The organism is Paenibacillus catalpae, from assembly GCF_900112695.1.
Lineage (GTDB): Bacteria > Bacillota > Bacilli > Paenibacillales > Paenibacillaceae > Pristimantibacillus > Pristimantibacillus catalpae.
On record NZ_FOMT01000001.1, the window covers coordinates 57,672 to 173,014 of the forward strand.

78 protein-coding genes, 1 tRNA gene and 5 pseudogenes (1 of these 84 only partly in view) are annotated in these 115,343 nt (G+C 48.1%); 66 read left to right on the forward strand and 18 right to left on the reverse strand.

What is annotated here, in order from left to right:
- Positions 1-211 carry the beginning of a beta-galactosidase gene (locus tag BM200_RS00175; protein ID WP_091179969.1) on the reverse strand. It extends 1,805 nt beyond the left edge of the window, so only the first 211 of its 2,016 coding nucleotides appear in the window; the start codon lies at positions 209-211; the stop codon falls past the left edge of the window.
- Positions 212-356: 145 nt separating this feature from the next.
- On the opposite strand from BM200_RS00175, the gene BM200_RS00180 reads away from it, so the two are divergent.
- Together BM200_RS00180 and BM200_RS00185 are read left to right on the forward strand one after the other, a co-directional pair.
- Positions 357-1,190, forward strand: coding sequence for an AraC family transcriptional regulator (locus BM200_RS00180; RefSeq protein ID WP_091179971.1), 834 nt, complete (start codon positions 357-359; stop codon positions 1,188-1,190).
- A gap of 56 nt (positions 1,191-1,246) precedes the next feature.
- Complete coding sequence (locus BM200_RS00185) at positions 1,247-1,777, forward strand: phosphotransferase-like protein (protein WP_175532687.1); 531 nt, start codon at positions 1,247-1,249, stop codon at positions 1,775-1,777.
- Between the two features lie 9 nt (positions 1,778-1,786).
- Here BM200_RS00185 and BM200_RS00190 read toward each other — a convergent pair whose 3' ends face one another.
- Positions 1,787-2,704: a helix-turn-helix transcriptional regulator gene (locus tag BM200_RS00190; protein WP_091179976.1), complete on the reverse strand. Its 918-nt coding sequence runs from the start codon at positions 2,702-2,704 to the stop codon at positions 1,787-1,789.
- Between the two features lie 123 nt (positions 2,705-2,827).
- Here BM200_RS00190 and BM200_RS00195 point away from each other — a divergent pair, with 123 nt between their 5' ends.
- From BM200_RS00195 to BM200_RS00205, 4 genes are all read left to right on the forward strand, one after another.
- The gene (locus tag BM200_RS00195; protein WP_091179980.1) at positions 2,828-4,285 is read left to right on the forward strand and encodes an alpha-L-fucosidase; all 1,458 of its coding nucleotides are present in this window, start codon (positions 2,828-2,830) and stop codon (positions 4,283-4,285) included.
- A gap of 36 nt (positions 4,286-4,321) precedes the next feature.
- The gene (gene sigK / locus BM200_RS00200; protein WP_091179983.1) at positions 4,322-4,861 is read left to right on the forward strand and encodes an RNA polymerase sporulation sigma factor SigK; all 540 of its coding nucleotides are present in this window, start codon (positions 4,322-4,324) and stop codon (positions 4,859-4,861) included.
- Positions 4,858-4,927: transfer RNA gene (locus BM200_RS29810), tRNA-Ala, on the forward strand. Before sigK (BM200_RS00200) ends, BM200_RS29810 begins: the two co-directional genes overlap by 4 nt.
- Before the next feature lie 280 nt (positions 4,928-5,207).
- Entirely contained in the window at positions 5,208-5,426 is a 219-nt protein-coding gene (locus tag BM200_RS00205) for a YhjD family protein (RefSeq protein WP_483869913.1), read from the forward strand.
- Positions 5,427-5,606: 180 nt separating this feature from the next.
- Here the strand turns inward: BM200_RS00205 and BM200_RS30765 are convergent, their stop codons facing one another.
- The 3 genes from BM200_RS30765 to BM200_RS00220 form a co-directional block, all read right to left on the reverse strand.
- Complete coding sequence (locus BM200_RS30765) at positions 5,607-5,987, reverse strand: ATP-dependent DNA ligase (protein ID WP_091179988.1); 381 nt, start codon at positions 5,985-5,987, stop codon at positions 5,607-5,609.
- Positions 5,988-6,328: 341 nt separating this feature from the next.
- Positions 6,329-8,407, reverse strand: coding sequence for a sugar-binding protein (locus BM200_RS00215; RefSeq protein WP_217649548.1), 2,079 nt, complete (start codon positions 8,405-8,407; stop codon positions 6,329-6,331).
- A gap of 215 nt (positions 8,408-8,622) precedes the next feature.
- Positions 8,623-9,867: an MFS transporter gene (locus BM200_RS00220; RefSeq protein ID WP_175532688.1), complete on the reverse strand. Its 1,245-nt coding sequence runs from the start codon at positions 9,865-9,867 to the stop codon at positions 8,623-8,625.
- Between the two features lie 177 nt (positions 9,868-10,044).
- Between BM200_RS00220 and BM200_RS00225 the strand changes: the two genes are divergently transcribed.
- Entirely contained in the window at positions 10,045-11,097 is a 1,053-nt protein-coding gene (locus BM200_RS00225; RefSeq protein WP_245772831.1) for a LacI family DNA-binding transcriptional regulator, read from the forward strand.
- A 271-nt stretch (positions 11,098-11,368) separates the two neighbouring features.
- A pseudogene (locus BM200_RS30770) lies at positions 11,369-11,470 on the forward strand (SF0329 family protein); the annotation flags it as partial.
- Between the two features lie 76 nt (positions 11,471-11,546).
- Here the strand turns inward: BM200_RS30770 and BM200_RS00230 are convergent.
- Together BM200_RS00230 and BM200_RS00235 are read right to left on the reverse strand one after the other, a co-directional pair.
- Positions 11,547-12,092: a PadR family transcriptional regulator gene (locus BM200_RS00230; protein ID WP_091179997.1), complete on the reverse strand. Its 546-nt coding sequence runs from the start codon at positions 12,090-12,092 to the stop codon at positions 11,547-11,549.
- Positions 12,089-12,931 carry a sialate O-acetylesterase gene (locus BM200_RS00235; RefSeq protein WP_091179998.1) on the reverse strand — a complete coding sequence of 281 codons (843 nt, stop codon included), beginning with the start codon at positions 12,929-12,931 and terminating at the stop codon, positions 12,089-12,091. Before BM200_RS00235 ends, BM200_RS00230 begins: the two co-directional genes overlap by 4 nt.
- A 231-nt stretch (positions 12,932-13,162) precedes the next feature.
- Here BM200_RS00235 and sigK (BM200_RS30200) point away from each other — a divergent pair.
- Positions 13,163-13,683 (forward strand): annotated as a pseudogene (gene sigK / locus BM200_RS30200) (RNA polymerase sporulation sigma factor SigK).
- 542 nt (positions 13,684-14,225) lie between these two features.
- Positions 14,226-15,602, forward strand: coding sequence for an ABC transporter substrate-binding protein (locus tag BM200_RS00245; protein ID WP_091180001.1), 1,377 nt, complete (start codon positions 14,226-14,228; stop codon positions 15,600-15,602).
- A gap of 88 nt (positions 15,603-15,690) precedes the next feature.
- Here the strand turns inward: BM200_RS00245 and BM200_RS00250 are convergent, their stop codons facing one another.
- Positions 15,691-16,473 (reverse strand): helix-turn-helix transcriptional regulator, encoded by a 783-nt coding sequence (locus BM200_RS00250; RefSeq protein WP_175532689.1) that lies wholly within the window; start codon positions 16,471-16,473, stop codon positions 15,691-15,693.
- Positions 16,474-16,526: 53 nt separating this feature from the next.
- Between BM200_RS00250 and BM200_RS00255 the strand changes: the two genes are divergently transcribed.
- From BM200_RS00255 to BM200_RS00270, 4 genes and pseudogenes are all read left to right on the forward strand, one after another.
- A complete protein-coding gene (locus BM200_RS00255) occupies positions 16,527-17,351 on the forward strand; it encodes a sugar phosphate isomerase/epimerase family protein (protein ID WP_091180005.1) in 825 nt (274 codons plus the stop codon).
- Positions 17,352-17,596: 245 nt separating this feature from the next.
- A pseudogene (gene sigK, locus BM200_RS00260) lies at positions 17,597-18,108 on the forward strand (RNA polymerase sporulation sigma factor SigK); the annotation flags it as partial.
- Between the two features lie 216 nt (positions 18,109-18,324).
- Entirely contained in the window at positions 18,325-19,248 is a 924-nt protein-coding gene (cysD, locus tag BM200_RS00265; protein ID WP_245772832.1) for a sulfate adenylyltransferase subunit CysD, read from the forward strand.
- Position 19,249: 1 nt separating this feature from the next.
- Complete coding sequence (locus tag BM200_RS00270; RefSeq protein ID WP_091180007.1) at positions 19,250-20,911, forward strand: GTP-binding protein; 1,662 nt, start codon at positions 19,250-19,252, stop codon at positions 20,909-20,911.
- A gap of 184 nt (positions 20,912-21,095) precedes the next feature.
- Here BM200_RS00270 and BM200_RS00275 read toward each other — a convergent pair whose 3' ends face one another.
- Both BM200_RS00275 and BM200_RS00280 read right to left on the reverse strand, forming a co-directional pair.
- Positions 21,096-21,959 (reverse strand): DMT family transporter, encoded by an 864-nt coding sequence (locus BM200_RS00275; protein WP_091180010.1) that lies wholly within the window; start codon positions 21,957-21,959, stop codon positions 21,096-21,098.
- Between the two features lie 15 nt (positions 21,960-21,974).
- Positions 21,975-22,928 (reverse strand): metallophosphoesterase family protein, encoded by a 954-nt coding sequence (locus BM200_RS00280; protein WP_091180012.1) that lies wholly within the window; start codon positions 22,926-22,928, stop codon positions 21,975-21,977.
- 249 nt (positions 22,929-23,177) lie between these two features.
- On the opposite strand from BM200_RS00280, the gene BM200_RS00285 reads away from it, so the two are divergent.
- From BM200_RS00285 to BM200_RS00370, 19 genes and pseudogenes are all read left to right on the forward strand, one after another.
- Entirely contained in the window at positions 23,178-23,948 is a 771-nt protein-coding gene (locus BM200_RS00285; RefSeq protein ID WP_091180014.1) for a DeoR/GlpR family DNA-binding transcription regulator, read from the forward strand.
- A 411-nt stretch (positions 23,949-24,359) separates the two neighbouring features.
- Entirely contained in the window at positions 24,360-25,778 is a 1,419-nt protein-coding gene (gndA, locus tag BM200_RS00290; RefSeq protein ID WP_091180017.1) for an NADP-dependent phosphogluconate dehydrogenase, read from the forward strand.
- Positions 25,779-25,960: 182 nt separating this feature from the next.
- Positions 25,961-27,892, forward strand: coding sequence for a fructose-1,6-bisphosphatase (locus BM200_RS00295; protein WP_091180018.1), 1,932 nt, complete (start codon positions 25,961-25,963; stop codon positions 27,890-27,892).
- Positions 27,893-27,991: 99 nt separating this feature from the next.
- Positions 27,992-28,099, forward strand: a pseudogene (locus tag BM200_RS30245) (fumarylacetoacetate hydrolase family protein); the annotation flags it as partial.
- A gap of 301 nt (positions 28,100-28,400) precedes the next feature.
- A complete protein-coding gene (locus tag BM200_RS00300; RefSeq protein ID WP_091180021.1) occupies positions 28,401-29,348 on the forward strand; it encodes a ring-cleaving dioxygenase in 948 nt (315 codons plus the stop codon).
- Between the two features lie 120 nt (positions 29,349-29,468).
- Entirely contained in the window at positions 29,469-30,077 is a 609-nt protein-coding gene (gene wrbA / locus BM200_RS00305) for an NAD(P)H:quinone oxidoreductase (protein WP_091183367.1), read from the forward strand.
- Positions 30,078-30,239: 162 nt separating this feature from the next.
- A complete protein-coding gene (locus BM200_RS00310) occupies positions 30,240-30,686 on the forward strand; it encodes a MarR family winged helix-turn-helix transcriptional regulator (RefSeq protein ID WP_091180022.1) in 447 nt (148 codons plus the stop codon).
- Positions 30,687-30,734: 48 nt separating this feature from the next.
- Positions 30,735-30,854, forward strand: a pseudogene (locus BM200_RS30775) (hypothetical protein); the annotation flags it as partial.
- Positions 30,855-31,166: 312 nt separating this feature from the next.
- Positions 31,167-35,498: a DUF7402 domain-containing protein gene (locus tag BM200_RS00320; protein ID WP_091180025.1), complete on the forward strand. Its 4,332-nt coding sequence runs from the start codon at positions 31,167-31,169 to the stop codon at positions 35,496-35,498.
- Positions 35,499-35,670: 172 nt separating this feature from the next.
- Positions 35,671-36,453, forward strand: coding sequence for a DeoR/GlpR family DNA-binding transcription regulator (locus BM200_RS00325; protein WP_091180027.1), 783 nt, complete (start codon positions 35,671-35,673; stop codon positions 36,451-36,453).
- 114 nt (positions 36,454-36,567) lie between these two features.
- Positions 36,568-38,322 (forward strand): class I mannose-6-phosphate isomerase, encoded by a 1,755-nt coding sequence (locus BM200_RS00330; RefSeq protein ID WP_175532690.1) that lies wholly within the window; start codon positions 36,568-36,570, stop codon positions 38,320-38,322.
- Positions 38,323-38,336: 14 nt separating this feature from the next.
- The gene (locus tag BM200_RS00335; RefSeq protein WP_091180031.1) at positions 38,337-39,284 is read left to right on the forward strand and encodes an ROK family protein; all 948 of its coding nucleotides are present in this window, start codon (positions 38,337-38,339) and stop codon (positions 39,282-39,284) included.
- Between the two features lie 96 nt (positions 39,285-39,380).
- Complete coding sequence (locus tag BM200_RS00340; RefSeq protein WP_091180034.1) at positions 39,381-41,825, forward strand: glycoside hydrolase family 38 N-terminal domain-containing protein; 2,445 nt, start codon at positions 39,381-39,383, stop codon at positions 41,823-41,825.
- A gap of 78 nt (positions 41,826-41,903) precedes the next feature.
- Entirely contained in the window at positions 41,904-43,448 is a 1,545-nt protein-coding gene (locus BM200_RS00345; protein WP_091180035.1) for a response regulator transcription factor, read from the forward strand.
- Between the two features lie 96 nt (positions 43,449-43,544).
- The gene (locus BM200_RS00350) at positions 43,545-45,224 is read left to right on the forward strand and encodes an extracellular solute-binding protein (protein ID WP_091180038.1); all 1,680 of its coding nucleotides are present in this window, start codon (positions 43,545-43,547) and stop codon (positions 45,222-45,224) included.
- A gap of 94 nt (positions 45,225-45,318) precedes the next feature.
- Complete coding sequence (locus tag BM200_RS00355; RefSeq protein WP_091183371.1) at positions 45,319-46,209, forward strand: ABC transporter permease; 891 nt, start codon at positions 45,319-45,321, stop codon at positions 46,207-46,209.
- Between the two features lie 15 nt (positions 46,210-46,224).
- Positions 46,225-47,106: a carbohydrate ABC transporter permease gene (locus BM200_RS00360; protein ID WP_091180040.1), complete on the forward strand. Its 882-nt coding sequence runs from the start codon at positions 46,225-46,227 to the stop codon at positions 47,104-47,106.
- A 27-nt stretch (positions 47,107-47,133) separates the two neighbouring features.
- A complete protein-coding gene (locus BM200_RS00365) occupies positions 47,134-48,939 on the forward strand; it encodes a sensor histidine kinase (protein ID WP_245772923.1) in 1,806 nt (601 codons plus the stop codon).
- Positions 48,940-49,450: 511 nt separating this feature from the next.
- A complete protein-coding gene (locus BM200_RS00370) occupies positions 49,451-50,929 on the forward strand; it encodes an Lsa family ABC-F type ribosomal protection protein (RefSeq protein ID WP_091180044.1) in 1,479 nt (492 codons plus the stop codon).
- Positions 50,930-51,094: 165 nt separating this feature from the next.
- On the opposite strand, the gene BM200_RS00375 is transcribed toward BM200_RS00370, so the two are convergent.
- Positions 51,095-51,937: an AraC family transcriptional regulator gene (locus BM200_RS00375; RefSeq protein ID WP_091180047.1), complete on the reverse strand. Its 843-nt coding sequence runs from the start codon at positions 51,935-51,937 to the stop codon at positions 51,095-51,097.
- Between the two features lie 116 nt (positions 51,938-52,053).
- Between BM200_RS00375 and BM200_RS00380 the strand changes: the two genes are divergently transcribed.
- Positions 52,054-54,039 carry a beta-galactosidase gene (locus BM200_RS00380; protein WP_091180049.1) on the forward strand — a complete coding sequence of 662 codons (1,986 nt, stop codon included), beginning with the start codon at positions 52,054-52,056 and terminating at the stop codon, positions 54,037-54,039.
- A gap of 118 nt (positions 54,040-54,157) precedes the next feature.
- On the opposite strand, the gene BM200_RS00385 is transcribed toward BM200_RS00380, so the two are convergent.
- A complete protein-coding gene (locus BM200_RS00385) occupies positions 54,158-54,985 on the reverse strand; it encodes an AraC family transcriptional regulator (RefSeq protein WP_091180052.1) in 828 nt (275 codons plus the stop codon).
- Positions 54,986-55,177: 192 nt separating this feature from the next.
- On the opposite strand from BM200_RS00385, the gene BM200_RS00390 reads away from it, so the two are divergent.
- The 7 genes from BM200_RS00390 to BM200_RS00420 all read left to right on the forward strand — a co-directional run bounded on the left by BM200_RS00390 (position 55,178) and on the right by BM200_RS00420 (position 65,624).
- Positions 55,178-57,355, forward strand: coding sequence for an alpha-galactosidase (locus tag BM200_RS00390; RefSeq protein WP_091180054.1), 2,178 nt, complete (start codon positions 55,178-55,180; stop codon positions 57,353-57,355).
- Positions 57,356-57,461: 106 nt separating this feature from the next.
- Positions 57,462-59,243, forward strand: a complete 1,782-nt coding sequence (locus tag BM200_RS00395) for a cache domain-containing sensor histidine kinase (RefSeq protein ID WP_091180057.1) — start codon at positions 57,462-57,464, stop codon at positions 59,241-59,243.
- Positions 59,240-60,790, forward strand: coding sequence for a response regulator transcription factor (locus BM200_RS00400; RefSeq protein WP_091180058.1), 1,551 nt, complete (start codon positions 59,240-59,242; stop codon positions 60,788-60,790). The genes BM200_RS00395 and BM200_RS00400 overlap by 4 nt, the downstream gene beginning before the upstream one ends.
- Before the next feature lie 84 nt (positions 60,791-60,874).
- Entirely contained in the window at positions 60,875-61,831 is a 957-nt protein-coding gene (locus tag BM200_RS00405) for an ABC transporter permease (protein ID WP_091180061.1), read from the forward strand.
- A 14-nt stretch (positions 61,832-61,845) separates the two neighbouring features.
- A complete protein-coding gene (locus tag BM200_RS00410) occupies positions 61,846-62,742 on the forward strand; it encodes a carbohydrate ABC transporter permease (protein WP_091180064.1) in 897 nt (298 codons plus the stop codon).
- Positions 62,743-63,013: 271 nt separating this feature from the next.
- Positions 63,014-64,522, forward strand: a complete 1,509-nt coding sequence (locus BM200_RS00415) for an ABC transporter substrate-binding protein (RefSeq protein WP_425434530.1) — start codon at positions 63,014-63,016, stop codon at positions 64,520-64,522.
- A gap of 127 nt (positions 64,523-64,649) precedes the next feature.
- Positions 64,650-65,624 (forward strand): glycosyl hydrolase, encoded by a 975-nt coding sequence (locus tag BM200_RS00420; RefSeq protein ID WP_245772834.1) that lies wholly within the window; start codon positions 64,650-64,652, stop codon positions 65,622-65,624.
- Positions 65,625-65,696: 72 nt separating this feature from the next.
- Here BM200_RS00420 and BM200_RS00425 read toward each other — a convergent pair whose 3' ends face one another.
- Positions 65,697-68,516, reverse strand: coding sequence for a glycosyl hydrolase (locus BM200_RS00425; RefSeq protein WP_245772835.1), 2,820 nt, complete (start codon positions 68,514-68,516; stop codon positions 65,697-65,699).
- A gap of 805 nt (positions 68,517-69,321) precedes the next feature.
- On the opposite strand from BM200_RS00425, the gene BM200_RS30250 reads away from it, so the two are divergent.
- From BM200_RS30250 to BM200_RS00450, 5 genes are all read left to right on the forward strand, one after another.
- Complete coding sequence (locus BM200_RS30250; RefSeq protein WP_091180069.1) at positions 69,322-74,844, forward strand: family 43 glycosylhydrolase; 5,523 nt, start codon at positions 69,322-69,324, stop codon at positions 74,842-74,844.
- Positions 74,845-75,460: 616 nt separating this feature from the next.
- The gene (locus BM200_RS00435; protein ID WP_091180071.1) at positions 75,461-76,378 is read left to right on the forward strand and encodes an ABC transporter permease subunit; all 918 of its coding nucleotides are present in this window, start codon (positions 75,461-75,463) and stop codon (positions 76,376-76,378) included.
- A complete protein-coding gene (locus tag BM200_RS00440) occupies positions 76,375-77,286 on the forward strand; it encodes a carbohydrate ABC transporter permease (RefSeq protein WP_091180074.1) in 912 nt (303 codons plus the stop codon). The genes BM200_RS00435 and BM200_RS00440 overlap by 4 nt, the downstream gene beginning before the upstream one ends.
- Before the next feature lie 42 nt (positions 77,287-77,328).
- Entirely contained in the window at positions 77,329-79,113 is a 1,785-nt protein-coding gene (locus tag BM200_RS00445) for a type 2 periplasmic-binding domain-containing protein (protein ID WP_091180076.1), read from the forward strand.
- A gap of 79 nt (positions 79,114-79,192) precedes the next feature.
- On the forward strand, positions 79,193-80,731 hold the full coding sequence (locus BM200_RS00450; RefSeq protein ID WP_091180078.1) for a carboxylesterase/lipase family protein: 1,539 nt from the start codon (positions 79,193-79,195) through the stop codon (positions 80,729-80,731).
- Here the strand turns inward: BM200_RS00450 and BM200_RS00455 are convergent.
- A complete protein-coding gene (locus BM200_RS00455) occupies positions 80,700-81,521 on the reverse strand; it encodes a helix-turn-helix transcriptional regulator (RefSeq protein WP_091180081.1) in 822 nt (273 codons plus the stop codon). The genes BM200_RS00450 and BM200_RS00455 overlap by 32 nt on opposite strands.
- Positions 81,522-81,730: 209 nt before the next feature.
- Here BM200_RS00455 and BM200_RS00460 point away from each other — a divergent pair, with 209 nt between their 5' ends.
- From BM200_RS00460 to BM200_RS00540, 17 genes are all read left to right on the forward strand, one after another.
- Positions 81,731-82,300, forward strand: a complete 570-nt coding sequence (locus BM200_RS00460; protein ID WP_091180083.1) for an SF0329 family protein — start codon at positions 81,731-81,733, stop codon at positions 82,298-82,300.
- A 277-nt stretch (positions 82,301-82,577) separates the two neighbouring features.
- A complete protein-coding gene (locus BM200_RS00465) occupies positions 82,578-84,575 on the forward strand; it encodes an ABC transporter substrate-binding protein (RefSeq protein WP_245772836.1) in 1,998 nt (665 codons plus the stop codon).
- Positions 84,576-84,685: 110 nt separating this feature from the next.
- The gene (locus tag BM200_RS00470; protein WP_091180086.1) at positions 84,686-85,684 is read left to right on the forward strand and encodes an ABC transporter permease; all 999 of its coding nucleotides are present in this window, start codon (positions 84,686-84,688) and stop codon (positions 85,682-85,684) included.
- The gene (locus BM200_RS00475) at positions 85,685-86,824 is read left to right on the forward strand and encodes an ABC transporter permease (protein WP_091180088.1); all 1,140 of its coding nucleotides are present in this window, start codon (positions 85,685-85,687) and stop codon (positions 86,822-86,824) included.
- Positions 86,825-86,857: 33 nt separating this feature from the next.
- Entirely contained in the window at positions 86,858-87,928 is a 1,071-nt protein-coding gene (locus BM200_RS00480; RefSeq protein WP_091180090.1) for an ABC transporter ATP-binding protein, read from the forward strand.
- Positions 87,903-88,940: an ABC transporter ATP-binding protein gene (locus BM200_RS00485; protein WP_091180092.1), complete on the forward strand. Its 1,038-nt coding sequence runs from the start codon at positions 87,903-87,905 to the stop codon at positions 88,938-88,940. The genes BM200_RS00480 and BM200_RS00485 overlap by 26 nt, the downstream gene beginning before the upstream one ends.
- Positions 88,912-89,487, forward strand: coding sequence for an HAD family hydrolase (locus tag BM200_RS00490; protein WP_091180095.1), 576 nt, complete (start codon positions 88,912-88,914; stop codon positions 89,485-89,487). The genes BM200_RS00485 and BM200_RS00490 overlap by 29 nt, the downstream gene beginning before the upstream one ends.
- 18 nt (positions 89,488-89,505) lie before the next feature.
- A complete protein-coding gene (locus BM200_RS00495) occupies positions 89,506-90,552 on the forward strand; it encodes a LacI family DNA-binding transcriptional regulator (protein ID WP_091180097.1) in 1,047 nt (348 codons plus the stop codon).
- Positions 90,549-91,268 (forward strand): glycerophosphodiester phosphodiesterase, encoded by a 720-nt coding sequence (locus BM200_RS00500; protein ID WP_245772837.1) that lies wholly within the window; start codon positions 90,549-90,551, stop codon positions 91,266-91,268. Before BM200_RS00495 ends, BM200_RS00500 begins: the two co-directional genes overlap by 4 nt.
- A 196-nt stretch (positions 91,269-91,464) precedes the next feature.
- Entirely contained in the window at positions 91,465-92,538 is a 1,074-nt protein-coding gene (locus tag BM200_RS00505) for an alpha/beta hydrolase (protein ID WP_091180098.1), read from the forward strand.
- On the forward strand, positions 92,516-94,336 hold the full coding sequence (locus tag BM200_RS00510) for a cache domain-containing sensor histidine kinase (protein WP_245772838.1): 1,821 nt from the start codon (positions 92,516-92,518) through the stop codon (positions 94,334-94,336). Before BM200_RS00505 ends, BM200_RS00510 begins: the two co-directional genes overlap by 23 nt.
- Before the next feature lie 71 nt (positions 94,337-94,407).
- Positions 94,408-96,015, forward strand: coding sequence for a response regulator (locus tag BM200_RS00515; protein WP_091180104.1), 1,608 nt, complete (start codon positions 94,408-94,410; stop codon positions 96,013-96,015).
- Positions 96,016-96,218: 203 nt separating this feature from the next.
- On the forward strand, positions 96,219-97,586 hold the full coding sequence (locus tag BM200_RS00520; protein WP_091180106.1) for an ABC transporter substrate-binding protein: 1,368 nt from the start codon (positions 96,219-96,221) through the stop codon (positions 97,584-97,586).
- Positions 97,587-97,664: 78 nt separating this feature from the next.
- Positions 97,665-98,549: a carbohydrate ABC transporter permease gene (locus BM200_RS00525; protein WP_091180108.1), complete on the forward strand. Its 885-nt coding sequence runs from the start codon at positions 97,665-97,667 to the stop codon at positions 98,547-98,549.
- A gap of 16 nt (positions 98,550-98,565) precedes the next feature.
- Positions 98,566-99,378 carry a carbohydrate ABC transporter permease gene (locus tag BM200_RS00530; protein WP_245772839.1) on the forward strand — a complete coding sequence of 271 codons (813 nt, stop codon included), beginning with the start codon at positions 98,566-98,568 and terminating at the stop codon, positions 99,376-99,378.
- Between the two features lie 49 nt (positions 99,379-99,427).
- Positions 99,428-104,665 carry a cohesin domain-containing protein gene (locus BM200_RS00535; RefSeq protein ID WP_091180110.1) on the forward strand — a complete coding sequence of 1,746 codons (5,238 nt, stop codon included), beginning with the start codon at positions 99,428-99,430 and terminating at the stop codon, positions 104,663-104,665.
- Positions 104,666-104,761: 96 nt separating this feature from the next.
- Entirely contained in the window at positions 104,762-106,543 is a 1,782-nt protein-coding gene (locus tag BM200_RS00540) for an S-layer homology domain-containing protein (protein WP_091180113.1), read from the forward strand.
- A gap of 157 nt (positions 106,544-106,700) precedes the next feature.
- On the opposite strand, the gene BM200_RS00545 is transcribed toward BM200_RS00540, so the two are convergent.
- Both BM200_RS00545 and BM200_RS00550 read right to left on the reverse strand, forming a co-directional pair.
- Positions 106,701-108,449 carry a sensor histidine kinase gene (locus tag BM200_RS00545; protein WP_091180114.1) on the reverse strand — a complete coding sequence of 583 codons (1,749 nt, stop codon included), beginning with the start codon at positions 108,447-108,449 and terminating at the stop codon, positions 106,701-106,703.
- Positions 108,446-110,002: a response regulator transcription factor gene (locus BM200_RS00550; protein ID WP_091180117.1), complete on the reverse strand. Its 1,557-nt coding sequence runs from the start codon at positions 110,000-110,002 to the stop codon at positions 108,446-108,448. The genes BM200_RS00545 and BM200_RS00550 overlap by 4 nt, the downstream gene beginning before the upstream one ends.
- Before the next feature lie 168 nt (positions 110,003-110,170).
- On the opposite strand from BM200_RS00550, the gene BM200_RS00555 reads away from it, so the two are divergent.
- From BM200_RS00555 to BM200_RS00565, 3 genes are all read left to right on the forward strand, one after another.
- Positions 110,171-111,520 carry an ABC transporter substrate-binding protein gene (locus BM200_RS00555; RefSeq protein ID WP_091180118.1) on the forward strand — a complete coding sequence of 450 codons (1,350 nt, stop codon included), beginning with the start codon at positions 110,171-110,173 and terminating at the stop codon, positions 111,518-111,520.
- A gap of 71 nt (positions 111,521-111,591) precedes the next feature.
- Positions 111,592-112,521: a carbohydrate ABC transporter permease gene (locus BM200_RS00560; RefSeq protein WP_245772840.1), complete on the forward strand. Its 930-nt coding sequence runs from the start codon at positions 111,592-111,594 to the stop codon at positions 112,519-112,521.
- Positions 112,522-113,340, forward strand: coding sequence for a carbohydrate ABC transporter permease (locus tag BM200_RS00565; protein WP_091180120.1), 819 nt, complete (start codon positions 112,522-112,524; stop codon positions 113,338-113,340).
- Positions 113,341-113,415: 75 nt separating this feature from the next.
- Here the strand turns inward: BM200_RS00565 and BM200_RS00570 are convergent, their stop codons facing one another.
- Positions 113,416-114,324, reverse strand: coding sequence for an aldo/keto reductase (locus BM200_RS00570; protein ID WP_091180121.1), 909 nt, complete (start codon positions 114,322-114,324; stop codon positions 113,416-113,418).
- Between the two features lie 91 nt (positions 114,325-114,415).
- Entirely contained in the window at positions 114,416-115,321 is a 906-nt protein-coding gene (locus BM200_RS00575) for an RraA family protein (RefSeq protein ID WP_091180122.1), read from the reverse strand.
- Between the last annotated feature and the right edge of the window lie 22 nt (positions 115,322-115,343).

Here is a 115,343-nt window from a genome sequence, read left to right on the forward strand (position 1 = left end):
CAAGAATAATCTTCATTCCTTCGCTTGCCAGAATATTAATCGAACGATCCAGCCAAGAGAAGTCATAAATCCCCTCCTCCGGTTCCATTTTGGCCCAAGCAAATTCCGCTAATCTGACGATATTGATATTCGCTTCATTCATCATCTTGGCATCGATTGGCCAACGCTCCTCCGGCCAATGCTCCGGATAATAATCTACACCGAAATACATTCGAAAGATCCCCTTCCCAATTTAATATGTTAGTATTATGCTTGAATCAAATTGAATATCTTTATTATAAACATTGTAAAAGAGAGGGTAAATCCGAATAATTTGATCAAACGTATTACGATTATGCTATTTTGAGGTGAATCAAATGAGGGTTAATCATTTTCTGGCTCCACCCCGCTTTACCCGATTCTTCTGCTATCCTGACTCTTTCGGTCATTATTTTGATGATCCGACGCATAAAGAGAATCGTGAGGCCGGACAGCTTGATTCGTATAATTGGCATATCGTGCGCGGCGGTAGAGGGTATTTGGAAATGGGTGGCGAGATCGTGGAACTGCAGGCAGGATCCGGCTTCCTCTATGGTCCAGGTGTCAAACAATGTTATTATGCCGATACGGAGGAACCGTGGGACATCCGATGGGTGCATTTCAACGGAGCAGGAATTAAAGAGCTGCTTCAAGGCAAAGGGGAAAGCGAAGCTTGGACATTCTCTTGGAAGAACGCGGAACGATTGGATGTGCTGTGGGGAAAGCTGCTTACCTGTGGCGTCCCTTCTCTGCAAGGAGGGGAGGCGCGGCTATCGGCGCTGCTCTATGAGATGCTCGCCGAGCTCGCTCTGAACGCAGGGGATACCCTAGGAGCACCTTCGCATGGACAGAGGAGCGAGCTAATCGAGGCAGCGGAATGGATTCGCACCCATAGCGAGCAGCCTTTAACGCTGGAACAAATGGCGAATCAGGCTGGTTGCAGTATCTCTCATTTCAGCAGACAGTTCCATTCCTTAATCGGAAAGACGCCAATAGAGTTTCTCACAGAGTGCCGTATCGTTCATGCTAAAGCACTTCTTGTCTCGACCGAATTATCCGTGAAGAACGTAGCCGATCAAGTTGGTTTCTCCAGCAGTGCTTATTTTATTCAACGGTTCCGGAGGTCGGAGAAAATAACCCCTGAGCAGTTTCGTCGGTTAAGACGTGGATAACTGCGGGTATTATCTGTTCTCTCAATCGATTTATCATGCCAAAGAAGGAGTTAACTATGATTAAAGGTAAGGTTATCCTGTTGAACGGTGTTTCAAGTTCAGGCAAATCTACAATAGCAAAACTACTGTCGGAAAAATTACCAAATTATTTAGTGTTGGGATTTGACGATCTAGGTAGTTTACTATCAAAAATGCGTAACAATAAAAAAGAACCTTCGACATGGGACATTATAAACAAACAAAACTATGACCTGCATTTTTTAACATTTATACTGCACAGACTGACTAAAGTTATCTCGGAATATTCTTTTAACATTATTATTGATACTGTTTTAGACGCGGAAAGCGATGCCGCGGATTTTTTAGAGCAGTTCAAGGACGAAGATGTATTATATGTCGGCGTGCATTGTCCGCTCGAAGAATTGGAAAGACGTGAACGCGTTCGTGGTGATAGAACTATCGGCATAGCAAAGGAACAATTGAAAATTGTACATCAAAATATGAAATACGACGTTGAGATCAATACATACGAGAATTCAACGGAAGAATGTGTATCAAAGATATTGAATGCCTTGAAAATTAACTAAACTGTCTATCTACTGTATAGTAGGCACAATTGTTCGCGTCCGATAAGCGCTTGGCGTTAATCCTTGCCATTTTTTAAAATGCGACGTGAACGACTCGGAAGACTGATATCCGACTTGTTCGGAAATTTCGCCGATTGTCAGCAAGGTTGTATCAAGCAGGCGAGCGGCTTCCTGCAGACGGGCTTCCAGCAGCTTTTCACGCAGAGACATCCCGTATTGCTTGTGAACCGCACGTTCGGTTTGCCTGACGCTAAGGCCGAGCTGATCGGCAAGCGTTCTAATCGTGATATGCTTATAGTTATACAAGATGTTGTTCTCGATCAGTACCATTCTTTTATCATCCAAAGTCTTCAGTGGAGCAGTCTGCAACGTCGGCTGATTGTTCGTATAGTTCCGGACAAGTCCGATGACGATCTGCTCCAATTGGATCGTTATGTTACGCCGATAGCCTATTGAGCGGGTATTTATTTCCCAAGCCAGCTTCTCGAAAACATGCTGCAGTTGCCGACTGTCCTGTCCAATCCAGAATGGCGTTTCCAAAAACAATCGCGCTATTTCGCGGATATCTTCGGAATCGCCGCCGCTTCTCCCGTACAACCGCTCATGGTGATTGCGCCCGCTCGGGAGCGCCTCGAAGAAAATACAATACTCAAACATCGGATCGGATGGATCCGTAATTTGCTCATGATCGATACCCGGTCCCGTCATGTATAAGCTGCCGGGCGAAAGCGGGAATTCTCTTCCTGTCGCAATCAAGCGCCCGTGTCCGGACGGAATGTAATGGAGCTCATAGCTGCCGTTGCTGTGACGATGTTCGGGCATGGAATGGTAGAAGAACCCGGATTTAATATATAGCACGTTCAAAACAAGCCTCCCAAGCGAAAGCTTGAGATCTAGATTATCTAATTGAATCATCGGATGCCCCATCGGCAGTCCTCCTAGCTGCGCTATTGCGACATATTTGTCCTAATGGACGTCGCATTTACCCGTATTCCGAGCTATTCCGGCTCGCTATGATTGGATTATAGCACACGCGGAAGGAGTGTAAGGATGGATAGAAATGAATATTTAAAACGAATTGACGAGAAGGTCGCATCGGGCAACTTCAGCGACGACTGGGATTCGCTCAGCGGTTTCCGTATTCCGGAATGGTACAAGGACGCGAAATTCGGCATTTTCATTCACTGGGGCGTGTACGCCGTACCGGCTTTCGCCAATGAGTGGTACCCGCGAAATATGTATATCCAAGGCACACGAGAATTTGATCATCACCGGGCGACCTATGGCGATCATCAAACGTTTGGTTATAAAGACTTTATACCGCTCTTCAAGGCGGAGAAGTTTAATGCAGCCGATTGGGCCGAATTGTTCGAGCAAGCTGGGGCTCGGTATGTCATGCCCGTCGCGGAACATCACGATGGTTTTCAGATGTACAAAAGCGAATTGTCAAAATTTAATGCATTCGAGATGGGACCAAGGCGAGATGTACTGGCAGAGCTGAAATCAGCCTTCGAGGCAAGGGGATTAATTTTTTCCGTATCGTCTCACCGGGCAGAACATTGGTTTTTCATGTCGCATGGCAAAACGTTCGAGACGGATATCCGTGAACCGCTTGCGTGCGGCGATTTCTACTGGCCTTCGATGCCGGAACCCGATCATCAGGATTTGTACGGTTCCCCGCCGAGTAAGGAATATTTGGAGGATTGGCTGCTTAGGTGTTGCGAACTGGTTGACCGTTACCGGCCGAAAATCTTTTACTTCGATTGGTGGATCCATACGGCAGCATTTAAGCCTTATCTCAAGAAATTCGCGGCGTACTATTATAATCGAGCGGCCGAGTGGGGATATCAAGGCATTATCAATTACAAGCACGATGCTTTCAAGTTTGGTTCCGCGGTTCTTGATATCGAACGCGGCCAATTTGCCGATCTGCAGCCGTTCTATTGGCAGACCGATACCGCCGCAGCGCGCAACTCTTGGTGTCATGTCGAGGGAATGGACTACAAATCATCCGTTGAGATTATTCAGGATCTCGTCGATGTCGTGAGCAAGAACGGCAATCTGCTGCTCAACGTTGGCCCCAAAGCCGACGGTACGATTCCGGAAGACGACCGGCGCATTCTGCTTGATATCGGCGGCTGGCTGAAGACGAATGGTGAGGCGATCTACGGAACCACATTCTGGCGAAAGTTCGGCGAAGGGCCTACGGCAGTGGAGGAAGGACAGTTCACGGACGGCAAGGCGAAATTGTTCACCAGCGAAGACATCCGATTCACGATGAAGGGGAGCGCTTTGTATGCGCACGTTCTATCTTATCCGGACGATGGGATCGTGAAGATCAAATCGTTGAAGGAGCGGGCTCACTATTTCCACGGCATCATCCGCAAAATCAATGTTTTAGGGTTTGATGAAAAGCCGGTATGGGAAAGAACCGATGAGGCGTTGATAATCCGAACGAGAGAGGTGCGGAGCCCCTATCCTGTTGTCTTCCAAATTCGTGTTGATTAAGGCTGGTATTACTGTAGGATCATTTTATTACCCTGAATGCTCGGAGTTACATCGGTTCGTGTTCACATTGTCAAAAAATTCGACAATACCGGTGAGGATCTTGAGGATCTCATCTCGATTGGCACGATCGGATTGATTAAAGCGATCGAAAGTTTTCAGACGGGTAAGGGGACGAAGCTCGCCACATTCGCAGCACGTTGTATTGAGAATGAAATACTTATGCATTTAAGGTCACTGAAGAAGACGCGCAAGGACGTATCCTTGCATGACCCGATTGGCACGGATAAAGAGGGGAACGAAATAACGCTTATCGACATTCTTGGCACGGAGGCCGATGATGTCGTGGACCGGGTGCAGCTGAAGATCGAGAAAAGCAAGATCTACCGTAATCTCGATATCCTCGTCGAGCGGGAGCAGGAAGTGATCCGCTGCCGCTTCGGCCTGGATCATGGCGGAGATGAGCGGACGCAGAGGGAGATTGCCAAGGAGCTGGGCATTAGCCGGAGTTATGTGTCCAGGATTGAGAAGAGAGCTCTGATGAAGCTGTATCATGAGTTTTATAAGGCGAAGAAGTAAATTAATCTGTAGATCTTATCACTGGCAGCGATGATGTCAGGGGTTCGATCCCCCTTGGGTCCACCATAATAAAATCACTCAAAACCCTTGTGTATCAAGGGTTTTTCTTTGAGGTAGCTTTTCAAATGACATCTTTGACTAAAGAACGTGTGTTCGCATGTAAAAGCCATGAGGTGACTGACGGTTATGAACGCGAACAGTAAGAAACTTCATGGCAATGGTCGATGGGAATCATCCCGAATGATGCTTCCAGAGCACCGGGAGCAATTTATAGAGCTCATGCAACGGGAACGTATAAAAGGCAACTGGTCAAAAGCCATAGTCGCCTCCTGCGTCACGCGAGGAGCTGCAGCTGATGCATGATTTCGTTTTGCTGCCGATGGCTTACGCAATAGCTAAGAAAAATCGCAGGCAGGTCGAAGAGAAGGCGCGATCGATGCGCGACCTCTTTACCAAGGCTACCGATATCGTTTTTAGCCGTATGCATGAAGATATAGTCGAAATAAAACAATCGCTGAAGCGGGCGAATATCACGGTCATTGCCGGTGAACGTATTGATGGATAGCAAGCAATTCCTATGGCGCAGCCACAACGGAGCGTTTGCGATTACACTCGAGTATGCGAAAGATCACATCGGTAAGATGATCGGACGATATATAAATGGATTATTCTAAATACAAATAAAGCTGTGCTCAAAGTAGCGCAGCTTTATTTGTTAGAGGACAAATTCCACAAAACTAGGACTTCACATGAGCTCTTTTCTTGTCCAGCACTGAAATTTTACCAGGCACGAAAGCATTGGATCGAGATAGATCCAATGCTTATCCTTACCTGTCACCAGTTGCTCGTATATGCCCGAGAAAGCTTTTCGTGCTTCCGGCGGAACAAACTCGGTAAGCCCAACATACTTTTGATCTTTAATAAGATTCCAGCCGAAATCGCCTTTACGGATAGCAGCAATGGACACCGTCTCGTACAAATAGTTTCTTATTTTTAACCAATCCGAGGAGCGGAAGTCCATTCGATATTTGCTTTCGCTTCTTTTGGATACGATACCTTCCAAACCCATGGCTTTGACTTGTGAGAATAGATTTTCCCCATCTTCATAACTTGGAACAACAGAAATGACATTACTTGGAGCGACTACGTCGTATAGCGCTCAAGTCTTTCGTAAAGCGGCTTATCCATTAGGGGAATAATGGGCAAAAATAAAAAATTCGTTATGAAAACCCCAAAAGAATGCACCACTTATTTCTGGTCTCAAAAACGGTGAATTATCACTTATGAAACTCTTATAGTGGGATTGAGAAAAAGGTGCTATAACATGAGTTTTATAAGGCGGAGAAGTGAAGAATGGCCGAGGGCCCTGTGAGCCGCTCGGCCATTCTGGTGAGCTAATTCTTTATTTTCTGTCAATAAAACCGGCCTGACAACGAATATGCCGGACTAGAAAACAATATCGGCTACTTAGTTGCGAAAGAGATCCGGTAAAATATCGTAAATATACTGGTTCACCCAATTCCAAGCATGCGTACCGCCATCGGCAGCGATAAAGTAGAAGTTCCCTTTCTTCATATCCGATGAATAAACAAAGACATCGGTTAACTGCTTCATCGCGTCGATCTGAGGCTTCAAGTTCGGATACGCAATATCCTGGGTACCCGTGGCGCTGAAAATGTAGTAATCCTGCGGCTTATACCCGGATGCCCTTGCGACGTCGGCGATGTACTCCGCCGTTTCCTTTGGCTTGAGGCCGCCGCCTGTCTGCTCAAGGATCCAACTGTCGCCGCTTAACGGTATATAGTACTTGAAATAGTCCAGATCATGGATAAAGGTATACCACGTCGTGACCGAACCCATGGAGAACCCGCCGAATGCCCGATGCGCTCGGGATGCTTTCAAATCGTCCAAGCTTCCGGATTTAACATAGGTATTGTACTTGGTTTCCACCAATGGAACAACCGTATTCATCAGTTCCTCATGGAAGAGGGCGACATCATCCTTGCCGCCGTAAAACGTAGGTGTCACCACAATAAGCGGTTCAATGTCACCGTTTGCAATCATATTGTCCAGTATTTTCTTCAGTTCTTTGCTTTGGCCAGGCCCGCCGAAGATGAGATTCTCGTTCTCGCCCCCGCCATGCATCAAATAGAGGACATTGTAATGCTTATTTGGATTGGAAGCGTCATAACCGTACGGAAGATAAACATTAAGTTTCTTGTCGTCCGTACCACCGTCTAAGTTAGCTGCTTTGTATGATAAGTTTTCAATCGTCCCCGGATTGTCGCTTTCCATGCGATATTCGTCCGGAACCGGCTTGAAATATTTCTCGTTCGCCGCTTCTTCCGTCATTTCCAGCTTGCCGATCGCATCCTTGATGGCAGCATATTGTTTATCAAGTTGTTCCTGGGTTGCTTTTTGGTCTTTGAGAACATTTTCGGCGAAAGCATTGGCAATGGAATCCGTAACGATACTTGCATTTTTATAAAGCTTGAGATCAAGCTTCAGCGTACTTTTGATCAAATTTATGAGATCGTAGGGGTTTCTACCGCTGACATCGCCCTTTGCCTTTCCGGTAAGCAAGACCTCGCCGAATTTCGTCGTATCGTTCCAGGCGCTGCCGGTCGAATCGAATACGTTGATGGTACCGACTCGCTCCGATTCTTTGGCGTCATTCACCTGCAATTCGATGCCAAGCACCTTTCCGTTTACAGGTATCCATTTTAAAGCGATTCTTGCTTCAATGATATATCCATCTTCCGTTTTTCTAGCAGCTGTGTAGAATCGCTCGGGCTTTCCGTTGTCCACGGACAGCGCATTTTCATAATTTACGCGAAGATGCAAATCGTCTGCGCCGTATTCCGGCGTTTTGTTATTGTTCTCGTCAAGAAATAACTCCACTGAATCTTGCATGTATGGTGTTCCTGATTGTACGGATAAGTTTTTATCTTTAACCACTGCAAGAATGTAAAGTGCGCGGTCATCCCATAATGCCTTAAACGTTGCGGATGTGTCGATATTGCTTGATACATATTTGGGTGAAACCGCTTGCGCTTTATTCCATACGGGATCCGTATTGCCATCTATTACTGGCGATCCGAAATTAGCAACCATTCTTCCGCTGGAATCAAATCCGTTCTTGTCGACAGGTACTTTTGCATTTTCCGGTGATGGGTGCACATGAGCCTCCTTGACATTGACTTTTACGGCGAGAAATTCCGTTTTATTATTAAGCGTTATTTTGCAGGTGATGGTCGCAGAGCCGGCTGAAGACGCTTTAACAAGTCCGTTCTGGTCCACCGCTGCTACTGATTTTTTGTCACTGCTCCAAGAATAACTCGCACTGGAAGGCTTGTTGACGATCTCCAATTTATAGGATTCGCCAACTGAAAGTGCGATGGCGCCATTCTGTTTAAATGCAGGTTTGTCTTTGGCAGCAGCCGCAGAAACGCCAGGCCATGGACCGAGAAAACTTACAGATAACAAAGATACAATCGCTAAGATCATCATAATGGGTTGCAAAAACAGCTTCGTTCCCCTATACAAAATAATCTCCTCCTTTTTTCTATTCGGAGTACGTGTTCGTGTTTCCTCTGCCGGGTCGCTCGTGCTGCCTCTCGAAATCCCGCATCGATCACACCCTTTCATGAAAAGTTGCATTTTCGTTTTAGCATTTTTTAGCTTACGCGTGAATCTTAACGCCACTTGTACAAAAAGTCAATATTAAATCGGGAGTCGCGGGCGTTGCTAAAACGTTAAATCTAAATGCCAGCATTCGTCCGCTGTGAACTTTCCATGTAAGCGAACGCCGATAAAGCGAAAATCATGAGGAAGCCGGCAAGCAAGAAGATCCACCGCATCTCGAAGAAGTCGGACAAGAGCCCCCATCCCGCGGCTCCGGCGCCTATTCCGAAGTCCAGTGCGATATAGAATGTGGCGTTCGCCTTCCCGCGGTTTGCTTGATCCGTGTTCGTAATCGCCCTCGCATTGAGCTGAGGGATAAGACATCCGTTCGTGAAGCCGAACAAGACTGCCCAAATGATCAGTTCCCACAATGTGCTTGAAAAACTGATTCCGGCGAGTGCAACCCCGAGAGCGAGGAGATTGACGGACATGACGAAGCGGGGACCCGTCCATGCGATCCAAGGTCCGACGATGAAGCGGGAAAGCGCCAGTGCAGCGGCTTGAACGACGAAAACCACGCCGATATGGCGGATGCCGTTGTCGATCGCGAATGACGGGAGGAATACCATGACCGTGCTGGTTGCCAAAGAAACGAACAGGACAACAACCGAAGGCGGGATGGCACGAATTTCTATGAGTTTATTCCAAGGTCCTGCCGCGTCCGGAGAATGCCGCTTTGAAGGGGGATGCGCGATGTCCGCCGCTAATTCCTTGCGATGCCTGTTCTTCTCGGATTCGATACGCATGCTGATCAGGAGGGCGATCAGGGAGACGATTCCGGTCAAGTAATAGAGTACGGCATAGTCGGAAACTTCCAATAGGTAAAGTGTGGCAGAAGGAGCAATCGCTACGGCCAACGTTCCGAAAAGTCCAAAATATGAAATGCCCTGAGTCATCTTGTTTTCCGGCAAGACGTCAGAGACCATGGTGCTGGTCGCCGTCGAGCTTGCGGAGAAGGATATGCCGTGCATAATTCGCAGGAAGATTAACGCAGGTATGAAGGCAACAAAACCGTATAACACAGTCGTGATCGTATAAACGACAACACCCCACAGAAGGATGGGCTTTCGCCCGTATGTATCGAGCATCATGCCGATAAGTGGTCTCGTCAGAAGCGCTGCCAACGTAAAGAAGGTCATGGACAGCCCGGCCAGCGCATTGCTGCCTCCCAGATAGAGGAAGAACAGCGGCATAGACGTAATCTGAATTTGCGTACAGATTCGAAGCAGTGTTGTCACGATCGTCAGTTTGATAAAATCTGCCGTCCAAATTCTCGTATCCGTTAATGGTTCAGCGATTGCACGGACGGGTGGTGTTGTCATACTCATACCTCCTGAGGGATATTAAAAAACAGTTGCAATTACGTTTTAGCAATCTAGCCACTAAATCGTAAGGGGGATTAGGACTAAAGTCAATATAGAAGACAAAAATGAAGCAGACGGCCTAACGCGCTGCGATTGACATTCTTGGTACTTTTCCGTATTAATGGAGTATTACGAATGGGGAGTGGACGGATGGGGATGTCTACGATTAAAGAAATCGCCGAGAAGACGAAGCTTTCCGTGGGAACGATTTCAATCGTGCTCAACGGTCGCGGCGACGAAATGCGCATCTCGAAAAAAACGCAACAGCGGATCATGGAGGCTGCGCAAGGAATCGGTTATATACCCAATATGTCGGCAAGACGATTGAGACAATCCGGTGTTCGAAGTCTTCCAGTCATTGCCACGTTCTGGCCGTCCGACCTCTCTTCTGACTTGTTGGGGCGTTTTTTCACGGGAGCCCAAAGTTCGATTCTGGAGCAAGAGTATGCATTCGAGATGACAATCCAGCCTTTCAAGCGGAAGCATATCCATAGAATAAAGGAAATATGCGACAGTGGAATGTACCATGGCGTGATTCTAACGGGCATTTCCGCAGAGGACCAACGTTATCTTGAAGACAATCCGCTAAGCATACCGACCGTGCTGTTTAATCGCAAGAGCAGCACCTATAGCTGCGTCCATGTCGATACTTACGAGATCGGCCGCAAATCGGCTGAGTTATTTGCGATGCGCGGGCACAAGAAGGTCGGCACGATTGTGCCTGACCATCTTGTGAGGTCGGAGAACAATTTGCGCTTCAAGGGATTCGTCGAGTCGTGCGCCAAATATGGACTCGAACTGGAGGAGCGGCATATTCAAGCTGCTCCGATGACGATGGAGGGCGGGAATGCGGCGGCCAGAAGGATCGTGGAGGGAGGCGGCGAATTGCCAACAGGCATGTTCTTCCCACTGGGAACCATGGCTATTGCAGCCCTTCCCGTGTTCCATCGAGCAAATATTAAAATTCCTGACGAGATGGAGATTTTGACGTATGGCGACCATGATGCTGAGAAATACAGCGTTCCGTCCCTTTCGACGGTTAAGCTGCCAGTTGAAGAGATGGCAGCCGCATGTATCCGCTTGGCAATGGGACGGATTCTTGATCCCTCGACAAAGCCGAAAGCGATCGTGTTTGAGACACCGTTCATCTTCCGCGAATCTTGCGGGGGATTCGCCCAAGAGCTTTAACGCAGATCATTGTTCGCTTCGTTTTTTTAATGGTACAAGAATGGCTAACCCAAGAAATTGGTCGACAACACGAGCGAAAACCTTGATAATTTAATCGGCATCGGAACTTTTAGCTTGATCAAAAGAAAACGAAAGCTTCCAGCCAAACAAAAGCACGAAACTGGCAACGTTCGCATCCCGTTGTAAAGAACTAGAACAAATGTTTTTATTACGATCTAAAGCCAAACGGCAGAAATTCCGTTTGGTTTTTTTATTGTTTACCGACACTAGTGATAAGGAGTTCCAAAAAAAGCGCATTTTAAACATGGGCGAGAAGATAAAGTTGAAGCATCCAATTGTTCAGTATTTTTATGAGCTACAGCTTAGTACATTATGGAAATATCTGGAATCTCCAAATTATACCATCATTAAAATAGTACTAACCAACAAACGGGGCCTTCGCAATATAATCAGCCTATGGGGAGCTGCGCCTCTATTTCTGCTTTCAATTGTTCAAACCACTCTAAGTTAACTAAGTGATGTGAACGGGAATTTTCGTTCATACGGCGGAAGTAATCGATTGTGCCGGGAAGTTCTTGTGTGTTGGATAGGTATTCATCAAGGAGGGCGATTCGGGTTTTAGTCTGGTCGATTTGCGATTGGATCAGTTCCAGCAATTTGTTTTTGTCGTATTCATCGGCAAAGAGCAGCGTCCCATAAAATTGCAGGTTCACATATTCCGAGTTGGTGCCGTATTTGACCATTAATTTTTCGAATTCAGCCATTCCCGATCCGGTGATTTTAAAGTTCCGAATTTCACGCCCACTGGTTGAAGGTTTCAGCTGAATCTGTTCAATCCAACCTTTTTCTTCGAGTTGCTGCAGATTGTAATAAAACGAGCCTTTCGTGAAGTTTACAATGTATTTGTAATGGCGTTTTTCCATTAAGGCCAGTAATTCGTAGCCGTGAGCGCCGGGGTTTTGGATGAGCAAGCCAAGGATGAGTAAGGGGATCAAGGCTGCATCACCTTCATCATCTGCGCCTCGAATTCCGCGTACGTGATTTTGCCCGAAGCCAAATCCATGCTATGAAGGTAAATCTGTTCTGTTTTCGAATAGTCGCGCTCCACTTTCAGCGATTGCTCCTCCCCCGGGATGGGTTCCAGGACATGACACTTTTTCGAAAAAGCCTCGAAATAGCGGTAGCCGAACTTGCGTTGCGAAACCGCGTCTAAATGTATGCCATCAGGATTCGCGGTCAAATCTGCCGCTGTTACAAAATAACAATTTTGTTGTTGGTTGGCGAAGTGCTGCAATTGTTCATTGACCTGTCGATACTCTGTCGCGTGCTGTCCAAAACCGGTCTTCCCAAGGAAATTACCAAGTCCGCCAATGATCAACGGCACCTCATCAAGATTCAATTCGTTTCTTAGGGTCTCGATTATAAGGGTTAATTTCTCGTAATAAGTTTCATGTAGCGAACGATAACTATCGCTCTCACCCTGGTGCCATAGGATTCCGCAGATTTGACTGGACCGCAGGGCGAAGCGGGCTTCGGATAAAGCATGCTGAAAAAGGATGCCTTCCGGATGCCAGTCATTCAAGGAACTGCCACCTTCCGCACAAGGAATCAAACCAATTTCCTCATCGGGATTGGCTTTCGACCAGGCATCGGCAAAAGATGCCGCCAGGCTTACACCGGAAACCGGACGGTCGTAATTAATCGGCTCTGTCATCATCTGCCACTGTCCATTGCGCAGCATTTTTATTTTTTCATGATAGATAGGATCGACTTCATGCAAAAATCCACGGCCCGCCATATTCGACTGACCCAACATTAAAAATGACTTGATCATGTAGTCTTCACTCCTTTATATCCCTATTATAGTCTAATTAGACTAAGATATTATATAGTCTGATTAGACTATAGTCAATTGACTCCAATCAATAAGCAACAAAACCAACGAAGAAAGTGTTCGGAAATTTTGGAATAGATTTAACACAGAGTGGAAATAGCGAATCAACTGCCAGTGTGTGTCTAGCGATTCAAAATGGTTCCATGTCATCGATTTTGAGTCAGTACTTACATCGGGTCGTGTTCATATTGTCATTTCGATAATACTGGAGAGGATCTTGAGGATCATATCAGTATTGGAACCATTGGATTGATCAAAGCCATCGAGAGCTTCCAGACCGGTAAAGGCACTAAACTCGCTACATTCGCCGCTCGTTGTATTGAGAACGAAATACTTATGTATTTGAGATCGTTGAAGAAGACACGCAAGGCCGTCTCCCTGCACGATCCCATTGGGACGGACAAAGAGGGCAATGAAATCACGCTGATCGATATCCTCGGCACGGAAGCCGATGATGTGGAGGACCGGGTGCAGCTGAAGATCGAGAAAAGCAAGATCTACCGCAATCTCGATATCCTCGACGAGCGGGAGCAGGAAGTGATCCGAGGCCGTTTTGGCCTGGATCATGGTGGGATGAGCGGACGCAGCGAAAGATTGCAAAGGAGCTGGGGATCAGCCGGAGTTATGTGCCGCGGATTGAGAAGAGAGCGCTGAGGAAGCTGTATCATGAGTTTTATAAGGCGAAGAAGTAAAAGGGTATTCTTAAATTAAGTGCTACTATGCCGAGTAGTTGATAATGTCAGAAAAGAGCATTGCGCTATTGCAGTGCTCTTTTCTTATGCTAATTTAGATTTTTGATTAGTCCCTTGGCTATGTGCCCTAATGGAGAATACCTAAATAAGTAGGAATTTTTTACGGGGAATACATCCATAAATATCTTTAAAATGAGTTCCATTTGCTCTTTGGCGGAAGACACATCGGCTAGTTTCTAGAGGGCCTGATTGCATGTCAAAATCGGGAATTGACAACGCTTTTATATCCTTGTTGAACAAATATTTAACCGTATTCTCATCTGTAATAGATGTCATAATCAAGAGCAAGAAGGGAAATAAACACAACAACATACCAGCAGTGAAAATGTATGTCTGAATTTTCTCTCTTTATAGAATTAATGTTTGAAACTTACAAATCAAGTTTAGATTCTCCATGGTTTGTTTGCCGGAAAGCAGATAACATTTCTTATTGTAAGCGCTGTACTTCAGAAGAGACAGCCAAATCATAGGGGGGATATTAGATGTGGAAAAGGAAGTCGCTGCTTATGTCGTTGATTCTGATTCTGCTACTGGCTGCTGGATGCAGCAGCAACGGCGGCAGTAACAAGAACAACGCAGGAGTCGACAGTACGCCTACTTCTTCGGAATCGGAAGCCAATGATGCAACTCCTGCTGCAATTGAGGATAATACCGGAACACCTGAAATGGATTTCGATATGGGTGGTCGAACTATTAAATGGGTTTCCTGGTATGACGAATCCATCAAGGAAGATAATCCGGATAATATCAAGCGAAAGCAGAATCTGGATGAATTAATGAAAAAACATAATTTCAAGATTGAATATGTCACGGTTGACTATGCGGAATATTCCAGTAAGGTTACAGCCTCGCTGCTTGCCGGAGAACCGATCGGCGACATCATCCGGATGGCAAGACCGTGGATGATTCCATCGCTTGTTAAGCAGGAGCTGTTCTCTCCTGTAGATGAATATACGAAGAATGACAAGGTATTTATTCAGCAATATACAAACGATTATTCCCAGTATGCGGACAGAGGCTATGGATTCCGCTCCGGAATTAACGGCGCATCGTCAGGTATTTTCTATAACCGTACTCTGATGAATAAATTAGGCATGAAGCCACTGCAGGATTATGTGAATGATGATAACTGGAACTGGGATACTTTCATCCAGGTTGCCAAAGAAGCTAACAAAGATACGGACAATAACGGTAAGCTGGATACATGGGGTGTTGCTACAGCCAATATTCTGGTGCAGGCGCTGGCTTCCAATGACGCCAATCTGGTCAGAGATGATAAACAGAATTTGGAGGATCCGAAAACAAAGGAAACCCTGGAGTTCATCTTCAAGCTTGCTACGGAAAACGTCGCTAGACCTACAGAAGGCGGAGACTGGACGGAACCTGGGCAGTTTTTCCGTCAAGGCAACACGTTGATGTACGCGGGAAGCGATTATGAGATGGATGGCTTCAAGAAGGATATGCCGGATATGGATATCGGATTCCTGCCATTTCCTAAAGGACCTAGCGCGGTGGCATATCACTCGCATTTGACGATTCCGAACTACATGACCATTCCGAGTGTAATAGAGCATCCTGAGCAGTTGGTCTATATCTATGAGAAAATCAATGATATCGATTCGATTTACGATTATCCGAAGCAGGCCTCGCTGGAAACGTTATTTAGCAATGAGGATGATATCGATAACGCCAAGACAGCAGGAGAAACTATTAATAGAGTTGACGGAAAGGATGGTTATCCGAATATGCCTTACTATGAAATGGTCGGCGAAATTCTGGAAGGTGTATCGGTATCCACAGTAATTGACAAATACAAAGAGCAATTCCAGTCTTCTATTGATGAAGTCTGGAAGAAGTAACAGCGCTTTGAACGACAATGGCAGGTCCCTATTACAGCAGTAATGGGGACCTCTTTCTTTCATCTGCTCTGCCGTTGTAACACGAAGATCATTTTATTTTGGCGGCAGATGGAGGATATCCCTTTATCTCTTTAAATACTTTGCTGAAATAATAAATATCTTGGATTCCGCAGCGCTCTGCGGCATCCTTAACGGTGAAATCACCGGAAGAAAGCATCATTTCTGCGTTATTGATCCGGATGCGGTTGACATATTCTTTGAAAGTCATTCCAGTATTCTGCTTGAATAGCTTTCCGAAGTACACAGGATGCAGTCTCAAACCTTCTGCTATCTCATTAATAGCCATATGATCTGAGTAATGTTCTGTTAAATATTCTGTAAGCTTCTTTATTCGGGGATCAAAAGAAGTTGGTAAATTTCGGTGAAAGCTGGTTAACAGACGGTGGATGATCAATTCGAATAGTGCCCGTGCCTGAATATGGTAATAAGGCTGCTTGCTCATCCACACATGGTTAAATTCACGCAGATAGCTTAGGATCTCTTTCGTGATAACCTTTTTCGTCAACCCCTGAAAGGGCATTTGAATATGATTATGAGGTTCTGCCCAGTAGAAGTTAAAAGGATAGGAATGCATAGGAGAATCTTTAAAGGTATGAGCTTCCCGCACACTGCCGCTGGGAACATAGACGAGATCTCCTGCTTCAGCGGTGAATTTCTTGCCGTCAATATAGTAATTAGCCTTTCCTTCGATAACAAAGGTGAGATCGTGAAAGCTGATTCTAGCCTTTTGTATGGTCCAATCAGGATAACATCTTCGATCAACAAATAAAAAGATATTAGGAACAAGATAGGGATGGTGTTCAAGCTCCAAGATGGTTCGCCTCCTATACAGCATATATAGATTACATGCAAAGGGAGATCGTTATGATTACATTAACCGGCTTTGCTGATGAAATCTCATCAGAATTGGATATTCAGCTGGATGTCCTCGAATCGGAACAAATCCATCATCTAGAGCTGAGAAGTGTTTGGGGGAAAAATGTATTACAGCTCACTGATGATGAAGCTGTAAAAGTAAAAAGAATATTAGAGGACAGGGGATTTCAGGTATCTTCCATAGGCTCTCCACTAGGTAAAATTAAAATAACCGACAATTTTGATCTGCATCTCGAAGAGGCCAGGAAGGCAATATGGCTTGCATCGTTTTTTCAGGTTTCATATGTCCGTATTTTTTCTTTTTATATTCCTGACGGTGAACATGATCGCTACCGTTCGGAAGTTCTCTCGCGCATGCAAAGTCTTGTACATTTGGCGGAGAGAGCAGGTATCGTTTTACTACACGAAAATGAAAGCCATATTTATGGGGACAACGGCGAACGGTGCCGGGATTTGTTACAAGCAATATCATCGCCTTATTTACGCGCTGCCTTTGATCCGGCAAATTTCGTGCAATGTAAGGTGAGTCCAGTATCTGAAGCTTATCCTTTGTTGGATGAATATATCTCCTATATTCATATTAAAGACGCTGTCATGGAGACAGGTTCAGTTGTTCCATCCGGTGAAGGAGACGGACAGTTGAGGCAGCTTTTACAAGTTTTGAAGCAAAAAGGATATTGCGGATATATGTCGCTGGAACCACATCTGCAGGCCGCTGGGAGACTGGAAGGGCTTAGCAAGCCGGAATTATTCATTGTTGCTTCAAGAGCGATCAAACTATTATTAGCAGAACAGAATATACCCTGGTCTTAATAATGCACGACAGCCGGTTTGTTGCGACCGGTTTTTTTATTTCTTTCATGATATGTTTAGATTTAAATGACTTCAATCACTTTCAATAAAGCTCTATAATCGCTAAGGTGAAAAATCTATAATTAGACAGGCAACTTAAATGAATTGAATAAATTTGGAAAGCAAGGGATAGCAGCTCTAGGGAAGTCGCACAAGGTGAATTCGCATATCCATTATGTGTAGTTGGCACTGCATCGTTTCGTGTTCACAATGTCAAAAAATTCGATAACACAGGGGAAGATCTTGAGGATTTGATCTCTAACGGGACCATCGGGCTTATCAAAGCGATCGAGAGCTTTCAGACGGGCATGGGTACAAAAACTTGCAACGTTTGCTGCTCGTTGTATTGAAAATGAAATACTTATGCACTTAAGGTCACTGAAGAAGACACGCAAGGACGTATCCTTGCACGACCCGATTGGCACGGACAAAGAAGGCAATGAAATTACGCTGATTGATATCCTCGGTACGGAAGCCGACGATGTCGTGGACCGGGTGCAGCTGAAGATTGAGAAGAGCAAGATATACCGCAACCTCGATATCCTCGACGAACGGGAGCAGGAAGTGATCCGCGGCCGGTTCGGCCTGGATCATGGCGGGGATGAGCGAACGCAAAGGGAAATTGCAAAAGAGCTTGGCATCAGCCGCAGCTATGTGTCGCGGATTGAGAAAAGGGCTGATGAAGCTGTATCATGAGTTTTATAAGGCGAAGAAGTGACCTTATGATAATGATAAAAAAGGACGCCATCGAGATGATCCCTCGAGCCGTCCTTTTTTTTGCCTGTTATTGAGCTTCAGATGCCGACTTGAACCAGTCAACGACTCAAAAAAATAAAAGAAAATACTTTATTCCACTTTGCATAAAAGTGAAAATCTGATACCATATAGAATATAGTCTATAGATTTAGTAAGGATTAAAGGGAGGCACTTTTTCATGGACAATTTGATGCTTGATTCCATAGATGCAACAACACATCTGGATCAACTCGAGGCTGAAGCGATTTATATTATTCGAGAAGTAGCGGCGGAATGTGAAAATCCCGTGATGTTGTACTCGATCGGTAAGGATAGCTCTGTGATGCTGCATTTGGCGCTGAAAGCATTTTATCCGGAGAAGCCGCCGTTTCCTTTCTTGCATATCGATACAACGTGGAAGTTCAAAGAGATGATTGAATTCCGCGACCGCAAGGCGAAAGAATTCGGAATCAAAATGCTTGTTCACTCCAATCAGGAAGGGATCGAGCAAGGGATCAACCCGTTCGATCATGGTTCCGCATATACGGATATTATGAAAACCCAAGCCCTGAAGCAAGGCTTGGACAAATACGGATTTACAGCTGCATTTGGCGGCGGAAGACGTGATGAGGAAAAGTCACGTGCGAAGGAGCGGATTTTCTCATTCCGTAATAAGAATCATGCCTGGGATCCGAAAAATCAGCGGCCGGAAATGTGGAAGCTTTTCAACACCAGAATAAATAAAGGTGAAAGCATGCGCGTATTCCCGATTTCCAACTGGACGGAGAAAGATATCTGGCAATACATTCGCAGAGAGAACATTGATATTGTGCCCCTCTACTTTGCGAAAGAAAGACCTGTCGTCAATCGCGATGGGCAGATGATTATGGTGGATGATGAGCGGATGAAGCTCGAGCCAGGTGAGAAGATTGAAATGGCAAAGATGCGGTTCCGTACATTAGGCTGTTATCCGCTTACTGGCGGTGCCCCTTCAGAGGCGAACACGCTTGATGCTATCATAGAAGAAACACTTGGTGCGGTATCATCCGAACGGACAACAAGGGTTATCGACCAGGAAGAAGCGGGAAGCATGGAAAGACGCAAACGGGAGGGCTATTTCTAAGATGAAGAGTCTGCTTAAATTTATTACATGCGGAAGTGTGGATGACGGCAAATCCACCTTGATTGGACATATGCTTTATGAGGCTAAGCTCTTGTTCGCCGACCAGGAGAGAGCGCTCGAGCTGGATAGCAGGCTGGGCAGCCGTGGCGGCAAAATTGACTACTCCTTGCTTCTTGACGGGCTGATTGCGGAACGTGAGCAGGGGATTACGATTGATGTGGCTTATCGGTATTTTACGACGGATAACCGTTCGTTCATTGTAGCAGACACGCCGGGGCATGAAGAATATACACGCAACATGGCCGTAGGCGCATCCTTTGCTGATCTTGCCGTTATTCTGGTGGACGCAACCAAAGGGATTATTACTCAAACGAAACGCCATACCCGAATTTGTGCCCTCATGGGAATTAAGCATTTGGTTTTGGCGGTAAACAAAATGGATTTGGTGGATTTTGATTCGGATAAATTTGATGAAATCAAAGAAGAATTCTCTCGCATCACCACTGAATTCCGGTTTGAGAGCATTCAGGTGATCCCTGTTTCTGCAACAGAAGGGGATAACATTACGAAGAAATCGCCTAATACGCCTTGGTACAAGGGGCTTGCTTTGCTGCCGTATTTGGAGAGTGTTGATGTTCATGCAAGCGACGATGTGAAGCCATTTATGATGCCCATTCAGCGGGTATGCCGACCGGACCACACCTTCCGCGGATTCCAAGGCCAGATTGAAGCCGGCAGCATCGCAGTTGGCGATGAACTGACAACTCTGCCTAGCCATGAGAAGGCAAAGGTTAAACGAATCCTAGTAACAGATCAAGACAGGAATTCGGCGCATGCGGGGCAACCTGTCACTATTCAATTAGATCGGGAAGTCGACGTTTCACGAGGTTGTGTATTTACGAAGGACAATCAACTCCAAGAAGCTGACAGCTTTAGCGCCACGATTCTTTGGATGGATGATTCTGTCCTGACGCCGGGCAAAGATGTTCTGGTGAAAGTAGGTACGAAGATTCTTCCCGGTACTGTGACGGCAATTAATTACAAAATCGATGTGAATACAGGCAATACGGTTACAGCTGATCATGTGGTTAAGAATGAATTGGCTAAATGTGAAATTTCATTATCGGATGGTATTGTTTTTGATAAGTTTGAAAAAAATAAAAGTATCGGTGGATTTATTCTCATCGATCGTGTAACGAATATGACATCCGCTTGCGGCGTCATTGATGAAGCTCTTCAAAGCTCTTACAGTGTCGACCGAATGGATACGGAAATCACACGAGATGTTCGTGCCCAGCAAAAAGGACAGCAGCCATTAACGCTTTGGCTTACTGGTTCCGTTGTGGGCAATACGGCTCTTGCGAAAGAAGTCGAGAAAAAGTTGGTAGCGAGAGGCTATCATACGATGCTAATCGATAACAGTTCAGGAGAATCTGTGCGGCAACTCGCGGCTTATGCCACATTGCTAAACGATGCGGGACTTCTTGCACTGGTACCGGCCGGTTCTACGAACAACAATGACCAAGCCATTGCGCAAGAAATCATAGGTCAAGCCTTTTTGCCAATCGAGTCTGCTATCAATAGTTCTTCGATCGAGGAAGCGGCAAAAGATATCGTAAAGCGTGTTGTAAAAGTTCTCATTCAAGATAGTTATACCATATAAAAATAAAAGCGCCGAAAAATCCTAAGGACTTTATCGACACTCTGAGAGCACTGTTAACGCAGTGCTCTTTTTTATTTCTAAGATATGTTTCCTTTCCTTACTAACTCAGTAGTCGCTTGTAATGGGCGGTGGGAGTTAAGCTCAGATATTCGTGATGCGAAAATTTGTTCTAACAAGATAATTTCTAGCCCCAAAAACTAATCGTGAGAATTCCTATTAAAATGAGAACCGAGCACAATATTCGTAAAGTGCCCTGCTTCTCTTTAAGGACGACAATGCCTAGAAACGTGGCAAATACGGTGCCGATTTCACGCATGGGGGAGATATGGGCAACGGGTGCGTACTTCATTGCGAAAAGGAACAATAAATACGATCCTGGATTGAGAATCGCTCCGAGCAAAATGATCCTGCTGTTTAATTTCCATTCCATGCGTAGTTGTTTGGAGGCGATAACGGTTGGCGTCAATGCAGCGACGAACCCGATATTAGTCACCTCAAGTAAAGAGATGGCTGAGATATGTTCAAGGTTGAGCTTATCCACGAAGACGTAGCAGGTCGTGCATAAGCCAACACAAAGCGCCATAAAGAAAGGTTTAACAACAGACCCTATGGGAGCTGAACTCGATTTTGCTCTGGTGAAGATACCGCTAAGTGAAACGAAACCAATAACCATACAAAGCAGTCCCATCCATCCGTATATCGATAAGGATTCACGAAGGAACAGGACACCAATAATGGGAACGAATAAAGTACTGGTACCTCTCATAATGGGATAGATTTGGGACAAATCACCCATGTTGTAGGTACGTGCTAACAAGAGCGAATAAGCGGCTTGCAAGCAGGCGGATAACAGCAGGAGGCCGTAGGATGATAAGGATAAGGGATGAAGCCATAATTCTTTTATTAAATAAGGAAGAAGTACGATGGTGGTTACCATAAGGATCGACCATAAGAAGACGCTTTTGTTATGACTGCTTTTCGTGAATAAACTCCAAATGGCATGCGCCAAGCCCGAAGCGATGACTAGCAGCGTTGCGACAATAATCAAACCATTACCTCCAAGTTAAGTACCGGGGATGTGTTCAGGCTGCTCGGTAATGACTGTGCCGTCAGCAAGTCGCAGCCACGTCTCGAAGCTGCGCTCGTCTTCTCGGAGTCGGATCATTCTTGCGCCTCGTTGAAAGCCCTCTCTACCATATGTGTTATAGCCGCTGGCTCTGCCGTAACATAGACGAATCCCATGCAGCTCACCCCAATAATCGTTGATATGATCATGGCCAACGAAGGTACCTACGATATCGCCCATCTCAAGCATAGCTGCAAATAGTCCTGAGTTCACTTGGCTGCTGGAGACGCTAGCCTCGTAAAAGTGCCCATAACAGGTCTTGGTGTCCCATACCTCTTGATATTCTGGGAAGGGAATATGGAAGAAAGCGAGAGCTGGCAAAGGCTGTTTAGCTGAAGTATCTCGAATCTGGAGAGATTCTTTCTTGTACCATTCAATCTGATCGCTGCGAATCCAATCATACCCATCAATATGGGGAACGGGTGAATAAGCACCTGAATCAAAGAAGTAAAGGTTGAATTTGCTTTGCCCTTCAGCATCTTGAATGGACAATCGGTAATTCCCTTCTCCGCTGACTTCTACCGGGCCCCTCTGGGCAACGGTATGAGGATACTGCAGAACGGCATGGATGAGCTCTTCTCTCGTAATGATCGATTCCGTGTCATGATTGCCGAACACGATAGCCCATGGAATCCCGCGAATTTCTGCGGATTGGACTGCTTCTCGTAATGCGCCTAATGGGTCCTCGCAAATGAGATCACCTGGGTCTACATCACCGGTATAGATGACATCACCTGTGAAAACAACAAGATCCGGTTGTTCAGCATCGAGGATGTCTTCCATGAGACGGCGTGTCTTCTGATCGAGAACACCGTTATCTTTCCAATGTAAATCAGTGAATTGCGCGATCGTGAATGTGTGATCCTCGCGAAAGACGAGTGAATGTGGCAAGATAAGCCCTCCATTATTTGTATTTAATGTTGCAGCCATTCTTCATTCATGTTGATTCATGTTGTTATTATGTTGTTTTATGAAAATTGTAGCGCCGCCAGATCAGGCTGTCAACCAGCAATTCTGATAACTCTCCGTTGCAAGAGGAATAGGCTGATGAGTTGACATCCTGTACCCCTAATTCTAAAATGATAAAAACAACATAAAACAACATTAATTAGATGAAATCAGTCATGTAGGAGGCTCTTGATGTCATTAACATTTGAAGATCGCAGGATGACGATTCTGTATCATTTGGAAATGGAAGGAAAAGTACATGTGCATCACCTCTCTAAGCTGCTCAGCGTTTCAACGGAAACGGTGCGGCGGGATTTGGATCGGCTGGAGAAGGAAGGCAAGCTTCGCAAGGTTTACGGAGGCGCGGTCAAAATGCGTATTGAGCATGTTGAGCCGCCTTTTCTGAAGCGGACTCAAATGATGAAGAAAGAGAAGTCGTCCATTGGTAAGCTTGCGGCTTCATTAATTGAAGACGGCGAAACGATTATGGTGGATAACGGAACGACGACAATTGAGATTTTGCCTTATTTAAGAGATCGAACGGACATTACCTTGATCACGCACTCGGTCCCGGTTCTTAATTTAGCGATGGAAACGTTTCGTGGAACCATTATTTTTGCAGGCGGGGAAGTGAATCCAGAGTACCAAGCGACAACAGGCTCCCTCACCGATCAGCTGCTGGATCAATTTAAAGTGAACAAAGCATTTATTTCCGTGGGTGGCATTTCACTTGTAGATGGCATTACTGACTTTCATTTAGCTGAAGCGAACATTTCGCGGAAAATGATGCAGCGGGCGGAAGAGTCTATTGTGCTTGCGGATCACTCCAAATTTGGGTTATCCACGTTTGCCAGAGTATCGAGGCTGGAGGAGATTTCTATGCTGGTCACGGACACGGGTTGTTCCAAAGAATGGGTAGATACAATGGAAGCGCTAGGTATCGAGGTGCGAATTAGCGAGTAAGACGAGATTGCCGTGGCAAAATTTCATCAGTTCGTGTTCATCATTCAAGAAATTCGATAACACAGAAAAAATAGACCTAAATTATAACAAAGACCCGTAAGAATGGACGATTCTCGAATGAATCGTCTATCTTACGGGTCTGATTGAGTTTCAGCAATAGAATGTTTGTAGCTACATAATGCCACTGAAATAAAAACTAGCGGCACCAAGTAGGGAAGAACTTGAATTTTAGACTATAGACCACATCTATATCAACTCTGCAATTTATTAATTTGGTATATGGTTTGGTTTCGTATTATAGTGGAGCTATCAAAGAGCAATATTGGTTGAAGGAGAGAATAGTGATGAAATATCACTATAAAAACACTCTCTACTTCGCATAACCAATAAAAATATTGGAGGAGATTACAAATGAGTAAGAATCAAATCGGAGTGGCCGGATTAGCCGTTATGGGCAAAAACCTAGCCTTGAATATAGAAAGTAAAGGTTTTACGGTAGCATTGTATAACCGTTCTCCGGAAAAAACGAAAGAACTTCTGGCCGAAGCACCAGGCAAGAACTTTGTGGGCACCTACAGCATCGAAGAATTCGTTCAGTCTCTGGAGGTACCTCGCAAAATTTTAATTATGGTTAAAGCGGGGACACCAACGGATGATACCATTAATCAGCTTGTGCCTCATCTCAGTCCCGGAGATATCATTATCGACGGTGGTAATGCGCATTTCCCAGATACGCAGCGTAGAAACCAACAATTGGAGGCACAAGGAATTCGTTTCATTGGGGCAGGGGTTTCCGGTGGCGAAGAAGGAGCGCTCAAAGGGCCGTCTATTATGCCCGGTGGCCAGCGTGATGCTTATGATCTTGTAGAGCCGATTCTTACCGCTATTTCCGCCAAAGTGAACGGAGATCCTTGCTCGACTTATATCGGGGAGGGTGGCGCCGGCCATTATGTCAAAATGGTGCATAACGGCATTGAGTACGGGGATATGCAGTTAATCGGCGAAGCTTACCATCTGCTCAGAGACGTGCTGAATGTGGATGCTGACGAATTGCATAGCATTTTCAAAAGCTGGAACGAAGGAGAGCTGGACAGTTATCTAATCGAGATTACATCGGATATTTTCTCCAAAAAAGATCCGGTCACCGGCAAACCGATGGTGGACGTAATCCTGGACTCGGCCGGCCAAAAAGGAACAGGTAAATGGACTAGCGAAAGCGCACTGGATCTTGGCGTCCCACTCTCGATTATAACGGAATCCGTCTTTGCACGGTTCATTTCTGCAATGAAAGAGGAACGTTTAGCAGCAAGCAAAAAGTTGAGTGGTCCCGCGTCTCAGAAATACGAAGGTGAACGTGATGAATTTATTGAAGCGGTAAGACAAGCTCTCTATGCTAGTAAAATCGCTTCTTATGCGCAGGGATTTGCTCAGATGAAGGTGGCCTCGGAGCATTTCGGCTGGAATTTGAATTATGGCAACATCGCCATGATTTTCCGCGGAGGCTGCATTATCCGAGCCGGTTTCCTGCAAAACATCAAAGATGCATACGATAGCAATCCGGCATTAAACAACTTATTCTTAGATGAATATTTCGGCGGTATCATTGAAAAATATCAGGAAGCCTGGCGCAAAGTAGTTGCGATCGCGGTAACCAGAGGCATCCCTGTTCCGGCATTCTCTTCAGCGCTTGCTTATTATGACAGCTACAGGACGGCGAATCTGCCGGCCAACCTGCTTCAAGCACAGCGGGATTATTTCGGTGCCCATACGTTTGAACGGGTGGATCAAGGTGGAAGCTTCCATTTCCAATGGTTGCAGAACAACGACTAATACAGGAAATACGATTTATTATAGATAAGATATTAATACTGCCTCCGAACGGTGTACAGCACTATTCGGAGGTGTTTTTGTAAAAATTGTCGAATAGCCTGGGAAGTATCAGTAATAATAGCTATTAGTTAAGATTAAAACTCTTATACATCACCAATTTTCCTTGAAAGGGGAAATCTGTTTTGGATTCGCAGTTTCTAGATTTATTGGCCCAGAAATATGATACGGAAGAAAAAGTTATAACAGAAATCATCAACCTTGAAGCGATCTCCAATCTTCCCAAGGGAACTGAGCACTTTGTCAGTGATTTGCATGGGGAGTTCCAGGCCTTTCAGCATGTACTAAGAAACGGTTCGGGTACCGTAAAAGAGAAAATCAAAGCCTTGTTCCATGAGGATTGGACGGACCATGAAATCAATGATTTTACTGCATTAGTTTATTATCCAGAAGAAAAAATACAGCTGGTTAAAGGAGAACTGTGCAATAAACTAGCCTTGAACCGATGGTACAGACAAACGATTGAGCAAATGCTTAAGCTCATTTCTTATGCCTCTTCCAAATATACGCGCGCTAAATTGCGTAAAGCTCTGCCGGAGCAGTTTGTATATATTGTAGAAGAGCTTTTATACAAGACGGATTCGACCAATAATAAGGACCCTTATTATGAAGAAATATACCGGCAAATTATTTCCTTGGGCCAGGCGGACAAGCTCATTATCGGCCTTGCTTATACGACCCAGCGCCTGGTGGTTGACCATCTTCATGTGGTCGGAGATATCTATGACCGCGGGCCGGAACCCGATAAAATAATGGATACGCTGATTAACTACCATTCTGTAGACATTCAGTGGGGGAACCATGATGTCCTGTGGATAGGTGCCTATGCGGGTTCCTTGGTCTGCCTTGCGAATATTATCCGGATCTGTGCCAGATACGACAATCTGGACATTATCGAAGACGTATATGGAATTAATCTTCGCCCACTGGTAAATTTGGCGGAGAAGTACTATGATGACAATCCGGCCTTTAGACCAAAGCTGCAGACCGACCATAACGGTTCGGATCAGGAAATCCTGCAGATTACCAAAATTCATCAAGCCATTGCGATGATCCAGTTTAAGCTTGAGATCCCGATTATCAAGAGACGTTCGTACTTTAATATGTCTGAAAGGCTTTTGCTTGAGCAGATCGATTACGACAAAAATGAAATCAAGATGGATGGAAAAACTTACCATCTGGAAAACACCTGTTTTGCAACCGTAAATCCGCAGCAGCCTGAACAATTGCTAGAGGAAGAACAGCAGGTGATGGAAAAGCTGCTGTTCTCCGTTCAGCATTCCGAAAAGCTGGCCAGACATATGAATTTTCTTATGAAAAAGGGCAGCCTTTATTTAAAATACAACGGGAATTTGTTATTTCATGGCTGTATTCCTTTAGATGAAGAAGGAAACATGGAAGAAATGCAGATTGAAGACAAGACGTATTCGGGCCAAAAGCTGCTCGATGTTTTTGAATATTATTTACGTTATGCCTTTGCCCATCCGGAAGAGACGGATGATCTGGCTACGGATATGGTATGGTACATCTGGACAGGGGAATGTTCCTCGCTCTTTGGAAAGAGAGAAATGACCACCTTTGAACGGTACTTTATTCAAGATAAAGAAACCTATAAGGAGAGAAAGAACCCTTATTATCATTTGCGCGAAAATGAGGAGATCTGCCGGAAAATCCTGCTGGAGTTTGATATGAATCCGAATCATGGGCATATCATTAACGGCCACACGCCAGTTAAAGAAATTCGTGGAGAGAACCCCGTTAAAGCAAACGGGAAACTGGTTGTCATTGACGGCGGTTTTTCAAAAGCCTATCAATCCACAACGGGCATCGCCGGCTATACCTTGTTGTATAATTCCTTTGGCATGCAGCTCGTAGCCCATCAGAAATTTAATTCAAAAGAAGATGTGTTATGTAACGGAACGGACGTATTGTCTGTAAAAAGGCTGGTGGACAAAGAGCTGGAGCGGAAACTGGTGAGGGAAACCAATGTCGGGGAGAAGCTGCTGCAGAAAATTTCAAATTTGAAGAATCTCCTGGAATATCAATATTTGAAATGAAACAACTGGTACAGCGTTACGCTCCATTGAAATGATCCAGCTACTTACACCCTATCCTGCCTGATCCATGGGAAGGCGCCTATTGCCTTCCCGCTCGAAGAGCTCGAACTGCTGACGCCAGTCGACGCGCCGGAAGTATGGGCCGCTGGCGTCACTTATTTGCGAAGCAAGGAAGCCCGGAATTATGAGGCAACGGGGGGAAAGCTACACTTAGCACTAATACTTATTCTCGTCTCAAATTTCAAATGAATAACTAAATTGCAATCCATTAATAATAAAAATAATGAATGTGTTCGTGAGATCAACAGCCGTTATTTGTGCCTTAATAACCATTGGTTCAGACATAAGGCTCCATCAACCATTGACATTTATCTTTGATCATTGTATCTTTGATTTAAGATAATTGATTTCGAGATATATGAGGCTGTAATCATCAGTTCCTTATATCAACAGATTTATTATCTTAGAGAACGGAGAAATGTTTAACTTCAATCGAGGGGGAAATTCCATGACTCTACAAACTGCTGGAATTCACCATATTACTGCTTTTGCGGGTGACCCGCAGAAAAATGTTGATTTTTATGCGGGTGTACTTGGTTTGAGGCTTGTAAAGAAAACCATTAACTTCGATGCGCCAGAGGTATATCACTTGTATTTTGGTGATAATGCGGGTAATCCAGGTACGATCATCACGTTCTTCCCTACACGCGGTTCTCATAGAGGCGAAATCGGCGGCGGACAGGTTGGTACTACCACATATATCGTACCGCCGGGTTCTTTGAGCTTTTGGGAGGAAAGATTAGCTCAATTCGATATTTCGTTTATGAAGACTTCCCGGTTTTCGGAAGAGTATTTACAATTTTCTGACAATGATGGATTGAGACTTGAGATTGTCGAGCGCGAAGAGGGTGCTTTTAGCGAATGGTCTTTCGGAGGTGTTCCAGCAGATAAAGCCATTAAAGGATTTGGCGGAGCGATTTTATTGAGCACGCATGCTAAGGAAACAATGAATGTACTTGCTAATGTTCTCGGGTTAGAAAAAGTCGGAGAAGATGGAAAGTACGCACGGTTTCAGGCATTTGGTTCAATCGGCAACATTATTGATGTTCCCTTGCAAAATATTCCCTGGGGTACAGGCGGCGCAGGTACCGTACATCATATTGCATGGCGTGCTAAAGACTTTATAGAGCATAAGGAATGGCAACATAAAGCTGCTAAAAACGGTTTGCGTCCTACTCAAATCATTGATCGCCAATATTTCAATGCGATTTACTTCCGAGAAAACGGTGGCATTTTGTTTGAAATTGCTACAGATCCGCCAGGATTTGCAAATGACGAACCGCAGGAAGAGCTGGGTCAGACATTAATGCTTCCTTCTTGGTATGAACCTCATCGCGCAACAATTGAGGCTAATCTCTTGCCTATCGAAGTGAGGGAGCTGAAGGGTAAGAAATGAGGCAATAATTAAAATATAGAAGATTCAAATGCCATACACGGCATTGAATGGATAGGAGTTGCATGATAAATGGGTTTTTGGCAAAAAATTTTAGGAACTGAAAAAGAGGAGAGAAAAGATATGGAAAATGTTAAATTGGCGGTTATCTATTATAGTATGACGGGAACAAACTACAAAATGGCACAATGGGCAGCTGAAGGGGCAAGAGAAAAGGGAGCAGAAGTGAAAATCCTAAAAGTACCCGAGCTCGCTCCAGCAGATGCGATTCAGTCCAATCCGGCGTGGAAAGCTCATGTGGAAGAGACGAAAAATGTTCCTACCGCTACATTAGACGATTTGGAGTGGGCAGATGCTATTATTTTTAGCGTCCCTACTCGATTTGGCAGCATGCCAGGACCATTAAAACAATTCCTAGACCAAACTGGCGGACTCTGGTTCACTGGCAAGCTCGCAAATAAAGCTGTTAGTGCAATGACTTCGGCACAAAATGCTCATGGTGGTCAAGAGCAAACGACACTTGGCATTTACACGATTATGTATCACTGGGGTGCGATTGTGGTTGCACCGGGCTATACCGATACGTCCCTATTTGCAGCCGGCGGAAATCCATATGGCACGAGCGTCACGGTTCAAGACGGGAAAATGGTTGAAGATGTTCAAAGCGCTGTGAAGCATCAAGCGAAACGCACGGTATCTGTTGCGGAATGGATTAAAGCAGGTCAGCAATGATAATTTCCTAAGAGCGAAGAGCCTTGTACACCTAGCCGTGTATAAGGCTCTTTTTTCGGTAAACCATGAGTTTATACTAAAGTTGCTTATGTAATCATGTACGGTGTATATTTACGTTAGAAAAAGTCGGTTTGGTTTAAACATTGAGGTGAACGCTACTATATGAATACTAATCAGGATTTATCTCTAAAACTTTTTATTGTCTTATCCAAAGCATATAAAGTGACTATGGAACGTGCTGTAAAAGATATGAAGAAGCACGGTTTATCTGAAACGGAATTTACAGTGCTTGAGTTGCTTTATCATAAAGGCAAGTATTCAATCCAACGTATCGGAGAAAAAATACTTGTCACAAGCGGCGGTATGACCTACACCATTGATAAGTTGGAAAAGAAGGGCTATTTGAGACGTGTTGCATGCCCTGAAGACCGCAGGGTAACTTACGCTGAAATCACGGATGAAGGTGCAGAATTACTGCGAAATATATTTCCATCGCATGCTCAAGTCATCGAATCACTGATGCAAGGTCTCTCAATAGAAGAAAAAGAATATGCAATTACATTAATAAAGAAGATTGGTATAGGTGCTCAAGAAATCAAGATTGACTAAGATAATGAATGGAATTGAAAGAATGGTGAATAAGGAGTCGGTCTTACAGAAGAAGAGGCACTTAATGCCGGTCATCGTATAAAGGTAGCAAAGTTGCCCGGAACAGCTATTCCACACGCTTGTATATTAAAACAAACCAATGGATTATATAAAGCGATCATCGATTAAGAAACCGGCTTTATTTTGGGTTGTGTGTTGTTTGGCGCGGGAGCAGGGGAACTGATTAATTTAATCCAAGCATGTCAGAGGCTCTCAACGATTTATTTTCACAAATCTAATATATAGTTGAAGCAAGACGATCCCATTTGATGTGGATTGTCTTTTTTATGAGCAAGTATAGGTATCAATCATCATCGCCGAGTAATAGGGGGTATAAGTTCAAAAGAATTCGATATGCATCGTAAGAATCTGGGATAGTGCTGTGACGATTTTACGATATACGATAAGGCTGTATTCATAATTCCGAATTGGAGGTTTTTTATGAAACGCCGCATCGTTATACTGACAGCGTTTACTTTGTTTATGGGAACCGGTAATACCGCCCCCGTGACTGCTGCTGCTTCTCCGGATCTGCCTGTCATTAATGAAGTGACTCAAACACCTTGGATGGTTAGGGATGATCGAGGAAAGTTAAAGTCGGAGACGGAAATGACGATCCAAAACCCTGGAGTTTCATTCGACGCTTGGGCAAAAATCAAGGTCACGGGGGAAGATGCCTACATACTATCCCTCGGCAAGCTTGAAAGCGGCAGCAATAACAAAACCGTGGACGTGCTGGAATTGCATCGCGATGGAGACCCTGTTACGTTCGAGATTTATGACAATCCCGCATGTAACGGACGTCCGCTTGTAACCGAAACGAGGGAACAGAAGAAAATCCGTCATTGGAAGGTGTACGTCGCCCATGATATGCATACGGACATCGGCTATACCGATTACCAGGAAACATTGAACGAAAAGACGTTCCCGGGATATCTCGATGAGGCATTCTCAGCCATTGACGCGACTCGGGACTGGAAGAAACGGGATCAGTTCAAGTACCCGGTAGAGGCTTCATACATGCTATACGAATCGGCTTGGAACCATCGGGACGCCGAATGGATGGAGCAGCTTAAGGAACATCTCCGCGAGGGGTCTATCACATACCCCGCGAGCTATGTCAATGAGGTGTATGCGAATCTTGGAACGGAAGAATTAGCGCGCATACCGTATTTTTCGCAGAGATATTTGAATGACAAGCTCGGTATGCCATCAAACAAAGTTTTGTATATGTCCGACGAACCGGGCTTTTCCTGGTCCGCCGTCGATGTCATGGTGGAGTCCGGCGCGAAATACGCCATGCTGAGGCAGAATCCCGACCCTATGCACCCGTACCCTAAACTGTTCTACTATCAGGGACAGAACAAGGAAAATAAGCTTCTTGCCTATAATTATGGACACTACAGCACGGATGAGATGGATTTCAAAAATCCAGACAGTAATGTCATCGTTCAAAATGTATCGGAAAAGTTGCTTCAATACCCTGCGAGCACCTATCCTTATGACGCTGCCATTGCTGATTTTACAACTCCGTATGATAACAACGGCATAACAGCGACCGTAAAGGAAAACATTCGTAAACTCAATGCCCGCAAGGATAGCAAGGGCCGGGAATATGTCTTTCCTGAATTTATCTCCTCCACGGTGGAGGATTTCTTCTCCTACGTCGACAGCACCTATGGCGATCAGATTCCGACCTACAAGGGCAATATCGAGAGCTGGTGGAATTATGGCGTTTCTTCTACTTCCTACGAAACCGCCATTAACAAGGAAAATCACGACAAGCTGCCGGCTGCGGAATTTCTTGCCACTATGGCAAACGTCGCCGCTCCAGGCACAAGATACCCCTATGAAGATCTGCTCGGTGCGTACAATAATATGATCCTGTTTGACGAACATACGTGGGGCAATGCTTCCCCGCAGGCAGACGACCAATGGAAATGGAAGAGAAATACGGCCATAGCTAGCGATATGGCGTCTGATCGAATTCTTTCCGATTCAATGGGCTCCCTCAGCTCGCAGATTCCTACCGACGGAAAAAGCATTGCCGTCTATAACACGCTCTCGTGGAACCGAAACGACATCGTCCGGGTGAATAAAGAGAAGCTGCCCGCTCACTTTGAAATCATCGATACCGACACCGGTGATCCGGTTAAACACCAAATCCTTGAAGACGGAACGGTCTTGTTTACGGCTTTCGATGTTCCAGGCTTAGGCTATAAGGTTTTTAGCGTGCGAGAAACAAACGAAGACCGGGAATATTCCTCCAAGCTGAAAGCAACAACGGATACCTTGGAGAACGAATATTACAAGGTGGTGTTTGACAAGTCCGGCGCTATTGCCAGCATTGTTGACAAAAAGAACGGAAACCGCGAGATGGTAGATTCCGCATCAAAGCATCGGTTAAACGAATTCGTGTATTACACCACCCGGAAAATGGGGCCGGAAGCATTAAGCGAAGATACGATCGAAGAGGCGAAAATGGCTGGAACAGCCGGTCCTGTCATGGCTATGGTAACGGCTGATGGAGGGACGAACGGAGTCGATGGAATGAAGCGCAGCGTCATCCTTTACGAGGGCATCCCTCGCATTGATATCGTGAACCAGGTTGTGAAGAGCGATGCTCCGTCGCTTGCGCAGAAGGATGAAGAAGGCTTCTTCACTTTCCCACTTCAAGTACCGGATTTTACTTTACGGCACGAGATGCCGACAGGCGATGCACGGCCACATGTGGATAAGGATATTAATAATCCGGACAATGAGCAGTTCTACTCCTCAAGCACGGCCTATTACACAGTTAACCGTTGGATCGACGCTTCGGATGGTCAAGGCTACGGCATTACGCTGTCTCCCGTGTCCAATCCCATCGTAGAGTACGGCGAGCGCCGTTCAGCGATCGGCGATTGGGATTACAATACCGAAAAACCATGGATCTACAGTTTTGTATTCAATAACAAATGGCATACCAATTTTCAAAAAACACAGCCTGGTCCGGTCACGTTCAAATATGCACTTACCTCACACGGAGGGGGCGATTGGAAATCGGGCAGGGCAGACAAGTTTGGCATGGAAGCATCCAGTCCCCTTAGCTCGACGGTTATTCAGCAGGCCCAACGCAAAGGGGAATTGGGAGGCAAAAAAGGCCGTTTTATCAACATCGATAAAGATAATGTCGTGTTGACGACGGCAAAGCTTGCCGAGTCGAACGGGGAAGGCATTATCCTGCGTTTTAATGAAACGTTAGGCGAGAATACCAAGGTAAAAGTGGACTTGAGTTTTTTAAAGCCAGTGTCGGCCACCGCGACCGATCTCGTCGAAAACGACAAGGAACCGATTCCGATCAAAGATTCGATCATTTCATTTACGATCAAAGGGCACGGATGGAAAACGATCCGGATCAAACGAGGAGAGCAGCCTCATATGGTTACCGGCGTTAAAGCGGTCACCGATGCGCACGGTACCCAGATCACTTGGGATTCCGTTCCGGATTTGAATTTGTCTTACTATGAAGTATTCCGCGGCAAGGAATCATCCTTTGAATCCGGAAAAGGCAACTACATCGGTTCTGTAAGCCAGCCGCATTTTTTTGATGCCCAAGTGGCTAAAGGAAGGTATTTCTATAAGATTCGTGCCGTGAATCCTGGAGAGAAGGGGGCTTTTTCCAACGCAGCTCCATCCGCCGCAGGGAAGATTGGCGACCAACTGCCGCCAACCCGGCCAGGCGCGCTTCAAGGAGAAGCGTTGTTTGGCACGCGAGTGACGTTAGCCTGGGAGCGTTCCGAGGATGATGTTCGCGTTAAGGGGTATAAAGTTTACCGAAACGGCTTGGAGATCAAGGATTTGGGACCTATGTTCAGCAGCTATCTGGATACCGATGCGAGCAGCGAGCATTCCTATGAGTATACCGTCAAAGCCTACGACGACGAGGGGAATTTATCTCCGTCCTCTAATGCTTTGAAAGTTACGACTCCGGAATGGGTAGTCCCTGGCGGCAATATTGCGCGTCTGGCAGCCGTCACTGCGTCGTCGGCGTACAATTCGGATTACGGGGCAGCGAAGGTGAGCGACGGAGTTTCGGGCATCCATGGTTCTGGAGAGTGGGCATCCAACGCGGAGTTGAACCCTTGGGTGAAGCTCGAATGGAACGAAGCAAAGAAGGTCCAGCAGGTTATTCTCTATGACCGCATGAACCTGGCGGATAATGCAAATAAGGGCCTATTGCGATTCAGTGACGGCTCCTCACTGGAGGTATCGAGTCTTCCGGCTGACGGCTCGGGTAAGGTTGTCACTTTTCCTGAGAAAGAAATCACCTGGATGCGTTTCGAAGTTACGGGAGGCACCGGCTCACACGTCGGTTTGTCGGAAATAGAAGCGTTCGAAACGGCTGATCCGGCTAAGACCGCTGTCGTGACCGCTTCTTCTGAATATAATCCGGATTACGGTGCGGCAAAAGCCACCGACGGTATTATTGCTGTTCAAGGAGCCGGGGAGTGGGCTTCCGCGGGGGAGTTGAATCCATGGATTCAGCTGACGTGGAACGAAAACATAACGATTAATAAAATGACGTTGTATGACCGGACGAATCAGCAGGACAATGCGAACGCCGGCACGCTCTTGTTTAGTGACGGCACCGAAATAGAGGTTACCGGCATCCCGATGGACGGATCCGCTAAGGAAGTGGATTTCCCGGCAAAAACGGTTACTTGGGTGCGATTCCAAGTGAAAGACGGTACTGGAGCCAACGTTGGTCTATCGGAAATTATAGTGGAGTAGACTAATAACCGTCATTATAGGGGCTAGGGGAAACCTTAGCCCCTATTTTATTTTGTTTTGCTAAACGGCTAACGCCTAAGCATCTCGTCAGCCTCTCTGAAACAAACAAGCAGATCCATACAGTTTGTGTTCATTTGTGATAGAATAAGAAAAAAATAGACGAGGTGTCGTTATGCTGCCATTACAAAGAAAACAAGCGTTACTTGCCTACCTGGCCGACAAAGGCGCTGCTACGTTAAAAGAGATGAGTGACCGCTTCGGTGTCTCTGAGATGACGATTCGCCGCGATTTGAATGCTCTGGAGCAAGAAAATCGTATACGTCGTTCCCATGGCGGAGCGGTCTACGAGGAGCAAAAACAGGAAATGGGCCAGGACGAGCCGGAGATGGCAGCAAAGCAGGCCATCAACCAAGATATCAAGGAACGGCTGGCCGCGTATGCCGCACAGAGGTTTGTTCGAAGCGGAGATACCATCGTGCTCGAGAACGGTACTACCGTATCGAGAATGGCAGAGCGGCTGGCCCATCTGGATCAGTTGACCATATTGACCAACGGAATCGATACCATTAGCCGTTTCCGTCCCTATGCAACCGATAATAGGATGATAATTAGCTGTGGAGGCATGTTCAGGGACATATCGGGCACGTTCGTCGGCCCCATGGCGGAGGAGTTCTTCTCGCGTTTTCATGCCGACACCTTGTTTTTGTCCGCTCTTGGTTATACGCCGGAAGCGGGTTTTACGGATCCGAATCTCATGGATACGCAAGTAAAAAAAATAATGATGCGTTCTGCCAAAAAAGTCGTGATGCTGCTTGATTCCTCCAAAATCGGCAAACGCTTTTTCTCGCCGGTTGCAGCCCTGACGGACATCCATGTCTTCGTAACGGATGGCAACTTGACGCAAGAAAATAGAAAACACATCGAGGAGAGCGGCGTGGAGCTTCACATGATTTAGAGCTCGATTGACTATGCGTATAATTGTTCACGCCAACCCATGAAAAGTTATGTTAGTTTGTGTTAGTTTATGTTATATTGTAATAAACCAACGCAAAGGAGTGGCATCATTTACATGTCATCAAGCTACGATAAAGAGCCTTTTATCGCGATTCGGGGATTGGAAGACGAAGCCTGGGAGGGGTATGAAGCGATCGGCTGCGAGCTTGCTTCCGCGAGCAAGCGCCTTGGGAATAGAAAAACGGTAGTTGTGCTGGAATGCTACCCGGGCGTTCGACAGGAGGAAGTCATCGCAGGATTCCGCCGCCAGGCAATGAATTCGTTAACCGTCATTAAAGCCGAGGAAGCGGCATTGTCTCCTGATGCTGTCGACGGCAAAGTAGAACGTTATCTGACGGATGACCGTGTATTCGGTTATATGGCGCCTTTTCAGATCGAAGAGTTTTATGATCCGGAACGGATCTGCGCTCTTCGCAGCCGGATTGATGCGCTCAAGGAAGGCATCGTTCTTGTCATTGGATTCGGCGCTTCGCTGATCGCCCGGGGAGACCTTGTCATTTATGCCGATCTAGCCCGTTGGGAGATCCAGCAACGATACCGCGCAAGAGAACTCGGCAATTGGCGCGCGGGATGTCGCGAGGACGATATCCTGCGTTTGTACAAGCGGGGGTTCTTCGTCGAGTGGCGCATGGCGGACCGGCTAAAGAAGAAGCGTCTCGGCGAAATCGACTACTATCTGGATACGAACGTTCAGGACTCTCCCAAGATGGTTACCCGTCACGCGCTGTTTGAGGGGATGGCCCAGGCGGCAAGCCGTCCATTCCGGCTGGTTCCTTATTTCGATCCCGGCGTATGGGGAGGAACTTGGCTGGAGAAGCGGATCGATCTGCCCAAGCGCGAGCATCCCTATGCCTGGGGGTTCGACGGCGTACCGGAGGAGAACAGCCTGTATTTTCAATATGGCACCATTCAAGTAGAGTTGCCGGCGATCAATCTGGTATTCTTCCAATCTATTAAATTGCTTGGCGAGAAGGTATATGCTCGGTTCGGAGCGGAATTTCCCATCCGTTTCGACTTCCTCGATACAATAGGCGGGCAGCCTCTAAGCCTGCAGGTCCACCCGACAACGGAATATATACGCGAACATTTTGGAATGACCTACACCCAAGACGAGAGCTATTACATTCTGGACACCTCTCCGGGAGCGCAAGTGTATCTCGGGCTGCAGGAGAACATCTCCTCTGGGGATATGCTCGAAGATCTGCGCAAAGCGCAAGCAGGCGGGCATACGTTCCCCGCGGAGAAGTACGTCAATTCGTTCCCGGCAGCCAAGCATGACCACTTTCTCATCCCCGCCGGCACGATACATTGCTCTGCGGCGGGCTGCATGGTGCTGGAAATCAGCGCCACGCCGTACATTTTTACCTTTAAGTTATGGGATTGGGATCGGCTTGGGCTAGACGGCAAGCCTCGCCCGGTTCATTTGGAGCATGGCGAGCAAGTTATTCGGTGGGATCGAACTACGCCATGGATTGAGGCGGAGTGTGTCAATAGCATTGAGCCTATCGGAGAAGGGGAGGGCTGGCAGGAAGAGCGCACTGGCCTCCATGAGCTTGAGTTCATCGAGACGAGACGTCACTGGTTCTCCGAGCCCGTCTTGCATACGCAGAACGGCAGCGTCCATATGCTCAATCTAATTGAAGGAGAAGAAGCGACGATCGAAAGTCCGGACGGATCCTTCGAGCCTTTCGTCGTTCATTATGCCGAAACGTTTATTGTGCCGGCATCCGTCGCTTCCTATACGATTCGGCCTAGCGGACCAAGCGTGGGCAAGACGTTAGCCACGATAAAGGCATATGTCCGAGCATAGGAGGCGCTTCGCAAATGGCATTATCTTTGATCATTGCATTTGATGTGGGCGGGACGCAAATAAAAGCGGCCGCCTTAAGGGATGGAGTAATTACGGAAGAAACCGCCGGCCACTATGAGTCGCAGGCTGATCTTGCAGCCGGGCCAATGATAGCCCATTTTGCGGACATCTTCGCGGACATTCTCTCCAAAGCTGGGCCGGATGCGCTGGTAGAGGGACTAGGCATTGCTTTTCCCGGGCCGTTTGATTATGAAGAAGGAGTCAGCCGCATTCAAGGGCTAGGCAAATTTGACTCGCTGTACGGTTTGCCTGTCGGACAGCTGCTCGAGGAATCGCTGCGCGCGGATGAGCGGACGAACGGAAGACTCTCGCAACATTTTCGGATCGCTTTCGAGAACGACGCGGCTCTGTTTGGTCTTGGCGAGACCAGCCCGGGCGGTGCGGCGGAAGGTGCCGATCGAGCCGTCTGCTTGACGATCGGCACGGGACTGGGATCTTGCTTTCTAGAGCGCGGACGATTAGTGAAACACCGTCATGATGTGCCAGCCGAAGGCTGGTTATATACCGTCCCTTACCGGGATGGCATCGCAGACGACTATGTCTCCCGCAGAGGCGTGTTGCAGCTGGCTTCAAAGCAGGGTCTGGATGCCGCGCATTTAGACGTTCGGGGACTGGCATACCTGGCGGATGCCGGCGACAAGGAGGCGTTGCAGCTTTTCGAGCAATTCGGATTGCGGATGGCCGATATCTTAATCCCTTCGCTGCTCCGCTTTAAGCCAGATCGCATCGTTCTCGGCGGCCAGATCTCGAGGAGCGCGCATCTGTTCGTGCCCGCTTTCCGGGAGGCTGCGGCAAAGTCCGGTCTGGGGGCCGAAGTTCGCGTCAGCCGCGATACGCTGTCCAGCACGCTACATGGCGTACACGGGTTATTGAGGCTGTCGGACGAGAACGAAAAAAACTGATATGAATCGCAAAAATGTAGTCTACCGCTTTATTTGGCCTGGCGCTATACTGATCGCAAGCAGGGAGAGAACACTTGATTAGGGGAGAGACAGCAAATGCAAACCGCAAAGAAAAAGTGGAAAATTTATGTGATTCATCACTCTCACACGGACATCGGTTATACGGAAAGACAGGAAAAAATCGAGCAATATCATGTGGATTTCATTAGACAGGCTGTAGCGATCTGCGAGGCATCGCATACGGAGCAGCGTCCGGAATGGAAAGGCTTCAAGTGGACGTGCGAGACATTCTGGGCCGTCGAGAAGTTTCTCGAGAACGCTACGGATGAAGAAAAACAACGATTTGTCGACGCCTTGAGCAGAGGAGACATCGAGCTGTCGGGCACTTATTTGAACATGACGGAACTTATCCAATACGAATTGCTTACGGAGATGCTCGCAAGAGCCGGAAAGTTTGCCGCGCCATACGGTCTTAACGTCAGATCGGCGATGACCGCGGACATCAACGGGTACAGCTGGGGATATGCGCAAGCCTTGGTCGATGCCGGCATTGAGCACCTGCTGAGCTGCATCCATACCCATCATGGCATGTTCGCCATTGGGCGCAAGCAATTCCCGTTCTATTGGGAGGCGCCAAGCGGCAAGCGAATTCTCGTTTGGAGCGGAGAGCATTATATGATGGGCAATGATCTGGGGATTAATCCCGACGGAACGTTATCCTACTCCGTTCGGGACGAAACGCCGGTTTGGGGCATCGCCGAAGATCATTGGAAGATCGCCGAGACGAGAATAACGCGTTATCTTGAGCAATTGGAGAAGGAAGACTATCCATACGATTTTATATTGGTTAACGTCATGGGGCTCCTGCGGGACAACGCAGCTCCGAACGGCCGTATTATGAGCTTCATTCACGAATGGAATGCGAAGCATGGAGACCATGTAGAGATTGAAATGACCACGCTGAACCGCTATTTCGATCTGGTCAAGCAGCAAGATGCGGAGATACCGGTGTACAAGGGAGACTGGCCGGATTGGTGGTCCGACGGCGTGGCTTCAACGGCGATGCATACGCAAATATTCCGCAACGCCCAGCGAATGATGTCCGTCGTTAAGCGGCTTGATCCAAATGGAGAGAGTGTTCGGGTTAATGAGATGAAAGAAGCCGAGCAGCAATTAATCATGTACGCCGAGCATACCTGGGGGTATCATTCCTCCATCTCCGAGCCGTGGCATCAGATGGTGCAGGAATTGGGGGTCCGCAAAGAAGCCTATGCCGCGAATGCAAGCCGCCTGGTATACCGATCGCTGGACAGAGTGCTTCAGGATCAAGGGGACGTGCTGCTAAGGCCGAACCGGGAATTTACTTATAAAGTAGTGAATTCGTTTAACTACCCCGTTGAGGATCTGGCCTTCTTCTACTTGGAAGAGCAGTGGGAGGCCGATTATTTCCGGAACGGCATGGAAGTCATCGATGAACAGAGCGGGGAGATTGTGCCCCACCAGCAGGAAAAAGTAAGCAGAGGTTATCAAATTGCCGTTATGGCCAAGTTAGGCGCGCGGGAAGAGAAGCGATACGTTATCCGCAACGCTACGGCTCCTGCCGCGGGACGCACCACCAGCAGCACGCGCTTGGCAGGCGCCGACCGCATCCATGACATTCGCGATCTGATTCCGCAAGCCCAAGCGCCTGACCAAATCTCCATAACGGAAAATAGCATTGAATCCGCCGAGGTGCGAATTTCTTGGCAGCGCGGGGCGGGAATTGTCTCGTGGGTAGACAAGAGTACGGGGAAGGAACTGATTGATGCCGATCAGGCCTGCGGAGCCTTTACGCCAGTCTATGAAGTGACCAAGGGCGAGCACGGCGATCAGATGACCGTCAGAAGAGTTATGGGCCGAAACCGCAAAGGGATGAACGTCGAGCGCTTCTTTGGCCATCTTACCGGAGTCAAAGAAATAACAAACGGAGCTCTGTATGCCATCGTGGAACTTGCTTACCAAGTGGAAGGAATGAGTCACTACTCGCTCTTCCTGAAGGTTTATAAAGGCCAGCCAAGAGTAGACGTGTCCGTCCGAATGCACAAAATGAGTGTCTGGGAACCCGAGAATGTTTACATTTCTTTGCCTTTCTTACGGGAGGAGAACGGGGAACTGTGGTTCGACAAGGCAGGGGCTGCTATCCGGCCGGGAATTGATCAAATTCCGGGTACGTTGACAGATTTCTATTGCATTCAGGAAGGGCTGGCGATTGTTTCGCCGTCTGGCGGACTGGCTCTAGCCACGCCGGACACACCGCTCATGCAGACCGGGCCGTTGGAATTCGGCGAGAGAAGAGTTCAGGGCCAGGAGCCTCGGGAAAGCAAATCTTTGTACGCTTGGGCTCTGACCAACTATTGGGAGACAAACTTCAAGGCGACGCTTGGGGGGTTCTACGAATTCCGCTATACGCTTCAGTGGGGCAAACCGTTCCATGCCGTTGACGAAGCCGTGCGCGCCAACCACTTTGTAAACGCGGGTACGGTAGCTTTTAGAAGTAAATAGTTCAGCAAGCATAAGAAGGGCGGTATCTCGTAGCAGAGAAGCCCTTTTTGTGCTTGTGCGCGCAGGAAGGAGTCTCGTATGCATCGCATTCTGATTGTTGACGACGAGAGAATAGAACGGGAAGGCATTCGCAATTTGATTCGAAAATTAAAGCTGGAGCTGGATCCCCTGGTGGCGGAGAACGGCGAGGCTGCTCTTCGCATCGTGCAAAGCGAGCCGATCGATATTGTCATTACGGATATCAAGATGCCATTTATGGACGGTCTGGAATTGTCCGAAAAAATCCGGGAGGAACATCCGGATATAGAGCTTATTATCTATAGCGCATTTAATGAATTTGAATACGCAAGAAGAGCTATGCGCGCCAATGTTTCGAATTACCTGTTAAAGCCGATACAGGTGCCGGAATTTCTAACGGCGATTCAGCGGGCAACGGACGCTTGCCTGGAGAAGGAGGCCGAAAGAAAGCGGGAGCTTCAGCTGCTGGAAGGGTACCGCCTGGGCATGGCTTACGAGAGAGAAAAAATGCTGCTGGATGCTATAAACGGAATCAGACCGAATAAGCCCCTCGCAGCTCCTGCAATAGACGAAGCGGTACCGGAGTTCATCCATCTTTTGCTCGTGGAGTGCCCCCGGTTGTTTTTCGATATGTATAATGACGATTTTTTCTCCATGCTCCATGAACGTCTCAATCTCCCCTTCGACTATTTGAACGTGAATGCTAATCAAAGCATTCTATTTGTCCGCCATTCCGCTCCGTTGTCAAGGGAGATACTCCGATCCTTGGCCGAAACGGTCTCCGCAAGCACCTTGGAGCGTTACGGGCAGCAAGTGGGCATTATTGTCGGCGCCGCTGCCGAAGGATGGGATGGCGTTCATCAGGTTTACTGCGGGATTGAGCGTTTGCTGGAGTTCAAGTTTTTCATAAATGAACAAGCGATTTTGTTCGCCGAAGAACATTTCTCCGAATCGTCCTTTGACGAGGCGGAATTACAGACGATTTCGGAAAAAATTTACCAATGTCTAAATTTCAGTGACTTGCGAGGTGCCAAGTACGGGGTCGAGCTGCTGTTTTCCTATTTGAAAACAACGGGTCATTTTTCTTCGCTGTACACGAAATTTTTATGCTCGGAGATTATGAACCGAGTGCTGGTTAAAGAGCAGAAGAAAAGTCTGGCGGTCATTAATGATTACTTGGACAAGATCTCCCGAACGTCTTCCTTGCACGAGCTGAAGGATCTGATGTTTGGCGTCTTCGACCTTGTTGATTCCAGCTCGGGCACCAAGCACAAAGAGGAATCCGCCAATAAGATCATTGAGCAGATCAAGCAGATGATCGAGGAACAATACGATCAGGATCTCTCCCTTGAAGGAATTGCCGAACAGGTCTATCTTACGCCCAGTTATTTAAGCTACCTCTTCAAGAAGGAGACAGGTCAAAGTTTGATTCGGTATATTACGCAAGTACGCATGGACAAGGCCGTGATGCTGCTCAGAGATACGAATATGAAAATTGTAGACATTTGCCAAAAACTTGGTTATCGCAATTCGAACTATTTTATCCAGTCCTTTCGTCAGCATTACGGCGTAACCCCGGCGAAATTCAGAGAAAGAACTCCGTAAAAAAATGGCTCAAATCATAAATATGTGAGATAGAAGGCGTTTGCATAAGGCTGGTATGATGGACACGTTACAAGTTAAATCATTGGAGGTTGGGGCATGAACAGAAAAAAATGGCTCATCTTGCTTAGCATGACGGCACTCCTCGGCATGAGCGCTTGCAGCGGCGGGAATAACGGTCCATCGTCAAATACGGCGACGGAACCGGATAATTCGCAGCCGTCCGCCGAATCCGGCAACGCGTCCGTTACAGACGGACCGTTCACCAAGTATCAGGACACCGTCAAGATTACGCTGGGACGGCAAGGGGTGTCCGGTAACAACTTGCCTGCCGGAGACACGCTGGAGGACAACGAGTATCTTAGATACGTGGAGGAGCGTCTCAACGTTGACGTCCAGTATGAATTCTCGGTTGAAGACCTGAAGGCTTACAATCAGAAAGTTACGTTAGCGATTGCCAGCAACAGCATACCTGACGTCATGATCGTCGACGAGCAGCAGTTCCATCAGTTGGCCAAGGCTAATATGCTGGCGGATCTAACCGACATCTATGAGAACTACGCTTCCCCGTTAATTAAAGAGTACTATAACTCCTATACCGGAGACCGTGTGCTGAACACCGGCAAAATCGACGGAAAGCTGTATGCGCTTCCGAACACGAATATCGACGGGAATTTTCAATTGATCTGGATTCGCAAGGATTGGCTGGACAAACTTCAGCTTGAGCTTCCAAAGACCGTGGATGATGTTAAAGGCATCGTCAAAGCCTTCGTCGAGAAGGATCCTGACGGCAATGGCGTGAAGGATACTACCGGTCTTCTGGGTGATCCGGGGATCGTCGGAGACGGAGGTTTCTTCACCTTTGATCCCCTATTTAACGCCTATCATTCCTATCCTAAAAGCTGGTTTAAGGATGAAGCGGGCAATATCTTCTACGGCTCTACTACGCCGGAGACCAAGGAAGCTCTTGGCGTATTGCGCGAAATGTATGCCAGCGGCCTAATTGATAAGGAATTCCTGACGCGGAAATGGGAAGATAACGCGGGGTTGGTATCGAGCGGACGCGCGGGCATCCTGTTTGCGCCTTGGTTCGCCGGCTGGGCGATGTCCGATGCGGTTAAGGCCAATGAAAAAGCCGACTGGGTACCGTTAGCCGTGCCGCTCGATGACGCAGGGGAGCGCAACGTCGTTCCGTCCGTTCCTTCCGGTTCGTTCCTTGTGGTCAATAAAAACGCGAAGAATCCAGAGGCTGTCCTTAAGATGCTGAACGTGGAATATGAAGGCATTCGCTTGATTGATCCCGCGACCCAGGAGCTTTATAAAGGGCAAGGCGTAGGTTGGCTCAATTACCCGCTCAACCTGCAGCTTGATTTCCAGGATTCGCTTGCCAGAGACATTCCGATCTATGACAAAGTCCTTCAGGACAAGAACAAGAATGATTTACCTGCTCGCATCCTGCCTCGAGTCGAATCGCTTCTGAAGAATCAGGATAATCCGAAGCAGGATATGGCGGCCTATGCGGATTCGCTGGCATTCTATACTGCTGCCGCTGTAACAGGCGCCAAGGAATTGAAACGTATCGAACCTGTTTTCTACGGCAATACCGAAACGATGCTTAAGAGAGGCGCAAACCTGGATAAGCTTGAAAATGAAACATTCTTGAGAATCATTACAGGAGCTTCACCATTGGATGAGTTCGACAAATTCGTCTCAACGTGGAAATCCATCGGCGGGGATAAGGTCGCTGAAGAAATCGCGGAAATAGTCAAACAGAAGTAAGTAGGCCATTTATCGAGTTGTTATTCAGGGGCTGCCAGGAAGATGAGGTGGCCCCCTATTAATGAAATCAAATTTTCGCATGGGTGGAGATGTAATGAGAAATCGCGCTTTTATCCGTAATTACCACATCATGTTGATGCCGGGCATTGCACTGCTTTTCGTGTTCAGTGTCATTCCGATGTTCGGCATTGTAATTGCGTTTCAGGATTTTCAGCCGACGCTTGGCATTTTTCGTTCGGAGTGGGTAGGCTGGGAGAACTTTGAATATATGTTTGCCTTGCCGGACAGCCGCGTTGTTTTTGTGAACACGATTATAATTGCTTCGTTGAAGATTGTATTCGGCATGGCCGTTCCGTTCACCTTTGCTTTGCTTCTTCATGAAGTTATAAATATGAAGTTCAAACGGATTGTTCAGACGATCGTCTATTTGCCGCATTTCATGTCCTGGGTTATTCTTTCCGGCATTATGATCAATTTACTCAGCCTGGATGGCGTCGTTAACCAAGCGGTACATCTTTTCGGCGGAGAACCGATTATGTTTTTGCAGAGCAATAGTTGGTTTAGAGGCGTGCTGGTTGCCAGCGACGTGTGGAAGGAGTTTGGTTTCAACACGATTATTTACGTTGCCGCGCTTACCTCTATCAACACGAATTTATATGAAGCGGCTGCCATTGACGGAGCCAGCCGTTTTCAACGATTGCTATATATTACGATACCTAGCTTGCTGCCAACGGTCATCCTGCTTGCGACCTTGAGTCTCGGGAACGTGCTGAACGCCGGCTTTGAACAAATCCTGAACCTGTATAATCCCATCGTCTATCAGACGGGCGATATTATCGATACTTACGTGTATCGGGCAGGATTACAGGAAATCCAATATGGCTTGGCCACGGCAGTTGGCTTGCTGAAATCTATTGTCAGCTTTCTCCTGATCGCTGTCTCTTACGTGCTTGCTGCCCGCTTCGCCAATTACCGCATCTTCTGACGGGGGACGATTGAAATGATTCGTGGAACGAACCGGTATGCTGATCTGACGATCTATCTCATTTTGAGCGTTATCGCTTTTTTGTCTATCGCACCGATCATAAATACGCTGGCCATTTCCTTTAGCGGCAAAATACCGGCAATGTCGGGGCAAGTCTATTTCTGGCCGGTTGATTTTAATCTTAGCGCATACGAGTCGATCCTTAGAGACCGCAGCTTCTTCCTATCCTTTGGCGTTTCGGTTCAAAGGGTGCTGCTCGGCGGGGCAATCAACTTTATCATTACGGTACTAATGGCGTATCCATTATCCAGGTCCGCCAAGATGTTCCCCGGCCGAAATATCTACATGTGGTTTATCATATTCTGCATGTTGTTTAGCGGCGGGTTGATTCCTTGGTATATGACCATTTCTTCGCTTGGTCTGCTGAATACGATATGGGCGCTCGTGCTTCCTACCGCCGTTCCCATTTTTAATGTGATTTTGCTCATGAATTTTTTCCGGGGCATTCCGAAGGAGCTGGAGGAAGCGGCAAGCATGGACGGAGCAGGTCCATGGAGAATGCTGCTCGTCATCTTTGTTCCGATTTCCTTGCCTGCCTTGGCCACCGTAACGCTATTCTCGATCGTCGGGCATTGGAACGCCTTCTTTGACGGCATGATTCTCATTAATCACAAGGAGCACTGGCCGCTTCAAACCTATATTCAGCAGCTTATCATCAGTGTCAGCTCAATTATGAATACGACGGACCCAGAAGAAATAAGGCGGTTGACGAATATGTCAAGCCAGTTGCTTAATTCCGCCAAAGTTATGGTGTCCATGATACCGATTTTGCTCATTTATCCGTTCCTGCAAAAGTACTTCGTGAGCGGCATCGTGCTTGGCGCGGTAAAAGAATAGAGGAAATCGGCGCTTCGAGTGGAAAGTATGATGGTCGGATTGGCGAAGCCGTTAAGCAGCGTGCATTCCGAATCTGCGAAGCAGGATCATGCACAAAGGGGAAGGGCGGAAATGCCGTTGCTTGCGAATTGGTTCAACTCCATGAAACTAAGGCACAAACTGTTTTTTTCTTATATGGCCGTGATACTAATCCCGCTTACAATTCTAGGGATCTATTCTTATCAGCAGTCCAAAAAGCTGCAGCTGGAGCAGGCTCATATTGTATTGCAAGATAATTTAAGAAAAATCGACGATAACCTGAGCTACAAACTCCAGAGATTTAACTCGGCCATCGAATTAATCAGTTATAACCCGAATTTCTCTCAGATTTTCAATAAGGAATACAACAGTTACTACGAAATGTACATGGATTTGAAGGAAACTGTAGATCCACTTATCAATACCACCACGTCCTTGAACAAGGACATTGAACGGATTGTCATATTCACGGAAAACAACTTGACCCAACGCATGAATTCAATTATGCCGATTGCTTCCCTGGAGCATGAAGAATGGTATAAAGAGGCCATGCAGACCATAGATACGCATTGGTATGCCCGCGATGGCAAGGTTTTCGGAGTAAGGCGAATATTCGGGGATGTTAATTACGAGAAAAAAAACCTTGTTTATGTAGAACTGGTTCCGAGCTTTCTGCCTGGCTCTTTGGATCTCTCCGACATTAAGCAGGCGATAGCGGTAATTACCGATCCCCAAGGAAAAGTTGTATACACGACGGAGCAGGATTCGGGTACAGGATTCGCTGCGGGCAAGCTTGCGGAGATGCAGCATCAGGAAGGGGGCATACCCGGATATATATGGCTGCAGCGCCAGCTAAGAGAATCCAACTGGACGTTGTCTTTGCTTGTGCCCGTCGAGACATTGACGGTCAGTCCATGGAAAATCATTCGGGCAACCTTGATTATCGAGGGCATAAGCGTTGCTGTACTATTGCTCATCATAGGCCTATTCACCCGCGGATTTGTAAGAAGGATTCAGCGCCTGAACCATAAGATGAGACTGGTTGAGGAAGGCACGCTTACGATCAACTTGAAAGTTCATGCAAGCGACGAGATCGGGGAGCTGGAATCCCGCTTCGGCAAGATGCTCGCGAGCATCAACCTGTTAATAGAGGAAGGATACCAGAACAAGATTACCCAAAGAGAGGCCGAATTAAGAGCGTTGCAGGCCCAGATTAATCCGCATTTCCTTTATAATTCGTTGTCGGTTATTAATTGGAAGGCCATTGACGCAGGGGCCGATGAAATAAGCCGGGTGGCAGGTTTCTTGTCCACGTTTTATCGCACGACGCTGAATCAGGGGAAGGACCATATCCTCGTCAAAGACGAATTCTTAAACACGAAATCCTACCTCGAGATGCAATTAATTATGCATGATTACAATTTCGACGTCACCTACGACATTGATGAGGAGATCGTCGAACAGCAAATCATTAAGCTCATTTTGCAGCCTATCGTGGAAAATGCCATCGAGCACGGGATCGACCAGAAGCGAACCGGAAGAGGGGCTCTGCGGATAAGCGGAAAGCTGGGGGAAGACAATAAAACTCTTGTATTCACGATTGAGGATAACGGCCCGGGAATCCAACCTGGCATGGCCGAGATGCTGCTGACAAAGCAGTCCAGAGGTTACGGTCTCCGCAATGTCCATGAGCGGATAAAGGTACAATACGGAAGCCAATACGGAATTACCATTGCCAGCGAGCCAGGGTTTTGGACGAGAGTGAGCATTACTATACCTAAAGATTCGGAGAAGCAGGATGGTGTTTTAAAGTAGCTAACCTGTGGTGAACTGACAAATAAATATAAGATACGCCTGTATGTTACCAAGTTGAAATATGAAACTTGGTATGCTAGTATTGTGTTTAATAATCAAGGGGAGATGATAAGGATAATGTAATATTTCTTGCTATTTTACAAATGATAAAACATAATCTGATTTGTTTTATTTTTTGTTAAGCAAGAAAGTTACTTATTCTTTTCACTCAAATAATATTATCTAACCCATTTTAAATGGGTTGGATTCTGTATTCGTTTATTTGAGCTACAAGAAAGGTAACTTTCTTGTAGCTCTTTATTTTTTATGCGATAGTGCTATGAATTTGAATATAATTTAGTGCTTTTTTTTAAAGGAGGGGCAACATGAGTACAGACACGGTTGTTACACATGATTTACTCCGTATAAGTCGGTTAGTATCCATTCAACTTATACGGAGTAAAAGAGAATAGATGGATATGTGCCGACTTTTTATAAAGAAGTAATGCGTTTATAAAAAGGAGGACTTACGATGTCAATGATTCATGTACAAAACCTGACATTTTCATATCCCAGCAGCTTTGATCCTATTTTTGAAAATGTCAGCTTTCAAATAGATACGGATTGGAAGCTTGGTTTTATTGGCCGCAACGGTCGAGGCAAGACGACTTTTCTCAATCTGCTATTAGGGAAATACGAATACAGCGGTAATATTGTCTCTTCGGTAGAATTCAATTATTTTCCATATCCGGTCACGGATAAAAGCAGACTCACCTATGAAATATTGGAAGAAATATGTCCACAAGCAGAGGATTGGGAGTTTCTTCGGGAGATATCTTATTTAGATGTTGATGCTGAAGTGATGTACAGACCTTTCGAAACGTTATCGAATGGGGAACAAACGAAGGTTTTGCTGGCTGCGCTTTTCTTGAACGAAGGGCAATTTTTATTAATTGACGAGCCGACTAATCATTTGGACATCCATGCACGAAAGATGGTTTCTAACTATTTGAAAAGGAAAAAAGGTTTCATATTAATTTCACACGATAGAAACTTTTTGGATGGCTGCGTTGATCATATCTTATCCATAAACAGAGCCAATATAGAGGTTCAAAGCGGTAATTATTCTTCTTGGAAGCTGAATTTTGATAGACAGCAGGAGCATGAGGAAAAAACGAATGAGCGTTTACAGAAAGACATTGGAAGACTGCAACAATCTTCAAAACGTTCATCTAATTGGTCTAATCAAGTGGAAGCTTCCAAAAATGGTACAACAAACTCTGGTTCTAAATTGGACAAGGGGTTTGTAGGACATAAAGCTGCAAAAATGATGAAACGCGCAAAGAACCTGGAATCAAGGCAAAATAAAGCTATTGAAGAAAAGTCATTGCTGTTAAAAAACGTGGAAAAAACGGAGTCTTTACAATTAGAGCCTTTAGAATGCAAATGCAAAGAACTAATTCAGTTAACGGACGTGTCTGTTAGGTATGATGGTGAATTAGTGAATAAGCCAATAAGTTTTAAGGTTGAAACGGGAGACCGAGTAGTGCTTGATGGAAGGAATGGCAGCGGAAAAAGTAGTATTCTAAAACTAATTCTAGGGAAGCCGCTCCAGCACACAGGTACTTTGAACGTTAGTTCCGGCCTTGTCGTTTCTTATGTACAGCAGGATACCTCTCATTTAAAGGGGAAATTATCTGACTTTATTGAAGAGAATCAGATTGATGAACCGATATTTAAATCCATTCTACGAAAGATGGATTTTGACCGTATCCAGTTTGAAAAAGATATATCCCACTATTCTGGTGGACAAAAGAAAAAATTGCTAATAGCTAAAAGTTTATGTGAAAAAGCTCATTTATATATTTGGGATGAGCCGCTAAACTTTATAGATGTTTATTCACGAATGCAAATTGAAGAGCTTATTAAAAGCTTTAATCCAACAATGGTTTTGGTTGAGCATGACCAGACGTTTCAAGAGGAAGTTGCAACAAAAACGGTACTCTTATAGTTACGTATGGAGAGTTTCATATTGAGTTGCTTGGTCAAGAAGTTCGTACATCCTGAAAAATCGCGTTATCCCATTGGGATAACGCGATTTTTATGTCCATTGATATTGCTTTCAGGTTAACTAGATACACGTTTACTCCCCGAACGCAATTGGACAGCACATAGGTTACGACTTCTGATAGCTGCGGCGGAAGGCGCCGGGGGTAAGCCGTTCCAGCTTCTTGAAGATTGCTCCATAATAGCTGGCAGATTCGAAGCCGACTTGATGAGCAATATCCTGCATCCCGTGCTGCACATTGTCGATCAGCAGTTCCTTGCTCTTGTTGATCCTTACCTGATTGACATAGCTGATGGGACGAATGCCTGTCGTCTTCTTGAACAAATGGCAGAAGTATTCCGGTGTGACGCACATCAGTTCGGCGAGCGTCTGCAAAGTAATCTCTTCGGCATAATGCTGGTCAATATAATCCAGGACCGGCTTTAACCGCTCATACTGCTGTCCGACGGTATCGCTGCCCTCGACAGAGACGCGTTGAATAATCTCGGTCAATAAGGTATAGAGGATAGCGGAGCAGGCGTAATTGTTTAACGTTTGCTCTTGCGGCGTATGGGCAGCTTGCAGCAGCTCCCGCATTCGGGAGAGAAGGTATTCGGGCGATGCGAGCGCAAATACGCATGTGTCTACAATGCCGACTGTTTCAAACAAGCTCGCTGATCCGCTGCCATCGAAGATGATCCAGTCGACTTCCCAGCTTTTCGATAAAGCATAGTATTCGTGCTTCTGGCCGGGGAACAGCAGCATGCCCATGCCTTGTTTGACGATATGCTCCGTTTCGCCTAGCTTGAGCTTGCCCTCGCCACTGCGGCATTGAATCCACTGATAATCCTGAATGCCTAGGTCTCGGCGTATATGCTCCTGTTCATGATGCAGACCAATGCCAAGCAAATAAAAAGGGAGCAGCTTGTCTCGGGCGGAAAGTACCGGGAAAACGCGTTTGGGATGAGGCATGCGGCCAACTCTCCTGATATCTTAATATTGTTATATCGTATTAATTATTTAAGATATTCACTCCAATTAATATAGCATATAATCGCAATATATTGATGAGTAAAGGAGATTACAGGATGACGATCAGGATCGGAATTGATTATTATCCAGAGCAATGGACTCCCGAGCTATGGGAGAAGGATGCAGCGCTTATGCAAGAGACGGGTGTTGCTGTTGTACGGATGGCGGAGTTCGCCTGGAGCCGAATGGAACCGACCGAGGGTGATTATCGGTTTGAATGGTTGGATGAGGCTATAGAAGTATTCGCTGCGCGGGGCATGGAGATCGTGTTATGCACACCTACCAATACCCCGCCGAACTGGATGACAACCCGTTATCCGGATGTGCTGCCAATGGATGAACAACGTCAAATAATCCGGCCGGGCGTGCGTGGACATCGTTGCAACAACAGCTACTCCTTGAGAATGCTGGGCTCCAAATTTATGGAAGCGATGTCTCAGCGTTATGCGAAGCATCCCGCCGTCATCGGCTGGCAAATCGATAACGAGATGCATTACCAGGAATGCCATTGCGATACGTGCAATCGTGCATTTGTCGCTTGGCTGCAGAAGCGTTATTCCAGTCTGGAAGAGTTGAACCGGGAGTGGGGCACGGTTGTCTGGAGCGGGGAGTACAGCAGCTGGGCGGAGGTAACGACGCCGCTTGGTACCAGCAAGCCGATGAATCCTTCCTATCTTCTGGAGTACAAGCGGTTCTGCTCGGACAGCGTAGGTTATCTGCTGGGATGGCAGCTTGAAATTCTACGCAGCAACTGTCCAGGCCAATTCGTGACGCATAACATGTGGCAATACCCGAATAGCCTGGACTATTATGATCTCTACAAAGAGCTGGACTTCGCCTCTGTCGATTATTATCCAAATGAGCTGTATCGCGATTATGGTGATCGGTTTCCGAGGAACGGAGCACTGTCACTGGACTTGGTTCGCGGCATCAAGCGCCGCAATTTCTGGGTAATGGAGCAGCTGAGCGGAGCGCAAGGCGCCTGGATGCCGATTCAGCGCACCCCATATCCTGGACTGATCCGAGCTCGTTCCTGGCAGACAATCGCCCGCGGCGCCGATATGGTCGTCCATTTCCGCTGGCGGAGTGCTGCCGTCGGAGCTGAACAGTTCTGGCATGGGCTTATCGACCATAGCAATGTTCCTGGCCGCAGGTTCAGGGAGTTCGCGGAGCTTACTCGCGAGGTGAACAGGCTAGGGGAACTGCTGGCCGGCTCGACAATCGTTACCCAAGTTGCGATTCTGCATTCGCATGATCAGCATACGGCGCTTACCCTTCAGGCGCAAGCGGAGGGAGGGATGCACTATATGGACAACTTGTCCTCTATGCACAATGCATTTCTGAAAATGGGCGTCGGTACGGACGTTATCAACTGGACGGAGGAGCTCGATGGCTATAAGCTGGTCATTGTCCCTTCCCTCTTTTTGTTAAGTGAAGAAGTAGCACAGCGGCTTGAGCGATTCGCGGCCGGTGGCGGCACGGTCGTCCTCACCAATCGGACAGGCGCAAAGAACATGAGGAATGTATGTGAGATGCTGCCTCTGCCGGGGCTGCTGGCGGAAGCGGCGGGTGTTGTCGTTAGTGAATATGATGCAATCGGCAACAGCGAGCATCGGATTCGGAACGGGGAGGGCCAGACATTCGCTGCGAAGCAATGGTGCGATCTGTTGGAACTGCGAGGAGCAGAACCGATTGCTTGGTATGATAACGACTTTTACGAGGGTGTGCCGGCGGTTACTGTCAATAAGCTTGGTGAAGGTGAAGTGTATTACGTCGGCACTTGGCCGGAGCCATCGTATTTCTATCAGCTATTCGAAGGCATATTGAAGGAAAAGGATTTGGCGCCCAAGCTCCAGCTGCCGGAAGGTGTCGAGCTGTCGATTCGAACGAAGGGTGAGGAGAGCTTCCTGTTCCTGATCAATTTGACGAATGAGCAACGAGAGGTTACTCTTGACGTTCCCTATCGCAGCTTGTTGACGAGCGAGAGATTGGAGCAGAAGACGACGCTGCCAGCTCTGGGAGTAGATATTCTAACTTTATAAGATCAGCGGCTTTTATCTTGGCGAAGGGCTGTCTCACAGGGCTGAATACCTTGAGGGACAGCCCTTCATCGTTGTTAAACAGAAGTGTCGATGGATGCATGTTAAAATGAAAACATTTTCATTCTACGTTTTCCGTCCGGTAATGCTTAGGGGAAGTTCCCTTTACCCTTTTAAACATTTTGGAGAAGAGCAAAGGGTCATTGTAGCCGACGGAGCGGGAGATATCACCTATCGACAGCTCAACGTTCTGCATCATTTCGCATGCTTTATGAATCCTCATACGAATTAAGTATTCCTGGATGCTAGTATTCATTTGTTGTTTGAATAACGAACAAAGATAGCTTCGATTGAGTCCGACAATGCGTGCAATGTCCTCAATGGTAATTTTCTGAGCAAAGTTGGTTTCGACGAATTCCTTCACCTTTTCAACGTATATTTCCGCGCGGCTTTCCCTTTGCTCCGTTGGCGTTACCGGGCCGTATTCCGCAAGCACCGACAACAACAAGTAAAGCAACCCTGTCATTCTTGTTTCTCTCGCTTTATGATTTCCATTTCCATTGGTTTCGGCCATTAACTTCAGATAGTTATAGATTTTATCGTCTTTATCATAGGTGAGGATTGGGGATTCCCTGGTTAATCCTGCTTGCTTGAGGAGCAACTCCGCCAGCGTCCCTTCAAAACCAAACCAGCAATAGGACCAAGGGTTCACGGAATCGGCTTGATAATATGTAATGACATCGGGATAGATTAGAAAGCCCTGACCTTTCTGAAGCCGGTATCTTTTTCCGTCAACTTCGAAAATCCCTTCTCCGCCCAAAATATAATGGAGCAGAAAGTGACTTCTTATAGCCGGCCCAAAAAAATGACTCGGTATACATTCCTCGACGCCAAATTGAGTTAAATACAATTCAGTATGCTGCTTGCTTCGTGGCAAATACTCAATCACGTTAAAACTCCCTTAATCTAAAATATCTAGTATTATAACATAATTAGTGAGCATCATGCTATGTACTAATTATTACGTATTGATATATTATTCCTGTATAGTTGACGAGTCGTTTATTTATCTAAACCAAGCTTAAAGACATATCTATTTTGTGGAAATTACTTTGATTGGATAGCGAGAGGAGAAGAATTTATGGGCATCATTGTTCAAGAAAATACGGGGTTGTTTCACCTGCAGTCTGCCGGCATGAGTTATCTTATTCAAATGGTGGACGGTTATCCGATTCACGTATATTGGGGAGACAAGCTGAAGCACCGGGAACCCATGGCGAATTTATTCATTCACACTCCCGAGACGGCCGGATTGGATCGCTTATTCCAAGAATATCCTCAATACGGGAGCGGAGACTTTCGCAACCCGGCTTATCAAGTAGAGCTTGAGGATGGAACTCGAATTACGGAATTAAAGTACGCGGGGTACAAGCTAATTAAGGGGAAGCCTTTATTAGCTGGACTTCCTGCTGTTTATGCAGAGAATGAAGCCGAAGCAGAGACATTGGAGCTGGAGCTGAAGGATGACTATTCGGGTCTAAAAGTCGTCCTTATCTATACGGTCTTTGCCGGTCGGAATGTCATCGTCCGTTCTGCTCGGTTGAGCAATGAAGGGGGCAAGAAGCTTCGGCTTCTCCGTGCTCTAAGCGCAAGTGTAGATTTCGGTGGCAAAGGAGACTTGGACATCATCTATCTTTCCGGAGCCTGGGCTCGGGAAGGCAATATGACCCGCAGAGCGCTTCATCAAGGTGAGACCCGAATCGACAGCAAGAGAGGCATGAGCAGCCACCAATTGAACCCCTTTTCCGCGTTAGTCACTCCGGAAACGACGGAGCACCATGGTGAAGCTTACGGCTTCAGCCTGATATACAGCGGCGGATTTGAAGCGGTAGCGGAAGTGGATTCATTCGGTTCTACGCGAATGAGCATGGGAATAAACTCCTTTGATTTTTCATGGCTGCTAAATCCATATGAGAGTTTCCAAACGCCGGAAGCCGTTATGGTTTACTCCAAGCAAGGATTGGGAGAGATGTCGCGTACTTATCATCGTTTATACCGGACAAGGCTATGCCGAGGGAAATACCGGGATGAAGAACGGCCGGTTCTAGTCAACAACTGGGAGGCGACTTATTTTAATTTTAATGCCGATAAGTTGGTAGCAATAGCAGATGAGGGAGCAAAGCTAGGCATAGAGCTGTTCGTTTTGGATGACGGCTGGTTCGGCAAGCGGGATTCCGATAATTCATCTCTTGGAGACTGGTATGAGGATCGCCGTAAGCTGCCGGAAGGACTTGCGGATGTGGCAAAACGCATTAATAAGCTGGGTCTTCAATTTGGGCTTTGGTTCGAGCCGGAAATGATCTCGCCTGACAGCGAACTTTACAGAAAGCATCCGGACTGGTGTCTTCATGTTCCTGGGCGCAGGCGCAGCGAAGCAAGATGGCAGCTTGTGCTGGATTATACTCGCAAGGAAGTTCGAGATTACATTTACGACTCCCTTTCAGCAATCTTCTCCAGCGTGCCTGTCTCTTATGTGAAATGGGACATGAACCGCGCCCTGACGGAAATCGGTTCCGCAGTGCTGCCGCCTGAACGTCAATCGGAGACGGCCCATCGCTATGTGCTGGGATTGTACGAGCTGTTGGAACGAATCACCGCGGCATATCCGAATATTCTGTTTGAGAGCTGCTCAAGCGGAGGAGGCCGCTTCGATCCCGGAATGCTCTACTACATGCCCCAAACTTGGACAAGCGATAATACGGATGCTGTAGAACGGTTGAAAATACAATTCGGTACCAGCCTTGTTTACCCAGTAAGCGCAATTGGAGCGCATGTATCAGCCGTTCCTAATCATCAAGTCGGACGGATAACGCCACTTGATTTTCGAGGGAACGTCGCCATGTCCGGAAACTTCGGATATGAGCTTGATCTAACCAAATTCAGCGATGAAGAAAAAGAGATGGTCAAAAACCAAGTCATATCCTACAAGCAAATTCGCGGATTAGTTCAAAAGGGCGACTTGTATCGCCTGAAGAGTCCGTTTGAAGGGAACGAATCGGCTTGGATGTTTGTATCCGAAGACAAAGAGGAAGCCGTCGTATACTATTTCCAAGTGATGGCCGTGCCGAACGCCATGCGAAGAACCTTGCGGCTTGATGGGCTGAATCCGGAACTTGAATACGAAGTGTGGTCAGGTGACCGTGGAGAAAAGTCTAGCTATGGGGGAGACAGGCTCATGCAGTTGGGACTGCATCTTGCTTATCGGCAGAAAGACTATGAAAGCGGATGGTTCAGACTTAAAGCAGTTAAGGAAGGGTAAGGCTAGCTCCATTAAGAGAACTATGCAATTGATTAATGCCCCTTTTTTATTGAAAAGGGGCATTTTGCGCGCAACGGATAAATGAAAGCGCTTAGGAGGGTACAACATGTTTTTTATCCGAGTAATGAATGACATGAAAATGAAGAAGAAGCTGGCAATTACGTTCATTTCGGTAGCCGTTCTTCCCTTATTGCTATGCGGCATATTTCTGACAGGGAAGCTTAAGGAAATCGTCATTAAAGACACCTCTATGCAAGTATCCGCCAATGTTGAGCGCGTCCAGAAGCGTACGGAAGAGCTGATTAGAGTACCGCTCGACATCTCGTATCGGCTAACCAATGATAACCGGATGAAAAAGGTGGCCGGCCAAAAGTATGACAGTTACGTCGAAGTCATTAAGACATATCAGGAATATACGGATATTCGCGACTATCTTCAGCTGTACAAAGAAATATCCGGCATCCGTGTTTATGTCGCGAATCCAGGAGCGCTTAACAATTGGGAATTTATCCAGCCGGATGAGACGATAGCCAATCAATTTTGGTACCAGGAAGCCATTTCGGAGAAAGGACTCGCCGGCTGGAATTTAATCACCGATGAACGAAAAGGCGCCGAGTATCTCAGTCTGATTCGCGCATTTTCATTGGACACGCTGGAGCCAAAAGGAGTTCTGGTCATTAATGTAGACAAGCAGCAGTTAAGTTCAATTCTCGATCAAGAATCTTTCCCAACCCTGATCGTGGACAACCGGAATCGGATCGTCGCGTCCAATAAGGCTGATTTGTTCGGGAAAAATCTTTCTGAGATCCATGCCGATGAGACTATACTTTCCAGTCAGGAAGGAAGTTACAAAACGTTGGTTAACGGTAAAGCGTCCAAAGTAGTAATCGCAAATCTGAACCCGGAAAACAGTTGGAATGGACTTCGTATCATTTCCATTTTTTCTGTCTCCGAAATCACCCGTGATGCCAATCAAGTGATTCGCTTAGGTGTAGTCGTGATGACGGCCAGCCTGCTCTTTGCGGTCTTGCTTATTTATGCTTCCGCTTCGCTATTGTCCAGAAGGCTATTACGGTTAAGCAAGCATATATCGAAAGCGGGATCGGGTTCTTTGGAGACGTTTATTCATATTGACGGAAAAGACGAAGTTGGGCTGCTGTCCAAGCAATTTAATGCGCTCGTCAGAAACGTCAAGCAATTGATTCAGGAGGTCAAAGAAACAGTCGATCAGAAAAACCTTATTGAGCAAAGACAAAACGAGATCAGGTTCAAGATGCTTGCGAGCCAGATTAATCCGCATTTTCTGTTCAATTCTCTGGAGTCGATCCGGATGGAAGCCCATATTCGCAAGCAGGATGATATTGCCGAGGCCGTATGGATGCTGAGCAAGCTGCTGCGCAGCAGTCTCGAGGCTGATAACCGCAGAATTTCGCTGCGAGAAGAACTTGAGCGGGTGCGTTGTTATCTTGATATTCAGAAGTTCCGGTATGAGGACCGTTTGAATTACCGCTTGACCATTGACCCGGAACTGGAGGATATGCCGGTACCGCCGTTGATTATTCAGCCTTTGATAGAAAATGCTATTGTTCATGGTTTGGATTACGATGCAGAAGGAGCTGTCATTGACCTAGAAGTGAAGAGAATTCCAGGGGGAGTACAAGTTAAGGTAATTGACAACGGAGCGGGCTTCACGGCTGATCGGCTGGTTAAAGTACGGGAGGAGCTGACTGCATCCGTGCATGATCAGGAGGGACAACGAATCGGACTGCGTAATGTAAACGATCGGCTCGTCTTGCTGTACGGGCCATCCAGTGCCTTAAGTATTGAGAGCGAACCCGGGAACGGCGCTTGTATCACGTTTTTTATTCCCGGAGGTGAACTTAAATGATAAAGGTCGTTATCGTAGACGATGAACCGAAGCTCAGGAATGGCCTTCAAACATTGATCCCATGGGAAAGCCTCGGCTTTACGGTTATGGCTGCTGCAACGAATGGCAAAGAGGCATTAAGCGTTATCGAGGAGGTAAATCCCGATGTCGTCATTGTCGATATCCGAATGCCCATTATGGATGGGCTGCAAATGATTCAGCACCTGACAGCCGCCGGCCGTCATTTGCATTTTATTATTCTCAGCGGATATGCCGATTTCGAGTATGCAAAACAAGCTATCAAATACGGTGTTGCCGGCTATCTGGTTAAACCGGTGGACATCCGCGAAATGTCGGCAAGTTTACAGCGGGTACGCGAGCAGATTGAAAAAGAGCGCCATCAGGCGGAGCTAAGTCAGACAGGGGGGGTAAACAGAGAAGCACACCTGCATAGCTTGCTGCTCTCTCATGAAAACATCGAAGATCCTGATAAGCGGATAAACAAGACAAAGGAAGCGGGTCTGCTGTGGAGCGGGTATGAAGTCGTCGTCGTCTCCCCGCGTATTTCCGATGAGGAGCAATTTACTGCGCTAAATCAGCTTTCGGCTGGGCTTAAGCCGATTATTGAGGGGCGGAATAAAGGGGTTGTAACTATCCTTCCTCCTTATACGGTCATTCTTCTTCATGAGCCTATCCGCGGGAAACAACGGCGCGAGGATTTATATAACGAGATCAGAAACGCATCGGGCGGTCTTCGGTTCGTCGCTGCATCGGGAGGGGGAGTGTCTGTACCCGAAGAAATATGCAGCTCTTATTTAAAAGCCCGGGAAGCTTTGAAGCAAGCCTTTTTCAGCGAGAAGGACCGGCTTCTTGGACCGAACTCTCCCGCTCTTCTCCCATTACCGGAGTCATTGGGGATGACCGCAGATAACGCAGAACGATTGGAGGAATTGATTTTCAAACTTTATTACAGTTTGGATATAGGCAACCAGACCATGATTCTTCCCTTGTTGAATGAAGCCGCAAGCCTATTTCTCATGCAGGGGCAAGGGGAGAAAACGGTCAAGGAATCGTTCTTTTTTCTGTCCAATGCGGTAGTCCATAAGCTGACTGCCGGAACCCGTATGGAATCAAAAGAAACGGAGGCGTTATCCCGTTTCTTGAACGGGATATTCCAGCATGAAAATATTCATGATCTTGTGGAGAATATAAACCGTTTCCTGCTTGCGTTTGCGGAGGATACGGAACATGGGGGCAAGGAGCAGGAATTTAAGAAAATGATCGACTTTATGAATAGGCATTATGCTGACAATCTGAGGCTGGATACATTAGCCGGTCTGTTGAACTACAGTACCGCTTATTTGGGACAGCTGTTCAAGAACAAGACGGGGGAGTATTTTAACACTTATCTGGACAAGGTCCGCATTCAAAAAGCTAAAGAGTTTCTAAGCCAGGGCATGAAGGTCTACGAAGTGGCTGAACGCGTTGGTTATGCGAACGTCAACTACTTTCACGGCAAATTCAAAAAGTATGAAGGCCGCTCCCCTTCGGATTATAAGAATCTATAATTTGTGGATGATTTTCTCCGAAATCCGTTGTATGGGCCTCGTCCCCACTCTGATTTAAGATGGAGTACAGAGAGGGGAGAAGCGATGAAAACACATACGCTTAATGCAGAAAACGCATTCAAAAAGTCGCCAAAGATTGCTTGGAAGGTCTTTAAAAATCAGCAGTATCTATACTACATGTCTATTCCATTCGTACTCTGGGTTTTTGTCTTTCAATATCTGCCTCTATGGGGATGGACAATGGCCTTCCAGAAATATCGGCCGGGAGTCGGCTTTTTTGAACAGAAATGGGTAGGGCTGGAGCATTTCCGCGTCTTGTTCGGGGACGAGCATTTCTACCAAGTGCTAAGGAACACGCTGGCTATGAGCCTGATGGGCATGATCGCCGGATTTATTGTACCGGTCGTTTTCGCCCTGCTGCTCAATGAGGTCCGTGTTCAGTTTATGAAGCGCTTCGTTCAAACCGTCTCCTATCTGCCGCATTTTGTTTCATGGGTAGTGGCTGCGGGCATTGTCACGAAAATGCTTTCGACAGACGGCGGCGTCGTGAACGACCTGCTCATGGGCTTGCACATTATCGAAGAGCCCATTCAATTTATGGCAAAAGGGAATTTATTTTGGGGAATTGTAACGAGTGCGGATATATGGAAGGAAACGGGATGGAGCGCCATTATTTATCTTGCTGCCATCGCCGGGATCGGTCCCGAGCTGTATGAAGCTGCACGAGTGGACGGCGCAAGCCGGATTCAGCAGATGTGGCATATTACGCTGCCGGGTATCCGACCGACAATTATCGTCCTGTTGATTATGTCCATTGGTCACCTGCTTGGCACTGGATTCGAGAAACAATTTCTGCTCGGGAATCATCTGGTCATCGATTACTCTGAAGTGCTTGATTTGTATGCGCTTAATTATGGCTTGGGGATGGGACGCTATTCCTTCGGAACAGCGATTAATATCTTCAACTCCGTGATCAGCCTGATCCTGTTGTTTGTTGCTAACGGAATATTTAAGCGTTTTACGAGCGAGAGCATTATGTAAGGAGGAAGGATGGCATGGGGCTTAAGGCAAAGTCTGCGCAGGATTTACTATTAGAAGTATTTGTTTATGTTTTCATGGCTTCGGTAACCGTTCTAACAATCTATCCCTTCTTAAACGTGCTGGCTATCTCCTTTAACGATTCGGTAGATACCATCAGAGGGGGGATCACGATTTGGCCGAGGGAATTCACGCTGCGAAATTATGAATTGATATTCACCTTTGGAGGTCTAATCACAGGATTCAAAATTTCCGTTCTGCGGACTGTCATTGGAACCGTAGCTGGCTTGATCAGCGGCTCAATGCTGGCTTTTACGCTATCGCGAGGTGATTTTAAAGCAAGGAGATTCATATCCGCCTTTCTTGCAATTACGATGTATGTTTCAGGTGGCTTGATACCGGGTTTTATCCTGATTAAAGATCTGCATTTAATTAATACGTTTGCTGTCTACATTTTGCCGGGTCTCGTAAGTGCGTTTAATGTCTTTGTCATAAGGTCTTTCATTGACGGGCTGCCTTTTGCTCTCCAAGAATCGGCTAAGTTAGACGGCGCCAACGACTTCACCATTTATTGGCGAGTTATTCTTCCTCTCTGCAAACCGGCGTTAGCAACCGTAGCGCTCTTCCTGGCAGTTGGGCAATGGAATTCTTGGTTCGATACTTATCTATTTAACGGTTCCAACGAGTCGTTAACAACCCTTCAATATGAATTAATGAAAATTTTGCAAAGCACGACCACAAGCGCGACCAATTCACAAGATGCTGCCAATATGGCCCAGCGCTTGTCGCAAGTTTCGCCGGAATCCGTAAAAATGGCCATTACGATTATCGTTACGGTTCCAATTCTTGTTGTTTATCCTTTTCTGCAAAGGTATTTCGTTAAGGGAATGACATTAGGTGCCGTAAAAAGTTAATTCCATCGGTGTGTCCAGGCATTGCCTGTATCATACAAATTACATTTTTATTCATAAGGGGAGGCTTCGTTTCATGGAAGCAAAAAAGAAAAAGATGGTCGTATCATCCATTTTGGCGCTGTCCTTAATGGCAACGCTTGCTGGGTGCAGCAGTGGAAATGATGGATCGTCCGCGGCAGAAGGAACCCAAGCAGAAGGAAATTCTGCGTCTGGGAAGGAACCCGTCACGCTTACTTATTTTTCGGAAGACTCCAGCACGAACTGGAATAACATGCAGGATGAAGTCGGCAAGATTATTACGGAAAAGACCGGCGTAAAATTGGATGCCGAATTTGCCGTTGGTGATCCGGTACAGAAGATTTCTCTGATCGCAGCAACGGGAGATTATCCTGATTTGATCGCTGCAAAGGCGGATGTTGGCAAACTTGTCGAGGCTGGAGCTATTCTAGACCTGACGGAATTGATCGACAAGTATGCACCAAACATCAAAAAGATGTTAGGCGATAAACTGGTTCGAACAAAATACAGCCTGGACGATCAAGCCATCTACGCTATACCAACCTGGTCTTCCGTTGAGGAGAAGAAATTCAAAGCCGATGGAGGATTTGAACTCCAGCATCGCGTCGTCAAGGAAGCAGGTTATCCGGAAATTCGTACGGTAAAAGATTTCGAGAAAGTGATTCAAGATTATATTACCAAGCATCCGACAGATGAAAACGGCAACAAAAATATCGGTTTCTCTCTGAACGCCGATGATTGGCATATGTACCAGGTAACCAACTCGGGGTTCCAGACGACCGGTGGACCGGATGACGGCGAATACTACATCGATCAGAAAACGTACCAAGCGACTTATCATTTCCGCCGTCCGGAGGAAAAAAAATACTTCCGTTGGCTGAATCACATGAACGACATCGGCTTGCTCGATCCGGAAAGCTTCGTGCAGAAGACGGATCAGTTCAAGGCGAAAGTAGCCTCGGGCCGGGTTCTTGGCCTAGCCGATCCGGAATGGGACTATGGCGACGGACAAAACGCTTTGAAGACAGCGGGCAAATTCGATCAAACCTACGGTCATTATCCGGTTACGATGAGCAAGGAATACAAGGATACAAGCTTCTGGCCAGCCGGCTTTGATGGAGGGTATGGGATCTCGATCTCCAGCAAAACCAAGGATCCTGTACGAGCTATTAAGTTTCTCGATTTTCTAGCATCGGAAGAGGGACAAATCCTTAGTAACTGGGGAATTGAAGGAGAGCATTATACCTTAGAAAACGGAAAACGCACAATTATACCGGAAGTGCAGGAACAGATGAACAAAGACGGCGCTGCTTTCCAAAAGAAATCGGGTATTGGACTTTACTGGAACCTGATGGTACATTACGGCGATGGCATCAAGGATTCAACCGGAAATTATTTTACCCGCAATTACCCGGAGTTGCTGACAGCCAATTATAGCGAGCCGGAAAAGGAAGCCCTGAAGGCCTATAATGCTGAGCATTGGAAAGACTTATTCCCGAAAGAAGAAGAATTCCAACCGAGAGCATACGGAGCGGCATACACGATGTCCCTTCCAAATGACGACCCGGCTATTATCCTGGGGGCCAAGATGAAGGATATTACGTGGAAGCGTATTCCGGAAGCGGTCATGTCCAAGCCGGAAGACTTCGACAAGATTTGGGATGCCTATATGGCGGAGCTCGAGAAGGCAGGCGTTAAAGAAATGGAAGAGTCTTATACCAAGCACATCCAAAACCGGATCAAGCTGTGGTCTTCCAAGTAATTTATTTTGAATGAGAAGTTATGGCCGTTCTCCATCCCGGCGGAGGGGGAACGGCCCTTTTTTTATGCACTGTAATCCGTTCTGATTTATTTTAATGCCGAACTTATACCTAACGAGGAAGTGACCCGTGGAAAAACCGATCTCTGCAATGACACCTTGCAATCCGAGTGCTATCAACGAAGTAAAAGCAGTACTAGAGTACTTAAGGGGGATAGCTGGCAAAGCTATTATTACCGGTCAACACACGCAAACCAATTTGCAAAAGGAACTCCAGTACATCGAAAAGGTTACGGGAAAGCTTCCAGCGCTTTGTGGCTTTGAGCTGTTAAGTTATTCGCCGAATATTAATTATGAAAACAGCAGTGCAGAGTGCCTGCTTGAGATTGATGAGAACCGAAGCACGCTTGACCGGGCTTGGGAATGGGCAGAACGAAAAGGCTTGATCACCTTCACCTGGCATTGGTTCTCTCCTTTTGGTAGCTGGGATAAGGGATTCTATTCGAGTAATACAACATTTGACGCCTCCAAGGCTGTAATAGAAGGAACGGAGGAGTATAAGGCGTTGATTTCCGATATGGATCATATGGCGGATATCTTGAAACCTTTCTGCGAGAAGAGAATTCCGATTCTGTGGAGACCCTTCCATGAAGCCGAGGGGGAATGGTTCTGGTGGGGTCACAAAGGCCCGGAGGTCGCTAAGCAGTTGTACCGCATTATGCATGACCGATATACACGCGTTCATGCTCTGAATAATCTGATCTGGGTCTGGAACTCACCTTTGGCGGAAGGATATGTGGGTGATGACGTGACTGATGTGATATCAAGAGACCTGTACCCGCCGAAACATACGCATACGGATCTGAAGCCCGAATATGAGGAGCTTATTCGCATAACCGCAGAACCGAAGTTAGCTGCATTAGGAGAGATTGGCGTGCTGCCAGGCATAAATCAACTCTCGATAACTAGAATCCCGTGGGTTTGGTACATGACCTGGTCAAATGATTTCGGATCGACCGCAGAGTGGACTTCCAAGGAGGAATTACTGCAGGCGTACCATCATGAATATGCAATTACACTCGATAAATTACCCGCATTGTATTAATCCAGTTTGAGTACTAAACAGGCCGTCTCCGAATTACCGGAGACGGCCGAATTTCTTCATGTGCAGCTGTCATTATTTCTTTGCGCTGTGTGGTACATTCACGTTTACAGCAGCTTTTGTCCGGTTGCCGGCATAATCGGACGCTTCATAGATCATTGTGTAGACTCTTCCCGATCCCTTGCCCGAACGCTCGGCCCTGAGCTGGATAGAAGTATCAGCTGTCCCTATATTCGCGTTCTGGATATCGTCTGGCTTATCTCCATCTCCTAATCCATTATCCGATTCATTGCTTGTTACAGATATTAGCTTTATTCCGGCCACTCTGGATCCGGTATCCTCAGCGTTTAATTTCAACTCGATAGGGACCAATGCGTGATTTGGTATTGTGAGCACGGTAGTGCTGGCTGAAACGGTCAAAGATGGAGCGGTCTTGTCTATGTTGGAGACAGTTGCTGTTGCCGTGCCGGAGTTGCCATCCTCATCCACAAAGGTGAAGATAAATTCGCCATTCTTATGAAATGTATATTGATTGGATCCTCCGTTGTTCTCAATGGTGACGGGTTTGTTTGTGGCGAGCGTGGCTATTACATCCTTATTCGTTGGAACGGTTTGACTGTACGAGATGGTTGCTTTTAGCGGGACAGGCGCAATGTAGTTCAATTCTGCGTAATCCACGTCGATCCATCCCCAACTCTTGCCGACGGTTAACGTGTGGCTTCCGGCTTCCAGCTCGTACTCGCCAACTACGCCATCCGTCCATGATTGGCTGTTGCTAAAAACATAGTCCGCCAGCTTTCCTCCATTCAGCAGCACGGGATTGGTCTTATCGCCTTGGGCTTTGTAACGTAAAGACAATTGATACGTTCCACTGACGGGCACGTTTAAAGGCACAACCAAGTTGTCGCCTTCGTTATCGAATCCCGTTACGTAACCGTCACCTGAATACCCGCTGTTTTCAGCAGACACATGGAGTCCTGTTAGGGTGCCTTTCTCTGCTTCGAATTTAAAGGAAGTGTATAAGTTACGGGGGAGTTCATCCCGCGTAATAACGTAATCGCTGTTAAACACTTTTTGAATATGGTCAATAGAGTTATACTGTCCGTTGCGAATGAAGTCTCCTGTCCAAGTATTGAAGTAGAGCCAATGTGCTGAATAAGCTTGCAGCTGCTCTGGATCGGGTATGGGACCGTTTTCGGGCAAAGCGACCAGCTTTTTATCCTGCACGAGATTTACTAAGCTGTCGTATTTGGCAATGTTTGGTCCGTAATTGCCTGCCTGGTTGTAGATATCCACGCTTACGATATCGACGACATCATCCCCTGGGTACCAATCCGGGCTTTCGGAGTTCCACACCCAGATCAGGTTGTTCAGGTGATGATAACTGGTAAGCCGGTCATACATAAGTCGATATAGCTGTTTTGTCGGTTCAGGTCCTTTTGCGCCCCACCAGAACCATCCTCCTTCAGCCTCGTGCAGCGGCCTCCAAAGTACGGGGATGTGCGCATCTTGAAGACGCTTCAACTGTACGGCAATCGCATCAATGTCTCTCAGAAGCAGCTGATAATCTTCCGACTCGGGATGTTCAAGCGCATATTGAACGTTAAACGATGTAGCGTCCGTATAAAAACCGCTCCACCATTCTTTGCCCGGAATATCGTACAGCCCTTTAGGGGCATTCCAGTGCCATACGAAGGCGACAATTCCGCCTTCTTTACCCCATTGAATCGCCTTGTCTACCTCTGTAGAAGCGGTACCATGTTCAACACGGGAAGGGGAGTAGTCCATCATGTCCGTAGAGAAGATGGCCGGATATTTACCGGTTTGCTCTTTAATCCACTGCGCATCCTCCAGGGTTTGTTGACCGGAAATAATAGTTTTGCCGTAATGTTCAACCAGGTAACTCATCAGTGCCTTGGTCTCCACGGTCGCATTAGGGTTGACCAGCTTGTTCTCGACGTTATGCTGCTCCCGGGCACCCGTTGCCGAGACCTTGATATAATCGATATTATACCAGCCCCAGCCGGGATTAAACTGAATCGTATTGCTTCCGGCATTGAGCAGGGCTTTACCACCGGATACCTCGGTGTAATTCGCAGATGCCGGAAGGGATATTTCGCTTGTCTGGCCGTTGATCGCTAACTGGGTTTTTTTATCCCCATTGGGAGAGCTGTAACCGATTGCAAGATCGTAAAGTCCGCTAGTGGCTGCGTTATAGGTTAACGTTAACGATCCTGAGCTTTTGAAGGATGCATAACCCGTCCCGGAATAACCCGTGCCAGCCGTATCGATGATTACGTCACCGGTCATTACTCCGTCTTCGGCTTCCATTTTGTCGCTTGCAACGGGCGGGAGAGCAGATTCAATCTTCACGTATTCGATTCCGTAATAACCCCAGCCCCGGTTAAAGGTAATTTCGTTTGCACCGGCGTTCAGCATGATTTTGCTTACCATCTTCTCGTTTGTAACTTTTCCCGCGGGCGGGGCATCCAGAGTGATGCTGCCGACACCGCTCCCATTGACTTCGATGCCGGTATCCTTGGAGCCATAGCCCTCCGGAATGTAGTAGCCAAGAGTTAGCTTAAAGAGACCTGCTTCCGCCGTATTTAGTTTAAATGTGGCTGTTCCAACAGGCTGGCTGGAGCTGGGGTCTTCGTTAAAAAAGAAAGAGATATAGCCATCCCCATCATAAATCGTATCATTGTCTTGAGGATCTGTTAGTTTTTGTACTCCGTAGCCATTAAGAACGGCATCCTTGTAGCTGACGACCAACGAAGTAACAGGCAAATCGGCAGAAGAAGCCGAGACCGGATTTAACTCCATCGATAATAATAAACCTACGAATAGAACCAAACTGAGAAAGCTGGAAGACCATTTTTTCCACGAAACTGCCACATCATCCACCCCTTAAAATAGAATGTTTCCGCCAAATATTTCAAAGGCGCAAGATACGAGTAAACGCTTTCAAACTTGTTCGAAATAATGGAATACATTATGGCATGTAATGCTTATCTGAATGCGCTTTCTTGAATAGCGATTATTAATCTGATGTCCCTCCCTTCTCTTGATGTTCATCATAAATCAGTGGAGAGGCGAGGCAAATACAACGAATTTCGGAGAAAATCATTCGCGAATTATAGATTTAAGAATCCTTGAAGTTTCCAGCGCGTCTCAAGTTCGAATCGGCTGCAGAACATGGTGTACAACACTTGGCTGCTGCGATGAGGTGAGGGGTTTTCGACCGGGTAGGACAGTGTCGTATAAAACGGCGGGCATGCCTCGAGCAAAGTTGAATTCACTGTGATCACGGATACGGATTGTCTTGTTTTCATTACAGTACCTACAATGACTAAGGTATATTGTCCATTCTTGAGCAGGTTGTTTCTCTTCTATAGTAGGATGTAGAATTTCGGTGAAATTAATAGTTAGTGCTTACAGCGCAGGAAATGGAAAAACAGGTCTTTGAAATCATTACATTTGTTTTTTATTAATTGGTAAAGAAATGCTGGTCTTGTAAAAAGATGTACATTGTTTTTTAGTTTATGATTTATTCGGGTTTGAATAAGGGGTTGATAATAATGAAATGCGAAAAAATCTATACTTTTCAAATAAAAAATTACATCGATTAAAAGTAATGATTATTTTAAGATGAGCACAGGTTCAGATCAAAGCCATAAACAACAAATGAGGAGGCAAAGAAATGGTTAGAAAGTCATTCGTTATTATGTTAGCGTTTACAATTCTGTTATACCTTGTACCACGCCCTCATGTATTCGCCGCGCAGCAAGAAGATACGACCTTTGTGAATCCGTTAATATGGGCGGATGTTCCAGATCCCGATGTCATTCGAGTAGGTGATGCCTATTACATGACAAGCACGACGATGCATATGAATCCTGGTGTTCCTATTATGAAATCTTATGATTTGGTCCATTGGGAAATTGTGAACTATGTTTATGACATCCTCGCAGATGAAGACGAGCAAACCTTTCGAAACGGGAAAAACGATTACAGTAAAGGCTCTTGGGCAAGCAGCCTTCGTTATCATGAGGGCAAATATTATATTGCGTTTGCTTCATACAGCACCGGTAAAACTTATATCTATCAAACATCGGATATTGAGCACGGCCCCTGGACACATGCGGAGCTGGATGGTGTCTACCATGACATGTCTCTATTATTTGATGATGATGGACGTGTGTACATGGTTTACGGCGGCGGAGATATTCGGATCATCGAGCTTAACTCCGATGCGACCGCTGTTAAACCGGGCGGGCTAAATAAAGTGCTGATTCCGAATGCAAGCCTGGTTGCAAGCACCGCGGAAAACGTTGGTCTTGCCGCGGAAGGCACGCATATTCAGAAAATTAACGGCTATTATTATGTATTTAATATTACATGGCCCAAAAATGCGCCAAGAACGGAAATCGTACACCGTTCCACTACAATTGACGGCACGTATGAAGGCAGAGTTGCCCTGCAGACAGGAGTCGCGCAAGGAGGCATTGTTGATACGGCAGATGGCAAATGGTATGGCATGCTGTTTCAGGACCACGGTTCGGTTGGTCGGGTTCCCTTCCTTGTTCCGGTGACGTGGGAAAATAATTGGCCGGTATTTGGTGTAGATGGTGCCATCCCTGAAAACATAAAGATTCCCGTAAGCGGTGTCCATTCTAAGAGCCTATTCGTCAGTTCGGATGAATTTTATCCACGGGCGGAGAAATCCGGAGCCTCCCATCATCGACCAACTGATTCAAGCTTAAGCACGGCGAGCACGGTACAAAATTCAACATTGGCAGCAGCACAAGAGACTAGCGAGCTGACGGTTGAAGACGGGCGGGAGCTTCTGGTAAACGGCGATTTCGAAGCCGGACAAGCACCATGGTCTGCCCATGATGATGCAATTGTGACCGTCACGGGAGATGTCTATAACAGCGGATCCCAAAGCCTGCTCATAAGCAATCGCCAAGCGACGGGGGCAGGTGTGCAGCAGATGCTTACCGGAAAGCTCAAAGCCGGAGGCACCTATAAATTCTCGGCAAAAGTAAGATATGACGGAGACGAGACGCTTCCAGCTGCAAAACGGTTTAATTATGATATCCAGGATGGAGACTGGCAGACGATTAAAATACTTGGTTCAGCCATGATTACGAAAGGAGAATGGGGAACCATTGAAGGTACGTATACGATTCCGGTTGATACCACATTTCATGAGCCTCGCATTTTCCTTGAGACCGTATGGACCCCGGAGCAGGATCCCATCCAGGATCGAATGGACTTCCATGTGGATGATATTTCCTTCGTGGACGTGACACCGGATTCGAACCTTCTGAAGAACGGCGGATTTGAATCCGGTCTTGCCCCATGGACCAATCACGATAATGCTGCGGTGGCGGTAACGACAGATGAAGCAAGCAGCGGTACCAGCAGCCTGTTCGTCAGCGGCAGAACGGCTACGGGTGCGGGAGTGCAGCAAGATATTACCGGGAAGGTGAAGCCAGGCGGCGTGTACAAGTTCTCGGCGAAAGTGAAGTATAACGGAGACGAGACGCTTCCTGCGGTCAAGCCATTCAACTTTGATTTCCAGGATGGGGATTGGAGAACGATCAAGGTGCTGGGTTCAGCCACGATTGAGAAAGGGAAATGGGGAACGATTGAAGGAAGCTTCACCGTGCCGGAAGATGCTGCTTTGAATGCACCGCTTATTTTTATCGAGACAGTCTGGACGGCGGAACAAGATCCGGTTAAGGATCTGATGGATTTCTATATCGATGACGTATCTCTCGAAGATGTGACGCCGGCCGGAGGATTGGACAAAGCAGCTAACGGAGAAAACGATTATACCGGCGATAACTTGTCCCTGGTCTGGCAATGGAACCACAATCCGGATAACAACTTTTGGTCCCTTTCCAAACGACCAGGTTATCTTAGACTGACAACGGGTCATAAGAGTACTTCAATGCTTGATGCCCGTAATACGCTTACGCAACGTACTTTTGGTCCGGAGAGCTCGGGCAGCATTGCCATCGATGTCGGTCAAATGAAAAACGGGGATTACGCGGGACTTGGCGCCCTGCAGAAGGACTACGGATTTGTAGGGGTCAAAATGAACGGAAATACGAAATCCATTGTTATGGTGAATGGAAGCTCGGGAACGTCAGAGGAAATCGCCAGTGTTCCGCTAAACCAGAACAGAGTTTACTTAAAAGCGGAGTTCGATTATAAGAATAATACGGATAAAGCTTACTTTTATTATAGTCTGAACGGCAACGAGTGGCATGCGATCGGCAATACGCTGCAAATGAGCTATAAGCTTGATCATTTCATGGGATATCGCTTCGCCTTGTTTCATTATGCGACCAAGTTAACAGGCGGTTATGTTGATTTTGATTATTTCCGTATTGATGACAAACTGACCGGCGAGAACGGTTCAGTTTCCACTCTGAACGCGAGCCTAGAGGACGTATCCAATGTTATTGGCGTTCAAAACATGGAGCTGGAGGTTCCGGTACACCTCGAAGCATTGCCGAAAGGTCCATATTCATCCATTGCGGCATCATTCAACATACCGGAGCATCTTTCTGTTACGGATGTCGTGTTTAACACGGACAATATAATCGGGACACCGGCGTTCACGTATTCGGGCAAGCAGCTGCAGTTGAGCGTATCCGGCAATAACGTGAACTTCACGAATGAGTCCTCGGATCTGTTCGCCACCATTAAACTGAAAGTGGAAGGATTTGTTCCATCGGATCTTACGGAACAAATTCACACGGATTATATAAAAGTTGAAGGCGGAAATATAGCCTATAACGTTCATGAAGCGGTATCGAACATCGGATTGAAGCTATTTGATACCAAAGCACTCGCGAAGATTCCCGGTTACTCGAATCCGCTTATGAGCCATAAGCTTGGAGCCGACCCTTTCGCCATGGTATATGACGGCAGAGTCTACATCTATATGTCCAGCGATGATTTCGAGTATGACAGCAGCGGGAACGTAAAGAACAATTCGTTTAGCAATCTCAATCGCGTATTCGTCATTTCCTCCGCCGACATGGTCAACTGGACCGATCACGGTGCGATTCCGGTAGCTGGGCCAAACGGCATTGCAAATTGGGCAACCTTCTCATGGGCTCCCGCAGCTGCGCATAAGAAGATTAACGGAGTAGATAAGTTTTTCCTATATTTCGCGAACGGAGCAGGCGGTATAGGCGTGCTTACGGCAGATAGCCCGATCGGCCCTTGGACAGATCCGCTTGGCAAGCCGCTTGTATCGGGCAATACGCCCGGTGTTCCTGGTGTTGTGTGGTTGTTTGACCCGGCTGTATTGGTTGATGATGATGGAGCGGGCTACTTGTATTTTGGGGGCGGAATTCCTGGAGACCCTAATCCTTCAGCAGAGCAAATCTCCCATCCCAAAACAGCCCGAGTCATTAAGCTAGGCGATGATATGATCAGCACGGTTGGCTCGGCAGAGACGATCGATGCGCCATACATGTTCGAGGATTCCGGCATTCATAAATTTAACGGCAAATATTACTATACCTATTGCTCGAATTTTGCGGGAACACATCCGGAAGGAACTCCTCCTGCAGGGGAAATTGCATACATGGTAAGTGACAATCCGATGGGGCCTTTTACGTACGTAGGACCCATTCTCAAAAATCCGGGTGTTTTTTTCGGAGTAGGCGGCAATAACCATCATGCCATCTTTGAATTCAATGACGAGTGGTATATTACCTACCATGCTCAAACCGTAAGTAAAGCGATGATTGGAGACGGGAAAGGATATCGTTCTACGCATATCAACAAGGTGGACTTCTATGAGAATGGCCATATCAAAGACATTGGGGCCGATATGAAAGGCGTATCCCAGCTTGCTAATTTGAATCCTTATTTGAGAACAGAAGCAGAAACGATTGCCTGGAACGCAGGTATTGCGACGGAGAAGTCTGAGGCACCAGGCAGTCCTGTTGAATCGGTTAATCTGGATGTTACAAGTGTAAACCAGGGAGATTGGCTTGCGGTAGCAAACGCTGATTTTGGCATGGATGGAGCCGCTGCCTTTGAAGCAAATGTTGCTTCCGCCACGGGGGGCAAAATCGAAATCCGAGTGGACAGTCCGATCGGCGACGTTATTGGCACGCTGGATGTCCAGCCTACAGGCGGCGCGCAGCAATGGAAGATTATGAAGACCGATGTGGCGAATGTGAAAGGCGTTCATCCAATCTTCTTCATATTCAGTGGAGAAGGGGACAGCAATCTATTTAATATCGATTATTGGAAGTTTACTTCAAAGAATCCAACATCCCCGGTTATTCCATTGCAATCGGTCAGCCTAACCGGTGTTCCAGCTTCGATCAAAGTGGACGGTCAAGTAACACTAAATGCAACACTCGCTCCTGCAAATGCAACAAGCCCTGTCTATCAATGGGAAGCAAGCGGTGAGATCAGCATCGTAGGAGCCGGCAACCAAGCAGCCGTTACGATTAAGGGAATAACTGCAGGCTCCGGAACGCTGAAGTTGACGGTTACAGCCGGGGGAGCACAGAAAAATGCCGAAGCAAGCATAACCGTAACGAAGGATAGCGGCGGCGGTAATACAGGAACACCAGGTACAACAACGCCACCGGCGGATCCTGTGGAACCTCCAGCTGTTCCTGCATTTTCTGATCTGCTCGGTTATTCTTGGGCAGAAGAAGCTATTCATGCATTGGCGAGGCAAGGCATCATCAAAGGCACATCCAGTACGACTTTTGAGCCAAGCCGCAGCGTGACCAGGGCTGAATTCATAACGCTGCTGGTCAGAGCGATGGGACTAAAGGCACAAGTAACAGACAATTTCGCCGATGTGCCGGCCAATGCGTATTACTACGAAGCATTGGGCATAGTCAAGCAGCTCGGCATCGCGCTGGGGTCCGGAGAGAATAAATTCCATCCGAATGCTACAATCTCCAGACAAGACATGATGGTGCTTGCGGCACGGGTACTCGAGGTGACGAACGATGAACCATTGGAGGGTAATGCGGCTGATCTGAGCGGTTTCATCGATAAGGATCGTATTGCTGACTATGCAGCCGAATCGTTAGCAGCGTTAGTGAAGAAAGGAATTGTAACGGGAAGCGGGAACGGCAGGATCAATCCGCAAGGTACGACAACTAGAGCCGAAGCGGCCGTTATTATTTATCGCATCTTGAATATGGATGGCCAAGTGCAATAATTTTTGTGATAAATAAAAGGAGCTGTCTCAATAGGGGTTAGCGGCCTGGTTCGTGCATACGTCGATGACAGGTTAATGGCAAACGGAGAATTTAAATGATTCTGGAGAAGCGTTAGCGTTCGCTTTTGTGAGAGGATTCCAACCTAAGAGGGGCATACCATCGTCATTTTAATGACTTATGGGACAGCCCCTTTCTTGTTTGCCGAGAGATCTATAATTCAACAGGTTGTGATCAGTCTTAAGAAAAAGGTATCATACTAAAAAATATATAGAAGAGCAACTGCTGAAGGGGAGGACAATTGCGAACGGTATAAGCAGTGAGGAAGTGGAATATTCCGTATATTTGAATTTGAATAGATAGGGAGGAACTTAGGAGAATTGCAAAAATGCATCTAAGAATAGATCAATAATCAATGAGGATACGTCATTGTTTCGAATAAATAGATATTCTATACTAACTTCAATAAGAGCAATGAAAGCGCTGCCAAAGGGATTAATAGGGAAAAACAATTTCAGCATTTTTACTAGAGGGGAGCGGTAATTCTCAGCCTTAAGCTTTAATTTCTGAATATTAAGAATTATAAAATAATTTACAATAATCAGGTGGTGTAAAACGGTGCGAATTCATTACAGCAAGAGCAGAACTTCATTTATCAAATTTCTATACATACTGCCCTTTATGATCTTACTCGGCATCTTTGCCTACTACCCTCTGTATGGGTGGGTATATGCCTTCTTCGACTATATGCCTCCGATCCCTCTTTCCCAGTCGCCCTTTGTTGGCCTGAAATGGTTTCGTTCTTTGGTCGAAAACCAGGTGAAGATCGATCAGCTTCTTCAGATTATTAAAAACACGTTTGGCATGAGCGGCTTGAATCTGCTATTCTCCTGGCTTCCGATGATCTTTGCCATATTCCTGACGGAGATTAAGGCGGTCCGATTCCGGAAGTTTATACAGACGGTGACGACCCTTCCGAACTTTATCAGCTGGGTATTGGTTTATTCATTGGCGTTTTCCATGTTCTCGAGTGAAGGGATCATTAATGGCCTCTTGAAGATGCTTGGATTTACCGATTCGCCTGTATTGTTCCTTCAAAACTCCGACCACGTTTGGCTTACGATGTGGATGTGGTCGACTTGGAAAGCATTAGGCTGGTCCGCCATTTTGTATATTGCGGCAATTATGGGGATCGATGATTCGCTTTATGAAGCCGCGCATGTTGACGGTGCGACGCGGATGCAGATTATTTGGTATGTTGTATTGCCAAGCATGATCCCGACTTACTTTGTTTTATTAATGCTGCAAATTGCGAGCTTCTTGAATAATGGCTTGGAGCAATATTTCGTGTTTCAGAATGCTTTTAACAAAGATACGATACAGGTTTTGGACTTATATGTATACAACCTGGCAATGGGAGGCGGCAGTTATTCCGTTTCCGTCGCGATCAGTATGCTGAAGAGCTTGATTAGCGTGGTGCTGCTCTTTTCCGTGAACAAATTATCCAAATTGCTGAGAGGAGAGAGCATCGTATGAGTAAAGTGAAAGTACAGACCAGCGCAACCGACAAAATGATTTCTGTCTTGATCTATACGATGTTCTCCCTGTTTGCTCTTATATGCGTTTATCCCTTTTACTCCATTATCATTAACACTATCAGCGCGAACGATATCAGTGCCAGAGGCGACGTTGTATTTTTCCCGAAGCAGATTCATTTCCAGAACTATCTGGATGTGTTTAAAATACCGGGACTATGGGACGCTGCTGTAATATCTCTGGGCAGAACTTTAATAGGCACAACCTTGACGGTGGGTGCATCCGCTTTTCTGGGCTTTATGTTTACCCAGGAGGATATGTGGGGCAGAAGATTTTGGTACCGGTTTACGGTTATTACGATGTTTTTTAATGCCGGAGTTATTCCATGGTATTTGACGATGAAATCTCTGCATCTGACCAATAACTTTCTGGCTTATATCCTGCCTACAATCGTAGCCCCATTTTTTATCATTCTAGTAAAGACCTTTGTAGAATCGACCCCAAAGGAATTGCAGCAGGCGGCAAGTATTGACGGGGCCGGGATTATGACTCTCTTTTTCAGAATTATGCTGCCTATCAGCAAGCCTATACTAGCAACCGTTGCTATATTCTCGGCCGTTGATCAGTGGAATGCCTTTCAGGATACGCTGCTTTTGGTTACGGACAGCAAGCTTTATAGCTTGCAGTTCATACTTTATAACTACATTAATCAGGCAAGCTCATTATCTACCATGGTCAACCTGCAAAATGCCGGTTCAACCGCCATGGCAAGCTTGTCGACCAAGCAGACCACGACTTCTATTCGCATGACCGTCACCATTATTGTTGTGGCACCGATTTTGCTGGTTTATCCAATATTCCAAAGGTTCTTCGTAAAGGGAGTTATGATCGGTGCAGTAAAAGGTTAACTTGAGCCATTATAATACATGAAATGATTCGGGGGGATGTAAATGAGCAACAGCAATAAAGCATTCAAAAAATGGACGTTGTTATCGGTTACGGGTATCTTCTTATTGTCGACAGCATTAGCAGGGTGTCAAAACGCTTCCAATCAATCGCCAAGTACATCATCAGAGCCTAGTAATGAGGCAGGCACATCCCAGTCCGGCAAAGGAATCGATCACAGCAAGCCGCTTACCATTACCGTCTATAACAATGCGGCCAATTATCAGGGAGAGCAGACAGGGTGGTATGGAAAGCTCATCAAGGATAAGTTCAATATCACGTTGAATATTCTTGCTCCTCAGGTTGCCGGCGATCAATTGTACAAGACAAGAACCGCAGCCGGAAATTTAGGTGACCTCCTGATTATCGATAATGACCAGCTGGAAGAATTAATTCCGGCAGGGCTGGTTATGGATATCACGGACAAGTTGAAAAATACGCAATACCTGTCCAAATATGTGGACAATCATTTCAAGCCGTTTAATGCTGCCTTTGATAAGGTAAACCCGGATGGAAAAATTTATGCCATGCCGACTTTTGAAGCGGATACTTCTCCAACAACATTCTCGGAAGAAATCCCTTACTCCAGCCCGATAATGCCTTGGGATTATTACAAGGGAGTTGGAGCTCCCAAGCTCAATAATCTGACAGACCTTCTAAATGTATTAAAGGAAATGCAAAAGAAATATCCTGCCACGCCAGACGGCAAAAAAATTGTTCCGATTACCTTGTGGAAAGATTGGGATGGCGGAAGCATGGAAAATGTACGCTGGCTCAGCAACTGGTACGGCTATGAGCAGCCGGACGGAACGACAACCATTCAATTAAATGCAAAAGGTGATATCGTTCCGCTCATTGACGATAACAGCATGTACAAAAAGATATTGCAATTCTATTTCACCGCTAATCAGATGGGGCTTGTAGATCCCGACTCTGCCTCGCAGGATTGGAACAAGGTCTCGGAAAAGCTGACCAATAAGCAGGTTCTTCTCTTGTGGTACTCCTGGCAGAGAGGTTTCTACAACTCCATTGAAAGAGGCAAAAACGGCGATGGCAATGTGGCCGTTCCGATTGCCGACACTCGTATCATTCAGAGCAGCGATGCTTATTACGGGAATGGCAGGGTATTCGCCCTTGGTTCAAAGGCGAAGGAGCCTGAAAGAATTATGGAATTCCTTGATTGGATGGTTTCGCCTGAAGGACTTCGTTATTATACAAATGGATTTGAAGGCTTCAATTACGAAAAGACCGCAGATGGCAAGTTCAAGCTTACCGAAATCGGACAAACCGCCTTCCAGAAAAACACGCCGGTTCCGGATGAGTACGGCGGCGGCGGCTACCAGGATGGACAAAGCAAGATTAACAGTATGATTATGAGCGATTTTGTCGTCGATCCGGATACAGGGGAATTTTATAACAGCACTTATTGGAGCTCAACCATCGAGGCAAACAAGACGGCACTCACTACAGACTGGCAGAATACCTATAGCGCAACAAATGCAACCGAGTATTACATGAAAAACAATATGATTGATATCGTGCCGAATATCAATACAAGTCTTGGAAGTGATTCGTCGGACATTAAAAACAAACGCAGCCAGATTTCGGATTACGTTAAGAATACATCCTGGAAGATGGTATTCGCGAAGAGCCAAGCAGAATTCGATCAATTATGGACAAAGATGAAGAGCGACGTAGTAGGACTCGGTTGGAATGATGTTGTTGCAGCCGATACGGAGAAAGCTCAAAAAATCGTAAAAATGCGTGCCGATGCAACAGCCAGCAAGTAAAAACAGAATTTTATAAAGGTTGAGGGGTATGTATGAGTATCACATATCCCTCTGATTATTAGGAAGGGAGTAATGAAGCATGCTTAGAGTTGTAAAAGTGGAAAACGGGACGGTACAAGGGCTCCCGGCAGCCGATCCCCGGATTACAAGTTTCAAAGGTATTCCTTTTGCCGCTCCTCCCGTAGGAGAGAACCGCTGGCGTGCCCCGCAGCCGGCCGAGAATTGGGATGGCGTGCTGAAAGCGTATGAATATTCGCCGATTCCGCTGCAGGTCAGACAGGAACTCGACGATAACAATATTTATACGCGGGAATGGGCCGTGGAACCGGACATTGCCATGGATGAGGATTGTCTTTACCTAAACGTGTGGACGCCGGCTAACCGTGAGGATGAGAAGCTGCCGGTGTACGTATGGTACTTCGGCGGCGGCCTGCAGGTTGGTCATCCTTCCGAAATGGAATTTGATGGCGAACGCATTGCCAGAAGAGGTATCGTGGTTGTTACCATCAACTATCGGTTGAATGCATTCGGATTTCTATGCCATCCTGAAATTACGGAAGAAGCGCCGGAAGCGCCTGCGAATTTCGGTCATCTGGATCAGCAGGCCGCAACAAGATGGGTTAAACGTAATATTGCGGCTTTCGGCGGTGATCCGGACAACATAACCATTGGAGGACAATCTGCCGGCGGCGGCAGTGTCATGAACCAGCTCACTTCACCACAAAACAATGGCCTCTTTCAAAGAGCGATCGTTCAGAGCGGATTATTTACGAAGCTTTACCCGAGTACACGCGCACCAAAGTTTCTGCGCGATTTAGAAGAAGCCGAGCAGGAGGGTATTCAATTCTTCGACTTTCTCGGTGTTTCCTCGCTTGCCGAAGCCCGGAAACTTGATGCGGTGTATGTACGGAACAAGATGGTGGAATATCAAGCGTTCTGGGGCACCGTCGTAGATCATAAGTTCAGTGTAGGCAACGCGTTCGAGCTTTTCCTGCAAAACAAGCGCTGGCTGGTGCCCGTCATGTTTGGCCATACGTCGTCCGAGTTTTTCAGCATTCCCGAGGCTGCTACGTTGGAAGAGGTCCATGCTATGGCCGTCGAGTTGTTTGGTGATCATGCCAATGCATTTCTGGAGCTATGCGGATATTCGTCAGGCAGCCTTGAAGAGGTCAAGAAAAAAGCTTCGGTAAGCGGAATCGAATATGCCATCCGGATTGCAGGTCAGGCTAATGCCGACACCGGAGCCAATATTCCGCTCTACTATTACAATTTCGATGCGGAAATTCCAGGGTGGGATAATCCTGGGACGTTCCATTCGGTCGATCTTTGGTTCTTCTTCGAAACCCTCGCCAAATGCTGGAGGCCGTTCGTCGGTAAGCATTACGACTTAGCCCGCCAAATGTGCAATTACTGGGCGAACTTTATCCGTGACGGAGATCCGAATGGTAAAGATTCCACGGGAGAGGATTTGCCGCATTGGGAGCCCTATACGCCGAATGCACCGTACGGCATGAGGTTTGCGGATCAAGCCGAGTTTTTCAGGGAACAGCCTAATGACATGATGAAATTCCTCGTGAAGCAATATTTCAAGGAGAATCGGTTAGTTTCGAAATCATGACAGGCGTGTCCCGAACCTCTTCTAAAGGGTCGGTATGTCTTTGAAATTTCCGTGGCGAATAACCGGTTGCTTGTTTGAATTGCCGGCAGAAATGTTCCACATTTTGATACCCGCACCGATAAGCAACTTCGGTAATGGTTTGAGAGCCATGAAACAAATATTCTTTGGCTAGTCGAATTCGGCTGCTTATAACATCTTCTATGCAGGAAATACCAAAGGTTTTTTTGTAAATAGTCTGCAGATAGCCCGGGCTGATCCGGAGGGAATCCGCCATTTTCGGCACCGTCCAGTGATCACCCGGGTTGCTCTGAATGGCTGCCCGCAGTTTTAATAAATCGTAGTATTGCGTCGTAAAGCCATCATGGAAATAGGACTCCAACAGCTTGTTGAATAACGTATGGAGTAGACAATCAATGGAGGATTTCTTGTAATCCCGGTTAAAGTTATGCTCGATAACCAGCAGCTCGAACAGCTTGTGGCAATAGTCCGGATCATCCAATGCAAATGGAATGCCAAATGGAAGCGAAGTTTTTGAGACGAACGGCTCATCCGACTCAAATCGTATCCAGTTATTTATATATTTCTCGGCGCAGGCCTGATAGTATATTTTCTGATGGGCTTGGTAGAGGATAGCGCTGTGGGGAGGGTATTTCTTGAGTTCACCATTGACCCAGAATTGAGCAGGGGTCTTGGTAATGACCAGAAGCCAGCATTGATGGCCTTGGGGAATATCAAATATAAAATTGCCAGCATGCGTAGCATCGCTTTCCACATAGTAAATATGGTTCATCCTATCTCTCCTTTCTAAATAACATGATAGCAGAATCAAAAATTGTATGTAACTATGTAGTGTGTTGGCCAAACGGCAGAAATTCCGTTTGGTTTTTTTGCCGTTTACCGACTCCGGACAAAAAGCCGCTGTGTTGGTTATTGAATTATGGATATAATAGAATGACTGCCTTGGTAGGCATTTATTCATATAGAACATAGGAGGATTACATGTCCTGGAGCAAATTGAAGCAACAACTGGAGAGTTTTCTCTGTCCTGCATTAATTGGGAGGTTCGAATACCGCGCAACCAGCTATCGTTATTTACCCGACAAAGCAGGACTTTGTTATATTGCGGTAGACAAAAAGAACGTACTCAATATGAGTGATGCGACTACATCTATTAGATGGTATCAGACGGAGATGGAAATTAAGAATGATTCAAATATCCAAATTCCTATTAGCAGTGAAGAAATGGAAACGATCAGAAAAGATACGAAAGGGCTAGTTCCGGAGGATCGTCTAAAAGTAATGGCAAGAGGGAGAAAACTATCCGAACTTGCAAAGGAGCTTTTATCAGCACAGTCAGCATTAAGCAAATCAAACTTTACGGTTGAAGCTAACAAGTTTCTAGCCCTTTCTATAGAGGAAAGTTTAGAGAGCAAGGATATCTTATTAAATATTCTGGCATTGGTGGACAGACGAGTTGGGAAAAAGCGGATTTTAAACATGGGCGAGAGGATAAAGTTAAAGCATCCCATTGTGCAGTATTTTTATGAACTACGGCTTAGCACGTTTTGAAATTAATGAGTTTCTGTAAGCCTCCCTTTTCCGGGAGGTTTTTTTCGTTGCGGCGACTATATGAGTGAAGCGCTTTATATTTTTTTCGATTGGAATATTAAACCGCTTAAAAGATGACATTCTTTCAAATAAAGCGCATACAATTTACAAAATTAAACCGGTTTAACATGCAGCGGAGGTGAGCGGTCGGGTCTTAACGGCAGCTAAGAATCGGCTTAAAGGCAAGAACAAAGGAAAGAGCAGTCGAAACTAGCAAAGTTCATGAATGGAGGGGTCAATGTTGAGGATACAGAGGAAGCTTCTGGTCGTTCTGTTAGTCATCTTTTCCATTATCGCTGCAGGGTGTACGAATAACAATAATTCGCCTGCGCCGTCAAACGAGGCCGGGAAGCCAAGCAACGAGAATAAGTCGGCGGACAAGGAAGAAGACAAGGGCGGGGGCGGCACGGGCACGGCAGCGGCTAAGGAAGCCCCCATGCTCGCCAAGCTCGCAGCAGACGGCACTCTCCCCCCGCTGGCGGAACGGCTGCCGGTCCAGGCAGACGTCATGGTGGAGCCCGTGGTCGACGAAATCGGACGGTACGGCGGCGATTGGACCATGGCTTGGACGGGCCCGGGCGACAAGTGGTCCGTCGGGCAGCCGACGGAGGAGGCGCTTTTCCGTTTCAACAAGGACGGCAGCGGCGTCGAGCCGAACGTAGCCAAAAGCTATGAGGTCAATGAAGATTCGACCGAGTTCACCATTCATCTCAGGGAAGGGATGAAATGGTCCGACGGCAAGCCGTTTACGGCGGATGACGTACTTTTTTATTGGGAGCACATGCTGACGAAGGAAACTTTCGGCAAGGCGATCTACGATGCCTATTACTCGGTTGATCCGGTTACGGGCGATAAAGCGCTCGCCACGGTTACGAAGGTGGACGATTATACGTTCAAGGTTGTTCACAAGTACCCGAGCGTACAGTTTCTCGAACGGGTCGCGATTGACAACAAGTGGTTTTTCGCGCCGGCTCATTTCCACGAGACGATCCTGCCCGAGCTTGTCGGCGAGGACAAAGCGCTGGAGATCGCCAAACAGTGGGGCTTCGAGGATACGAACGCGTTCCTGAAGGAAACCGGTTATTATTACTGGCTTTATCCGCAAATCCCAACGCTCCGGCCATGGGTGGCCAAGAACGATCCGAACGGCGATCAGTTCATCATGGAGCGTAACCCTTATTATTGGAAAACGGACCCTGAAGGCAATCAGCTGCCTTATATGGACCGGATCGTTGCGACGAAGATCCAGGATCCAAGCCAACGGGTTCTCGGTACGCTGGCGGGCGACTTTAACTTATCCACGTTTGGGGCGCAGGATTTCACGGTGCTGAAGGAAAACGAGAAGAAGGGCGACTACCGCGTCATCACTTGGCAGCAGCCGGCTTGGATGACCTCCGGCATCCAGCTTAACCAAACCATCGACGACCCTAACCTTCGCAAGTTATTCCAGGATATCCGATTCAGGGAAGCGCTCTCCCTCGGGGTTAACCGTACCGAGATTACGGAGATCGTGACGAACGGCATCGCCGATCCGATTCAGGCTTCCGTCCAGGAAGGGCTCGTCGGCTACCAGGAAGGTTGGGCGGATCAATGGTCGGGCTTCGATCCCGACCGGGCGAACGCGCTGCTCGATGAGATTGGACTAACCAAGCGCGACAAGAATAACTTCCGGCTGTTCCCCGACGGCTCGGACGTAACTCTCACCATTATGGACTCTTCGGAGGAAAGCGCCAATTACACGGAGCTCCTCAAGAAATATTACGAGGATATGGGCATTAAGACGAACGTTAAGCTTGTCGACCAGGCTACGCTGCAGGAGCTGAAGTATTCGAATCAGGTGCCGGTGAGCATCGAGAATATTTCGGTCGTAAACGTCGCATACCGTCCAGATGCGCTGGTGCCGCTTCGAGTTCTGACTCCGTGGTATGGGCTATACGGTTTGTATGTTTCGTCGGGAGGCAAGGAGGGCATAAAGCCGGAGGGTGACGTCGCCAAAATTCTCGAGTATTGGGATCAGATCAAGGCTGCCGGAACGACCGAAGAGATTAACCGGCTAGGCGACGAGATCGTTAAGCTGCATATGAAAAACCAATGGGTGATCGGTTATGCCGGCCCAACGCCGACCTTGATCGCGGCATCGAACAAGATGGGCAACATTCCCGAAGATCTGATCTGGGCCGACGAGTTCCGTTCGCTTGGAGCGGCTCACCCCGCGCAGTTCTATTTGAAGCCGTAACCTTTGTTAGCATGCGTGCCGCAAGGGGAGAGCGGAAGCTCCCCCTTGCATCGGCGTGTTTATTCTGAAGACATTCGCACTGTGCTGAATGGTCATGGGGAGGATTACAGGTGCTACAGTACACGTTGAAGCGTATTTTGCTGGCCATCCCGGTCGTGTTTTTCATATCCGTCATTGTGTTCTACATTATACAGCTGCCGCCCGGCGATTACGTCTCCAATTACGCGGCAGAAATGTCCGTAGCCGGGGAGGGATTCACGCAGGAAGACATGGCTGCAATGCGGGCGGATTTGGGACTCGACCGTCCCGTTTACGAGCAGTACTTCATTTGGGTCCAGGACATCGTATTGCACGGAGACTTTGGCTTCTCCTTTAACTATAACAAGCCTGTGCTGGCCGTCATTGAGCAATATATGGGCCTGACGCTGACCGTGTCCCTGGTCACAATGGCTTTCCAATATCTTGTGGCGATTCCGATCGGCATCTACTGCGCGGTCAAGCAATATTCGATTGGCGATTATTTCTTTTCGGGGCTGAGCTTTCTCGGAATGGCGACGCCGCATTTTCTGATGGCGGTCATTCTAATGTTTCTCTCCTACACCTGGTTCGGCGACCCGCTGCTCGGTCTGTTCTCCGCCGAATACGTGAATGCGCCGTGGTCGATGGACAAAGCAATCGATCTGGCAAAGCATATGGTCATTCCCGTCATCGTCATCGGGCTGTCCGGGACGGCGGATTTGATTCGCGTGATGCGGGGCCAGATGCTGGATGAGCTGAATAAGCCCAACGTCGTTACGGCAAGGGCGAAAGGTTTATCGGAGAGGAAAATATTGTTCAAGTATCCGACGCGAGCGGCGCTGAACCCCATCGTCAGCACGTTCGGCTGGTCGCTTACGTCGATCTTCACCGGGTCTACGATTACGGCGATCGTCCTTAATTTGCCGATTCAAGGGCCGGTCATGTTCAATGCCTTGCTGGGGCAGGACATGTATCTGGCAGGGACCTGGCTGCTGTTCATGGCTCTGCTCACCGTGCTCGGAACATTGATCTCAGATATATTGCTTGCGTGGCTGGACCCAAAAATCCGTACAGAATTCAGGGGAACGTAGATGATGAGACCATTCGGAAGACGACAATCCGCTGCCGCTGAGCCGGCCATTGATAAGGATTTGAACTACAGCTCGCAATGGCGCCTCATGTACGTAAGGTTCAAGAAGCACAAGCTCGCACGGGTCAGCCTGGTCGTGCTGGCGCTCCTGTACGCAAGTGCGTTGTTCGCCCAATTTCTAGCCCCTTACGGGCTGGAAAACTACGATAGCAAATACGTGAACGCGCCGCCCATGAAGCTGCGATTCGTCGATGCGGAAGGGAAGTTCCATATCCGTCCGTTCGTTTACGGGCTGAAGTCGGGGCGTGATCCGGAGACGATGCGCAAAATGTTCACGTCCGACACGGACAAGAAGTATCCGCTGCAAATTTTCGTCAAGGGGGAGAAGTACAAGTTTCTTGGCCTCATTCCTTCTTCCACGCATTTGATCGGCGTCGAGGAGCCAGGCCGCCTCTTTCTGCTCGGCACGGACTCGCTTGGACGGGACTTATTTTCCCGCATTTTGCTGGGAAGCCAGGTATCGTTAAGCATTCCTTTGGTGGGGGTCGGCATCAGCTTCGTATTAGGCTTGATCATCGGCGGCGCGTCAGGCTATTTCGGAGGCTGGCTGGACGCCGTCATTCAACGGGTTATCGAAATTATCCGTTCCTTCCCGACGCTGCCGTTATGGATGGCATTGTCCGCTGCGATTCCTCCGCGCATTCCGGTCGTCCGGATGTATTTCTACATCGTTATCATCTTCGCGTTCATCGAATGGACGGGGCTGGCGAGGGTTGTACGAGGCAAGTTTATATCTCTCAAAAACGAAGATTACGTCGTTGCCGCCAAAATCGCGGGTGTCAGCGACTCGAAAATTATCGTCAAGCATTTGCTGCCCGGCTTCATCAGCTACCTGGTCGTTGCCACAACGCTGGCGATTCCCGGCATGATTCTTGCCGAGACGGCCATGAGCTTCCTCGGCCTAGGCATTCGTTCTCCCGCCACCAGCTGGGGCGTGCTGCTGCAGGAAGCTCAGAAAATCGATAATATCGCTTTGTATCCATGGAAAATCATTCCGCTCGGCACGGTCATACTCACCGTCTTAACGTTCAACTTTTTGGGAGACGGCTTACGCGATGCGGCGGATCCGTACAAACGGTAAGCAAAAAATTAAGGTTATAGCGAGGGGATACCTATGACAGCAGAGACCGCTCAACCGCAGCAGCCGCTTCTCCGCGTTCAGGATCTGAAGATTCGGATTCGGATGGATAACGGAGTAATGAACGCCGTGGACGGGGTCGATTTCGAAATCCGCCGAGGCAGAACGTTAGGCCTCGTAGGCGAATCGGGCTGCGGCAAAAGCTTGACGAGCCGCGCGCTTATCGGCATCAACCCGAAGGAATGCGAAACGTCGGGGAGAGTCGCGTACCGGTCGTCGCAGGAGCCCGAGGCGAAGGAGGAGCCGCTGGACCTGCTCGCTCTGGACCCCAACGGCCGGAAAATCCGGTCCATTCGCGGGCGCAAGATCGCGATGATCTTCCAAGAGCCGATGACAGCCTTCTCGCCGATGTACACGATCGGGAATCAGATCATGGAAGCCATTCTGATCCACCGGACAAGGAACAAGAAGGAAGCGAAGAAGATTGCGCTCGAGATGCTGAGCAAGGTCGGCATATCGGATGAGGAGAAGCGGTTCGACCAATACCCGCATGAGTTCTCCGGCGGGATGCGACAACGGGCAATGATCTCGATGGCGTTGTCGTGCAACCCCGAGCTGCTGATCGCCGACGAGCCGACGACAGCGCTCGATGTGACGATCCAGGCCCAGGTGCTGGAGCTGATGAAGCGGCTGCAGCAGGAATTCGGCATGGCGATTCTGCTGGTGACGCATGATTTGGGCATTATCGCGGAAATGTGCGACGAAGTCGCCGTCATGTATCTCGGCAAAATCGTTGAGCAGGCGCCAATGAAGGAGATTTTCCGCAATCCGAAGCACCCGTATACGAAAGGGCTTTTGCGCTCGATGCCTAGGCTTGGCGGCAATAAAACGAAACGGCTGGAATCGATTGAAGGCTCGGTGCCGGTTCCGGTCAATATGCCGCCAATGTGCGGCTTCTACGACCGCTGCAAGGACCGTATCGAAGGCGTATGCAATAGGCGGTCCGTGCCCGCAACGCAAATTTCGGGCAGCCACATGGTCAGGTGCTTCCTGTATTCGGAACAGCAGGGAGGGGATAACGATGGCGAAGCCCATATTGGAAATTAAAAATCTCAATAAGGATTTCAAAGTAAAGTCCAAGAAGGCGTTGTTCGCGAAACCGGTATCCGTGCGCGTACTGCAGGATGTTTCCTTTCAACTGCTGGAGGGGGAAACGCTGAGCATCGTCGGGGAATCCGGCTGCGGCAAGACAACGCTGGGCCGGTGCATCGTGAGAGGCATGAATGCCACCTCCGGCGAAGTTGTCTACCGTACGGAGGGTGGAGAGGCCGTTGATTTCCTGAAACTGAAGGGTGCCGAATCGAAAAAGTTAAGAAAAGACATTCAGATGATTTTCCAGGACCCGTACTCTTCGCTGAGCCCGCGGATGAGCGTCTTCGATATTATATCCGAGCCTCTGATCGCCAACTTCAAGCTGCCTAAATCGGAGGTAGAGCGGAAGGTGTCGGCCATCGCGGAGAAAACGGGACTAAACGTCAGCTACCTTAAACGTTATCCGCATGCCTTCTCCGGCGGACAGCGTCAGCGGATCGCCATTGCCCGGGCGCTAATTACCCAGCCGAGGCTTATCGTATGCGACGAAGCGGTATCCGCGCTGGACGTGTCGATCCAAGCGCAAATCATTAATCTGTTGAAGGATCTGCAGGAGCAATATAAAATCACTTATATATTCATCTCTCACGATCTCTCGATCGTCGAGAACATTTCGGACCGAGTGGCGGTCATGCATCTGGGCAAGGTGGTGGAGATGGCTGGCGTCGACTCCATGTTCAAGCAGCCCAGACATCCGTATACCGAGGCGCTTCTCTCCGCCGTGCCGCAGCCGGATCCGGATCTGAAGAAGGAGAGGATCGTTCTGGAGGGCGAGGTGCCGAATCCGGCGAACCCGCCAAGCGGCTGCCACTTTCATCCTCGCTGTGCATACAAGACCGAGAGATGCGTGAAGGAAATGCCCGCATTGCGGGAAATTGGCGACAACCATATGGCCGCTTGCCATTACGCGGAACAATTGACTTTAAGGGGGGCAAGGCATGAACGGGGAACAAGCGATGAACAATGAAGCGAAAGAACTTATCATATTTCTTGATTGCGGGGATACGATTATCGATGAAGGTACCGAAGTGCGCGACGAGCACGGCACGGTTATAGAGGGTAGAGTCATTCCCGGAGCCGATGAGATGGTTCGAACGCTGGCAGAGCGCGGGTACCGGCTGGCGATCGTAGCCGACGGCTTGGCCCAATCGTTTAAAAATTTGTTAACGATAAACGGCCTATACGATTATTTCGAAGTATTGATTTATTCCGAGCAGATGAAGGCCGAGAAACCGCATCCGCGAATGTTCAAGGCGGCGATGGGCGCGATGGAGCTTGGCGAACAGGACCGGAGCAGAATCATCATGGTTGGCAACAACCTGTCGCGCGATGTCAGGGGAGCGAACCGGGTCGGCATTACGAGCGTGCATTTGAACTGGACCTCGCGTTACCCGAAGACCTCGCTTGATCCCGCGGAGATGCCGGATTATACGATCGAGCAGCCGCTTGCGCTCGTGGAGCTTGCGGATCGTTTGAATGAGGAACTCGCTATGAAGAAGCGGGTTCAGGCTTAAAGGGAGCAGCAGCTAGCCATGGCGAAAATCGATGATGTGGCGCGTCTTGCCGGCGTATCCAAAGGAACCGTCTCCAACGTGTTCAGCCAGAAGCGGCCGACAAGCAAGGAAGTGACGGAAAGGGTGCTTAAGGCGTCCAAAGAGCTGAATTACGTTCCGAATCACATCGCGAGAAGCCTGGTAACGAAAAAGACGATGGCGATAGGACTTACCATCCCGCACGGCAATTTTTTCTTCAGTGCCTTTCACAACCAATTCATTAACGGAGTTGTGCTGGAGGCTTCCCGGTTCGGCTACAGAGTGCTGCTCGATATGCTTCCGGTGCTGGAGGTGAAGACGCCCTCCTTGGCCAGCTACCCGATTGACGGAGCGATTGTCCTTGGGCCGACGGAGGAGGATGAAAGGATTCGCTTGCTCCACTTTAACGGCATTCCCTTTGTCACGGTCGGCAAAATTTTTAATGCGCAGGTAAAGGAAGCTCCTACGGTAAACAACGATAACGCTCGGATCGTGCATGACATTTGCGATTATTTGATTGCCAGAGGACATAAGAATCTCATGTTTCTGAACGCAACGAAAGGGACGACCGTCTCCATGGAGAGAAGAACGGCATTCATGGAAGCGCTGGCAAAGCATCGGCTCGTCATGCGGGATTCTATGCACCATTACAAGCCGCACACCCAATCGGATCATTATTTGCATTACGGCTATGCCGAGACGATCCGCGTCATCCGGGAAAGCGGCGAGAAGGTGACGGCGATCATTGCGGACGACGACCGAGCAGCCTTCAACGCCATGAACGCGATTAAGGATTTGGGCCTGCGCATCCCCGAGGATATCTCCCTGTTTGTCATATGCGGCGATCTTTCGATGATGCACCAGACAATGCCGCCGCTGACCGGTATGGATTTGCAGCCCTCCGAGCTGGGGGCGCAGTCCGTCAAGCTGCTTATGCATATGCTTGGCATCAGCAACGAAGGCGATTACCCGGACCATTTAATCATCGAAAGTAAAATCGTCGAGGGAGCTTCCTGTTCTTCGATAGAAGGAGAGTGGCAAGGTTGAAACGGCCAATGGTAGGCGCCCATACGGGAAGCGGTGCAAGCCCGGACAACACGCTCGCTTCGTTCTTGGAGGGCGTTCAAAGCGGAGCGGATATCGTGGAGGTGGACGTGCATGCCGCGAAGGACGGCACGGCCGTTCTGCTGCATGACGATTCTCCCTATCTGCTGACCTGTACGTTCGAGCAGTTGAACAGTCCCGCTATGCGACGGCGGCTGGACCCGGCTTACGCGGAGCACGAAATCGCCACCCTGGAGCAAATCCTGCAGCTATCGGATCGGCTTGGCACAAAGTTGAATATTGATCTGAAGTCGGCCGCCAGCATCTTACCGACCGTTAGGCTCATTCGGCAGTACGGCGCTCAGGAGCGGGTCCATATAACCGGCTATTCGGAAACGATGACGGCTCGGTTCCCTGATATTCCAGTCATGATCAACACGCCGGTCAAGGTCGAAGCCTGGCAACCGGAGCAATACGACAAGTACGACAAGTTTGCTCAGCGCGTCTGTGAGGCGGCGAAAAGGGATGGATATGCCGGCCTTAATATGAATTACCGGACCTGCTTCGAGCCAATCGTGGAGACAGCTCACGCGCACGGGTTAACCGTGTGGGTCTATACGGTTAACGAGCCTGCGCAGATGGAGCGATTCATCCGGATGGGCGTTGATGCCATTACGACGCGCAAGCCGGAGATGCTGCTTGGGTTCCTAACTAAATAGTTCAAGATTAACCGACCACTGTCTCTGACGGCGGGCGGTTTTTTTTTGCCGCAATGTAAAAAAATCAATAATGCATGGAAGACTCCTTTATCGGGTTGCTGAACCGCTAGATATATAATTCGAAAGGTTACATGTCTCTTTATCGACATGATAGTATTGAACTATAACAATGCGACCGAAGGGACGATAATGAACCATGAAAAATAGGAATGTGACGGCGGTGCCTGCCGAGTATTTGAGGTCAGTTAATGAAGAGCTTCAAGGGACGATTCAAGAGGTTTCCTATGAGGTAAGCAACTATATTCATTTATCGCGACAGCTTGTAACAGATCGAAACATCGATATAAGTGAAGCAGGAAGAGAAACCGTTAAAGGTGATTCCATATGGAAGAAATGCAACGTCTACCTGCCAGCGGGCTATGACCCGAACGACACGGCCGTCAGCTACAATGTATTGTATTTACTTCATGGAGTCGGCGGGGATCATTATGAGTGGTTAAGCAGCAATGGTAAGGTTGACGGACGATTTATGATTTGCAATCTATTCGACAATCTTATTGCAAACGGCGATATCGATCCGCTGATCATCGTTTTTCCCAACGGAAGAAGCGCGCATGACTGGATGGATACTTCCTTCACTTCCGAGGGTACCAATATGCTGGGATTCTATTACTTCGATTATGAGCTGAGATATGATTTGATTCCATTTATAGAATCTAAATACAAAACCTACGCGAATATAACAGACGCGTCACCGGAGGGAATTCTATATAATCGCAAGCATCGAGCGATTGCCGGGCTTTCGATGGGGGGAATGCAAGCTCTGAACCTGACTCTCGGCGGTTACAGATATGACTCGACACGATTTACTGGAACCAAGAGTATCTGGAACAACGGACTGGATAACACGGTGCTCGCATCAGGCATGTTAGATTTGTTCTCTTATGTCGGAGCTTTTTCGAATGCTCCCACATCGAGTGACGGCAACGTTCTTGGAGCAAGTCTCGCATCATGCGATCATAAGCTTCAATTGCTATATATGACCTGTGGAGATGCCGATGGTGTAGCTATTGGCAGCTATGCAAAATCGATAGAAGGTCTATTAGAACAAGCGAGGAATCATCTTGGTTATGGTCATTACTATCAAATTTTGATAAAGGATGGTTTCCATGATTTCAACGTTTGGAATAACGGTGCCTACAATTATAGTCGCTTGATATTCGGAAATAGCGATGAGTATTTGTCCGATGTTGTTCAGAAGACGCTTTAATATGAAAGGGTTCTCGAAGTATATAGGCGGGATTTCCATTAAGAATAAAATATTCATTGCGAATATTTTAATCATTGTCGTATTTATTTCCACCCAGTCGATCTTCGCCAACACGATTTCGCAGAAGGCTATTATAGAGAAAGCCATGAACAACTCATCCCGGGAGCTTGTGCTCATCAAAAACAACCTTCAAACCTTGTTATCCACCATCGAAGATTATTCCAAAATTCTGGCAAGCGATTATCGATTGCAGAGCGTGCTGTATAACGATTATTTGATAAATAATGAGGTTAATGCAGGCAAACCGGTTGAAGGATTAAATAACCTCTCTATGAACAAAACCCTTTCAGAGACGATGAGCAATATTGTGGAGCCTAACACAAAAATCAAAGCGGTCAGCATTCTTACCTCCAATCAACATTGGGTGGACGTTGGGTTTGCCGACAACGCCTACGCTTCCCGCCTATTCGGTTACGGTTATGGGGCGGATGATCGGACCTATTTGCCCATTTGGACAGGTTTGATCAAATTCAGATTCTTGTATGAAGGGGAAGACAACGTATTTGCGGTTTCCAAAACGGTTATTCACAAAGATACAGGAAAAACGATCGGCCGAGTTTTTTTGTACGTGAAAGAAACGACCATTGCCTCGATTTACGAAGAGGGAAAAAATAAGGGCGGGGAGTTTTATATCGTCGATTCCGCCGGGCGTATTATTTCCTCACAGAATAAAGCCATGTTATACCGGGATTTCAAGGAAGCCGTCTCTATCAGCATTCCGAGCGACGGTAAAGACGCAAGCTTCATCCAAGGCAGCGGAAGGCAAGAAAAGCTGATACTCACCCACCGCTTTGAACCGTTGCAATGGACGATTGTAAGCGCTATCCCCATGGATGAGATTACTTCGGAGCGGAAGGAAATCAATCAATTGATTATCGGGCTTGGGGCTGCATGTTTGCTGCTGGCATTAATGGTGTCCTTCCTGTTGTCCCGATCGATCACGAGACCCATCTTCCGGCTTGCCAAGACAATGAGAGAAATCCGAACGGGAAAGATGCAAGTCAGAAGCTCGTACCAATCAACGGACGAGATCGGATATTTAAGCGAGGGTTTCAATAGTTTAATGGATCGTATTGAGGCGCTAATGGCCGAGAACGTTGAGAAACAAAGGACAAAAGCCGATATCGAATTTAAATTGCTGCAATCGCAAGTGAAGCCTCATTTTTTGTACAACACGGTTGAAACCATTATTTCCCTAATCAAGCTGGGCCTTGGGAAGCAAGCCATAACGGCGGCCCAATACATGGCGAATTTCTATAAGATCTCGTTAAGCAAAGGCAACGATATCATTTCGATAGGCGAGGAGATGCGTTTAACAGAAAGCTATTTGGAAATTCAGCAGCTGCGTTACGTGGAATACATGGCTTACACGATGGAAATCGACAATGACATTTTAACCTATTCGATACCGAAGCTAACCTTGCAGCCAATCGTGGAAAATGCCATCTATCACGGATTGAAGCTCAAAAAGGAAAAAGGAATCATTCGCATTACCGGAAGGCGCTGCGGCAACAATGTGGAAATCGAAATTTACGATAACGGGGCTGGCATGCACAGGGATCAAACCCAGGCGATAATGGCAGGATCCGGGGTTCCCAATGAAGCCGGCGGTTTTGGGATCAGAAGCGTATCCAATCGGATCCGAATGCTGTACGGGGACAGATACGGACTGAAAGTTGAAAGCGAATACGGCGTTTACACGAAAATTATTATCGTACTGCCTCTTCATTCTCATTAGCTCCTGCAGCATTCATTAGGCTCATTTCTAATATTCGCATGCTAAGGATGAAATAGGACAGGAGGAAAGACATGTACAAAGTACTTATCGTCGATGACGAATATTATTTCAGACAAGCCTTGAAGATTTCGCTGCCATGGAGTGAGCTGGGCTTTCAAATCGCGGGGGAAGCAAAAAACGGGGCGGAAGCGCTGGAGATGATGCCCGAGGTTGAACCGGATGTCGTATTGGTCGATATGAATATGCCGATCATGGATGGTTTGGAGTTTATACATAAAGCCAAGGAACTCGGCCGGAAAACAAAATTTCTGGTGTTGTCGGGACACAGCGAATTCGCGTATGCCAGACAGGCCGTGCAATTAGGCGTTTTTAATTACGTGCTTAAACCCATTAACGAAGAAGAACTCCAAGGCTGCTTGCTGGATATGAGGGAGCTGATACGAACGGAGCGCCGGAGCGAGCTTGAGTTGGACGATTTAAGAAAGCAGGCGAGCGAAGGCTTGTCTGTCAGGAAGGAGCAAGTGTTAATCGGTTGGCTGCAAGGCAACGGCCATGATATCTCTGGAGCTGAGCAGGATCGGTTAAGGGAATTGGGAATAAAGCTGGAAGGATTGCATTATCGGGCGGTTGTCGTCGATCTGGATGCAAACGAGGAGAGGAATCTTGAGGAGGGTATGCCGATCCGCAAAGCCAAGGTGCTAGAAATTGCTCAATACCATATGCAAAGCGCCTTTCCGTGTGTCGGCTGTCACGATCAAGATACGCGTCTAGTTCTGATCATTGGATCGCCTGACGGCTCCTTCAACGGCTTGGAAACGATTTGCGAACGGATTCGATTAAACGTACAGAACGACTTGGACAGAACGGTAACAATCGGCTTAGGGAATAGCTGCGAAGCGTTTGAGTCCATTCCGGTTTCATACAAAGAAGCGTTAATCGCCTTGAAGCAGCGTTTTGTATGGGGAGGCAACAAGGTGTTTGTTCATTCCTTGCTTACGGAAACCGGTATGAAAGGCGGTTTGTTCTCGGTGGAAAAAAGAAGCGGCTTGCTGATGTTCATGAGAGTCGGAAATTCGTCCGAGACGGAAGAGTGGCTCTCCCGTTTTTTTCATGATGCTCGCGTTCAAAAGGCTTCCATGGAAATACTGCTCCTTGCCGGGATCGAAATCGTATCCACCTGCCTTGAATTTTTGGCCGAAGCATCGCAAAGCTTTGAAGATGTCTTCCAAAATACGACGCAACCCGATATGATACAGCACGTTCAGCGGATGAAAACCTTTAATGAGCTGGAGAACTGGATACGTACTACAATTCTAAGGGCCATGAGTCATGTGCATAGTCGCAAGCCCAATAGAGCCGTCAAAGTCATAGAGGAGGTTAAATCGTATATAACGAGGCATTACGGCAACGAGGAATTGCGGATCGAAGATATCGCGAGAAGCGTTCATGTCAATTACAATCATCTTTGCTTCGTGTTCAAAAAGGAAACGACCTTCACGATCAATGACTACCTGACCGAAGTACGGATCATGAAAGCAAAAGAACTGTTTGATCAGGGAGAGAAGGTTATCCAAAACGTAGCGATCCGGGTGGGATATGCGGACGCCAATTATTTCAGCAAATGCTTCAAAAAATATATGGGAATCACGCCCAGCAAATATGTGAATCAAATCCAATAAAGCTATTTAAGGCAGACGCTGGACGAGAGTGAGAACTTTCCTCTTTCGTCTATTTTTTTGCCGTTAATTTTACTGCTGGCCCGAGAATACTCTCTGTACTAAATTTAGGAAGATTCGTAAAATTAGCTCAAGGTTAAGGTTGATACCGCTTTCAACAGCTAGATTCAACCGATATCCGTTTCGACAAATAGGGGAGGTATACAATGAAAACGAAGTCAAAAGCAGCAGCTATGTTCCTTATGGCAAATATTCTTCTGGTTTCATCGGCATGCAGCAGCGGGAATGAAACAAAGTCCAACCAGCCGTCCGACAATCCGTCGCCCTCGGCAGCAAGTACGGAAGATAACAAGGAGACTGCGGCACCGGACGGCAAAAAAATCAAGATGAGAGTTATAACGATTACGACGGACGAGAATCGCAATAACATCATGGAAAAATTCATCAAGCCTAACATTGCCGCTGCGCTTCCCAATCTTGAAGTCGAGTTTGAGCCGGGCGGCGGCGGCGAGGATATGGCAAACAAATTGAAGACGTTGAATTCGTCCGGGGATATGCCGGACGTATTCTGGAACGATGCGGGCTACTTTACCCCGCTGAAGAACACAGGCAGCATTTTGGATCTGACACCTTATATTTCCAAAGACGGCTTTTTGGACAAATATGCGGTGCCGGATGCGTTAAAGCATGTCGATAACGGAATTTACAGCCTATCATCCGGAGCTGACACGTATTTCACCCCCGTCATCTTTTACCATAAAGACATGTTTGAGGAAGCAGGGGTTAAGGTGCCGACGACGTTCGATGAGCTGATTCAAATCTCGAAGACGCTCAAGAGCAAGGGCATGGTTCCAGCCGTTACTCCCGGCAAGGACGGGTGGGGGCCGAAAATCTTCATGCTGCAGCAAATGATTCAAATCGGGGATCCGCAGGCGATGGCGGACCTCGTCAGCAACAAAACGGACTTTAACAATCCATCCGTCAAGGAAGGGGCGGCCCGCATTGAAACGCTGGTCAAGGAAGGCGTGTTCCCAGACGGCATAGCCAATCTGGATTACGGTCCGGCGATGGAGATGTTTACGTCTAAAAAAGCGGCAATGTTATGGATGTTTACTTGGGAGCTGCCAAATCTGGCAAAAGACGAAACGGTTGATTTCTTCCCATTCCCAAGCGCGAGCGATAAGTATGATCCTGCACAGACCGTACAGTTCTGGGGTTCTCCGGTTAACGGCTATGCGGTCAACGGCAAAACCGAGCATCCGGAAGAGGCCGTCAAGCTTGCCGAATTTCTGGCCATGGCGGATGCGTTATACTTCGAATCTACAGGAGCGCCAATATCCTTGCAGACCGGCAACCAGGCAAATGACAGGAGCCCGCTCATGCAGAAGTTCGTTGACTGGTACAATCCGATTCCTAATAAAATCGCGTCCTTTGCTCTTAATTCGTTAGACGCGAGAACTTCTGCCGAAGTGTCTACGCAAGGAGCGAACTTATTGACGGGCGAGTACGCTGCCGAAGATTTTAATGCCGCGATGAACAAGATTTGGGGCGAGAATACGTGGTTTAACAAGTAAAAAAGAGGCGATAACAGCTAAATCCCCTTCGGCTAAACCCTGGGGGATTTAGACACAAATTAAATGGTGGAGAGAGCGATGAACAAGTACTTTAGCACCAAATTGTCCATATTTGTGTTTGCTTCCCCGGCCTTGCTGCTGTTTACCGTATTTTGCGTATACCCCTTGCTGCCGGAGATCTGGATGAGCTTGCATAAGCATGACGGATTTCGAAATCTGGGTTTTGTTGGTTTAGATAATTACAAAGACGTGATGGCTTCGCCATCCTTTTGGACCGCTCATAAAAATACGTATCTTATTGTAGCCATCTCCTTATTGCTTGGGCTGCCCCTATCCATGATGCTGTCGCTTTTTATGGACGCTCAAACACCAAGGTTTCGTCGATTCTTCAAGACGGCGGCGATGTTCCCCGCTATCTTGTCGGTTACGGTGGTTGCCCAGATCTGGCTGGCGTTCTACGAACCGAATTGGGGATTGTTCAACAGCATTCTTCATTCGCTCGGTCTGAGCTCCTGGACGCATTCGTGGTTAACGGAAAAGAAAACGGTAATGCCCAGCATCGGGCTGACATTCCTATGGCAATATATTGGTCTCAACGCGATGCTGTTTTATACAGGTATCAAGACCATACCGAAGAGCTACTATGAAGCGGCTTTGATCGACGGTGCCAATTTTGTTCAAGTCTGCTTACGAATTACGATCCCCTTGCTGCAGAATGTCATCAAATACATACTTATTCTGTCTACATTAGGCTCAATGGCTTTCTATTCGCATGTGCGAGTCATGACGGCAGGAGGCCCGGGCGATCTTTCCAGGACGGTCATCTACCAGATGTATTATACGGCATTTGATACTTCCGAGTTTGGCAAAGGTACTGCAATCGCCGTTATCTTTATTCTGGAATGCCTTCTGATCTCCTTTATCATCCAAAGGTACGTAGCCAGGGAAAAACTAGAGTTTTAAGCTAGGGGGGAGCTTATTGAAAGTATTAAATCGAGTGTTTTGGGTAGCCGTCGGGTGCACGTTTCTGTTTCCCTTGTACTGGATGTTAACGATGTCGTTGAAGTCCAAGAGCGAAGCTTATGACAATCCTTTTGGCATACCGTCTTCCTTGGATTGGCTGAACTTCAGCGAAGCGTTATCCAAATATCATTTTTACACGTATTTCGAGAACAGCTTGATCTATACGGCAGGCACAATTGCCATAACGCTCGCAACGGGCAGCATGCTTGCTTATTGCCTCAGCCGCATGCAATGGAAATTCAATTCGGCTGTGCTGTTTTATGTATCTATGGGACTAATTGTCCCAATCGAGGTAGTCGTCATTCCTTTATTCCAGCTGGTTAAAGCGCTGCATATCAAAAATAGTTATTTCGGTCTTATCCTGCCGTATTCCGGCTTCGCTATCGCTTCCTGCGTACTCATGCTGTATGCCTTTCTCCGTTCGTTGCCCAAGGAGCTGGAGGAAGCGGCATGCATAGACGGAGCGAATGTCTATCAAACGTATATAAGAATCATATTTCCAATCGTGATGCCGGCGCTGGTGACGCAATGCGTCCTTATATTCATTCGGATATGGAACGAATTCCCGCTTGCCTTTATTATTGCCTCCAAGGATCAATTTCGGCCGCTTACCGTGGGCTTGCTTGGTTTCTTTGTCAATGTGGGAGTTACGGATTGGGGGCTGATCGGGGCGAGTATGCTGCTGTCCAGTTTGCCTATGATTATCGTTTATTTGGTAGGCAACGAGAAGATCGAAAATGCTTTGACAGCCGGGGCTATTTTGAAGTGAATTTGCCGGCACATGTTTATAGTATTTTACTTACATCCAAGGAGGTTTTATGGAAGTGAGAAAAAGAGCATTCGTTTGGATTATGACTTTCGTAATGGTATTTTCCATGCTGCCCTTTTCAAGGTCGGTAGTCTCGGCTGACAGTGCGCCTAGTACTACTATCTATGTTGCTGCAAACGGCAATGATAACATAGGCGACGGAACACAAGGAAAACCGTACAAAACGATTGCCAAGGCAAAAGAAATCGTAAGGACGCTGCCCAAGACCGGCGGTGATATCGTCGTTCAGATCGCGGACGGATTTTATCCGCTAAATGAAACCCTGGTTTTCTCCAAGGAAGATTCCGGCAGCGAAAGCAGCACGATTCGCTATGAGGCGGCACCGGGCGCGAAGCCGGTAATCAGCGCCGGTGAAATGCTGGAAAAAGGCGTATGGACAGAAGCGGTTGGCCTTACCCAGACTGGCGGCTTAAAGGCGTATAAAACGACCCTTAACCGAAGCGATAAGCTGCGCGCGATCTATGTAAACGATAAGCGCGCCAATATGACGACGAGCCCGCAAATCGTTTCAGCGGGCAGAACCGTCACAGGTACCCCTACAGTCAGCTTTACCTCCGCTGATAACCCTTGGGCGTGGCAGAACGGCAGCAACATTCGGGCCGGTATCGTATTCGATGCCAGCGTAGGTCTGACGACGGAAACGAAAAACCCCCAAAACATCGAGGCCGAAAGCATGGGCGGTTCCACCGCCAGATGGGCGAGACCTTTTGTCACTTTCGCGTCGATCGAACAAGCGCCGGCAGCCAGCAACAAGCCCGGCGGAGTCATGCTCCGGTTCCAAATGCCGTATGGGGCGATTTCACAGTCTTTAGGCAATAACACGCAATACAATCCAGGTAACAATCAAGTCATCCGCAACGCCTTCGAGTTCTTCAACAAACGCGGCGATTTCTATTTCGACCAGGCAGAAAGCACGCTGTATTACATCCCGCTTGCGGGTGAGGATATTAATACCGCCGAGGTAGTCATTCCAAGGCTTGAGACGGTCCTCGACATTAGAGGAATCCCGGTAGGCGATCGGTTGAACCCTGTTGAGGGCTCGGATGATGGACGCGTCAAAAACATAACCTTCAACGGGCTGACATTTGCCCATACCGACTACAAACTGTTTGAACTGACGGGCACCTACACACTTAGCGACGGATCCGGACCGGTAACGACCAGCTCCCGCGGCTATGCGTCCGTTCAAGGCTCAATCGTGAACAAAGTTTACTTCCCAAGCAGCATTAACTGGCATGAGACTTTCTACCGGGGGTATGACATACCGCCTGCAGTCGTAATGATCAACGCAGCGAGGAACATTAAGGTACTGAACGGCGAGATCGGGCTAGCCGGATTTAATGGCATCCATATTGAAAACGATGTCAAGGATATCGAGGTCACGGGCAACTATATCGTGGATACGCTCGCCTCCGGCGTTGTAGTCGGACATCCGCAGCATATCTATGAAAACGATGAGCCGATTAAGCATGAATCTAGCGTTTCCGTCTCCGGCACGCCAATTAGGAACTGGGCCGGCGTTAATAAGGAAAAATTTACGGCGGGTACGGAATCCGTGCCGGAAAATATTTATATTACCAATAACTTTTTGTACAGGACCTGCTACGGATTTCCGGGCGCCAATGCACTAGCCTCTTTCTACACAACGAACATGCAAATACTGCACAACTACATTTACGACACCACTTACGGCGCCATGAGCATCGGCTGGGGCTGGGACGAGTACGATGGGTTCGGCTTTACCGCCCAAGGTACGAACAAGACCGGCGGCCCTTACCATGGTACGCATGAAACAAGCATCGCAAGATCTCCGATCATTTCCACAACCTCAAGAAATAACAAAATAAACTATAACCGGATAGAGGAAATTTGCACGGTAGTTAACGACTCCGGAGCCATTTACTCGCTGGGACGCCAAGGTGATCCGGGTAATTTGCCGGACGGAGGGACATGGGACACCGTCAATAATTTGACAAACGACCCGGTCACCGACAAGAACAGCAACTGGCATCCCGACAACTGGACGAATTTCACCGAGATGAACTACAACTTCCTTAACCCGAATCCAACTGACAAACCAACAACCTCCAACAACTGGACCAACGGATTCCATCCCGACGAAGGCAGCACGTTCATTAAGATGCTGGGCAACGTGGTGCAGTCAAAGCTCTCCCATGCCCCAGGACAAAGCCGTCTTTTTGAATTTAACAACTGGAAGCGCAAAAGCGATATGATTGCCGCCCAAGGTTACGTGGACGGGAATAACAATCAGAACGGCGCTCCTAGGATTATTAACGACAATTACAAAAGCGAAGCCCGCATTTGGCCGGTTAAGGGCAACGAAATCGTTTTGAATTCGGGTCTTACGAACGAATACACCCATATGATCCCAAGAAGCCTCATTGCGGATACCGAGTTTGAGCTGGCTTCCAACGTCATCATGGGTAAAGGCGAGAAGCTGAACCGCAGAGGTCTGCTAAGTGCTCAAGACACGGTCTGGCTCGCGCCTGCGAACTCAACTCTCTTTAACGAAGGCAATACGATGACAAAAGCTGCCGGCGACGCAAAGTCGATCAAAGTACCGTCTGCCGCAGGAGAATACAAACTCTATATCCAGTACGGAGACGGCAGAGAAACGGCCACTTCCAAGTATACGGTATACGTCGACCAGAACGCGGCAGCGATCAATGTGGCAGACGGGGAAAATTACGAAGTTTCAGCGGCACGGCCTCTTGAACTGACTTTGAGTAAAGACTACACCTATACGCTGAGCGGCAATCCCGTGGTGAGCGGGTACAAAATCGCCATCGAAGGAAGCTGGACCTTGATCGTCAGCTCACCGACGGAGCCGAATGCCATGACCATCAACTTTACCACCACCGTATCGGTGGCCAATAGGCTGCTCCCGGCTGATGTGTCAGTAGCCCCCGGCGGGCAAGTGAGATTTGCTTACGATTTGGACGACGCGACTAAAAAGATATGGATTTCCTCGTCGAGCGGCGGACATTTTGATGGAGGCGACGATGAAACAGTGGCCTCCGGCGACATGCTCGGGATGACCGCGCCTATGTTGCCCGGTCCATATATTATTTACGTACTGGCGGCAGATGGCGAAGTACTAAGTCAGTCGCACGCTCGCGTTGTGGTGAGCGATAAGACGCCAGCCGATATTCCTAGAAATGGTCTTGACTTATGGCTCAAGGCCGATGAAGGCGTGGAAAAAGATAGCAGCGGCAACGTGACTGGATGGACCAATATGGGAAGCGTCCCAGCGAAGCTTATCCCGGCGAACGTCCCCGGAAGCGGCGGCGATAATCTTGGAACTCCAACCGGCAATCCTACGCTAAAGAAGGATGTATACGACTATGTAGAATTCGCCGCGAACTCAAGGCCTCTGAAGGCTGCCGGCTTTAAAGATTATAACGGCAGCACGAAGATGACGATATACACGCTCGTTAGACCAACAACCACAGCCAACAACTCCAGCGATCAAAATGGCCTTGTTTATTTCGGATTGAACGAGGCTTACCAAACATGGGCAGCAAACGACGGCTGGAGCGGCATTAATCTCGGTGTAGGAACAAACCGAGTTAATATCCGCTTTGGTAACGCGGATGGCAGCGTATCGGGCGGCGGGCAGCAAATTACTACCACAGCCACTGACGGCCTGGTCAGCGTTCGTGCTCAGCTAGACGGAACCAATAGAGCCGTTTATGTTGATAACAACGTCATCGGTACCCCTGGAACAAACGCTAAGGCGCTTTCCGGGAACAAATCGGACCTTGGCGTAGGATACACGATGGCGGCTGCAACTCCTTTCCGCTTCATGGGCAGGGTCGTGCAGATCCTCATCTACGACAGGGTGCTTACAGCTGACGAAATTACGAAAGTAGAGAACTATTTTAACGAGGTCAAAGCCGGCCGTGGCGGATCCGCGAACCCTATTATCCCAGCGGAGGTCGACAAAGCCCTGCTGACCTCCTTGATAGGTGCCGTCAATAACCTGGACAATACGCTCTATACCATCGATTCATGGAACACTTTTGCAAGCGCTTTAAGTGAAGCCCAAGCCGCCGCCTCGAATGGTGAGATCGGGCAGGAAGCAGCGGACAATTCCTATTACGCGCTGCGTAACGCGTTCAAAGCGCTTCAACTGTCAGAGGAGCTGGAGGTTTCCGGCGAAGCCGGAGCGACCTCCATAACGACGAAAGACGGCACGCTGCAAATGCTGGCGAGAGTGCCGGTCGTATGGTCGGTAACCGCAGAAGACGGTTTGGAGACAAATGCGGCGATCATTAGCGAGACGGGATTGCTGTCGGCCAAAAAGAACGGCGTCGTGAAAGTAACGGCGAAAGCCGTCGGCTCCAGTTTGAGCGGCAGCGCACGGATCACGATCAGCGGTCAAGAAGGAGCATTGCTGAGCGGTACGGCTTCCGTCGTATCCGGGGAACCATTCAAATTGAACTTTGGCTTGAACAACTTGACCTCCGACGTTTATGCAATCGACCTGACCGTTCGTTACGACCCTGCGAAGGTGGAATACGTGTCGGGCATCTCTCTGGTGGATGGCTTCTCGATCGTGCTTGACCAGGAAGGCACTTCGGGCGGCGGTGAAGCCAAGATCCGATTCCTTGCCGCAGGCGCAGGCCAGGCCATTTCCAATACTGACAACCTTCTGGAGCTGAGCTTCAAGGCCAAAACCGTCGATGCGACTGTCGAGCTTAACACCATCACGGTCGAAAATGTTATCATCTCGGACGGCGTCACCGAAACGCCGGTAAGCTCGACCAGCCATAACGTCACGATCGAGGTTACCGACAAGACGGCTTTGAGAGCGGCCATTGCCACGGCCGACAGCCGCTTGACCGGCGCGATAGAAGGTTCGTTCCTTGGACAATATGCGCCTGGTTCGAAAGCGCTGCTGCAAACGAAGCTTGGTGCCGCCAACGCCGCGCTGGCCGATCCGACCCTGTCCCAGGCAGGAATTGAAGAAGCGGTAGCGCAGTTGACAGCAGCGATATCCGAATTCGACGGATCGTTAAAAACGCTGTCCGGATCAAGCGCGTTGACCGTCGGAGATTTGGCGGTCATCGGAAGATATTACGGGCAAAGCAACGCGGACGTCAATTGGCCGCTGTACAAGGCGCTCGGCATTACAACGCCGCGTCCGATCGGGGTGCAGGATCTGGCGGCGGTCGCTTACCGCATTATTGGAAATCCGCAGTAACCGAATCAGGTCCATCATTTAACGATAGGCAATTTTGTTCGGGAGGAGGCGCTTACGCGCCTTCCTCCCCTATCCATTTGGAAAGGATGTTGGCAAATGATACATACAAAAAGGAAGAGCGCCCTGAGAAAGATCCAACTCATCTGCTTAAGTCTTCTGCTGGCCGGCTCGATTCTGTTAAGCGGGTTTTCCTTGGCGGCAGATGTGGCTTACGCCGCTCCGTCATACACGCTTTCCGTTTCGAACAATGAGCCGGTCACCGGCCGTGAAGTAAGAGTCCAGGTGATCGGTCAGGAGCTGTCCGATGTGTACGCGACAGAGCTTCAAGCGACGTTCGACACCGATCATTTGCGATTCAAAAGCGCATCCAGCGACCGATTCGGTTATGCCGTTGCGCCTGCCGTAAAGGGCAGCCAAATTGTAATGGCGTTTACGAAGGTCGGACCGATATCCGGAGAGTCCGGGACGGTCGTGCTGGCGGAAATGGTTTTTGAGGCGACGGCATTGGGAAGCGGAACGGTCGAGCTGAAAAAAGTAAAAACCGTGGACAGTGCAATGACCGTCGTCGATCACGACGCGAACGCAATTGCGAGCTTGAAGGTGGTCGCGGCGCCGAACGATCCGGGCCCGGGCACCGACCCGGGAAGCAATGGCGGCTCCGGAGGTGATACGCCTATCGTCGTTGACGAAGAAGGCGGCAAAATCGTTATCAAACCGACGCCAAAAGTCGACAGCTCGACGGGCCGGGTCGTATGGACAATCGACGAATCGACCTGGTTGAAGGCTATCGCCAAGATGACGGCAGCGGGCGGCGGACTCAAAAAGATTCAATTGGCATTGACCGAGGTGCCCGGCAGCACATCTCACGCATTGGAACTGCCTGCTGTGGCGTTTAGTGATTCCGCAGATGTCGTGCAGGTCGAGATTTCCACTCCGTTTGGCACGGTAACCGTGCCGAGCAATATGTTCCGGGACGGCAAGCCCCCGGCGGGGAATATCGAATTTCGCATCGAGCAAGCCGACATCGCCGGATTGAACGACAAATTGCGCGCGCAAATCGGCGATCGTCCCGTTATCGATTTGAGCGTTCACAGCGGCGGACAGGAGATTTCATGGAGCAATCCGAACGGGCCGGCGACGATCAGCATCCCTTATCGCCCGACTGCGGAGGAAAAGGCAAATCCGGAGCATATTACGATCTGGTCTATTGACGGGCAAGGAAACGCGATTGCGGTACCAAGCGGCCGCTATGATGCGGCGACGGGTTCCGTGCTGTTCCAGGCCACGCATTTCGGCAAATTTGCCGTCGTATTCGTGCAGAAGACGTTTGATGACCTGAGCAAATTCGCTTGGGCCAAATCGGCCATTGAAGTGATGGCTTCCAAAGGGATCATCAACGGCGTTTCCGCGACCGAATATCGGCCGGAGGCTTCTGTGAGCCGGGCGGATTTCGCGTTGCTGCTCGTCAGAACGATGGGCCTGCAGGGAGCGAAGGGCGAGGCGTTTTCCGATGTGCCGGCTGACGCATATTATGCCGAGGCAGTAGCTGTTTTGCGCGGCATGGGCATCGCCACGGGCACCGGCGACAATGAGTTCCGTCCAAACGATGCCATTTCGAGACAAGATATGATGGTGCTGATCGCCAAAGCGCTCTCGAACGCGAACAAAGCCGTACCTGCGCCTGCGGATCCGTTAAGCGGGTTCACAGATGCCGGCAGCGTCGCGGGTTATGCCCGGGACAGCGTTGCCGGACTGATTCATGCGGGTTTGGTGAACGGGTCGAATCAGAACATCCATCCGAAAGCGTGGACGACGCGGGCGGAAACGGCCGTGTTGATGCATCGCCTGTACAATTATTTTTATAAGCAAACACTTTAAATGCGAATTACGTGACAACGAGCATGGAGATGTCATTTGCGTGACAATCGAGCATGGAAGAGCTTCGCCCGCGTTGAAGCGGGGCGTGGCCTCTCCATGCTCGTTTTTTTGCCTGCTACTGACTTCCGGTAATTTTTATTTTATTTGAACAAGATGATTACAGGTTATTTTGGTTCAGCTTAGGAAGCCGAATCGAGACACGGGTACCCTGACCGACCTCACTATCAATCTGTATGGATGCATGGCTTCCGAACAAATGCTCCAGCCGCCTCTTCGTGTTATTAAGGCCGATGTGCCTCAGCCCGGGGCTGCTTTTTTTCTCGTGTGTTTCCCAAATCTCCTCCAGCCTTTCCGGCTCGATGCCGATGCCATCGTCCTCGATCGTGAGCAGCAGCAGACTATCGGACTCATTAGCGGTAATACGAATTGTTCCGGGCTCGTCCTTTGGACATATGCCGTGGAAAATGGCGTTTTCAAAAAACGGCTGAATCATTATGCGCGGTACAAGACAATGAAGCGATTCCTCTTCCAGCGCCCACTCCACTTTAAACATATCGGCGTATCGGTATGATTGAATTTCAATGTAGTCCTTTAACAGCGCGACTTCGTCACGAAGCGGGACAAGCGAATCATCTCCGCCCGTTCTCACAGCGTCCTGAAGCACGCGAATAAAAGCGGCGACCATGCGGACAATGTCCTCATTCCCTTGCTTTTGGGCCATGTAAATAACGGCATTCAGCGTATTGTAAATAAAATGCGGATTAAGCTGCGACAACAGCAGTTCCATTTGGAGCTCTCGCTTATCTTTCTCGTGCTGGATCGATTCCTCGATATGAGTCCTGAGCTGGCTCGTCATCCGGTTAAAGCCATTCCCTAACTTTTCCATCTCGTCTCCGGTGCTGATCTGCACGGATGTCTGCAAATTCCCGCTCGATACGGCATTCATGGCATTATACAGCCGCATGATCGGACGAGTAATGCGGAGTATGGCCGGAATCATAAGGACAAGGATAAGCGTGGTGCTGACCAACGTGAAAAAGCCGAGCAGGTACAAGACGATCTTGGCCCGGTCGAACAACGATGATTGCGAGATGAAGGTGGCTAGTCGCCAGCCGGACGTTTCGAATCGGTCGACAAGCAGGTAACCGTTGTTCACGCGAAATGCTCCTTCGTTATTAGCGGCGTCTTCAAGATCGTGAACGAGATGGGCAAGTTGTTTGTCGCTGGGCTTAGTATATAGCGAATTGCCGGAATCACTAAGCCAGGCTAAATGGGCGAATGGACTGAAGTCGAGCAGCGACTGAAAATGGCTGTAGTCGAGATTGACGATAAACTTGCCGATCGTCCTTCCGGGCTTCTCGATATCGCGTACCGTCACGACATAGCTAATGATCGTCGTCTCTGAAGTTGGTTTTTGGTCTGCAAACATAAGATGAGGCTCGGTGAAGCCGTATTCGGTCCCGGACAGGACGAAATTCAAGTACCAACTCTCCTTCAAGCGCTCACTGAAATAGTCGTCGTTGCCTGCCGCGTTCCAGAACGCGCGCCCGTCGGGGAGCACAAGCGCATAGCTGGTGACTTCCTTGCGGAGCCCTTTGTAGCCGTCGACGAACTTGAACGTGCTCTGCAAAGCCTTGAACTGATCAAACGTGTCAAGCTGATCATACGTTTTGTAGAACTCCTGCAGCTGCTCGGCAATGATAAGCGTAAACGTGAATTTTGAAATGTCATCGGACATATAGTCGAGCTGGCGGACCGTCTGGCTCAGCTTCGCTTTGTCTTCCTGCATCATTTGGCCGATCAGGATATGATTATAGTAGTAATAGGTAAAGGCTATGGACAGCAGGAAGCTGACGGCGGCGACGATAACGATTCTCCAGAAAATGACGGTGCGAAGTCTGGTCATCGAGCCTGCTCCTTTGCACGGAATTGATGGGGGAGAACGCCGGTCAGACGCTTGAACACCTGGCTGAAATACTGGGGAGAACGGTAGCCGACGCGAGCGGAGACCTCCGCCATTTTGGCGTCCTCGCTCATAAGGATCAATTTGGCTTGCTTGATTCGGTATTCGGTCAAGTAATCAAGAAAAGTCCGGTTCAGCTCTCGCTTGAACAGTTCGTGCAAATATCTAACGCTAATGCCGGTTGCGAAAGCGACATCTTCAACCCCAATCTCGTCCTGAAAGTGAGCGTGGAGGTAGCGTAACGCCTGCAGCAGCTTCCGCGACAGCCGTTTGAGGGCAGCCGATCTCTGCTCATGCAGCTCGCCGAAAGCACGGAGGAGCCGATCGCGTATATCGGCTAGACGGTACAGGGGACCGGCCATTGTAGGATCAAGCGGATCTAATTCAGGCAGTCCCGCTGCCGCAAGTCGTTCGCGGTACAGGGTGGTCAGCGAACGGACAGCTTCGTACAAACCGTTCAAGTCCCATTCCTTCTGTGAAAGACTGTCGAACCACTCCTTGATAACGCTTTCAAAACTGGCGTAATCCTCTCGCATCAGGCAGGATGTCGACGCGTCAAGCCACCTGCGACTGCAATCGGTTTTTACGCAAGCGGTACGGTTTGGCAGGGGAAGATCATCAGCGCAAACAAGAGCGCCACGGCCAGTGAAAACGTTATGTCGCGCGGCGTCTTCCAGTTTGCGTATCATGACTGGTAAATGCGAGATATCGGAATATTCGAACGCGAGATAGAGCGAGACGGTATGGCCTAGCCGGACTTCAAGCCCACGTTGCACAGCCGAGGCGAGCGTGTAAAAGGCTTCACGCTGCAGGCAGGCGCTTTTGTCCAGCTGTTCGAACAATACAACGAGCCGACCTTCTCCATGCGTGAATGCCCCGATCAATTCCCAGCTCGCAGATTTTCCGGCTTGAATAAATTCTTCCGTCCATCCTGTAGTCCCGCTAGTATCAGGCGCTGCTGTAACGGCTGGGATTGTCGTGAATGGCGCATCTGCTTGCAACAGCAGCGCGCAAATAGGCGGCCGCGCGATATGTCCGCCGTGCTTGGCGGTCCGACCGCTGGCGAAAAACGCTTCCTTCAGCTGCTCGGAGCGGGAGAGCAAGCGCTGCCGCTCGCTTATCTCCCATGCGAGCTTTGCATTTGCAAGCTCCTGTATAAGCTTGTTGCGGTCAACCTCGTGCTTGACAAGGTAGCTCGACACGCAGCCAAGCGAAATCGCCTGACGGGCGTAATTAAAATCCTCGTAAGCGCTCATCACGATGAATTTGACCCCCCAGCCACGCTCCGCAACCGCGCGGATGAGCTCGAGCCCGTCCATGACCGGCATGCGGATGTCCACGATCATGATTTGGGGGCGATGCTCTTCACAGAGCCGAAGCGCGCTTCGGCCGTTCGTTGCCGCCGCTGCGATTTCATATCCGTTCTCTTCCCATGGAATCAGCGTTCTAATATGATCCAGCGCAATGCGCTCGTCATCCACCAATATGATCTTCATCGAGGGCAGCCTCCCGTGTCCATAAGTGACTCCATTATACTTTACAGATCAAGGGCGGTGAAGCAAAGTGCAGAATCCCGACCAAAAGTGCAGTTTTGTAATGTTTACGCTTTCATAGAGAGTTGTATATGATGAAATCGTAATCAAAAAGCTAAGGGAGGCTTTCGGATGCGTCGTTCGAAATGGGGAAGAGGAATCGCACAGGCAATGAACGCTTTGATTCTAATCAGTTTGCTTGCTGCCTGTTCAGGCGCGAGCGGAGGCAACAGCGGGGGAAACACGAAGACAAGCACCCCAGCGGCAGTAGAGAATAGCGGTACTGCAGAAGGCGGCGATAAAGCACCTACAGGGGAGTTCGTGCTCTGGACCTGGGAGCCGGAGCATCCAACGGCGATTGCTGCTTTTCATGAGAAGTATCCGGGAATCAAAATAAAGCGGGTACAGGTCGAAGCGGCGGATGTGCCGAAGAAGCTGCAGACGACGATTGCCTCAGGCGGCGAGCTTCCGGACGTTATTCGGATTGAGCGCGGGCAGAAGGCAAAAATTTTCAATATGGATATTCTCGAAGATCTGGAAGCCGATCCGTATAATGCGGACAGAAACGTTTTATTCGAGTATGACGCTCCGGCATTTTCCATGAATGACCATCTGGTTGCTATTCCCGACGATATGAGCGTTGCCGGAGTAGCCTACATCAAGCCGCTCGCCAAGGAGTATTTGGGTACGGACAATCCGGAAGAGATGGAAGCGATGCTGCCGGATTGGGACGCGTTCATCGACAAGGGAAAAGAAGTCTTGGACAAGAGCGGCGGCAAGGTCATGATGTTCCCGAGCCTTGGCGGTGTTTACGATATTTTGAAGGGCCAACGGGATGAGCCGTACTTCGAGGATAACAAGTTAAACGTTCAACTGCTTCAAAGCATAGTAGCGCGGCTCGTCCAGTTCCGAGACGCCGGCATTGTAGACAAGCTCGACCAATGGACGCCGGCATGGAATGCCTCGTTTGGCGGCGACAAATATATGTTTACGCCAAGCCCGGTCTGGATGCCGCAATATGTCATCGGACCAAATGACAAGAAGCCTGACCGTTGGGCGCTTATGGTAGCACCAGAGGGAGGCTTCATCCGAGGCGGCTCGTCGCACGGGATTCCAAAAGGCGCGAAGAACGCCGACCTCGCATGGAAATGGATCGAATTTACTTCGATGACGCAGGCAGGTGCGGAGGCGCAGAAGAAAGACGGCGTATTCACCCATTTCAAAGAGGCTTATCAAAATAAGGAGTTCTCGAATTGGACGTGGGAGAACTTCGGCAGCCAGGATATCGGGGAGAAATTCTTCGTTGATATCTCCGGGGTGACGACCGACGTCGCCGAAAACGTGAACGACCAGGTACTCGACGAAGCCATGAGCATTGTGCTGCAGACCCTCGCGAAGGATAAAAGTTTCGGCATGGAGCAGGCGATGGACCGGATCCAAAAAGAGCTGAAGGCGAAATTGCCGGACATCACGTTCGGATAAAGGGGAGGATGCGGAAGAGACGCTGGGAGCGGCCGGGCGGCCGCTCTTTGCGCTTTCCGCGGGAAATATAAATGATCGGAGTGGAAATGATGGATGCCATGAAGCGAAGATGGGTGCCGTATCTGTTTCTGTCACCGTATATGCTGTTCTACGTGGCCTTTGGCCTGATTCCAATCCTGTTTTCGTTCTATGTCAGTCTGACGAGTTGGGACGGAATTGGCAAGAAAACGTTCGTCGGGCTGGACAACTATGCTTTTTTGTTCAACCCCGACTCCTACTTCTTCACATCAGTCGGGAATACGCTGCTGTTCGTGGCCGTGTCGCTGCCGCTTCAGATGGCCTTTGGCCTCGCGATCGCTGCGCTGCTCTACAGCAAATTCGTGAAATGGAAAGCTTTTTTCCAACTCGTTAACTTCCTGCCGTACATCGTCACGCCGGTTGCAGTCGGCCTTATGTTCAACCTGCTGTTCGATTGGCAGGCCGGTTTCGTCAACAAATTACTGCTCGAATTCGGTCTCATCGAGGAAGGTATCTATTGGCTTGGCGAACCGCTCTATGCCCGCATCGTCATCGTGCTGATGCTGTTTTGGAAAGGATTCGGCTACACGATGATCTTTTATCTGGCCGGGCTTGCAAACATATCAAAAGATTTGCATGAGGCGGCAGCTGTCGATGGAGCGACCGGTATGAAAGCGTTCTGGACCATAACGCTGCCGCTGCTTCGCCCGGTCACAACCTTCGTTGCCATTACGGGGATCATCGGCGGCTTTCAATTGCTCGAGGAGCCGATGCTGCTGCTTGGCGGCGCCGGAATGGGATCGGCGTCTGCGGTCATCGGCGGACCGGAACGCTGTTGCCTGACAACCGTCTGGAATATGTATGACACGGCATTCGGCAGCACGACTCGCTACGGACTTGGTTCGGCAATTGCTTATGGACTTTGCGTCATTATTGCCGTGTTTTCGTTTATTGGCACCAAGTTTTACAGGGAGGAATCTTAAATGAGTACACGATCGCGTACGGTTACGGCGACTGTCACAATCGCGCTGCTGTCGATCGTCGCCCTCCTGCCGTTTTACATTATGGTTGTCATGGGCACCTATAGGAACGAGGACCTTTTTACGAAAATCGTACTCTTCCCGGGAAACTATCTGGTTGAAAACTTCAAGACGGTAGCGGCGAGCCGCTTTGATCTGGCCTACTGGAACAGTTTTATCGTTTCGGCTGTCAGCACGGTGCTGTCGGTGTTCGTCAGCGCGCTTGCGGGTTTTGCGTTCGCCAAATACAATTTCCGGCATAAATCAAAAATTTTCGGAGCCGTTCTGCTGACGATGATGATTCCGGGCCAGCTTGGTCTCGTCGCCTATGTCATCGAGATGCGCTATCTGAACCTTTCCGATACCTTGATGCCGCTCATCCTGCCTTGGGTGGCAAACGCATTTGGCGTGTACTGGATGACGCAGTTCATCCGCGGCGCGGTACCGGCAGAGGTGATCGAAAGCGCTCGCATCGACGGCTGCTCGGATCTCGGGATATTCTTCCGAATCGTAATGGCCTTTATTTATCCGGCGGTAACAACGCTTTCTCTGCTTGTCTTCCTCTGGTCGTGGAATAACTACCTGCTGCCGCTAATCGTCATTAATAAGCCGGAAATGTACACGATCCCGCTCGGCATCACGACGCTTGGTTCCGCGTACAGAACCGATCTGGCGGCGCAAATTCTGGGACTGTCAATCGGAACGCTGCCAGTGCTTGTTCTATTCGCCATCGGCTCAAAAAGCTTCATTCGGGGCCTGACGGCCGGATCGGTTAAGGGGTAAACGTTAGAGGTGTTTATATAAAAAGAGAACGAGCCTATGGAATTTGAATCCCATAGGCTCGTTTTTGTCTTCCTATTAAACTTCAATTGCGGTTCGCCCAATGGCGTCCAGTCTCATCTTCGCTTCCTCGTATACGTCGCTGGGAAGCGGGCCAAGCTCGGCGTAACGGAGATTTTCCGCCAAGTGGGCGGGATTTTTGGTGCCAACGATTGTTGTCGTCATGGAAGGGTGGGACAAGGTGAAGCGCAGCAGAAATCCGGTCCGCTGCTCGCCATGCGCAAGTAAATCGTCCAGCTTCGCTTGCTCCCATGCGCTCCAGCGATCCTCCGAGCCGCGCCCGATACCGGGCTCGCCTTGACCAACGCCGCCGCGTACGATGATGCCTGCTCCGGTAGCCGCGGCTTTCGTCACCCAATCCTCGTGCTCGCGTTCCAGAGCGGAGTAGGGCAGTTGGAACGTATCGAACGTCCCCCAGTCCACGAAGGGAGGAAGATTCGGAAGGTAAGAGGAGACGCCGATGTAACGGGCTTTGCCGCTTGCTTGAATTTCCTTCAGCACGTCGACCAGGGCGCCTTCCTCGGCTTGCTGCACGGTTGGTCCATGCAGCTGCAAGACGTCGACATAGTCGGTTTTCATGCGTGTCAAGCTCGTTTCGATATTATGAAGCAGATTATCGCGCGTCCAAATATGGGATGTCTCGTCATGATCGCCGCGGTCGGTGACGCAGCAGCCGCATTTCGTCGCCAGAATGAATTCGTCCCGGCGGTGGCTGATGAAGCGGCCGATTAATTCCTCGCTTCGGCCGTAATCGTAAGAGGTGTCAATCAGGTTGATGCCCGCGTCGAGCACGGTATTGAGGATAATGCCCGCATCGGCGTCCTCGACCGGTCTTCCGCTCCATACGCGCGGGCCGCGAATTTCCATGGCGCCGTAGCTTAGTTTCGTAACTTCCAATCCAGTGCGGCCTAGTTTCGCTTTGTCCATCGCTTTAGCTCCCTTTTTATTTCCTTTTTATAACTTCTATGTTTTTTATATCATTTGAATGATAGACTGGCAACCGCGGGCAGCCGTTCTCTCATAATCGAACATCGCTGGAAGGACCGCTGTTTTCGTTACGTCGCGCTTCTTCAAGCTCATGCTCCCATGTCAAATGCCGGTAAGCTGCGGCGGCTTTGTCGGTTTCGAACCATTGCATGAAGTCCTGCCACATGGCCGTCGTCCAGGCCGCATCGATTTGCGCCGTCGTATACGTTCTGCTGTTCAAGCGGGCAAAGCCAAACACGTCTCGGACCTGCGACTTCTCCGCATGGGTTGCCGTTAATTCCGCCAAGTGGGCCGGGATGAAGATGACGCCCGCCGGCGTTCCGAGCACGACGTCGCCCGGAAGGCAGACGGCCCGGCCGATGCGGGCGGGAACGTTCATGCCGACCATCGTGACGTCGGCGATTGCAGTCGGATCGCTGCCTCGATAGTAAACATTAATATTTTCGATTTGCGTAATTTGCTGATTATCCCGTATGCCGCCCCAAATAACGGCGCCTCCGGTCTTCGTGCGGGTAGATATAGCCGTGGACAGGTTGCCTCCAACATAGGTGCCTTGATAGATCTTATCGAACATATCGATAACGACGACGTCCTCTTCCTCCAGCGAATCAATAACCCATTGGTTGAAAAAGCCTCTGCGATCCTCTTGCTCATGACCGTAATTCAGCAGCGTGTCATGCAAGTCCGGGCGTTTAGGCACCATAACGGCCGTAACCGCGCGGCCCACCATGACTTTGTCCGGGTGAATAATCTTGAGATCGCCCTCGAACTGATAATGATACCCTCTCGACCATAGCGGTCCCCATGCTTCCTCCAGCGTGATCCTGCCTAATCGGCCTAGCACGCTGGACGGCACTTTGGGACGGCCGTCGGGGAAGCGCTCGCCTTGCCATAACGGCGATAGTTGGATTGTATCTTCGGCATTATTAAATTTCATATCGGACACCTCGCTATATTTT

Bases quoted from the DNA above. Each gene is read 5' to 3' on its own strand.
- BM200_RS00180 (WP_091179971.1), top strand. From the start codon at position 357: ATGAGGGTTAATCATTTTCTGGCTCCACCCCGCTTTACCCGATTCTTC.
- BM200_RS00185 (WP_175532687.1), top strand. From the start codon at position 1,247: ATGATTAAAGGTAAGGTTATCCTGTTGAACGGTGTTTCAAGTTCAGGC.
- BM200_RS00190 (WP_091179976.1), bottom strand. From the start codon at position 2,704: ATGGGGCATCCGATGATTCAATTAGATAATCTAGATCTCAAGCTTTCG.
- BM200_RS00195 (WP_091179980.1), top strand. From the start codon at position 2,828: ATGGATAGAAATGAATATTTAAAACGAATTGACGAGAAGGTCGCATCG.
- sigK (WP_091179983.1), top strand. From the start codon at position 4,322: ATGCTCGGAGTTACATCGGTTCGTGTTCACATTGTCAAAAAATTCGAC.
- BM200_RS00220 (WP_175532688.1), bottom strand. From the start codon at position 9,867: ATGACAACACCACCCGTCCGTGCAATCGCTGAACCATTAACGGATACG.
- BM200_RS00225 (WP_245772831.1), top strand. From the start codon at position 10,045: ATGGGGAGTGGACGGATGGGGATGTCTACGATTAAAGAAATCGCCGAG.
- BM200_RS00235 (WP_091179998.1), bottom strand. From the start codon at position 12,931: ATGATCAAGTCATTTTTAATGTTGGGTCAGTCGAATATGGCGGGCCGT.
- BM200_RS00245 (WP_091180001.1), top strand. From the start codon at position 14,226: ATGTGGAAAAGGAAGTCGCTGCTTATGTCGTTGATTCTGATTCTGCTA.
- BM200_RS00255 (WP_091180005.1), top strand. From the start codon at position 16,527: ATGATTACATTAACCGGCTTTGCTGATGAAATCTCATCAGAATTGGAT.
- cysD (WP_245772832.1), top strand. From the start codon at position 18,325: ATGGACAATTTGATGCTTGATTCCATAGATGCAACAACACATCTGGAT.
- BM200_RS00270 (WP_091180007.1), top strand. From the start codon at position 19,250: ATGAAGAGTCTGCTTAAATTTATTACATGCGGAAGTGTGGATGACGGC.
- BM200_RS00285 (WP_091180014.1), top strand. From the start codon at position 23,178: ATGTCATTAACATTTGAAGATCGCAGGATGACGATTCTGTATCATTTG.
- gndA (WP_091180017.1), top strand. From the start codon at position 24,360: ATGAGTAAGAATCAAATCGGAGTGGCCGGATTAGCCGTTATGGGCAAA.
- BM200_RS00300 (WP_091180021.1), top strand. From the start codon at position 28,401: ATGACTCTACAAACTGCTGGAATTCACCATATTACTGCTTTTGCGGGT.
- wrbA (WP_091183367.1), top strand. From the start codon at position 29,469: ATGGAAAATGTTAAATTGGCGGTTATCTATTATAGTATGACGGGAACA.
- BM200_RS00310 (WP_091180022.1), top strand. From the start codon at position 30,240: ATGAATACTAATCAGGATTTATCTCTAAAACTTTTTATTGTCTTATCC.
- BM200_RS00320 (WP_091180025.1), top strand. From the start codon at position 31,167: ATGAAACGCCGCATCGTTATACTGACAGCGTTTACTTTGTTTATGGGA.
- BM200_RS00325 (WP_091180027.1), top strand. From the start codon at position 35,671: ATGCTGCCATTACAAAGAAAACAAGCGTTACTTGCCTACCTGGCCGAC.
- BM200_RS00330 (WP_175532690.1), top strand. From the start codon at position 36,568: ATGTCATCAAGCTACGATAAAGAGCCTTTTATCGCGATTCGGGGATTG.
- BM200_RS00335 (WP_091180031.1), top strand. From the start codon at position 38,337: ATGGCATTATCTTTGATCATTGCATTTGATGTGGGCGGGACGCAAATA.
- BM200_RS00340 (WP_091180034.1), top strand. From the start codon at position 39,381: ATGCAAACCGCAAAGAAAAAGTGGAAAATTTATGTGATTCATCACTCT.
- BM200_RS00345 (WP_091180035.1), top strand. From the start codon at position 41,904: ATGCATCGCATTCTGATTGTTGACGACGAGAGAATAGAACGGGAAGGC.
- BM200_RS00350 (WP_091180038.1), top strand. From the start codon at position 43,545: ATGAACAGAAAAAAATGGCTCATCTTGCTTAGCATGACGGCACTCCTC.
- BM200_RS00355 (WP_091183371.1), top strand. From the start codon at position 45,319: ATGAGAAATCGCGCTTTTATCCGTAATTACCACATCATGTTGATGCCG.
- BM200_RS00360 (WP_091180040.1), top strand. From the start codon at position 46,225: ATGATTCGTGGAACGAACCGGTATGCTGATCTGACGATCTATCTCATT.
- BM200_RS00365 (WP_245772923.1), top strand. From the start codon at position 47,134: ATGATGGTCGGATTGGCGAAGCCGTTAAGCAGCGTGCATTCCGAATCT.
- BM200_RS00370 (WP_091180044.1), top strand. From the start codon at position 49,451: ATGTCAATGATTCATGTACAAAACCTGACATTTTCATATCCCAGCAGC.
- BM200_RS00375 (WP_091180047.1), bottom strand. From the start codon at position 51,937: ATGCCTCATCCCAAACGCGTTTTCCCGGTACTTTCCGCCCGAGACAAG.
- BM200_RS00380 (WP_091180049.1), top strand. From the start codon at position 52,054: ATGACGATCAGGATCGGAATTGATTATTATCCAGAGCAATGGACTCCC.
- BM200_RS00390 (WP_091180054.1), top strand. From the start codon at position 55,178: ATGGGCATCATTGTTCAAGAAAATACGGGGTTGTTTCACCTGCAGTCT.
- BM200_RS00395 (WP_091180057.1), top strand. From the start codon at position 57,462: ATGTTTTTTATCCGAGTAATGAATGACATGAAAATGAAGAAGAAGCTG.
- BM200_RS00400 (WP_091180058.1), top strand. From the start codon at position 59,240: ATGATAAAGGTCGTTATCGTAGACGATGAACCGAAGCTCAGGAATGGC.
- BM200_RS00405 (WP_091180061.1), top strand. From the start codon at position 60,875: ATGAAAACACATACGCTTAATGCAGAAAACGCATTCAAAAAGTCGCCA.
- BM200_RS00410 (WP_091180064.1), top strand. From the start codon at position 61,846: ATGGGGCTTAAGGCAAAGTCTGCGCAGGATTTACTATTAGAAGTATTT.
- BM200_RS00415 (WP_425434530.1), top strand. From the start codon at position 63,014: ATGCAGGATGAAGTCGGCAAGATTATTACGGAAAAGACCGGCGTAAAA.
- BM200_RS30250 (WP_091180069.1), top strand. From the start codon at position 69,322: ATGGTTAGAAAGTCATTCGTTATTATGTTAGCGTTTACAATTCTGTTA.
- BM200_RS00440 (WP_091180074.1), top strand. From the start codon at position 76,375: ATGAGTAAAGTGAAAGTACAGACCAGCGCAACCGACAAAATGATTTCT.
- BM200_RS00445 (WP_091180076.1), top strand. From the start codon at position 77,329: ATGAGCAACAGCAATAAAGCATTCAAAAAATGGACGTTGTTATCGGTT.
- BM200_RS00450 (WP_091180078.1), top strand. From the start codon at position 79,193: ATGCTTAGAGTTGTAAAAGTGGAAAACGGGACGGTACAAGGGCTCCCG.
- BM200_RS00455 (WP_091180081.1), bottom strand. From the start codon at position 81,521: ATGAACCATATTTACTATGTGGAAAGCGATGCTACGCATGCTGGCAAT.
- BM200_RS00460 (WP_091180083.1), top strand. From the start codon at position 81,731: ATGTCCTGGAGCAAATTGAAGCAACAACTGGAGAGTTTTCTCTGTCCT.
- BM200_RS00465 (WP_245772836.1), top strand. From the start codon at position 82,578: ATGTTGAGGATACAGAGGAAGCTTCTGGTCGTTCTGTTAGTCATCTTT.
- BM200_RS00475 (WP_091180088.1), top strand. From the start codon at position 85,685: ATGATGAGACCATTCGGAAGACGACAATCCGCTGCCGCTGAGCCGGCC.
- BM200_RS00480 (WP_091180090.1), top strand. From the start codon at position 86,858: ATGACAGCAGAGACCGCTCAACCGCAGCAGCCGCTTCTCCGCGTTCAG.
- BM200_RS00485 (WP_091180092.1), top strand. From the start codon at position 87,903: ATGGCGAAGCCCATATTGGAAATTAAAAATCTCAATAAGGATTTCAAA.
- BM200_RS00490 (WP_091180095.1), top strand. From the start codon at position 88,912: ATGAACGGGGAACAAGCGATGAACAATGAAGCGAAAGAACTTATCATA.
- BM200_RS00495 (WP_091180097.1), top strand. From the start codon at position 89,506: ATGGCGAAAATCGATGATGTGGCGCGTCTTGCCGGCGTATCCAAAGGA.
- BM200_RS00505 (WP_091180098.1), top strand. From the start codon at position 91,465: ATGAAAAATAGGAATGTGACGGCGGTGCCTGCCGAGTATTTGAGGTCA.
- BM200_RS00510 (WP_245772838.1), top strand. From the start codon at position 92,516: ATGTTGTTCAGAAGACGCTTTAATATGAAAGGGTTCTCGAAGTATATA.
- BM200_RS00515 (WP_091180104.1), top strand. From the start codon at position 94,408: ATGTACAAAGTACTTATCGTCGATGACGAATATTATTTCAGACAAGCC.
- BM200_RS00520 (WP_091180106.1), top strand. From the start codon at position 96,219: ATGAAAACGAAGTCAAAAGCAGCAGCTATGTTCCTTATGGCAAATATT.
- BM200_RS00525 (WP_091180108.1), top strand. From the start codon at position 97,665: ATGAACAAGTACTTTAGCACCAAATTGTCCATATTTGTGTTTGCTTCC.
- BM200_RS00535 (WP_091180110.1), top strand. From the start codon at position 99,428: ATGGAAGTGAGAAAAAGAGCATTCGTTTGGATTATGACTTTCGTAATG.
- BM200_RS00540 (WP_091180113.1), top strand. From the start codon at position 104,762: ATGATACATACAAAAAGGAAGAGCGCCCTGAGAAAGATCCAACTCATC.
- BM200_RS00545 (WP_091180114.1), bottom strand. From the start codon at position 108,449: ATGACCAGACTTCGCACCGTCATTTTCTGGAGAATCGTTATCGTCGCC.
- BM200_RS00550 (WP_091180117.1), bottom strand. From the start codon at position 110,002: ATGAAGATCATATTGGTGGATGACGAGCGCATTGCGCTGGATCATATT.
- BM200_RS00555 (WP_091180118.1), top strand. From the start codon at position 110,171: ATGCGTCGTTCGAAATGGGGAAGAGGAATCGCACAGGCAATGAACGCT.
- BM200_RS00560 (WP_245772840.1), top strand. From the start codon at position 111,592: ATGATCGGAGTGGAAATGATGGATGCCATGAAGCGAAGATGGGTGCCG.
- BM200_RS00565 (WP_091180120.1), top strand. From the start codon at position 112,522: ATGAGTACACGATCGCGTACGGTTACGGCGACTGTCACAATCGCGCTG.
- BM200_RS00570 (WP_091180121.1), bottom strand. From the start codon at position 114,324: ATGGACAAAGCGAAACTAGGCCGCACTGGATTGGAAGTTACGAAACTA.
- BM200_RS00575 (WP_091180122.1), bottom strand. From the start codon at position 115,321: ATGAAATTTAATAATGCCGAAGATACAATCCAACTATCGCCGTTATGG.